This window comes from Microbacterium sp. MMO-20 (assembly GCF_037147735.1).
Lineage (GTDB): Bacteria > Actinomycetota > Actinomycetes > Actinomycetales > Microbacteriaceae > Microbacterium.
Genome location: NZ_JBBCUU010000002.1, coordinates 171,986 through 284,845 on the forward strand (window position 1 = coordinate 171,986; position 112,860 = coordinate 284,845).

Below are 112,860 nucleotides of genomic sequence, written 5' to 3' on the forward strand. Positions count from 1 at the left end.
CCGGCCGCGGGCTCGGCCACACGGGTGGCACGCTCGACAAGCTCGAGTCGATCCCGGGATGGCGCGCAGCCCTCTCGAATGACGAGATGACGGCGCAGCTGCGCGGCGTCGGCGCCGTCATCTGTGCGGCCGGATCCGGCCTCGCGCCGGCCGACAAGCGGCTCTACGCGTTGCGCGACGTCACGGGCACGGTCGAGGCGATCCCGCTGATCGCGTCGAGCATCATGTCGAAGAAGATCGCCGAAGGCACCGACGCGCTGGTCCTCGACGTCAAGTTCGGTTCGGGTGCATTCATGCGCGACGTCGACAAGGCGCGTGAACTCGCGCGCACCATGGTCGCGCTCGGCACTGACTCGGGCGTCGCCACGACGGCCCTGCTGACCGACATGAACACCCCGCTCGGCCTCGCGATCGGCAACGCGAACGAAGTGCGCGAGTCGGTCGAGGTCCTCGCCGGCGGCGGACCCGCTGACATCGTCGAGCTGACGGTGGCGCTCGCTCGCGAGATGCTCGCGCTCGCGGGCCAGCCCGACGCCGACGTCGAGAAGGCGCTTCAGGACGGACGTGCGATGGATGCCTGGCGCGAGATGATCCGCGCGCAGGACGGTGACCCGGACGGCGTGCTCCCGACCCCGCGCGAGACCCACACGGTGGTCGCGCCGTCGTCGGGGATCATCACGCGGATGGATGCCCTCCCGTTCGGCGTCGCCGCCTGGCGCCTCGGCGCCGGGCGTGCTCGCGCGCAGGACCCCGTCATCCACGCCGCGGGCATCGACCTGCTCGTGAAGCCCGGCGACGAGGTCGCGGAGGGTCAGCCGCTGTTCACCTTGTCCGCGGATGATGAGAAGCGCTTCGCCCGCGCCCTCGACGCCCTCGACGGGGCTTATGAGATCGGTTCGGAAGCTCCGGCATCCTCACCGCTCGTCCTCGAGCGCATCACCGCCTGACATACCCCTCTCCACCCGAAGGAGTAACCGCATGGCCATCGAACAGCACGGCGACACGAAGCTCGAGGGCGTCTCGATCCGGTCGCTCCCGAAGGTGTCGCTGCACGATCACCTCGACGGCGCACTCCGTCCGCAGACGATCATCGAGCTCGCCGACGAGATCGGCGTCGAGGTGCCGGAGAACGACGCCGATGACCTCGCCGACTGGTTCGAGGACCAGAGCGACTCAGGCTCTCTCGTCGAATACCTGAAGACGTTCGATCTGACGACGGCGGTCATGCAGACCGCCGATGGGTTGCGTCGCGTCGCACGCGAATTCGTCGAGGACCTCGCCGCCGACGGCGTGATCTACGGAGAGGTGCGCTGGGCGCCCGAGCAGCACCTCGCCCGCGGACTGACCCTCGAAGAAGCGGTAGAGGCCGTGCAGGAGGGCATCGAGGAGGGCGAGGACGCGGTGTCCTCCGGGGGCCGGGGTAGCCGAGACATCCGCGTCGGCCAGCTCATCACGGCGATGCGGCACACCGACCGATCGCTCGAGATCGCCGAGCTCGCGGTCGCGTTCCGCGGTCGCGGAGCGGTCGGGTTCGACATCGCCGGTCCGGAGGACGGCTTCCCCGCGTCGAACCACCGCGCGGCCTTCGACTACCTGGCATCCGAGTTCTTCCCCGCCACGGTGCACGCGGGCGAAGCGGCGGGTCTCGACTCGATCCGCTCGGCACTCATCGATGGGCGGGCCCTGCGCCTCGGCCACGGGGTGCGCATCGCCGAAGATCTCGAGATCGTCCAGCAGAAGGGCGACGAAGTGCTCGTCACCTTCGGCGACCTGGCGCGCTGGGTGCGCGACCGGGAGATCCCGCTCGAACTGTCGCCGTCGTCCAACCTGCAGACCGGGGCGATCGCGAAATGGGGGACCGCCCTCGAGGACCACCCATTCGACCTTCTCTACCAGCTCGGCTTCGCCGTGACGGTCAACGTCGACAACCGCACGATGAGCCGCACGTCGCTGACGCGCGAGCTGGCTCTGCTGGCCGAGACGTTCGACTACCGCCTGGAGGACCTGGAAGCCTTCCAGCTGAACGCCGCGGCGGGGGCGTTTCTCTCGGTCGAGGAGCGCGAGGAACTCATCGAGCTGATCGGCGAGGGCTTCGCCGGCTGAGCCGCGCTCGCGGACCGCGCCGTGCGTGCACAACTCCTTCGATCTGAGCCGCTCGGCTTCTTGAGAGGGGTAGCGGAGGGTGCGACCCCCAACATCGAAGGAGTTACGCACGCGGTCCGCGGGCAAGGATCCGCTTGAGTTCGGCGAGGACGTGTTCGGGTGCCCCGAGGATGTCTTCTGCTATCGGCCGAATGGTGGTGTAGCCGAGAGCCGCCGCGGCGATATCGCGTCGGCGATCTCTCTTCTGTGCCTCCCAGCCTTCGTGAAACTCCCTGCTGTCGCACTCGATGATCAACCAGCCGTCGACGACGAAGTCGACCCGACCGACACCGTCGATCGACACCTGCAGCTCGACACGACAGCCGAGCCCGCGCAGCATCAGTCGCATCAGGGATTCGGGACCTGACTCCGATCTCCGGTCCAAGAGGCCGAGGAGGCGGCGGAAGCGCCGCGGCAGGCGTGCGAACACCTCTGCGATCCGTTCGTCATTGACGAACCCGTGGTGCCAGGCGCTGTCCAGGGTCGCGACTGCGTCTCGTGGCGATTGGCACCGGCACGCCTGGGCCAGGGCCTCGACGAGGTCGCCTGCGACGGCCGTGCGGCCCGCGCACGACTTCCGCCAGTGTGCGACGATCGCACGGTCTCGGGGCGGGAGCCTGCTGGAACCCATATCCACCTGCACGTGCAGGGACCCGCGGTCCCGGACGAAGATGCCGATAGACGAGAGGAGCGAGACGCAGTCGAGGCGTCCTCCGACACGCAGCGCACGGATGACGTCGGGATGATAACCCGAGGGGAGATAGCGCCCTCGTCGCACGCGAATCAGGCGTCCGTCCTCGACGGCGGTAGCGCACTGGCGCCGTGTCAGACCGTGCGCTGCGAGCATGCGGGGTTCGAGGTACTCGAGTGTCAGGATCTGCGCCGCGCGATCGCGGGGTGTGGGAGTTGTCATGCCCCACACCCAAGCCTCTTCGGCGCGCGCGTGGCGCGTCTTCAAGATCAACTGTGGACAGATTCCACACATCGTCTTCTGTGGAGGAGACGATGTGCACAACTCCTTCGATCGGGGTGTCTTCGGCGTCAGCAGGTGCCGACCGAGCTGCTGCCGCCTCGAATCGAAGGAGTTGTGTGCGCGATGCGGACCGGCCCGCTCAGGAGCGGGCGACGCCGGGGTGCGAGGCGAGGTACGCCTCGAACGCCTCGGCGGATGTGAGACGCGGGGTGTAACCGAAGTCGCGCTTGAGCGCGTCGTTGGCCAGCACCGGGCGGTAGCGCAGGAATCCGACCTGCTCGGGGCCGTGCACCGTCAGGCGCAGGGCACGACCGATCCGCAACGCCGTGGCGAGGACGGATGCCGGGACCACCAGCACAGGCTTGCGCAGCCGCGCCGCGATCTCGCCGACCGTGAGCCGGCCGTCGCCGGCGACGTTGTAGATCCCGGGCGGGCCGTCCGTCGCGGCCCGGGCCATCGCGCCGGCGACGTCGTCGACCCAGACGAACACGAACGGCGAGTCGGACCCGCGCACGGCGAGGATCCGGCCTCCGTCCCACAGTGCTGTGATCTGGTTCTGGACGGTCGGCCCGAGAATCGTACCGATCCGGAACACGACCTGCTCGAGCCCCGGGTGCGACCCGCGATACGCGGCCAGCATCTCCTCGACGAGGCGCTTGTGCTTCGCGTACGCGAACTCGTCGTTGCCGCGCACGGGGTCGCCCTCGCGCAGCCACTCGGGGTTGTCGGGGTGATAGCCGTACGCCGCACCCGACGATGACACCACGATGCGGCGCACCCCTGCGTCGACGCACGCCGACAGCACGTTCCTCGTGCCGTCGACGTCGACGCGGTACTCGAGATCGTGGTCGCGCCCAGGGTTGACGATGGCCGCGAGATGCACGACCACGTCGATCCCGTGCCGCTGCAGCAGCGGAGCGAGCGCGCCCGCGCGCGTCACGTCGCACTGCTCGTAGACGACCCCGGCGACGGGCTCCGCGGGTGGTCGGACGTCGCCCGCCACGACCAGCGCGACGTCGTCGCGGGCCGAGAGGGCGGATGCCACGTGGCCGCCGAGGAACCCGGCTCCGCCGGTGATGAACACGCGGGTCACGCTGCCGCCCCCGGAACCTCTGCCCCGCCCGGAGCGGTCGGGCGCTCGCGCCGGGTCGCATTGCCTGACGCGGAGCCCGTCCGCAGCTTCGTGTGCCGTGCCCAGAGCGCCGCGACGACGAGCCCCGCGATGATGTCCCAGATACCCCACCAACCGGCGACGATCGCCATGCCGCCGAGACCGCCGAAGAACGTGAAGATGAGGCCGAGTCCGAGCCCGGCGTTGCGGATCCCCACTTCGAACGTCATCGCCTTGCGCTCGCGGGTGCCGAGGCCGCCGACGGTCGCGGTCGTCCACCCGATCGCGAGCGCGACGGCGTCGTGGATCGTGACGGCGAGGAGGATGAGGCCGAGGAACGCGACGAAGTACTGCCAGTTGCCCACGAGGGCCGCGACGATGAAGGCGAGGAGTGCGAGCAGCGAGAACCACTTCACGAACGGCTGCACCCGCCCGGCGAGTCGCGGCGCGCGATGTCGCACCCATAGCCCGATCGCGAACGGTACGCCGATGATCAGGAGGATCTCGAGGAGCATCTGCCAGCCGTTGAGGGAGACGACGTGCAGGAGCGCCTTCGTGTCGGGTCGGAGCGACCCCCAGAAGGCGACGGAGAACGGCAGCACCAGGATGTAGATGAGGTTCGACACCGCCGTCATCGACACCGAGAGCGCGACGTTTCCGCCGGCACGGTGCGTCAGCACCTGCGAGATGTTGCCGGGCGGGCAGCACGCGACGAGGATCATACCGAGCGCCATCGACGGTGTCACCGGGAGAACCAGCGTGAGAGCGAAGGTCACCGCCGGCAGTACGAGCAGCTGCGCGATGATCGCGATGATCATGGGCTTGGGCTTGCGTGCGACGATGCGGAAGTCGTCGACCGTCACATCGAGGGCGACCCCGAGCATGATGAGCGCCAGCACGACGTTGAGCGCCACGAGCGTGCCGGGCGTGAAGTTCAGGAGAACGTCGTCGGGGTTCATCGCTGCGCCTTCCGCGAAGGGGAGAGGATGCCGCGGCGGCGAGTCGCGGCCTTCGGGGCCCGGCCGCGCAGGCCGTCGACGGCCCGGCGCACGGCCGCGCGGTAGGCATCCTTGTTCACGTAGTACGACATGCGCGCGAGCCCGAGATAGCGATACCCGCCCGTGAGGTCGGGCCAGGGGTCTTCGCGCACGGTGCGCCGGAACTCCGCCTGCGCCGCGGGGGTCGCGGTGAGGTAGGCCGCGATGAGTTCGACCTGCTCGTACCGCCCCTGCCAGCCGATGCCCGACGCCTCGATCATGCCCATGACGTACAGGCCCTCGAACGCCGGGGGGAACACGTTGAGGTAGAGCGTCGGCGACGCTCCCGTCCAGTTGAGCGCGGCGCGGTCGACGAACGGGTAGTCGAGCGTGTACCCGGTCGCGAGCAGCACGGTGTCGTACTCACCGCTCGACCCGTCCCGGAAGCGAACCACGCTGCCCTCGAACCGGTCGATGTCCCCACGGATGCCGAGGTCGCCCTGCCCGAGGTGGTTCAGCACGAGAGTGTTGACGATCGGGTGCGACTCGTAGATGCGGTAGTCCGGCTTGGGGAAGCCGAACCGGACGGGGTCGCCGGTGAACGCCCGCAGTACGCGGGTGTCGATGAACTGCTTGATGCGCGCCGGGAGCGGCTTGCCTTGGTTGAGGGTGTCGGACGGCTTGCCGAAGAGGTACCGCGGCACGAAGTAGTAGCCGCGACGGACACTCATGTCGACGGATACCGCGTGGTGCACGGCGTCGACGGCGATGTCGCAGCCGGAGTTGCCCGCACCGACGATGAGGACTCGTCTGCCGTCGAGCTGCCTGGCGCTCTTGTATTGGGAGGTGTGGAAGATCTCGCCGGTGAACGTGCCCCGGAAGGCGGGGACCGAGGGCTCGGCGAGCGTGCCGTTGGCGAGGACGACGGCGTCGAAGCGCTCGGTGGTCTCCCCGCTCGGGCCGGCCGCGGTCACGTCCCAGCCGCCGCCGTCTGCGGGCGTGAGGGCGGTGACCTTCGTCTCGAACCGGAAGTGATCGGTGAGGCCGAAGTGGTCGGCGTAGCCGCGGAAGTAGTCGATCAGCACGCGGTGGCTCGGGTAGTCGGCATCCGTCTGCATTGGGTACTCAGTGAACTGGGTCGTCGTGCGCGAAGAGATGAGGTGGGCTGACTCGTACATCGTGGAGCGCGGGTTGTCGATGTCCCAGAGGCCGCCGACGCCGGTGGATGCCTCGAACCCGGTGAAGGTGAGACCGACACGCTGAAAGGCGCGGGCGGCGGCCAGTCCGGACGGGCCGGCGCCGATGATCGCGCAGCGCAGTTCCGTGGTCCCGTGAGTCATATGCAGCGTCCCCAGCTTCACCCCGCGACGGTGCGGGATCGTGTCGTCGTCGACGGGATCCAGGTTAGTCGTTCATAACTGATACTGCGGTACCGGTTCGTCAGACCCACAGCGCAATGGCGCCGCGCACGATGACGAGGGCTGCGCCGCTCCAGGCGATCACGAGCATCGCACGGCGCGCGATCAGTGGAGGGATCACGCGCGTGAGGGCGGAGCCCGCCACGATCCCGACAGCGGTCGCTGCCGCGAGGAGGGCCACGTCGATCGGGGGTTCGGTGGGGAGGCCCCGGAGAGCGACGGTGATCACCCCGAAGGCAGTGAAGATCACCTGCACGCTCGCCGAGAAGGACCGCTGCGGCCACCCGTCGCCGACGGCGTGCGCGGCGACCGGCGGACCGGCCAGGCCGCTCGCGACGTTCATGAACCCGGCGGCTGCTCCTGCCGCCACCGCCCCCGAGCGTCCGGTGAGGGCGCGGGAGAGCTGCGGGATCCTCCCGGCGACAAGGGCGAAGACCGCCAGGGCGCCGATGGTGAGGAGGAGGGCAGGCTCGGGCAGTAATCGTACGAACAGGAGACCTGCCGGCGCCGCGACGAGACCGGGCCAGATGAGCCAGCCCGTGCGGCGCCAGTCGACCTCGCGCCAGACGAGCGGGACGGCGATCGCGGCGGCGACGAGGGCGAGCAGCACGCCGACCGTGACGCCCTCGATGCCTCCGTAGAGGAGGACGAACGGGCCGATGAGCACGAGCATGAAGCCGAGACCGGTAATGCGCTGGATGACGGCCGCGACGAACGCGGTGAGCGCGGCGAGGAGGAGCACCGGCGGCCGATCAGCGCAGCAGATCGGCGAGGTCGGCGACGTGCGACGTCACGACGGCGCGGACGTCGGCGTCCGTCGCGGTCGGGGTGCCGTCGCCCGGCTGCGGGCCGTAGTCGCCGAACGAGGCGTGCGACGCGCCGGGGATGGCGACGAGGACGGCGTCGGCGGGAAGGAGGGGCCGTGCGGCGTCGATCTTCTCCGGCGTGGACAGGCCGTCCTCTGTCCCGCTGATGCTGAGCACGGGCAGCGCCGAGGTCGACAGGTCGTTCGCGCAGTACGAGCCGAGGAGGAGAAGCGCATCGGCGTCCGTCGCCAGCTGACACGCGCGCACGCCTCCGAGGGAGTGCCCGCCGACGATCCAGTCGGTGACGCTCGGAGCGAGGTCGGTGAAGCTCGACAGAGGTCGGAGGTCGAAGAAGGCGAGGTTCAGCCACGGCTTCGTGATGACGACGGTGAGGTCGTCATCGGTGACGAGCCCCGACAGGATGGACGCGTACGCCCACGGATCGACTTTGGCGCCGGGAATGAAGACGAGCCCGACCTCGGGCTCTGCGGCGCTCGCGGATGCCGACGACGCGGGTGCCATCACGATCGCTTCTTCGTCACCGCGGCAGTCTACGGTGCTGCGGCGGCACCGGGTCGGCGCGCCGCGGTCAGCGGAGCTCCGCCTGCCGGGCGCGGACGACCTCTTCGACCTGAGCGAACAGGGGATGGTCGTTCTCGAGCCCTGTCACCGAGGCGGTGAAGGTCGCGGCATCCTCGGCGCGCAGGCGCTGCTGCAGTTCGACGGACTGAGGGTCGTCGGGTTCGTCGAAGGCGAGCGCGGCACCCATCGCGCCGACGAGCGCGCGCGTCGAGAGTCCTCGCTCGGCGGCGGCAGCCGCAGGCCCGACGAACCGCTCGTGCCGGGAGAGCTTGCGCAGCGGCTGACGCCCGACGCGCTGCGCGGTGTCGGGCAGCTCGGGGTTCGCGAAGCGGCGCAGGATGGTGGCCCGGTAGTCCGCGAGATCCGCGGCATCCAGCCCGTGCACCGCCTCGAGAAGCGCCGATGTCTCTTCGAGCGTCGCCGAGACCTTCGCGGCGATCGCGGGGTCGGCGAGGGCATCGGAGATCTTCTCGATGCCGGCCTGCGCGCCGTAGTAGGCGGTGGTCGCGTGCCCCGTGTTCACCGTGAAGAGCTTGCGTTCGATGTACGGCGCGAGATCGTCGACGAAGTGCGCGCCGGGAATGTGCGGCGGATTCTCTCCGAACGGTCCCCGCTCGATCGCCCACTCGAAGAAGGGCTCGACCGTGACGTCGATGCCGGATCCTTCCGGCTGGGCGGGCACGATCCGGTCGACGGCGGTGTTTGCGAACACTGCGCGGGCGGCGAGGCCGTCCCACGCCTCACCCGCCTGCGCTCGGATCTCGTCGTGCAGCAGGTCGGTCGCCCCGATCGCGTTCTCGCACGCCATCACCTGCAGGGGCGCCCGCTCCGGGTCGCGCAGCGCGAGGCCGGCCAGCACGTGCGGAGCGACGAAGCGCAGCACCGTCGGTCCGACCGCCGTCGTCACGACGTCGGCGGTGGCGATCTCGTCGGCGAGGACGCCGGGATCCGCCGCGCTGTCGACGGCGCGGAAGCCCGTCACGACCTTGTCGGTGCCCCCTTCCCCGACTTCGTGCACCGTGTACTCGTCGGCGGCGTTGAGGGCGTCGACGAGAGCCGTTGCGACGTCGGAGAAGACGAGTTCGTACCCGCCCTCGGAAAGGAGCAGCCCGACGAATCCGCGACCGATGTTGCCGGCACCGAAATGGACGGCTTTCATGATCCGATCCCCTCAGCCGTTCACGGAGGAGAGCAGGGCGTACAGGTCCTCGGGTGTCGCCGCGGCCTTCAGGCGTTCGACCTCCTCCTCCTCGGAGAAGATGAGCGCGATCTGCGAGAGGATGTCGAGGTGCTCGTCGCCCTTGCCGGCGATGCCGACGACGAAGGTGACTTTCTCACCGTCCCAGTCCACACCGCCGTCGTAGCGCACGAACGACAGCGCCGACGCGAGGATCGCGTCCTTCGTCTCGTTGGTGCCGTGCGGGATCGCGAGCTCGTTGCCCATGTAGGTCGAGACGGTCTGCTCGCGCTGGCGCATCGCATCGAGGTACGCGCCGGTGACAGCCCCGGCATCCTGCAGGATGCCGGCGGCCTCGGCCATCGCGTCGTCTTTGGCGACGGAGCCGGAGTGGATGCGGATCTGTCCGAGGTTCAGGACGCTCATGTTCTCTCCTTGGGATGTCGAGGCGGGGGATCGGTGGGCCGGGGAGATCCTCCCCGGCCCACCGTCGGTCACTTCTCTTCGTGCTGGCCGCGCACGAGGTCGACGACCTCGTCGTACTTCGGCGAGTTCATGAAGTTGTCGACCGAGACGTGCAGCGCATCGGGCGTGCGCCCGCGGGCGCGATCGGTGAGCTGCTGCTGCGTGATCACGAGGTCTTCGCTGCCGTCGAGGTTCGCGATGGCCTTGTTGGTCACCGAGACGTCGTCGAAGCCGGCCTTCTTGATCTTGTTGCGCAGCACGCTCGCGCCCATCGCGGATGACCCCATGCCTGCGTCGCACGCGAACACGATCGTCGAGATGTGCTTCGTGGCCTCGCTCGTGGCGCCCGTCGCGATCGCGTCGGCCGCGAAGTCGGACTGCACCGACGCCTGGCCGCCGCCGACGGACGCGTTCGACGCTGCGCCGGAGCGCAGACCCGCGAGCGCCTCCGAGGACCGACCCTTGTTCGCCTCGGTCTGCGCGATGGCGGCCTCGAAGCCGTCGGCCCCGTCCGCCTCGGCGGCGAGGTCGCGCCGGCGGGAACCCCGCAGGATGACACCGGCGATGAGGAAGGTGACGAGAGCCGCAAGCGCGACCGACAGGAAGACGATCAGCAGGTTGCCGATGCCGGGGCCGATGGCCGCCGCGCCGACCGCGATGATCGAGCCGGGTGCCGCCGGGAACGCGAGCCCGCCGCCGAGGAGCATGTTGGTGGTGACGCCGGTCGCGCCGCCCGCGATGAGAGCGAGGATCGTCATCGGCTTCGCCAGCGCGTACGGGAAGTAGATCTCGTGAATGCCACCGAAGAACTGGATGATGATCGCGCCGGGTGCCGAGGCCTTCGCCTGCCCGACGCCGAAGAACGTGAAGGCGAGGAGGAGTCCGAGGCCGGGGCCGGGGTTGGCCTCGATGAGGAAGAGGATCGACTTGCCCGCCGCGGTCGCCTGCTCGATGCCGAGCGGGGTGAACACGCCGTGGTTGATCGCGTTGTTGAGGAACAGCACCTTGGCGGGCTCCACGATCACCGACAGCACCGGGAGGAGGTTCAGCGACACGAGCCAGTCCACGATGCCGCCGAGGACGGTCGAGATGCCGAGCATCACCGGTCCGAACGCGAAGAAGCCGACGATCGCGAGGATCATGCCGAGGATGCCGGCGGAGAAGTTGTTCACGAGCATTTCGAAGCCGGGCTTGATCTTGCCGTCCCACAGCTTGTCCATCTGCTTCGTGATCCACGCGGCCAGCGGCCCCATGATCATGGCACCGAGGAACATCGGGATGTCCGTGCCGACGATGACGCCCATCGTGGCGATGGTCGCCACGACACCACCGCGGGTGTCGTAGACCATGCGACCGCCCATGTTCGCGATGAGGAGGGGCAGGAGGTAGGTCACCATCGGGCCGACGAGGCCCACGTACGCGGCGAAGTTGCCGCTGTCTCCGGACGCGAGCGCCGTCATCGCGCCCTGCCACCCGATGTCGGCGGCGTTGCCGCCGCCGCCGATGATCTCGGCGACGGGTGCCCAGTGCCATCCGAACGGGCTGTTCGCGCCGAAGAAGCCGGCGGGGATGAAGAGCATCGTGATGAAGCCCCACGCGATGAAGGCCGCGATGTTGGGCATGATCATGCCGGAGAGGAACGTGCCGAACCTCTGTACTCCGACCCGGGCGCGATTCATGCCCGTGTTCGTGGTGGCTGACGCCGTTGTCATTTTCTCTGTCTCCTTCGGGTGGACCGCGGCTACGCGGCGTTCTCTGCCGCAGCCTGCGCTGCGGATCGTGCAGATGCCGCGTCGTCGGCGGCGAGGGCTGCCGCGGCGATGCGCTCGGCATCCTCGCGGGTGTACTGCAGGAGCGACGCGCGGACGTCGGCGAGGGCCGTCGGCGCCATCGACAGCGTCGTCGCGCCGATCCCCACCAGGACGACGGCCAGCAGCGGATCGGCTGCAGCCTCGCCGCAGATTCCGACGGGCTTGCCGTTGCGCTTGCCGCCGTCGGCGGTCGCCTGGATGAGGCGGAGCACGGCCGGATGCCACGGGTCCTGATAAGACGCGACCGAGCCGAGCAGGCGGTCGGCGGCCATCGTGTACTGCGTGAGGTCGTTCGTCCCGATCGAGGCGAAGTCGGCCTCGGCGAGCACCCGGTCGGCCATGAGCGCGGCGGACGGCACCTCCACCATGACGCCGGCGGTCTTGATGCCGTAGTCCTTCGCGAGGGCGACGAAGTACTCCGTCTCCTCCACCGTCGACACCATCGGCGCCATGACCCAGAGGTCCGCCGAGGTCGCCTTGTCGGCGTTCGCGAGGGCCGTGAGCTGCTCGCGCAGGATGTCCTCGCTCGCGCGCAGCGCGCGCAGGCCGCGGAGGCCGAGCGCAGGGTTGTCCTCGTGCGCATCGTTGAGGAAGGCGAGGGGCTTGTCGGCACCGGCATCCAGCGCGCGAACGACGACCTTCTTGCCGGGGAACGCCTGCAGCAGCTCGGTGTAGGCCTTCGTCTGCTCTTCGACCGTCGGCGCCTGCGTCGAGGAGAGGAACAGGAACTCGGTGCGGAAGAGGCCCACGCCCTCGGCGCCGAGCTCCACGGCCTCGGCGGCGCCGCCGGGCTTGCCGAGGTTCGCCAGGAGAGGCACCGCGGTGCCGTCCTTGAGCGCGCCGGGCGTGAGGGGCGCGGAGGCGGCGGCCGCGCGTGCGTCAGCGCGGTGCTGCGCCTGCGCGAGTTCCTCCGCGGAGGGGTTCGTCGTGACGACGCCCTTCGCGGCATCCACGATCACCGTCTCGCCGTCGGCGAGATCCTTCGCGGCCGCCGCGCCCACGATGGCGACGATCGACTTCTCGCGCGCGAGGATCGCGGTGTGCGAGGTCGGACCTCCGTCGGTCGTGATGAGGGCGAGCACCTTGTCGAGGTCGAGAAGGGCGGTGTCGGCCGGCGCGAGGTCCTTCGCGACCAGCACGAACGGATGCCCGGGATCGGGCACGCCCGGCGCCGGGAGCCCCCGCAGGCGGGCGATCACGCGCTGTGCGACGTCGTCGAGATCGGCGGCGCGCTCGCCGAGGTAGCCGCCCATCTTCGCGAGGGTGTCGCGGAAGCTCGCGAACGCGTCGGAGACGGCGAACTCGGCAGTCTTCCCGGCGGAGATGCGCGACTCGACCTCGGCATCCAGAGTGGGGTCTTCGGCCATCATCGCCTGCGCTTCGAGCACCTCGCGGGCGAGGCCCCCGGCCTTCGACCCGCGCTCCTCGAGCTCGCGCGCGACGACCTGCACGGCTTCGCGGACCCGGGCGAGCTCTTCCGCGGGCGTGAGGGTGCTGGGGGTGTCCGCGGGGGCCGGAAGGTGCTCCGCCATGCGGGCCACGGGGCCCTGGGCGACACCGAGTCCGATGCCCACTCCGCGCAGTTCGGTCATGTCCGTAATCTCCTTCGATCGCTCTCGTGCGTCTCGTGTGTTGTCGTGAAGTGCCCGGGTGCGGGCGGTTCAGGCCTCGTCGTGGTCGGTCGTCAGCAGCTCGGCGAGGTGGTCGAGCACCTCGACGGCGCGGTCGCCGTCGGCCGTCAGAGTGACGTAGTCGCCCTTCTCGGCGCCGAGCGAGATCACACCGAGGATGCTCGCGGCGTTGACCGGCGCGCCGGAGCCTTTGGAGATCGTCACCGGGATGCCGGAATCCTTCGCCGCCTGCGCGAAGAGCTTCGCCGGGCGCGCGTGCAGTCCGTTCGACGATCCGACACGGATCGTGCGGCTGGCCTCGGTCATGCGGGTGTCCTCTCCGTGGGGGTCTCTGACGTGGGCGGCAGGTCGCGGCGCGCGGCCACCGCATCGTCGACGATCGCGAGCGTGCGCGAGCCGTCGAGGTCGGTGAAGACGTCCGCAGGAAGCAGCACGACGGTGACACCGCGCGGCGCCGCGGCCGCGCGGATGCGGTCCAGCGCAGTGTCGAGGTGCGGTCCGACGAGCACGATGTCCGCCGCATCGAGGTCGATCGGCAGCGACTGCTCTGTGCCGGCGACCGCGCTCACATCTCGGCCGGCCGCCTGAGCGGCGTGCCGGACGCGCTGCGCCACGAACGTGCTCGACGCTCCCGCGCCGCACACCACGAGGATCTTCATCGATCCGCCTCCATGTGGCCATTCTTGTGAAAGCGCTGGGAGGAGACAACCAGGTCGCTTTCCGCGGGGGCGGAAGGCCGGAGGGGTCGTCGTGGTTGACTTGTGACGTGAGCAGAGCGCGCCAGGATCGGGTGATGAGCGTGCTCGTGCGCGGCGGTGGATGGGTGACCGCCGCCGAGCTCGCCGATATCGTCGGGGTGACGCCGCGCAGCATCCGCACGTATGTCGCCGCCCTCGCCGCGCGCCTGCCCGGCGGGATCGTCGTCGAATCAGGTCCGCTCGGCTATCGGGCCGGCACGGATGCCGCGGCGGCGCTGCGCACCCAGATCGACGCCGACTCGCCGCGCGAGCGCGTGCACCGCCTCGTGCGCACGCTCATCGCGGACCCGGACGGCATCGACGTGTTCGACGAGGCAGAACGCCTCCACGTCAGCCCGGCGACCCTCGAGGGCGACCTCGGGCGCGTTCGCGCGCTCTTGGGCGGAGAAGGAGGCGGGGATCTCGTGCTCGAGCGGAGCGCGTCGCGCGCGCGGCTCCGCGGCCCCGAGATGGCCCAGCGGCGTCTCCTGTCGCACCTCGTCCACGAGGAGACCGACGACGTCGGGTTCGACCTCGCCGCCGTGCGGCGCACGCTCGGCGAAGACTCTCTCGGTGCCGCTGCATTCGGCCCGTTCAAAGCCGACCTCGTCGCGGGGCTCGGCGAACTCGGCTACTTCGTCAACGAGTTCGGCATCGGCGACGTCATGCTGCACATCGCGATCACCGCCGACCGGGTCGCGCACGGCCGCGCTCTGGAGGTCACGTCGGAGACGACGCCACCACCCGCCTACGAACGGGTGGGAGAGCTCGTCGACCGGCTGTGCGCCGAGCATCTCGGCGCGCGCCTGGGCGCGGGCGACCGTCGCCATCTCGCGGCGCTCGTGATGAGCCGCGTCGTCGCCCCCGGAGCCGATGCCGCGGCATCCGAGGTCCGGTCCCGACTGCCCGGCGACGTCGAGGCCGCCGTCCGCGATGTCGTGCAGCGTGCCTCGAGCGCCTTCCTCGTCGATCTCGACCAGGAGGAGTTCGTCGTGCGTCTCGCACTGCACGTGCAGAACTTGCGGCTGCGTGCCCAGGAGCAGGCGTGGTCGCGCAATCCGCTCACGCGGTCTCTCAAGTCGAGCTACCCGATGATCTTCGAGATCGCGGTGTTCATCGCCGACGGCCTGGGGGACCTCCTCGGCATTCCGCTCCTCGACGACGAGATCGCCTACATCGCGATGCACGTCGGCGGCCGGCTCGAACGCAGCCGTCACGCCGGCGCGCTGCTCACGGCGACGATCGTCTGCCCGGGCTACTACGAGCTGCACGAGCTGCTGCGATCGAGCGTCGATCGCTCGCTCGGACAGGCCGTCGATGTCGTCGGGGTCGAGACGAGAGCCGATCCCGACTGGAGCGCGATCGACACGGACCTCGTGCTCACGACGATCGACCCGCCGCTCGTGTCGGACCGGTTCGTGCGAATTCAGCCGTTCCTCACCGAGAGCGATATCGAGCGCGTGCAGGCCGCGGCCGGCCGCGTGCGCCGCGCGCGCCGGCTCGCGCGGCTGCAGGGCGAGCTCGGGCGCTATTTCTCACGGGACGCCTTCATCGGCCGCATCGACCCCGCCGCGAGCGCCGACGAGGTGATCCGCGCGCTCGGGGCGCGCCTCGTCGCGCAGGGCGTCATCGACGACGACTACGTCGAGCGCACGCTCGAACGCGAGCGTCTCTCGTCGACCGCGTTCACCGACGCGCTCGCCGTGCCGCACGCGCTCGGGATGACGGCGACACGCACCGCGATCGCCGTCGGCGTCGCCGATCCGGCGATCGCATGGGGCGACGGACGGGTGCACGTCGTGGCCATGGTGGCCTTCTCAGCGAGTGACCGCGAGGCGTTCCAGACCGTGTTCGAGCAGCTCGTCGAGGTGTTCAGCGAGCGCGACAGCGTCCAGCGGATCGTGCGCCGCGGGACAACGTTCGACGCATTCCTCGAAGAGCTCGCCGCCGTCATCGACGTCTGAGCGACGGCGTCAGCCCCGCGCGAGGCGCTCGTCGAGGCCGCGGCGGACGGCGGGCCACTCGTGCGGGAGGATCGAGTACACGACCGTGTCGCGGAGAGTCCCGTCCGGGCCCAGGCGGTGGTTGCGCAGCACGCCGTCCTGCTTGGCCCCCAAGCGCTCGATCGCGGCCCGCGACTGCCGGTTGTGCCAGTGCGTGCGGAATTCGACGGCGATCGCATCGCACGCCTCGAACGCGTGCCCGAGGAGCAGCCGCTTCGCCGCCGTATTGACGGCAGTGCGCTGCACCGTCGGCGAGAGCCAGGTGTACCCGATCTCGACGCGCCGGTTGGGCTGGTCGATGTCGCAGAAGGTCGTCATGCCGACGGCGAGGCCGCCTGCGACGACGGCGAAGGGGTTCATCCGTCCGGCGTCGCGCTCCCCGACTCGCCGAGCGATCTCCGCGGTCGCCGATGCGGGAACCGATGTGTACCAGGCATACGCGAGACCACGGCTGGCCGTGTCGAGGTCGGCCGCGTGTGCGGGATCCAGCGGTTCGAGGCGAACATGGTCGTTCTCGAGGACGACGGGGTCGGTCAGCAGCACGGGGCCGAGCCTACGCGGGATCACAACTCAGGCGAATTCCCCGCCGGCTGCCGCGAACGGCGCGCAACGGAGGAATCTGCCTGAGTTGTGCGACGAAAGCGGCGGTGGCCGGGTCAGCCCTGCGCGGCGGCGATCAGCGTGCGAGCCCCCTCATCGAGAGCCGCGAGCCGCGCAGCGGCGTCATCCGCGGAGTCGCCGCGCACGTCGAGGTAGGCCTTGAGCTTGGGCTCCGTGCCGCTCGGCCGCACGATGACGCGCGATCCGTCGGCGAGCCACAGGCGCAGCACGTCGCCGGGCGGGTAGCCCTCGACGCCCGCGAGCAGATCGTCGATGCGCTCGACCGCCACGGCACCGATCGAGGACGGCGGATCGGCGCGGAGCGCTGCCATGATGCGGCCGATGATCGCCGTGTCCTCGACCCGCAGCGACACCTGTCCGGACTGGAAGAACCCGAACGTCTCCGCGAACTGAGCGAGCACGTCCGCGAGCGTACGTCCCTCCTCGCGGGCCTCGGCGATCATTCCGAGCATCGCGACAGCGGCCGAGATCCCGTCCTTGTCGCGCACGGTGTCGGGGTTGACGAGGTAGCCGAGGGCTTCCTCGAACCCGAAGACGATCCCGGGTGCGCGCGAGATCCATTTGAACCCCGTGAGGGTCGCATGGAAGTCGAGGCCGTAGTGCGCTGCGACGGCCTCGAGCCCGGGGGAGGAGACGAGCGAGCAGGCGAGGGATGCCCCGTCGCTCGTCGCTCCGGACGAGGTCGCCCGCTGCGCTGCCCGCCAGCCGAGCAGCAGCCCTGTCTCGTTGCCGGTGAGGCGGCGCCAGCCGCCATCCGCCGTCGGGTCGGGGATCGCGACCGCGAGCCGGTCGGCATCGGGGTCGTTCGCGAGGATGAACTCCGCTCCGGCCGCGCGAGCCGTCGCGAACGACAGGTCCATCGCGCCCGGCTCCTCGGGGTTCGGGAAAGCGACCGTCGGGAACCGCCCATCGGGCTCGATCTGCTCCTCGACCACGACCGGCAGCGGGTACCCGGCGAGTTCGAGGATCGCGCTGAGCGTTTCGTACCCGACGCCGTGCATCGCGGTGTAGACCCAGTTCATGCCCGCCGCTCCCGCCGGCGCGGGCGCAACGGTGGCGGTCGCGGCGACGTAGGCGGCGACGACGGCCTCGTCGGCGATCTCGTAGTCGGCACGAGGAATGTCCGGCACGGCGATCGACGCGGCGACGCGCTCGATGTGTGCGGCGATCTCGGCGTCGGCGGGTGCGACGATCTGCGACCCCTGGTCTTCGCCGCCGAGGTACACCTTGTACCCGTTGTCATCGGGCGGGTTGTGCGAGGCCGTGACCATGACGCCCGCTGCGGCATCCAGGTGCCGCACGGCGAACGCGAGCACGGGCGTCGGGAGGAGGCGCGGCAGCAGCACTGCCCGGAGGCCCGCGCCCGCGAAGATCGCCGCCGAATCCGCCGCGAAGACGTCCGAGTTCCGCCGTCCGTCGTAGCCGACGACGACCGTGGGCACGGCCCCCGGCCCCGCCTTCTCGCGCAGGTACGCAGCGAAGCCGGCCGCCGCCTGCGACACGAGCACGCGGTTCATACGGTTGCTGCCGGCGCCGAGGCGACCGCGCAGGCCCGCCGTGCCGAACTCCAGGCGCGCACCGAAGCGATCGTCGAGGTCGGCGGATGCCGCGGCATCCCCGCCCTCGGCCGCCTCGATGAGCGCCGCGAGCTCGTCTCGCGTCACTCCATCCGGGTCCTGCGCCCACCACGCGCGGGCCGCGTCGAGAATCGGCGCCGTGCTCACAGCGCGCCGACCACGCGGGCGAGGAGGTCGGAGATGACCGGCTCGGCGGCCTGCCCCGCCTCGATGACCTCGGCATGGCTGAGCGGCGTCGTCTGGATGCCGGCCGCGAGGTTCGTGATGAGGGAGAACCCGAGGATCTCCATGCCGGCCTGGCGGGCTGCGATCGCCTCGAGCGCCGTCGACATGCCGACGATGTGGCCGCCGATCGTCTTCGCCATGCGCACCTCGGCGGGCGTCTCGTACTGCGGACCGCGGAACTGGCAGTAGACGCCTTCGTCGAGCGTGGGGTCGATGCGCCGAGCGACGTCGCGCAGCCGCGTCGAGTACAGGTCGGTGAGGTCGATGAAGGTGGCTCCCTCGAGCGGGGAGTCGCCCGTGAGGTTGATGTGGTCGCTGATGAGGACCGGCGTCCCCGGCGTCCACGAGTGCTTGATGCCGCCGGCGCCGTTCGTCAGCACCATCGTCTTCGCCCCCGTCGCGGCGGCGGTGCGCACGCTGTGCACGACGCGGCGCACGCCGTGGCCCTCGTAATAGTGCGTGCGCGCACCGATCACGAGCACTCGCTTGCCGCCCGGGGTCAGGATCGACCGCAGCGAGCCGACGTGCCCGGCGAGGGCGGGCTTCGAGAACCCCGTCACCTCGGTCGCCGGGATCGTGGTCGTCGTCTCGCCGATGAGGTCGGCGGCCTTGCCCCAGCCGCTCCCGAGCGTCAGTGCGATGTCGTGGCGCTCCACGCCGGTGAGGCGGGCGATGTCGGATGCCGCCCGCGCGGCGACCTCGAAGGGGTCGGCGGCGGGGTCGTCGAGAGGGTTCGTGTACGAGGACATCCCCCTACTTTAGGAACCCCGAGCGTGCGGGGGCCAGGCGACAGCCTGGAAGAATGGAGGAATGTCCGCGAGCTTCGTCCATTCCCAGTCGGTCGCCGTGCTCGGCGGCGGCCCCGGCGGCTACGAAGCAGCGCTCGCCGCCGCCCAGCTGGGGGCCGAGGTGACGCTCGTCGAGCGCGCCGGCGTCGGCGGCGCGGCCGTCATGACCGACGTCGTCCCCTCCAAGAGCCTCATCGCCACGGCGGATGCCGCGGTGGCGATCTCCGAGGCATCCGATCTGGGCGTCGAGTTCTTCGCGAAGGGCGAGTCCGGTCGCCCGCTGAAGCCGCAGGTCGCGATCAACCTCGCGGCGGTCAACAAGCGCCTGCTCTCGCTCGCCCGTCAGCAGTCCGACGACATGCGCGCGCAGCTGGTGGATGCCGGGGTGCGCATCATTTCCGGCCACGGCCGCCTGGACGATCACCACTCGATCGTCGTGGCGACCGGGCCCGGCGGCACGGACTTCGACCGCGTCGAGGCGCACACGCTCGTCGTCGCGGTGGGGGCGGCTCCCCGCGAGCTGCCGAGCGCGCAGCCGGACGGCGAACGGATCCTCACGTGGACGCAGCTCTACGACATGAAGGCGCTCCCCGAGCACCTCATCGTCGTCGGATCGGGCGTGACGGGGGCCGAGTTCGCCTCGGCGTACATGAACCTCGGCGCCCACGTGACGCTCATCTCCTCGCGCGAGCACGTGCTGCCGGGGGAGGACCGCGACGCCGCCGCCGTGCTCGAGAAGGTCTTCCGCCGGGGCGGGATGACGGTGCTGTCGCGCTCGCGCGCCGAGCGCGTGGAGCGCGTCGGCGACGGCGTCGTCGTGACGCTGTCGGACGGCCGCACCGTCGAGGGCAGCCACTGCCTCATGGCGGTCGGGTCGATCCCGAACACGACGGGCATCGGCCTCGCCGAGACGGGCGTCGAGCTCACCGACTCAGGCCACATCCGGGTGAACCGCGTCGCGCGCACGTCGGTGCCGAACATCTACGCGGCCGGGGACTGCACGACGTTCGTGCCCCTGGCATCCGTCGCCGCGATGCAGGGGCGCACCGCCATCTTCCACGCGCTCGGCGACACCGTGATCCCGCTCGAGCGCCGCCGCATCACGGCGAACATCTTCACGGCACCGGAGATCGCGACGGTCGGGCGTCAGGAGAAGGACCTCGAGACAGGCGCCATCAACGGCTATGTGTACAAGCTGCCGCTTGCGGCCAACGCGCGCGCGAAGATGATGGGCATCAACGACGGGTTCGTCAAGATCATCGCCCGGGAGGGGTCGGGCACCGTCATCGGCGGTGTCATCGTCGCGCCGCGCGCGTCGGAGCTCATCTATCCGATCGCGATCGCGGTCGAGCGTCGCCTCACCGTCGATCAGGTGTCGCGCGTCTTCGCGGTGTTCCCGTCGCTCGCGGGGTCGATCACCGATGCGACGCGTGCGATGCACCAGGTGAACCGCGACGACGACTTCTTCGGCTGATCGTCCCGCCGCCGCCCGGTCTACGGCTGCAGAGCGGCGACCCAGTAGCCCTCGCCGTCGGGTGAGGCGGCGGATGCCTCGAAGCGCGTCAGATCGCCCACGGCCGTCGGGATGGCGATCGGGGTGAGGGTGCCACCCTGGTGGCAGACGATTTCCTGCGTGACGGTCGTGACCTCGCCGGTACCCGTGTAGGTGAGGGTGAAGGTCGCGCGATCCGTTCCGTCGCAGCGCAGCTCCACCGCGCGGTAGGCGCGCGGGGGTGCGACGTCGACCGGGGCGGCATCGGCGGAGGCGGAGAAGGGCGCGCCGGTCGCGTTCTCGCCGCCGGCATTCATCGTGTCGTCGAACCACACCCGCCATGCCGTCCGCTCTTCGTCGGTCGGTCCGGTGAGCGCGGTGCAGCCGCTCAACACGGTCGCTCCAGCCAGCACGGCGGCGGTGAGGGCGATGGCGGACAGGACGCGACGGGGCACCGTCACAGGCTACGCCCCCTCAGGAGATCGTGAGCAGCTGGTGCCCGGCCGACACCGTCGTCCCCGGGGCGGCGTCGATCGCGCCGATGACGCCGTCCTTGTGGGCCTGCAGCGGCTGCTCCATCTTCATGGCCTCGAGGACGACGACCAGATCGCCCTTGACGACCTGCTGGCCCTCCTCGACCGCCACCTTCACGATCGTCGCCTGCATCGGCGCCTTCACGGCATCGCCTGAGGCGCCCGCATTGACGGTCGTCGCGTGCGACCGGCGAGAGGGGGGAGCCGCTGCGGGGCGTCCGATCTTCGTCGGAGCGACCGCGATCCGGTCCGGCAGGCTCACCTCGAGGCGCTTGCCGGAGACCTCGACGACGACGGTGTGACGCGGCTCGTTCTCTTCGGGCGATTCGAGCTCTCCGTCCCACGGCGGGATGTCGTTCTCGAACTCGGTCTCGATCCAGCGGGTGAACACGCCGAAGTGGCCGTCCTCCGCTGTGAAGGCGGGGTCGCGCACGACCTTCCGGTGGAAGGGGAGGACCGTCGGCATACCCGAGACCTCGAACTCGTCGAGGGCGCGGCGTGCCCGCTCGAGCGCCTCGGCACGGTCGCGACCGGTGACGATGAGCTTGCCGAGGAGCGAGTCGAACGCGCCCGAGACGCTGTCGCCCGCCGTGACGCCCGAGTCGAGCCGGATGCCGGGGCCGCCGAATGTCTTGAACTGGTGGATGCGCCCGGGCTGCGGCAGGAAGTTGCGGCCCGGGTCTTCGCCGTTGATGCGGAACTCGATCGAGTGCCCGAGCGGCTCCGGGTCGCGCTCGTCGAGCAGGCCGCCCTCGGCGAGGCGGAACTGCTCGCGCACGAGGTCGAGGCCCGTCACCTCTTCGGAGACAGGGTGCTCCACCTGGAGGCGCGTGTTCACCTCGAGGAACGAGATCGTCCCGTCGGCGCCGATGAGGAACTCGCACGTTCCCGCACCGATGTAGCCGACCTCCTTGAGGATGGCCTTGGATGCCGCGTAGAGAATCTCGTTCTGCTCGTCCGACAGGAAGGGTGCCGGCGCCTCTTCGACGAGCTTCTGATGACGGCGCTGCAGCGAGCAGTCGCGCGTCGAGACGACGACGACCGTCCCCGCGGCATCCGCCAGGCACTGCGTCTCGACGTGCCGCGGCTTGTCGAGGTACTTCTCGACGAAGCACTCGCCGCGCCCGAACGCGGCGATCGCCTCGCGTGTGGCCGATTCGAAGAGCTCGGCGACCTCATCGAGCTCACGGGCGACCTTGAGGCCGCGTCCGCCGCCGCCGTAAGCCGCCTTGATGGCGATGGGGAGGCCGACTTCTTCGGCGAACGCGATGACCTCGTCGGCACCGGCGACCGGCCCCGACGTGCCGGGGGCGAGCGGGGCGCCGACCTTCTCGGCGACGGCGCGCGCGGTGACTTTGTCGCCGAGGGCTTCGATCGCCTCGGGCGTGGGCCCGATCCAGACCAGGCCGGCGCCGATCACGGCGCGGGCGAAGTCGGCGTTCTCGGCGAGGAACCCGTAGCCCGGGTGCACGGCGTCGGCGCCGGAGCGCCGCGCGACGGAGAGGATCTTCTCGATCGAGAGGTACGTCTCGGCGCTCGTCGACCCTTCCAGGGCATAAGCCTCGTCGGCGAGCTTCGCGTGCATGGCGTCGCGATCCTGGTCGGCGTAGACGGCGACCGAGCCCTTTCCGGCGTCGCGGGCGGCGCGGATCACGCGCACGGCGATCTCGCCGCGGTTGGCGACGAGGACCTTGGTGATCGCTCGGGGGGCGGTCGGGCGCGCCCCGGTTTCGACGGTCTGGGGCGCAGGCACGGAAAGCGGCATGGATGCCAGCCTACTCAGCACACCCCGCCCGCTTTTGGATCACTCGCACAAGATCCGTGCGAAAACGTGGTGCGAACCTACGAGGCGCCGGGGGAGGTCCACAGATCGGTCCACCGGATGCCGAGCTCCCCGCACAGGTGTCGCAGCGTCGACAGGGACATCCCGACGACCGTCGAGGGGTCGCCCTCGACCCGCTCGATGAAGGCGCCGCCGAGGCTGTCGACGGTGAATGCCCCGGCCACCTGCAGGGGCTCGCCGGTGCCGACGTAGGCCGCGATCTCGGCATCCGCGACGTCGGCGGCGAAAGTGACGGATGCCGCGGCGACGGCGTGCGCTTCGCGGGGCGCCTCACCCGGGGTCAGTCGGAAGACGCTGTGCCCGGAGTGCAGCACACCCGTCCGTCCGCGCATGTCGTGCCACCGTGCCGTGGCCACCTCGGGGCGGTGCGGCTTGCCGAGGATCTGCCCGCCGAGCTCGAACATCGAGTCGCCTCCGATGACGATGCCGTCGAACGCGGGGTCGTCCGCGGCGATCGCGGCTGCGACATCCTGGGCCTTGCGGCGCGCGAGCAGAAGCACGTGCTCGTCGGGCGAGAGCGTGCGACCCTCCGCTGCTTCGACCGCGGCGATGACCGCCTCCTCGTCGACCTGCGGCGCACGGGTCACCGGCTCGATCCCGGCCTGGCGCAGCAGCATGAGACGGGCGGGGGAGGTGGAGGCCAGGCACACGCGCATGCGTCCAGCGTACGAGGCCGGTCGGTGCCCGCGGGTGTGGGAGCATCGGGGGATGCAGGATGGCGATCAGCTCGACCTCGAGATCACCGATGTCGCACACGGCGGCGTCTTCATCGCGCGGCACGACGGGCGGGTCGTGTTCGTGGAGGGTGCGATCCCGGGCGAGCGGGTGCGCGCCGTGCTCACCGACACCGCGAAGCCCGCCTTCTGGCGGGCCGACGTCGTCGACGTCCTGCACGCCTCGCCGCATCGTCGCCCGCATGTGTGGGCCTCCGCGGATGTCGCCGTGCCGCCCGAGGAGCGCCCGGGCGGGGCCGACTTCGGTCACATCGACCTCGCGCACCAGCGCACCCTGAAGAAGCAGGTGCTGGACGACGCGTTGCGCCGCTTCGCGAGCATCGCCGCCCCCGACACCACGATCGCTCCGGCGGGGGTCCCCGGTGACGCGGAGGCCGCGGGGGACGTGGACGGCCTGCACTGGCGCACGCGCGTGAGTCTGCACGTCGACGACGAAGGTCGCATCGGCCCGTTCGCTGCGCGCAGTCACCGCGTCATCGAAACCGCCGACCTGCCGCTCGCGACCGAGGCGATCGCCGAGGTGGCGCGCGGCCTCGAAGGGTTCGGGCCGGGACGCGTCGACCTCGTCGAGCCGTCCGAGGGCGGCGTGCGTGTCATCGTGCGTCCCTCCTCGCCCCGCGCCCCGCGCACCGCGACGAGCCCCGATCGCCGCGGCGCCGGTCGCCGCCGCGGCGGCGCACGCCCCGCCCCCACACGCGCACCCGAGGACCCGACGGCTCGCGAGGTCGTCACCGAGCGGGTCGGCGCGCGGCGCTTCGCCGTGGACGCCGGCGGGTTCTGGCAGGTGCATCGGCTCGCGGCATCCACCCTCAGCGCGGCTGTCCGGACGGCGCTCGATGCGGCGGGCGGGGTCGACCCGGCCGCCGCGCACCTCGACCTCTACGGGGGCGTCGGACTGTTCGCCGCCACGATCGCCGAGCTCGGTGGCCCGGGCACGCGGGTGACGAGCGTCGAGGCGGATGCCCGGGCCACCGAGCACGCCGGAGCGAACCTCGCGGAGTGGGTCGGTGCGCGCGCCGAGACCGCGCGCACCGACCGCTTCCTCGCGCGCCTCGTCGCGCAGGCGAGCGCCGCGGAGCGGGCACGACTGGCCCATGGAGTGGTGCTCCTCGACCCGCCGCGCGCAGGCGCGGGGCGCGAGGTCGTGGAACGGGTCGCCGCGCTGACCCCGGCATCCGTCGTCTACGTCGCGTGCGACCCGGTCGCCCTCGCGCGCGACCTCGGGACGTTCCGAGGGCTCGGCTACGAGGCCGCGCGCATCGACGCCTTCGACCTCTTCCCGCATTCGCACCACGTGGAGGCCGTCGCCGTGCTGCGCGCGACCGGCGTCGCCGCTCGTTAGGCTCGGAGCGTGTCCAGCGTCGCACTCATCGATGACCACGAGTCCGTGCGTCTGGGGCTCGAAGCCGCGTGTGCGCGTGCAGGCGTCGGGGTCGTTGTCCACTCGGGCGCGTCGGTGCGCGCCTACCTCGCCTGGCGCCGCGCGGTGGGTGCGCCGCCCGCCGACGTCGTCGTCCTCGATCTGACCCTCGGCGACGGCACGACCGTCACAGAGAACGTCGACGCGCTCGTCGGCGAGGGCTCGGCGGTGCTCATCCACAGTGTCGCCGATCGACCCGCGGCCGTGCGCGAGGCGCTCGCCGCGGGGGCCGCAGGCGTCATCAGCAAGGCCTCCCGCACCGACGACGTCCTCTCGGCGATTCGGACGATCGCGAGCGGTCAACCGCTCGAGAACCTCGAGTGGGCGCACGCGATCGACGGCGACCGCGCGTTCGCCGACGCGCAGTTGGCCAACCGTGAGCGTGAGGTGCTCCGCCTGTATGCGGCCGGACTGCCCCTCAAAGCGGTCGCCGAGCGGCTCGGCATCTCGTACAACACCGCCAAGGAGAACATCACACGCATCCGCGTGAAGTACATCGAGGTCGGCCGCCCGGCCCCGACGAAGATCGATCTGCTGCACCGCGCCATCGAGGACGGACTCGTCGACGGGCGCAGCCGCGACGACGCGCATGACGACCTCGCCGCACGCTGACCGCGACGACCGCGAACTCCGCGATGACTCGGGTGCGCCGGGGGCGGTCACGGCATCCGTGCCGGTCGCGACCCCCGGCGCACCGCGCCTCCCTCCGTCCGGACTCCGACCGGAGAGCGGCGCTGCGACGGAGCGCTTCACCGAGCGGCGCATCGAACGCATCCTCTCGCTCGTGGTCGCCCTCGGCAGCGCCGTGCTCGGAACGCAGGCCTTCCTCAACGCGCTGACCTCGACGCAGGAGTCGCCCCCGTGGCACACGGGGCTCATGATCGCGGCCTTCGGGCCGCTCGCCCTCATGATCGTGGCGCTCGCGGTGGGGGTTCTGCCGCGCACCGCGGCGGCAGTCTTCGCGCTCGCCCTCGCGGTCGTGCTCGCCTGCTGGCCCTTCGCGGCGAGCGGCGGCACCGCGGAGCCGGGCGCCGAACCCTGGGTCTGGTACCTGCTCAACGTGGCCTCGGCGGCCGCCGCGATCGCGTTCCCGCTGGCGCTGCAGCTCGGGTGGACGGTGCTCGTCCCCGCGCTGTACATCGTGGCGCGCCTGGCACCCACCGGTCAGCCCTCGACCGATGCGGTGAGTGTCGTCCTGGATGCCGTGTTCGCCGTCATCCTCGGTGGCGTCATCGTCGCGCTCGGCTGGATGCTGCGATCGGTCGCCGTCGGCATCGATCGCGCGCGTCGCGACGCCGTCCTCTCTTACGCGGCAGCCGCAGAGGCGGACGCCGCCGAGGCCGAGCGGGTCGCCGTCGCCGCCCTCATGCACGACAGCGTGCTCGCCGCCCTCATCGCGGCCGAGCGTGCGGCGACCCCGCGTGAGGAGGCGCTCGCCGTGGCGATGGCGCGCGAAGCGCTCACCCGTCTGGCCAACGCCGAGTTGGACGCGGGTGAGGGTCCCGACGAACCGGTACCGGCCGCGGCGCTGGTCGGCGGCATCCGACGATCGGTCGATGCCTCCGCCGACAGGCAGAACCGCACCCTCGAGGTGCGAGAGGACGTCCACGACGACGCGGGGGAGATCCCCGGGCGCGTGGCCCGTGCGATCGTGCTCGCTGCGACGCAGGCGATCGCGAACGCCTTCCAGCACGCCGATGGGGCTGGTCTGGCCGTGACGGTGCGGGCGGATGCCGCGTCGGTCGAAGTGCGGATCGTCGACACCGGGCGCGGCTTCGATCCGAGCGACGTCGCGCAGGATCGCCTCGGCATCCGCGGTTCGATCGTCGCGCGCATGGCGGCGGTCGGCGGACGTGCGGGCGTGAAGACGGGGCCCGGTGGGACGAGCGTGCTGCTGGAGTGGGAGGGAGTGCGATGACGACGTCGCCGATGAGTGGGCGCAGCGGCCTGCGCATCGCGCTCTCGCTCCTCGCCGTCGCGTTCACCGCCTACCTCGCGGTGGGCGCACTCATCTGGACCTCGGCGCCCGACCACCCGATCGTCCAGGTCGGCGCGGTGATCCTGTATCTGCTCACGACCTGGGTCTGCATCTTCTGGAACTCGCGGGGCGAGGATGCCGCGGACCCGCTGCGCCGAAGACTCGACGCACTCCGCCTGCGGCTGGGGCCGCGACGTGTCCTTCCGGCATGCGCGGCGGCTCTCGCCCTCGCTGCCGCCGCGATCGTGCCGAATGCCAGCTGGTACGCCGCGGCGCCCTCCGGCAGGCTCGACGGCTACGCCACGTGGGGCCTCGGCGCGATCGGCGCCCTCGGTGTGATCGTCATCGTCCGCCGGCGACCCGTCGTCGCCTGGGTGTGCGTCGCGCTTGCAGCACTCTCGGCGACGGCCTGGATCGGCCCGACCGACGCTCTCGCGTTGGGCGCCGTGGGCGCGGTCCTCTGGGTGGGCGTCGCCCATCTGATGTCCTGGCTCATGGATCGCGCTGCGCACGACACGGCGCAGCTCGCCGATGCCCAGCGTGAGGCCTCGGAATGGCTCGCATCGCAGGAGGGCATGCGACGCGAGCGACGGACCCAGGTGCAGCGCGCGCTCGCGGTCGCCGGCCCGGTTCTGGCGCATACGATCGCCGTCTCCGGTCACCTCGATCCCCGCGAGCGTCAACTGGCACGGGTCGCCGAGGCGACGCTGCGCGATGAGCTGCGCGGGGCGGCGCTGCTCGACGACGACGTGCGCGCCGCGCTTGCCGCGGCGCGCGGTCGCGGCGCGACGGTGTCGGTGCTCGACGAGGGCGGGCTGGACGGGCTCGATCCCGACCGCCAGGCGGCCGTGCGCGCCGAACTCGCGGCCGTTCTCGATTCCGCCCGCTCGGAGCGCCTCTACGTCCGCACGTCGACGCACGCCGAGATCGCCGTGACCGTCGTCGGACGCTCCGACGGAGCGGACGGCGAGGAAGAGGTCGATCTGTGGCACGAGCTGCGCCGTCGGCGCTGAACGGGGCCGCCGGCCGGCGGTGAAGAGGAGGCGAGGGGCGGCGAAGCCGCCCGCCCCTCGCCGTGCGAGCCGGTTACCCGAAAACCTGCTCGCGAGGGTGCGGCGCGCCACGCGATACGCGGACGCGTGCACCGAACGCAGAAGCGTTCCAGCTCCTTCAGTCTCGCCGGTCGCGACGGGGATGTCTGTAGGTAGTTCGGGTGACAAAGAAAGTAAGCAGGCCAGCGAACGGCGTCGAGCGTGATTCAGCCGCCGAAGCGGCCCCAGCCGATCTCGCGGCGGAGGGGTGCGCGCAGCGATCGCGCCGACACCTGCCACGCGGAGGCGCGCGGCTCGCTTTCGGCGATCGCCGCGGCGGCCTCGGTCGTGTACGCCTCGGTCACGACGGCAACGACCGCCGCGAGCTCTTCGGGCGTCGGGTCACCGCGGCGGATGTCGACGCGGACGGCGCTCGCCGCGGCATCCGCCGGCACGCCCTCCGTGCTCATAGCGGGATGTTCCCGTGCTTCTTCGCCGGCAGGCTGGCGCGCTTGCCGCGAAGTGCGCGCAGCGCCTTCGCGACCGACACGCGCGTCTGCGCCGGCTCGATGATGCCGTCGAGCTCGCCGCGCTCGGCAGCGAGGAAGGGGGAAGCCACGTTGTACGTGTACTCGTTCGCGAGCTTCGTGCGGACGGCCGCGACGTCCTCGCCCGCCTCTTCGGCCTTCTTGATCTCGCCGCGGTAAAGGATGTTGACGGCGCCCTGGCCGCCCATCACGGCGATCTCGGCGGTCGGCCACGCGAGATTGACGTCGGCGCCGAGCTGCTTCGAGCCCATCACGATGTACGCGCCGCCGTAGGCTTTGCGCAGGATCACGGTGACGAGCGGGACGGTCGCCTCGGCATACGCGTAGAGCAGCTTCGCGCCGCGACGGATGACGCCCGTCCACTCCTGGTCGGTCCCCGGCAGGTAGCCCGGGACATCCACGAGAGTGAGGATCGGGATCGAGAACGCGTCGCAGAATCGGACGAATCGGCTCGCCTTCTCGCCCGCCTCGATGTTGAGCGTGCCCGCCATCTGCGAGGGCTGGTTCGCGATGATGCCGACTGTGCGGCCCTCGATGCGGCCGAAGCCGATCGCGATATTGGGCGCGAACAGCGGCTGCACCTCGAGGAAGTCGCCGCCGTCGACGACGTGCGAGATCACCTGCTTGATGTCATACGGCTGGTTGGGGGAATCGGGGATCACGGTATTGAGCACGCGGTCGCCGTCGGTGGTCTCCCACTCGAACGCGTTCTCGTAGACCGGGATCTCCGACATGTTGTTGTCGGGGAGGAACCCGATGAGCGTTCGCGCGTAATCGATCGCGTCGTCCTCGTCCTCGGCGAGGTAGTGGGCGACACCCGACCGGGTGTTGTGGGTGTACGCCCCGCCGAGCTCCTCCATGCCGACGTCTTCGCCGGTGACGGTCTTGATGACGTCCGGCCCCGTGACGAACATCTGGGAGGTTTTGTCGACCATGATGACGAAGTCGGTGAGGGCGGGGGAGTAGACCGCGCCCCCCGCGGCCGGCCCCATGATGAGCGAGATCTGCGGGATGACTCCCGACGCCGCGGTGTTCAGGCGGAAGATCTCGCCGTACTTGCCGAGAGCGACGACGCCCTCCTGAATGCGCGCGCCGCCGGAGTCGAGGATGCCGATGATCGGCATCCCGCCGCGGAGTGCGAACTCCATGACCTTGATGATCTTGTCTCCGGCCACCTCGCCGAGCGAGCCGCCGAAGGTCGTGAAGTCCTGCGCGTAGACGGCGACCGTGCGCCCGTGGATCGTGCCGACGCCCGTGACGACGGAGTCGCCGTAGGGGCGCGAGCGGTCCATGCCGAACGCGCTCGTGCGGTGGCGGACGTACTCGTCGAGCTCGACGAACGAGCCCGGGTCGACGAGGAGCTCGATCCGCTCGCGCGCCGTCATCTTGCCCTTGGCGTGCTGCTTCTGCTGCGCCGTGACTTCCGCGTCGACGACGGCTTCCTGGTACCGCGCGCGCAGGTCGGCGATCTTTCCGGCGGTGGTGGAGAGGTCGCCGTGGGTGGTCTGATCTGTCACGCGTTCCACCCTAGCGAGCAGCGTGCGCTCCCGGTTGGCGGCTCGGCACAACGGCGCGGGCGATTCGCTGTGGCCTGCGGCTAGGGTGGCCGGTATGACGATCCCCGCCGAAGGCTATCCCCGCGCTGCCGCCGTGAGCCCCCGGGTCCAGGTGCTCGATCACACCGACTCGACCAATGCGAAGCTGCTGCGGGATGCCGCGGAGAGCCCCGACACCCACCCGCACCTGTCTCTCGTGCTCACGCGCGATCAGCGGGCGGGGCGCGGTCGACTCGACCGGGTCTGGTCGGCACCCCCGGGAACGGCGCTCGCCGTATCGGTGCTGCTGCGTGTCGGCGCGGTCGCGCTCGCCGACCGCGGGTGGATCCCGCTCGTCGCCGGAGCGGCCCTGCGTGGCGCGATCTCGGAACAGCTGCCGAACACGCCGGTGAGCCTGAAGTGGCCCAACGATGTCCTCGTGGGCGCGGGTGCGGGAGCGCGCAAGATCAGCGGCATCCTCGTCGAGGTGCTGCCCTCCGACCCGCAGACCGTCGTCGTGGGAGCCGGCGTCAACACGACGATGGAGACCGTCGATCTGCCCGTCCCGACGGCGACGTCGTTCGCCGATCAGGGGGCGGATGCCGATGAGGACGCCCTTCTGGCTGCCTTCCTCACGGCGCTGCGCGACGGCATCGCCGACCTCGCCGTCGGCGGGGGCGCGGCGGTCGCCGACCGCGTCGCCGCGCACTGCAGCACGCTCGGTGCCGACGTCGTGGTCTCGCTGCCGGACGACACGACGTTGCGCGGCCGCGCGGTGCGGCTCGACCCCGCCGGGCGCCTCGTCCTCGAGGCCGAGGGTGTCGAGACGATCGTCGGCGCCGGCGACGTCGTCCACGTGCGCTGATCCCTGCGTTTCAGCCTGCTTTCGCTGCGCGTCACCGCCACAATGGAGGGGTGACGCAGCCGACCGCTTACACGGGGCGCCCGATGACCCCGGCGCCCGGCGCCGAGGTGCGTGAACTGCGCGTCGCACGCGTCCGCGGTCACGCCCGCCGGCTGTTCTGGTGCGCGGTGGTTCTCGTCGCCGCGAGCGGCGCCGTCGGCTACTTCACCGGAAACCTGCCGGCCCCCTTCGAGGACTGGATGCTGTGGTCGGCTGCGGGGCTCATCGTCCTCCTGTTCGTGATCGTCCCGTTCCTGCGCTGGTATTTCCGCACGTACACCGTGACCACGCGCCGAGTCGTCGCGCAGTCGGGCGTCTTCGGCCGTGCGCGCACCGAGATCGGACACGCTCGCGGATACACGATCAGCGAGCGCCGTGGTCCGATCCAGCGGATGTGGGGGGCGGGGACCCTCACCCTCTCCAACGGCGTCGACGCGCCGCTGCGGATGGTCGACATCCCGTCGGTCCGCCTCATGAACGAAGCGCTCGCCGACCAGGTCGAGGTGAGCCAGATCCTCGCGCATCGCGACTCGCACGCCATGCCGGTCGTCCCCGGCCCCCCACCGCCGCTTCCCACCGACCTCTGACGTCTGACCTCGGGCTTCTGTCCGACCTGCGGGCGGTCCCGCGGCATCCCGTCGACCTGGGAAGATGGATGCCGACGGAAAGGGATGCCATGGCGTTGACACTCGGAATCGTCGGAGGCGGGCAGCTGGCCCGCATGATGATCGCGCCGGCCGTCGAGCTCGGAATCGACGTGCGCGTGCTCGCGGAGGAGCCGGGGATGTCGGCGGCGCTCGCCGAGGCGGCGACCGGCGACTACCGTGACCTCGAGACGGTGCGCGCGTTCGCCCGCGGCGTCGACGTCGTCACGTTCGACCATGAGCACGTGCCGCAGGAGGTGCTGCGCGCGCTCGTCGCCGACGGCGTCGCCGTGCACCCCGGCCCCGACGCGCTGCAGTTCGCCCAGGACAAGCTGCGTATGCGCGCACGCCTTGCCGAGCTCGGCGCCCCTCAGCCGGAGTGGGCCGAGGTGACGGATGCCGCGCAGCTGCAGGCGTTCCTCGACGCGAACGGCGGCCGCGCCGTCGTCAAGACACCGCGCGGCGGGTACGACGGCAAGGGCGTGCGCGTGGTGTCGCACCCTGACGAGGTCGCCGATTGGTTCGGCGACGGTCCACTGCTCGCGGAAGAGCTCGTGGACTTCGCGCGCGAGCTCGCGCAGCAGGTCGCCCGGCGCCCGTCCGGGGATATCGTCGCCTACCCCGTCGTCGAGACGGTGCAGCGCGGCGGTGTGTGCGCCGAGGTCATCGCACCGGCTCCGCACCCGGCGGCACGCCTCGCCGAGGTCGCCGCGCAGATCGGCACCGCGATCGCCGAGGGCCTCGGGGTCACCGGCATGCTCGCTGTCGAGCTCTTCGAGACGACGGATGAGCGGCTGCTCGTCAACGAGCTCGCGATGCGCCCGCACAACAGTGGGCACTGGGGGCAGGATGGCGCCGTCACGGGGCAGTTCGAGCAGCACGTGCGTGCCGTGCTCGATCTGCCGCTCGGCGACCCGTCGCCGCGGCAGCCCTGGACCGTCATGGTCAACATCCTCGGAGGTCCGGAGTCCGACTCGCTGGAGAGCCGCTTTCCCGCGGCGCTGGCCGCGCACCCCGAGGTCAAGGTGCACACCTACGGCAAGGCGCCGCGTCCCGGCCGCAAAGTAGGGCACGTCAACGCCACCGGTGACGACCTGGATGCCGTGGTGTACGACGCCCGCGCCGCGGCGGCCTTCTTCGCCGACTGAGCCTGCGCGCCGTTGCGGGGTTTCCCCAGGGTGTCGCTCTAGCCTTGTCGGGTGACCTCGCCGCTGCACTCCTCTGCGTCCCCGCTCATCGGTGTCGTCATGGGCTCGGACTCGGACTGGCGCGTCATGAGCGACGCGTCGCAGGCGCTGACCGATTTCGGTATCGCCCACGAGGTCGAGGTCGTCTCGGCTCATCGCACGCCTGACAAGCTGCTCTCGTACGGGCGCACGGCTCGTGCGCGCGGGCTCCGCGCGATCATCGCGGGGGCCGGCGGTGCGGCGCACCTGCCCGGCATGCTGGCATCCGTCACCGCGCTGCCGGTCATCGGCGTGCCTGTGCAGCTGGCGACTCTCGACGGCATGGATTCGCTGCTCAGCATCGTGCAGATGCCCGCCGGCATTCCTGTGGCGACGGTCTCGATCAACGGGGCGAAGAACGCGGGCCTTCTCGCTGCGCGGATCCTCGGCGCCTCCGACGCGGATCTGGCCGACCGCGTCGAGCAGTACGCGCGCGATCTCGAAGCCCAGGTCGAAGAGAAGAACCGACGTCTGAAGGAGTCGCTGTGAGCGTGTCCGCGCCACCGCGGCCGGGTACGCCGGGCGGTGCCGGGGGTGCACCGCGCGGATCGTCGTCGCACGCGGGTCAGCGGGGTGACGGCGTCATCCTGGGGGATCAGCCGATCCGGCGGCCCGATACCCGCTCCCCGCGGGTCATGACGCGGAGGGCCTGGTGGCTCGTCGTCCTGAACTTCCTGCTGCCGGGTTCGGCGCAGTCGCTCGCAGGCAGCCGCCGACTTGCGCGGGTGGGGCTCACCGCAACGCTCGTCATGTGGCTGCTCGTCATCGCCGGCGTCGGCGTGACGCTCGTGTCGCCGGGCTTTCTCACGTCGCTCATGACCAACGGGTTCTTCCTGCTGCTCGTGCAGATCGTGCTGCTCGCGTACGCGGTCCTGTGGGTCGTGCTGACGATCGACACCCTGCGGCTCGTCCGGCTCGTGAAGCTCAAGCCGAACGCGCGTCCCCTCGTGGCGCTTCTCGCGATCGTCGGGCTCGTGATCGGGGGCGGCGGAGTGACGTACGCCGCGCAGCAGCTCATCGCCCCGGCGCGCGAGGCACTGGCATCCATCTTCACGAACAACGACCCGCCGGTGCCGCCGTCCAACGGCTACTACAACTTCCTGCTGCTGGGCGCCGACTCGGGGCTCGGGCGCGACTCCATGCGCTTCGACTCGATCTCCGTCGTGTCGGTCAGTGCCGAGACGGGCGGCGTGCACATCACCGGCATCCCGCGTGATCTCGCCTATGCGCCGTTCGCCGACGGCCCCATGCACGATCTGTACCCGGATGGCTTCGAGGGTCACTACTCCGAGACCTGCGGGTGGGGACCCGGGATCAACCAGCTGATGAACGCGGTGGAGATCTGCCAGGACGACGGCGGCACGGGACTCTACCCGGACGCCGCGGCGCATTCGTCGACGCCCGCGATCGAGGCGACGAAGGATGCCGCTGAGGGAATCCTCGGCATCGAGATCCCGTACTACGTCTTCGTCGACATGAAGGGCTTCGCCGACATCGTCGACGCGCTCGGCGGCGTCGACATCACGGTGCAGGAGCGGCTGCCCGAGGGCGGCGGCCCGTCATACGAGGGCGAGCCCGCCGAGGACTGGGCGATCGGGTGGATCGAGGCTGGCCCCCAGCACATGGACGGCGACACCGCGCAGTGGTACGCGCGGTCGCGCTACACGACGAGCGACTGGGACCGCATGCGTCGTCAGCGCGAGCTGCAGCAGGCGATTCTCGCCCAGGCCAATCCCGCGAACGTGCTGCTGAGGTTCCAGCAGGTCGCGGCGGCGGGGGAGGACCTCGTGCAGACCGACATTCCGAACGGGCTGCTGTCGTTCCTCGTTCCGCTCGCGGCGAAGGCGAAGGAGCTGCCCGTCCAGACGCTCGAGCTGACGCCGGAAGGCGCGGGCATCGACACCGACGAGCCGACCGCCGACGAGTACGCGCACGTGCGCGACCTCGTGCAGCAGAACCTGTACCCGCCGTCGCCCTCGCCGACTCCGGAGGGCTGAACGTATGCCGGCGGTGCTGAGGGTCGTTCTCGATCAGGTGGTCGCGCCGACGCATGCCGATCTCGGCATGGCTTCGCGGGAGCTGGCGCGCGCGCTGATCTCGACGACACCCGCAGGGTGCGTCGTCGCGGGGATCGTGCCGGCGGCATCCGACGTCGCCGGCATCGTCGAGGGGGCCGTGCCCGGGCTCGCGGACCTCTCGCGCATGGCGCTCCCGCGGCGTGAGCTCGCGGCCTCGTGGCAGCTGGGTGTCGCGCCCGGGGTGGGCGGGGGCATGATTCATTCGCCGACACTCCTCGGCCCGCTCGTCAAGCACGACCGTGTGCACGAGAGCGATCAGACCGTCGTCACGCTGTGGGATCTGGATGCCTGGGAGCGGCCCGCCGAGCTCGCGCGCGGAGCGGTGACGTGGCACAAGGCGATGCTCAAGCGCGCGACGCGCTTTGCGGATGCGGTGGTGGTGCCGACGCATGCCGCCGCGGCGCGCGTCGCGGAGCTCGGCTCGTTCGGTGACCGGGTGCGGGTGATCGCGGGCGCAGCGCCGCACGGCTTCGCCGTGCCCGTCGACGAGATCGGGCGGCGACGTGCGCTGGATCTGCCCGAGGGGTTCGTTCTGGTGTCGGGTTCGTCCGCGCCGTCGGCGGGACTGTCGGATGCCTTCGCCGCCGTGGTGTCGTCGAGAGTGGATCTGCCCGTCGTGGTGATCGATGCGCCCGAGGGGGATGAGCCGGGCGTGCTGGATCTCGCGGCGGCTGCTGGTCTGGGCGAGGGCCACGTGCACGTGCGCGGCGCGCTCGACGACGCCGACCGTGCGGCAGTCTTCGGCGGGGCGGTGGCGCTTCTGGCGCCGTCGCGGCTGTCCGCCTTCCCGTGGCGGGCCGTCGAGGCGCTCGCGGTGGGGGTGCCCGTCGTGGCATCCGACACCGACGTGCACCGCGAGGTCGTGCTCGACGGCGGCGTCTTCGCCGGCGCGGACGAGTTGGGCGCCTCGCTGGCTGACGTGCTGGCTTCTGCCGCGGCAGTGGAACGGTTCGGGGTGCTCGCCGCCGACCGCGGCCGGGCGTTTTCGTGGGCCGGCGCTGCCGAGCGTGTGTGGCAGCTGCACGCCGACCTGTAGAGCCCTCTGAAGGGCGTGTCTTCGGCGTGTCTCCTGATGATCAGTGGTATCGGGAGTTGACTTCAGTCACAATGGTCACGTGCCTACCCGAAGTCGCGCCCCGCATTCTGCCCGTGTGCGAGTGAAGCAGGGTGCCGCGGGCGCGGTCGTCGCGACTCTCGCGCTCGTGCTTTCGCTCCTCGTCGTCTCGCCGGCGACGGCGGCGTCGCAGGTGGTCGGCGCCGCGGCATCCACAACGGGGTCGAACGTCGAGGCGGCCACCGGGCCGCTCGCCGACACGGGGATCGTGAAGACGGCCGTCGTGGGGTTCAATCCCGAGAACATCATCTCGGACGCCCTGTTCTACGACGGCAATGCGATGTCGTCGGCGGAGATCCAATCGTTCCTCGACAGCAAGATCGGCCGATGCGAGAACGGCAAGTGCCTGAATGTGCTGAGCGCGAGCATCTCGTCTCGCGATGCGTGGTACTCGCAGGTCACCGGCGACCTCGTCTGCTCGGCGCTGCAGGGTGGCACGATGCGCGTATCGGAGCTCATCTATCGGGTCCAGGTGGCGTGCGGTATCTCGGCCAAGGCGATCCTCGTCACGCTCCAGAAGGAGCAAGGGCTCACGACGAGCAGCGCCCCGTCGGACTGGAATCTCCGCGCTGCGATGGGGGCCTCGTGCCCCGACACCGAACCCTGCGATCCTGCGTACTCGGGTGTCGGACCGCAGATCGTGCAGGGCGTGCGCCAGCTGAAGATCTACAAGGCGGGTCGATTCGGCAAGCAGCCCGGCGTCAACTTCATCGGCTACAACCCGAGCGCCTCGTGCGGCGGCACGAATCTGAACATTCAGAACTACGCGACTGCAGCGCTCTACAACTACACGCCGTACCAGCCGAATGCGGCGTCGCTCGCGGCCGGGTGGGGTCTCGGTGACGGGTGCTCCAGCTACGGCAACCGCAACTTCTTCAACTACTACACGAGCTGGTTCGGATCTCCTCAGCGCGATCCGGGGGCCGAGATTCAGAACGAGTATCTCTGGCAGGGCGGTGCGGCGACGTTGGGTGCGCCGGTGAGCGGCGTCATCCGCATCGAGTCGAACGGTGGCGGCTATGCGCGCGCCTTCGTGAACGGTTCGGTCTACTGGACGATCGCCTACGGGGCGAAGACGATCCGGGCGGGCTCCATCCGCGACTACTACTGGGCGCGAGGTGGCGCGGACGGTTCGATGGGGTGGCCGGCATCGATCGAGGCACCCATCTCAGGACCATCCGGTTCAGGCGCCGGTCAGGCGTTCACGGGCGGCTCGCTGTACGTGAGCCGATTCGGCACGTACTTGGTGACGGGTGACGTGCGGGCGCGTTATTTCGACTCGGGTGGAGCATCGGGTGTCGTCGGCTGGCCGACGGCGGACGTGAAGTGTATCCAGGGCGTATGTCAGCAGGAGTTCTCAGAGGCGACGATCGTCGCCACGCCGGCGGGAGCGGCATTGGTGCGGGAGCCGGTGCGTGCGGTGTTCGCGGCGGCCGGTGGTGCGTCGGGTGCGTGGGGTGTGCCGATGATGGATGCCGCGTCGATCGCGGGCACGTCGGATGGGTTTGGTCAGGCGTTCACGGGCGGGTCGGTGTATTACCGGTCGGGTGGAGTGGCGCGGTTCGTGTCGGGTGCGGTGCGGGATCAGTATTTTTCGCTCGGTGGGGCGTCGGGGTCGTTGGGTTTCCCGGTGGGTGATCAGGTGTGTGCTGCGGGTGGTGCGTCGTGTCAGCAGCAGTTCGAGCGTGGCTGGATTCTGTGGACGGCGGCGTCGGGTGCGCGGGTAGGTGATCCGTCGATCGATGCGGCGTATGCGGCTGCGGGTGGTGCCGGTGGGGTGCTGGGTGCGCGGACCGGGACGTTCGTGTCATATTCCTACAACGGCGGTGGCGTCGCCGAGGTGTTCGCGGGTGGAGCGATCTTCTTCAAGAGTTCCGCGGGGGCACACGCGGTCAGCGGTGGGATACGTGCGACGTACTTCGCTGCCGGTGGTGCGGCGGGCGCATATGGGTGGCCGACGTCGGATCAGACGTGCACGGCATCCCTCTGCCAGCAGACATTCGAAGGCGGCATCGTCTTTCTCGCCGCCGGTCAGGTCCTTTCGGTGCGGGAGCCGGTGAGTGCGGTGTTCGCGGCGGCCGGTGGTGCGTCGGGTGCGTGGGGTGTGCCGATGATGGATGCCGCGTCGATCGCGGGCACGTCGGATGGGTTTGGTCAGGCGTTCACGGGCGGGTCGGTGTATTACCGGTCGGGTGGAGTGGCGCGGTTCGTGTCGGGTGCGGTGCGGGATCAGTATTTTTCGCTCGGTGGGGCGTCGGGGTCGTTGGGTTTCCCGGTGGGTGATCAGGTGTGTGCTGCGGGTGGTGCGTCGTGTCAGCAGCAGTTCGAGCGTGGCTGGATTCTGTGGACGGCGGCGTCGGGTGCGCGGGTAGGTGATCCGTCGATCGATGCGGCGTATGCGGCTGCGGGTGGTGCCGGTGGGGTGCTGGGTGCGCGGACCGGGACGTTCGTGTCATATTCCTACAACGGCGGTGGCGTCGCCGAGGTGTTCGCGGGTGGAGCGATCTTCTTCAAGAGTTCCGCGGGGGCACACGCGGTCAGCGGTGGGATACGTGCGACGTACTTCGCTGCCGGTGGTGCGGCGGGCGCATATGGGTGGCCGACGTCGGATCAGACGTGCACGGCATCCCTCTGCCAGCAGACATTCGAAGGCGGCACGATTTCGGTCACGACCCGCTAGCGCGCATCAGCGCGACCGCCTCATGACTGTCGCCGTCGAAGGCGACCGAGCCGTTCTGCAGCAGCACGCCGCGCTCGCAGAGGTCCGAGACCATGTTGAGGTCGTGGCTGACGACGACCAGCGTCTTCCCGCGGGCGTGCAACTCACGAATGCGGGCCAGACATTTGCGCTGGAACGGCTCATCGCCGACGGAGAGGATTTCGTCGATCAATAGGATGTCGACCTCCGTGTGGATCGCGACCGAGAACGCGAGGCGCAAGAACATGCCGGAGGAGTAGTGCTTGACTTCGGTGTCGAGGAACTTCTCGATCTCGCTGAACGCGACGATCTCGTCGAAGCGGGCCTCGGTTTCCTTCTTCGACATACCGAGGATGGCGGCGTTGAGGAAGATGTTCTCGCGCCCCGACAGATCGGGATGGAAGCCCGCCCCGACTTCGATCAGACCGGCGACGCGGCCCCGAGTGAGCACTTCGCCTGAGTCGGGTCGCAGCACCCCGGAGATCATCTTCAAGGTAGTCGATTTACCGGAACCGTTGAAGCCCAGAAGCGCGACGGCTTCGCCCTCCTGGATCGTCAGGGAGACATCGTCGAGCGCGCGGAACCGGCTCGTGAGCGGCTTGCGCGAGAGTGCGGCCACGAACGTCTCTTTGATCGAATGCGTGTGGCGGAGGGTGAACTCCTTGGAGATGTGATCGATGACGATCCGGTCTCGGGGAGAGTATTCAGAGGTCCTGGGCAAAACGACCCTCCAAACGGCGGAAGACCCACTGGCCGAAGGCGAGGACGACGAGCGAGAAGGAAAGGGCGATCGCGGCATACAACCACAGGTCGGGCAGCGGCTGCGCTCTGGAGGGGCTCAGCGGCATCCACAGTCCCTGGTGGAACAACTCGACCGCGGGCGTGAGCGGATTGAGGCGGTAGAGCACGAACAGCCAGCCGGGCAGCTCACCGGCGACCATGTGCCACTGGTACATCACCGGCGACGCCCAGACGGACATCATCACGATGATCTCCACGAAGCTCTGCGCATCGCGGAACGTGACGTTGACGGCGCCGAACAAGAGTCCGAGCCCGGTCGCGAAAATCGACACGATGAGGAGCGCGAGAAGGATCGATGCGACGCCCAGGAGTGACGGAACCCACCCGAAGAACAGCACGATCACGACGATGACGAGAATCTGGGGCAGTGTGTTGACCGCGGAAACCAACACGCTCGCGATCGGGAACATCTCGCGCGGGAGATAGATCTTCTTGATCAGCGGTGCGTTGTCGACGAGCGACTTCGTGCCGTTGGCGAACGCCTCGTTGAAGAACGTGACGACCGTGATGCCTGAAAGAAGGTAAACCGGGTAGAAGTCGATCGACTTGTTGAGCGAAAGAAAGACACCCAGCGCGACGTAGAAGACGGCGAACTGGACGAGCGGCTTCACGTAGGACCAGAGCCAGCCGAAGATCGATCCGCGGTAGCGGATGAGGACCTCTTTGCGGACGATCAACTGCAGAAGATAGCGACGTCGGAAGACGTCGATCAGACCATGACTGGTCCCGGGTGAAACCAGCGGGGCGTCTACGGGCATGCGGGAGCGGACTTTCCTCGAAGGAGCGGATTCGCGGGATCAGACAGGCTGATCAATCGTACCGTCGGTGTCGTGGGACTCCGCGCGCCGTCGGCGCGCGCACGCCCAGATCGTTCCCCCGAGGACGATCACTCCGGCGGCCCCCGCGACCAGGCCCGCGACGAGGCCGGGCGGGGTGAATCGCATCGTCAGCTCGGCGTCGTCGAGCCCCGGCGGGAGCTCGACCGTGAGCAGTCCGGCCGGCCCCGATGTCGCGGCGATGCTCTTGCCATCGACGCTCACTGTGTATCCGGGCCATGCGATCCGAGCGAACGTCAGGGTGCGATCGCCGGATGGGCCCCCCGTTGTGGATACCGTGACTGACTCGGCGGTCACCCCGGTCTTCTCGTCCGCGCTCACCGACACGTCCGCGCCGGTTGACGAGATCGTCCCGTTGGGGAAGGGGATCGCGGAGTCGCGTTCGTAGACCGTGACGACATCCGTGCGGTCGACCTCGGTCCACCCGGATGGCGCTTCGTCGTTGTCCGCGTAGTCGTTGAGAACGACGACGTAGCGCGCGCGCAGAAGGTCTGCCAACGGGGCATCCGCACCCTTCGGCTGCTCCCAGAGCGCGTCCCATGCCGCGGCGCACGTCCCGCCGTTGTAGGACATGCACAGCGCGGCGTCGAAGTCGGTGAAGCCGATCCCGCTGTAGGCCGTCGTCGATTCGAAGCCGGCGACACTCGGCATGTTCCCGGCGAGCAGGTCGTTCCACCGGTCGGATGCCGGGTGCTCTGCGACCAGCTTCTGCACATCGAAGATCTGCACGACCATCCCGTCGCTTCGAGCGGCGAACTGCTGCTGCAGCGCGCTCTTGGACGAAGGCATCTCGTAGTCGGCCACGTTCTGATTCGACTTGGTGAGTGCGAGCTGCGGGACGAGAGCGAGCATCGCGCCGACGCCGAGAACAGCGAACGCGCGCCACGACGTCGTGCCCGCCCAACGAACGGCCAGGAAGACGCCGACGACGATCGCGATTGTCGTGAGTGCGTGCCACTTCCACGCGGACGGCGTATCCGAGAACGCCATCCAGGTGCCCGCGAAAATGAGTCCGGCCGTGGCGGCCCAACGCACTCCGGGTCGCGAACGGATGAGCCCCTTTCCGGCGGCGACCGCGAAGACGACGATCACGGCGATATACACGAAGGGGACGAGGCGAGCCGGCCAGCGGAACATGCCGAGCTGCGACGGGCCGAGAGCCATGACGAGGAACAGGCCACCGAAGACGATGACGCCGACGAGCGCACGCCAGTCGACCGAACGCCAGCGGATCCAGGGGACGAGCGGGAGGATGAACCACGCGAGGTACGTCCCCGGGAAGCCCATCGGGTTCCCCCACATCATGATGTACGGACGATGTGTCGGCATGCTCATCCCGAGCAGATTGCTGAGACTCACGGAGAGGAATTCGTCGTTCCAGATACCCGAGTTGGCCCGGTTACCGTACGCCGAGGTGAAGACGAACGGCAGATAGACGACGATGACCAGGAGCAGCACTCCGGCGCCGATCGCGACGAGCGGGACGATGCGCCGGGCGCGGCCGGTGACGACGGCTTCGATGGCGAGTGCCAGGAAGACCACCGCGAGTGAGAGCACGCCGTACGGATTTCCTGTGGACGGCACGAGGTACGCGAAGAACGCTGCGACGGCGACGGACCACGGCCGATACTCCAGAAGCATCGTTCGGCGCAGCGCCCACCACGCCCACGGCGTGAAGGCCGTGATTGCGGTGCCGTTGATCCAGGACGATCCGTCCATGAAAATCGCCCAGCCCGAGAGCGCGAGCGCGGTCCCGGCGACGGCGGCCGTCCACTCGGGAGCGCCGTAGCTGCGCGCGAGCAGATAGATCCCACCGGCCGTGATCAGGAAGAGACAAATTTTGGCGAGGGTGATCGCGACGGCCACATCGTCGATCGGGTGCGTGACGACCATGAGGAAGAGCATCACGGGGTTCCACATGCCGGTGGCGGCTTCAGCAGCGAAGTTTCCGCCTCGCCACATGTCCGGCTCAAGGAAGGGAAGTTGCCCGGCGAGTACCGACTGGGCGATCCGCTGCCAGACACCGACCGCGACCCCCGCGGTGTCATCCCAGAAGTAGAAGTTCGGCGTGCGAATGAGAGGCAACACCGAACCGATCAGTGTCGTCACGAGCATCGCGACGACCGCGAGGGGTGCACGCGAACGGGCGCCGCGGTCCGAACCGATCGTGGTGTCGTTGTCGATCGAGAGTGTCATACGAGCGTCCTAATCGATCCCGGCGTCGCCATGGTACGCGCCCAGTTTGCGGCGTGAGTACGCGCCGATGCCGGCGGCGCTGCCGGCGGTGGCGAGGTCGGCGACGATGAACATGACGCGCGAGACCGCGGCATACGCCGTTGCGGCCCCCGCGCCGACGAGGGGAGTGAGCGCCACGATGATCACGAGCTCCCGAGCGCCCACGCCCGAGGGGAGCAGGAAGAACACGAGCCCGGCGAGCATCGCGATTCCCATCGTCCCCACGCACAGCGCGAGGGGTCCGAGAGACAAGCCCTCGCGGTTGTCTGCGAGAAGCCACAAATGCGCCCCGAAGGCGATGTACGACCCCAGCGCGAAGGCGAGAGAAGTCAGAACGATCCGGAGGCGGACCGGGTGGTCGGGGCGGGGGCGACGCAGAATGCGGAACCCGACGCGAACGATCCAGGTGAGGACCGGGGGGTACACGAGGATCAGCGCGAACGGGAGAGCGATGTACAACCAGGGCAGCCAGGCAAGCCGCTCGTCCTGTTGCACGAGTTCGGGGATCGCCAACGAACCGGCAATGAGTGCGGCGACGACCGCGATGACGACCGAGAAGAGCGTCGCCGCGAATACGCGCGCCCGCGCGAGGCCGGCCTTGCGTCCCAGCTCGAGCTGGAGCACATAGGCCCAGATCGATCCGGGCAGGTACTTTCCGAGTTGACCGACGAGGAAGATCTGTGCACCGCGGCCGATGCCGATCGGCTTGCCGAGGTCGTCGAGCAGAACCTGCCAGCTGAGGGTCGACATGCCGATGCCGACGACGACGGCGAGGAGGGAGAGCACCGTCCGATGCCACTGGAGGTCGGCGACAGTGTGCGCGACGTCGTCCCAGTTCGTCCACAGTTGCCAGACGGCCGCGGCAACCACGAGAACGATCAGCACGATGCGCGCGACATTGAGGGCGTGGTTGCGCCAGGACTTCGCGGGCGTCGGACCGGTTTCGGTCGCGCTCATTGCTCGAGCTCCGCAGGCACGGTGGGCCCGGCATCCTGCGTCGCCCACCAGCGCGCGAACTCTTCGACGGCGGCGTCTTGCGTGGCCTCGCGCAGATCGAACCGCCCGCTGCCGTACGCGGCCGCGATGGCGGCGATGGTTTCGTCGGATGCCCCGATCTTGCGCAGCACGTACTCGTTGAGACCGTGCATGCGCGCGGGCGAACCGAACACCTTCGCGAACGGCGGAACGTCGCGTGCGACCGGCGTCGCCATCCCCACCATCGCGCCGGCGCCGACGATGCGTCGTTGGTGGACGGTCGCGTTCATTCCGATGTTCGCGAACCCGCCGACGACGACGTGTCCGCCCAGACGCGCACCCGCCGACAGCGTGACGTCCGCCCCGACGAGACCGTCGTGCGCAACGTAGGAGGCGGACAAGAGCCAGGTGCGATCGCCGATGCTCGTGGTCCGATGGCTGCCCTGCTGGATCGTGACCGACTCACGGATGACGACGTCGTCGCCGATCGTGACTCCGCGATGCCCGGCTTCGCCCGCCCAGCCGCGATCCTGATGGAGGCTGGAGATCTCAGGGGGAGTCCCGATGACGGCTCCCGGCCCGATCCACACGCGATCCCCTACCGTGAGCGGCCCCACAAGTACTGCTGCGGGTCCGATGCTGACGTCCGCGCCGAGGGTCACACCGTCACCGATGAACGCCGAGGGATGGATGTGGGGGTCGAGGTTCATCTCATGCCTTAGATCCGGCCGTGCGTGTCGTCCGCGAGGCTCGTCGAAGCGCGCCGGGCACGCGTTGGAACCACGTAAGCCTAACGTATGCCCGGCTCCATGCCTCTCAGGAGCGGCTGGGGTGCGGTACTAGGATGGGAATCGCTCCACGAACCCCCACATCGCGAGGTAGAACTGCTGTGATTCCCATTACCACTGTCCGGCTCGGCCCCGAGGTCGAGGAGAGCGTTCTTCGAGTGATTCGGTCCGGCAGCATTGCACAGGGTCCGGTCGTCGCCGAGTTCGAATCGCGATTCGCGGCGCTCGTCGGGGCGAAGCACGCGGTCGCCGTCAACAACGGTACGACAGCGCTGGTCGCCGCCATTCAGTCCCTGCAACTGCAGCCGGGCGACGAAGTGATCACGAGCCCGTTCACGTTCATCGCGACGCTGAACGCGATTCTGGAAGCCGGTGCGACGGTGCGTTTCGGCGACATCCGCACCGAGGACTTCGGCCTCGACCCCGAGTCCGTTCGTTCGCAGATCACCGACCGGACCCGCGTCATCATGCCGGTGCACCTCTACGGTCAGTCCGCTGATATCGGTGCACTCGCGCAGATCGCCGCCGAACACGACCTCGCGTTGGTCGAGGATGCCGCCCAGGCGCACGGCGCCACCTTCGAGGGTCGCGGCGTGGGCACCTTCGGGATCGGCTGCTTCTCGTTCTACGCGACGAAGAACCTCACGACGGGCGAAGGCGGTGTGGTCACGACGAACGACGACGAGGTCGCCGAGCGTCTGCGGATCATGCGCAACCAGGGTATGCGCGCGCGCTATGAGTACGTCATGGCCGGGCACAACTACCGCCTGACGGACCTGCAGGCAGCCGTCGTCCTGCCGCAGCTGGATGCTTACGACAGCCTTCTCGCGGCGCGGCGCGCGAACGCTTCCGGGCTCATCGAGCGGCTGTCGGATGTGCCCGGCCTCATCCTGCCTGCTCAACTGCCGGGGCGTGAGCACGTCTGGCACCAGTTCACCGTGATTCTGCCCGAGGGCGTCGATCGCGCTGGTTTCGTCGAACGGATGACGGCGGAAGGCGTCGGGACCGGGATCTACTACCCGAAGCCGGTGTACGACTACGAGACCTATGCGGATCGGGCCGATGTCATCCGGTCGGCGACGCCCGTGGCCGACAGCGTGGCCGCACGCTGCGTGTCCCTGCCCGTTCACCAGCACCTCGCCGAGGACGATCTCGACGTGATCGCCGCCGCGGTCCGTACCGCGCTCGGGAACCGCTGATGTCGGCGCCGCGGGTCGCCCTCGTCGGTGCGGGATCGATGGGGCGCAACCATGCGCGCATCATGGCCGAGAATCCGGATGCGCATCTGGTGGCGATCGTCGACCCGTTCGAATCGTCCGGGGCGCCGCTCGCGCACACCTACGGCGCCGAATGGATCGCCGACGTCGACGATCTGAAGGACGTCGACGCCGTCGTGGTCGCCGCATCCACGGAGCACCACTTCGACCTCGCGACGCGTATCGTTTCTCGCGGGCTTCCGCTGCTCATCGAGAAGCCGGTGTGCCCGTCGCTCGCGCAGACCGTCGAGATCCTCTCGTTGAGCGAGAAGCACGGCACTCCGCTGATGTGCGGATTCCTCGAGCGATACAATCCCGCGGTGATGGCCGCGATGAGGATGGTCGACGGGCCCCTGTACGCGCGCGCGGACAGACACTCTCCCTACGCGCCCCGCATCAAGACGGGCGTGGCGTGGGACCTTCTGGTACACGATGTCGACCTGCTCTCGCAACTGTTCGGAGGTGGCGAGCCGACTCAGATCAATGTCGAGGTGGGGCAATTCCACCCCGATTCCGTGCCAGGTGCGGAGGACGTCATCGACGTATCGCTGCGCTTCCCGAGCGGCGGTATCGCCTCGGCATCCGCGAGCAGACTCGGCCAGCGCAAAGTGCGTTCGCTGCTCATTCAGACCCTCGAGTCGATGGTCGAGGTCGATTTGTTGCGCCGTGGTGTCACCCTGTACCGTCACACCACGGTGTCGGAGGATCGCGCCGGCGGCGCAGGCTATCGGCAGGCCACGGAGATGGAAGTGCCGGAGATCACCGGTCGCGAGCCCCTCGCGACGCAGTTCTCACGCTTCCTCGACCTCATCGCGGGGCGTATCGATATGGACGACGAGCGCCGTTCGATCTTGCCGGCGCACCAGATCGTCGACCGTGCGCTGGGAGGCCGCCCCGCCTGAGGCCTGCCTCTCGTCGCATCGCGGTCACGACCGCGATGCGAACTCCGGGCGTGGGTCGGCTGCCGTTCCGGGTACGACATCGGCGATGATCCGTGCGGGCACGCCCGCAACGACGACGCCCGCGGGCACGTCCGCCGTGACGACGGCGCCCGCCCCGACGACCGCCGCGTCGCCGATCGTCACACCCATGTTGATGACGGCGTTCGCGCCGATGAAGACGCGATCACCGATCGTCACGGGACGACGCTCCACCTCGGCGAATGCGCGGCCCGAGATGCAGCGGCGCGCCGACGAGTGTGTGTAGATGTGCACCCCCGAAGAGATGTCGCATCCCTTGCCGATCGTCAGCCCTCCCGATCCGTCGATGACGGTGAAGGCGCCGATCCAGGTGCCCTCGCCGACGACGGGTTCCCCGACGATCCAGGCGTGCGGGTTGTACGGGTTCTCCGGGAGGGCTGACGACATGGCGGTCTTACTTGTCCTGCGCGGCTTCGTAGCGGATGAGGTCGGTCATGCCCTCGTCCACCGGGATGGAGTACTCGAAGCCGATCATCTCCTTCGCGCGGGTGGTGTCGGCGGCGCGACGGCTCACCAGCACGGGGCGGGGGTTGAACTGGGGCTCGACATCGGCGCCGATCGCGTCGATGAGGATCTGTGCGAGGCGTGCGACGCTCGTGTCGATGCCGGTGCCGACGTTGATCGCCGCGTTCGCCTTCTCGGACTCGGTGGCCAGCACGACGGCGCGCGCGATGTCCTTGACGTGGATGAAGTCCATGGACTGCTCACCCGCGCCGTCGATGACGGGCGCCTCGCCCTTGCGGAGGCGGTTCACGAAGTGGTTGATCACGCTCGTGTAGTACGCCGTCGTCTTCTGGCCGGGCCCGTAGACGTTGAAGAAGCGCAGCGCGATCCAGGACAGATCGCTCTTGCGCCCGTAGTAGGCGAGGAGGTCCTCGCCGGTGCGCTTGCCGATGCAGTACGGCGTGAGCGGGTTCAGACGGTCATCCTCGTGCATGGGCAGCTTCTCAGGGTCGCCGTACACCGACGCGCTCGACGCGTAGACGACGCGCTGGATGCCCTGTTCGGCGGCGACGGAGAAGATGTTGTGCGAGCCGACCATGTTGACGTCGACCGAGCTGTACGGGTCGGCGACGCTCTTGTTGATCGAGTCCGCTGCGAGGTGGATGACGTGGGAGGCGCCCTTCATGGCCGCCGCGACAGCGGCGCCCGAGCGGATGTCCTGGTCGATGACCTCGACGCCGTGCGAAGCCGCGAGCGCGTTGGCCCGATCGCGGTCCCCGCGCCACATGTTGTCGAAGATGCGCACTTTCCAGTCGCGCTCGAGCAGCTGCTCGACGACGTGAAGTCCGATGAATCCCGCGCCTCCGGCAACGAAGACGGTGCGGTTGTCGGTCATGGTGTTCTTCTCTCCTGAATCAGCGGCGGTGTGCGGGATCGGTCACGACGCGACGGAGGGTGTCGGACACGTAGTCCACGTCGTCGTCGGTGAGGTTTGCGTGCATGGGGATCGCGATGTGGCGCGCGAAGATGTCTGCGGACACCGGAAGAGGCGCCTGCTGGCCGTAGAGAGGCTGCAGGTGGCTCGCGTAGGTGCCGAAGTTGCACCCGACTCCGGCGGCGCGCAGCGCCATCGCGACCGCGCCCCGGTCGAGTTCCGGAGCCACCGTGATCACGTAGGACTGCCACGGGTGCGTGCGGTCGGCTAGCGCAGTGGGCAGGACGATCTCCGCGAGGTCGCCGAGACGCTCGCGGTACCCGTCGGCGACGCGGTTGCGCGCGGCGAGAAGCTCCGGCAGGCGACGCACCTGGACACGCATGACAGCGGCCTGGATGTCGGACAACCGGTAGTTGTAGCCGAGTTCATCGAACGAGGGGACGGGCAGCGTCGTGGCGCCTTCGCGCGTGATGGCGGGGGCGATGCCGTACGTGTGGAGCTTGCGGGCGTGATCGATGAGATCCGCTCGCGCGCTCGCCAGTGCGCCGCCCTCGCCGGACGTGATGCCCTTGCGGCCGTGGAAGCTGTAGGCGGTGGCATCCGCGAGTGAACCGACCGGTCGTCCCTTGTACGTCGCGCCCGTCGCACACGCCGCGTCTTCGATGACCCACAGGCCGTGCTTGCGCGCGATGGCGTTGATCTCGTCGTAGTCGGCCGGCTGGCCGAAGGGGTCGACGGCGATGATGCCGACCGTGCGCGGCGTGATCGCGGCTTCGATCAGGGCGGGGTCGATCGACCAGGTGTCGGGACGCACATCGACGAAGACGGGAGTCGCGCCGCTCCAGAGCACCGAGTGTCCGGTGGCGGGGAAGGTGTAGTCGCCGACGATCACCTCGTCACCGGGCTTCACCCCGAGGGCCAGCTGGCCGAGGTGGAGCGCGGAGCCGCAGTTGCTCGTCGAGAGGACGTTGTCGACGCCGGCTACCGCGGCGAACTCCTTCTCGAAGGCGAGGCACGACGGGCCGGCGCCGGAAAGCCATCCCGAGGCGAATACCTCGCGGATCGCGTCGATCTCCTCTTCGCCGACGGTGGGCGCGCCCAGGGCTACGGTGCGGGTCATCTCTCTCCTGACGGATTCTCTTGCGGGTTGCCGGTGGCAGTGCCGACATCGGACACTCTCCGGACGATGTACACCGGGCGTCGGCGGGCGTCATCGCCGGCGCGCCACACGTACTCGCCGAGCACGCCGATGCCGACCAGGACCATACCCCCGGTCGCGAGTACCACTCCTGACAGGAGCGCAATGGCCGCGCCGATGCCGGTAAAGAAGGCGAGCACGAGCGCGAGCAGGAGGAGGAGTCCGCCGAGCGCCCCGATGATCAGTCCACCCCACGCGACCCACTCGACGGGGGCGTGGGAGAACTCCACGAACGAGTCCACGACGAGCTTCATCTTGCGCTTCGTCGTCCACTTCGATGTGCCGTGCGGGCGCGGGAGCTGTTCGAAGTAGACGCGCCGCTGATCGAAGCCGACCCAGGCCGCCATCGCGAGGACGTTGCGGTTCAACTCGGGCATCGCGTTGAGGGCATCCAGCGCCGCGCGGCTGAGGAGGATCTGCGACGGACCCTCGGACGGATAGTTGGGGACGTCCGAGTTCGCCCCGTAGACGCGGGAGAACCCACGGGCGAAGGTGTCGCCGACGCCTTTCTTGACGGCTCGCACGCTGCGCAGCCCCCAGACGATCTCACCGCCGTCTCGCCACGCATCGATGAACTGTCCGATCGCCTCCAGCGGTTCTTGCCGGTCTGCGCTCAGCGTCAAGGCGGCGTCGCCGCGTGCATAGGCGAACCCTGCACTGATGCCGGCGTGGGACCCGAAGTTCCGTGACAGACTCACGATGCGGGCGGCGGGGACGTGCGCGAGCGCCGATTCGAAGGCGGTCGACGTTCCGTCCGTAGATCCGTCGTCGATGACGATGATCTCGAAGTCGATGTCGGGATGCGCGGCGACGATGCTGTCGAAGAACTCCGCGATCTCGGGCGCCGAGTCCACTTCGTTGTAAGCGGGAATGACGAGACTCAGCAGGGGCTTCGTCGGAGCCATCGTGACCTTTCGGTGTCGTGCGGGCGTGCAGGAATCCCACGCACGCTCCGTCCCAGCCTACCAGCGATGAATCGCTCACCTGCGTGGCACATACGGGTTCGCGTCAGGTGCCGAGGCTAGGATTGGAAGTCGCGTGATTCGACGCGTGCATGTGCGGGCTTCTCACCGTTCCTGTTCCCATCAACCTCAGATTCGGACGTTCACATGGATCTCCTCATCGTCGGCTCGGGTTTTTTCGGCCTTACGATCGCTGAGCGCGCGGCTGCCGCGGGCCGGAAGGTGACGGTCATCGATCGCCGCCACCACATCGGCGGCAACGCCTACAGCGAGAACGAGGCATCCACCGGCATCGAGGTGCACCGGTACGGCGCTCACTTGTTCCACACCTCGAATGCGACGGTGTGGAAGTACGTGAACCGGTTCACGACGTTCACCGAGTACGTCCACCGGGTCTACACGAACCACAACGGCGTGGTTTTCCCCCTGCCGATCAACCTCGGGACGATCAACCAGTTCTTCCAGGCCGCCTATACGCCGGACGAGGCCCGCGCGCTCGTGCACGAGCTGGCTGGAGAATTCGACGCCAAGGAGGCTCAGAACCTCGAGGAGCGCGGCATCGGCCTCATCGGGCGCCCGCTGTACGAGGCGTTCATCCGCGACTACACCGCCAAGCAGTGGCAGACCGACCCGACCCAGCTTCCCGCGGAGATCATCAGCCGTCTCCCCGTGCGCTACACGTACGACAACCGGTACTTCAACGACACGTGGGAAGGCCTGCCGACCGACGGATACACGGCGTGGCTGGAGCGCATGGCCGATCACGCGAACATCGAGGTGAAGCTCGAGGTCGACTACTTCGACGAGAGCCAGCCGCTCAACAGGAAGGCCACCGTCGGGCAGGTCCCGGTCGTCTACACCGGCCCGGTCGACCGCTACTTCGACTACGCGGAAGGCGCGCTCAGCTGGCGGACCCTCGACTTCGAGGAGGAGGTCCTCGACGTCGGCGACTTCCAGGGCACGAGCGTCATGAACTACGCGGATGCCGAGGTGCCCTACACCCGGATCCACGAGTTCAAGCACTTCCACCCCGAGCGCGCGGATCGCTATCCGAAGGACCGCACCGTGATCATGCGTGAATTCTCGCGCTTCGCGACACGCGACGACGAGCCGTATTACCCCGTGAACACGGAGGCGGATCGGGCGGGACTGCTCGCCTACCGCGAGTTGGCTAAGGGAGAGAAGGACGTGCACTTCGGTGGACGCCTGGGCACCTACCAATACCTCGACATGCACATGGCCATCGGCTCGGCACTGTCGATGTGGAACAACACGCTCGCCTGAGGAGGCATATGTCCGAGCAGATCGGGATCATCGGCGGCGGCATCGTGGGTGTCGCGCTTGCGCGCGAGCTCGCCGCATCCGGCGCCGAGGTGACGGTGCTCGAGAAGGAAGCGCGCCTCTCGGAGCATCAGACCGGGCACAACTCGGGTGTCGTCCATGCCGGCCTCTATTACGCTCCAGGCTCGCTGAAGGCGACGCTGTGCGCGAAGGGGCGCGTCCAGATCCGCGAGTTCTGCGAGGAGAAGGGGTTGCCGTACCGCGAGGTGGGCAAGCTCGTCGTCGCGGTGGACGAGAGTGAACTCGGGGCGCTCGCGGAGATCGAGCGGCGTTCGCGGGAGAACGGCGTGCCCGACCTCGCCCGCATCGACGACGTCGCGAAGCTTCGGGAGATCGAACCGCACGTCGCCGGCGTCGCCGCCGTCCACTCCCCGCACACCGCCGTCGTCGATTACGCGTCGATCACGGATGCCATGGGACAGGACGTCCGCGCCGCAGGCGGACGTGTTCTGCTGCACACCGAGGTCACGGCGATGCGCCTGGAGAACGGTCGCGTGCGGGTGATCACGACGGCGGGCGAGTACCTCTTCGACCGCGTGATCGCGGCGGCGGGCCTCCAGTCGGACGTCGTCGCGAAGATGGTGGGAGCCGATCCGTCGCCGAAAATCCTGCCGTTCCGCGGCGAGTACTGGGAGCTCCGCCACGATCGCACCGATCTCGTCTCGGGAATGATCTACCCCGTCCCGGACCCGCGCTTCCCATTTCTGGGGGTGCATTTCACACGCGGCGTCTACGACAACGTCCACGTCGGACCGAACGCCGTTCCCGCCCTCGCCCGCGAAGGGTACCGGTGGCTGCGGATGTCGCCGAAGGATACGTGGGATTCCCTCACGTGGCCGGGTGCTTGGCCGCTCGCCAAGCAGCACTGGCGCATGGGCGTGGACGAGATCAGCGGGTCGCTGATCAAGCCTCTCTACTTCCGCAAGGCGCAGCGCTTCGTCCCTGACCTTCGCCTGTCAGACCTCGACGTCAAGAGCGGGGCGGGCGTTCGTGCTCAGGCGTGGGGCAAGGACGGAGCCCTGCTCGACGATTTCGCCGTAGATCAGGTAGGGCCCGTGACGATTCTGCGCAATGCGCCGTCCCCGGCCGCGACGAGTTCGATCGCGATCGCGCAGTATGTGATCGAGCACTATCTCACCGTGCCCGCCTCATAGACTCGTCCCCGTGACCTCCGCCGTCGTCGGCGCCCCTGGCTCCGCCCGGCGCTATGTCCACTCGCTGTGGCTGCTGTCGGCGCGCGACCTCAAGGTGCGATACGCGACGAGCGCGCTCGGGTACCTCTGGTCGGTGCTCGATCCGCTCGTCATGAGCGTCATCTACTGGTTCGTCTTCACGCTCGTCTTCCAGCGGAACGGCATCGGTGGCGAGCCCTACATCGTGTTCCTCATCGCAGGTCTTCTGCCCTGGGTGTGGTTCAACTCCGCGGTGGGAGACCTCACGAAGGCCTTCAACCGCGACGCGAAGCTCGTCCGCTCCACCGCCATTCCGCGCTCGATCTGGGTCGGCCGCATCGTCCTGAGCAAAGGCATCGAGTTCGCCTTCTCGATCCCCGTGCTCATCCTCTTCGCGGTGTTCGCGGTTCCCCGAGCCGAGCTGAACCCTATGATCCTCCTCTTCCCCGTCGGCATCCTGCTGCAGGCCATCCTCCTCACCGGGCTCGGCCTCATCGTGGCACCGCTCTGCGCACTGTGGGCCGACCTCGAGCGCACCACGCGCCTCATCCTCCGCGCGCTCTTCTACGCATCGCCCATCATCTACGGGCTCGCCGATCTGCCGAGCCCGTTCCGGGAACTCGCCGTCTTCAACCCGCTGTCGGGCATCTTCGCCCTCTATCGGGTCGGTCTCTTCCCCGACCAGTGGGATGCCACGGCGGTGCTCGTCGCGGCAGTGATGTCGCTCGCCTTCCTCGCGCTGGGCCTCGTCGTCTTCCGCCGGCTCGAACCGTCGGTCCTGAAGGAGCTGTGATGGCAGAGTCGACCTCGTCGCTTCGATCCGGCGGACGGCTGTTGATCGCCGAGTTCGATTCGCCCGCGCAGGCGCGTTCCTTCGACGATCGCGATCCGGCCGTTGCGCTTCGGGAGCTGACGCAACGGCTTCGGGTCGGCATGATCGTGGCTGAGTCCGTGGTCGTCACTGACGCGATGGTCCTGGATGGGGCCTACTTTCTCGCGCTCGGTCCCTCTGGCGTCCTGCGAGATCTCGGTTTGTCCACCGTGCAGCTTCCCCTCTTGATCACTGGCCGAGCCATCTCTCTCGCGCAGGCCCTCGAAGATCGGCGCGCAGACCCTGAACATCTGTGGGCTTCGGCGGGATTCGTGCCGAGTCGACGGTGGCACCCGCCTGAATCGGTTATTCGAGTCTGGGACGAGTGGATTGACGCGGAGGAACGTGGATTACTGAGATATGAGCAACAGGAGATCAGCTCATCGACAGTGATGAGATTTGGTGATCTGCCGACGCTCAGCGCGAGCGGAAAAGCGTGCGCCGCGCGACTGCGGCGCACCGTGAAGCGCAGCGTTGCGGAAAACATGCTCCGGCTGTCTGTGTTGACCCATGAAGAGCGAGCGGTCCTTCGCGACTGGTGGAGCGATGCGTACATGCGGCTCATCGCGGAGAACGCACGCGCGGATTGGCTCTCGTTTCGCGGCTCGCACGCGTCACGACCTGAAGAACGTCAGGGCGCGGTGATGCTTGCTTTGCCGGAGAGACTCAAGACCTGGGCCGAGATGGCGACGCCCGCTGCGGTGGCAGAGGCACGCGGTTGCACAACAGCTCTTCGCAAGCGACTCGTTGAGCATCCGCGTCAGTCTTCTGTGCGATCACTCGCCTATGTCGCCATGGCCCAAGCGCCTCGGCCACGCCGCAGAAACGTTGTCATCGCTTCTTCGGTGCGCGTGCTCGTCGCGGCGATCCTGATTGTCTTCGCTCTTCCGTTCCTACCCTGGCTGGCTTCCGATGGGCCCTTCGCATGGATCGTCTTCGCGATCGTTGCGGCCACCACGATTCCATATGGTGCGATGCGAGACATCGCATTGCTCATGGTGCGTGAACCTCACGCGGTGCTCGTCTTGCATCGAGAGAACTCCGCGGCGACGGAAGGTGGACAGCGATGACTGAGGATTACACGTCTGTTTTCACGGCCCAGACGGGGCTCCACGTCGATCTCCAGATGCGAGAGGAGTCCCCACGGGAAGGTGCAACGCCCAAGCGGTGGTTTCGGCTGATCACGGGCACCGGGCGTGGAGCGGTTGTGATCGCCACGCGTCGCGACGGTGGACAGGAGCAGATTCTGCTGGTTCGCTCGTTCCGGCCCGCCGCTGAGCAGTGGTTCTGGGAGCTTCCTCGCGGATGGGCAGAACCCGAAGAGGTGCACGAAGGTATCAACACCTACGTTGAAGCCGCCCTTCGCGAATTGTTCGAAGAGACGGGAAAGTCGGCTCGCGAGCCGGTTCTCCTCGGCGAATACGTCACCGATACCGCTGTCTACCCGCAGTGCGTCGGGGTCGTTCGTTGCGCGACGACGAACGCTCCGGATTCTCCTACAGACGGAGAAGTCGCCGCGGTCCGGTGGACAGCGGCGGGTGACATCCACGGGCTGATTCGGTCGGGCGAGATTCGAGATGCGCATAGCCTCGCCGCGTTCGCATTGTGGGCAGCGTACGGCTCGGAGAGCAAATGACCGGCTCGATCGCGATCCGCGTGGCCGACCTCGGCGTGCACTTCCGACGCAGTCGACGCGGCCGGCGCAGCCTCAAGGACCTCTTCGGGGGCTCCGCCCGACGTGCGCGCCCGGGCGAGTTCTGGGCCCTCCGGAACGTGTCGTTCGACGTGCGACGGGGCGAGGCGATCGGCGTCGTGGGCCGCAACGGCCAGGGCAAGTCCACGCTCCTCAAGCTCGTCGCGGGCGTCCTGCTCCCCGATGAGGGCTCCGTGACGGTGCACGGGGGAGTGGCCCCCCTCATCGAGATCACCGGTGGCTTCGTCGGCGACCTCACGGTGCGCGAGAACGTCCGCCTGACGGCTGGGCTTCACGGCATGTCCAAGGCCGAAGTCGCCCGCCGATTCGACGACATCATCGCCTTCGCCGAGATCGAGAACTTCGTCGACACCCCTTACAAGCACCTCTCCAGCGGCATGAAGGTGCGCCTCGCCTTCGCCGTCGTCTCGCAGCTCGACGAGCCCACGCTCCTCGTCGATGAAGTTCTCGCGGTGGGAGACAAGGCGTTCCGCGAGAAGTGCTACCGCCGCATCGACGAGCTGCTCGCCGAAGGCCGCACGCTCTTCTTCGTCAGCCACAACGAGAAGGACCTGCGCCGCTTCTGCACGCGCGGTCTCTACCTCGATAAGGGCGCGCTGAAGCTGGATGCCCCGATCGGCGACGTCCTCGCGGCGTACAACTCCGACTACGCGTCGCGCTGATCGTCGGCTTTGCCGAGGTAGTCCAACCAGGATTCGTGCGATGTCAGCGAACCGAGCGCATCACGATACTCGCGCGACAGTCGCGCCCAATTGCGTCGCAGTCGCCAGTGGAGCGTGACGGTCTCGGTGAGCATCTGCCGGAACTTCGCCCGGTCGCGCGTGTAGATGTTCTTTCCCGATCCGTCCGCAGCGCTCACGAGCGCACTGTCGTAGAGCGGAAGTCGCCACCAGTTTGCATCGCCCTTGCCGAATTCGACCTCAGGTTCCTTCACATTCTCTGAGCGCGGTGCATGCATCCAGTGGGACGCCAACGTGGAGAGTGTGAACCAGCGCAGCCGGAATCCGGTAGGGCTGTCGAAGACATTCCGCTTGAGTCGCTGGTAGACCTGGCGGCCCTTGCGTGAACGCAGCACTCCATCGCTGTCCTTGTGGACGACCGTCTCCGGGAAGGATGCGGCCAACTCGCGGGCGGCAGGCATCGCGGTCGCGAGGTTTGCCCACATGTGTGCGGGGCCGGACAGCACGTCGCGCATGGCGCGGGCGCGGAGTGCGACGGGGTAGTACTGCATCATCATCAGGTGCTTGAGATCTACCCGACGACTGTGACGCAGCAGCGTACCGCCGCGATCCGAACGCGAATGCAAGAGAGCCGCCACGAGGCGGTTGCGCGCGTGGAAATATGCCTGCCAGTCGATGGCGTCGTCCTTGCCCAGCCACGACACATGCCACAGCGCGACGCCTGGCATCGAAACGGTCGGGAAGCCCGCCTCGCCCGCGCGCAAGCAGAACTCCGCGTCATCCCACTTGATGAAAGCGGGTAGCGACAGCCCCACCTCGCGGATCGCCGAGAGGGGGATGAGGCACATCCACCATCCGTTGTAGTCGGCGTCCATCCGCATGTGCAGAATCGGGGACTGCCGCAGGTTCTGGGCTCCGAAATCGTGCGGCATCTTCTCCTGGAAGAGATTGCGCCACATGAAGGGGGCATCGTCGACGACTTCTGCCCACGCGTGCAGTTTCGGGCGATCGAGGAGGTCGAACATGTGGCCGCCGACGAGCATCGGAGTGCAGGCGAACCGCGCGAACATGATCGAGCGGCGAATCGATTCCGGCTCGATGCGCACGTCGTCGTCGAGGAGCTGGACGAAGTCGCTCTCCGGACGTGCGAGCGTCTCGGACATCGCCCGAGCGAACCCTCCCGATCCGCCGAGATTCGGCTGCCGCAGGATCTCCAACTGTTCGCCCAGCCGGTCCTGCAACTCCGGAAACTCTGGCCGCTCCGACACCAACTGCGTCCCTTGATCGACCACGAAGATGCGATCGACGAGTTCGCGCACATCCTCGGCGTCGGCCAGATGCCCCAGCGTCTCCACGCAATAGTCGGGCTTGTTGTAGGTCGTGATCCCGATCGACGCCTTACCGGTGCGCGCTGGCTCGTCCGTCGTCGTCCACTCGGCGCCGGTGAACATCGCCGCGTGGTCGTCTGCAACCACGTCGAACCACACCCACCCTCCGTCGCTGTACTGGTTCAGCGCGACGTCGAAGACGGCCTCACTCACGCCCTCGACCTCACGTGTCTCGAGCCGCTGACGAATGCCGGCGCCGTTGGAGCGGTACACGAGGATCGTCGCCGTTCCCTCGGTGCGCACACGCAGCTGAACGCTGCGCACCGATGTCCAGTGCTGCCAGTACGACGCAGGGAACGCGTTGAAGTACGTCCCGAAAGACACACGTCGACCCGTCAGGATGCGTGCGCGCTCGCGCCCCAAGATGTTGCCGAGGTGTGCTCGGTTCGACACCCGCACGGCCTCCTCATCGATCGTCGACCAGGTCTCTGGGTCCACGTACAGCGGAAGGATGTCGGGGTCGCGGTCGAGGGGAAGAACGGTCTTCTGAAGAAGGTGCGCCATGTGGGGTGCTCCAAATGGGTGGGGACGAGGTGGATGGAAATCAGACCGCGGCATCCACGAGCGGCGGCATCGGCCGCCAATCGCGGTCGCGCGCGATCTTGCGCCCGTCACTCAGGCCGCGGAACAGGTGCGATGTGCCGCTGATCTTCCGCTCGACGAGGAGCAGCCGGATGATCTCCTTGCCGAAGGTGAGCGCCGTGCCGAGACCGAACGCGACCGGGTTGTAGACGCCGAGCGCCCGGTAGTAGCGCTTGATGATCGCGCGATTGCGCATGATGTAGTAGCGGTAGGCATCGCTCGACGCGTTCATGTGGCGGATGCCCATGTCCCACTGCTTGATCTCACGTGTGCGGCGCAGGACGAACTCGTTCACGATGACCGACGTCGTCACGCGCGACGCGAGCCAGCCGTAGGTCTGGTCGTCCCAGTAGATGAAGAAGCGCGGGTCGGGCAAACCGATCCGCCCGACGATGTCGCGGTGGATGAACATGCCCTCGAAGCAGCCGGAATTCATCTCCTTGTAGCCCGACGCGTCGAACCCGCTGGGGGCGAAGGGGATCGGGATGCCGAGGGGCTCGGAGATCCGGTACTGCCAGTAGAACTCGCTGCCGTCGAAGTCGTAGCGCCGCCCCTGGATCGACTTGAACCGGGGAGCCCAGGCGCCCATACGGGCCAAACCATCGGCGATCACTTCGACGTCGTCGTCCATCACCCAGATCCAGGTGGAGCCGAGCTCGTACGCGATGCGCATGCCCTCGCTGAACCCGCCCGAACCGCCCGTATTCGAGTCGAGGCGGCGGTAGACGAGCTCGGTGCCGATGATGTCACGGTAGGACTCGACGACATCCGTCGTGTCATCCGTCGACGCGTTGTCGACGATCACGAGATGACCCGGCTTCGGATCCATCGCCGTGATCGAGTCGAGGAGGCGCGTGAGCAGCGCCGAACGGTTGAACGTGACGACCGCGATCGTCGCGCTCGCGGGGTCGAACGGCGCGGCGGAGGGTGCGTCGCCGGGCGCATCACCCGAAGCGGGGCGCGGAGAAGTGGGGAGCGTCATGACCAGGAGATTCTACCCCGGCGGCAGCGACGCGACCGTCCCGCCGGTGCCGCTCGGCGCCTGCGACGGTGCGCCGGCACCCAGTCGCTCGCGCCACCCGCGGGACTGCCCGGCACGCACGGCGCACACGACGAGCAGCAGCCACCCCACCCCGAACAGCGCCACCGACTCGAACGCGCTCGTCACCGCGAGGGCGATCAGCATGAGCGGCGTCCACGCGTACACGACCGACCGCCGCTGGCTCGCATCGAGCCACGAGCGTACGAGCGCTGTGCCGCCCAGTGCGCACAGCAGCAGCAGACCCGCCCAGCCGAGCTGCACCTGGATGTCGACGTACGCGTTCAACGCCGTCGAGTGATGCTGCGCGAGCAGCTGGTTGATCGTCGCGAACGGCTGCTCAGCGACGTCCCATGAGCCGAACCACCCCCAGCCCTGCACAGGCTGACGCCCCGTGAAGTACCGCGCGAGTGCCCACAGGTTCGCTCGCATCGAGAGATCGTCGGTCGCTCCGAGCGCGTCGATGATGCGCGTGCGCTGCGTGGAGAGCACGACGCCGACGACGGCGACGAGCGCGGCGAGCGCCCACTGCACGCGCACCCGTCGCTCCGGTCGCACCGCCCGCACGAGGGCCAACGCGCCCGTCGCCGCCCCGACGACGACAGCGAGCGCGAGCACCGTCGGCGACGCCGACAGCAGCGCCAGCGCCGTCGCGAGCGACAGGGAGAACACCGACAGCCCGGGCCGCACCGAGTGCGCCCGCATCTCCACCGCGAAGGTGATGATCGCGACGACGGCGATGAACCCGAGCATGTTGCGCGTGCCGAAGATCCCCTGGATCGGCCCGAACTGCGCGAGGTTGCCCTGGATGCCGAGGAACCGCAGCGGGGTGTCGATGATCACACCGCTGAGGACCTCCAGGGCGAGCGAGAGGCCGAGCGCTCCGCGCAGCACGTCGCCGAGCGCTCGCACCGTCTGCAGCGTGTCTCGGATGTGCCCGATGACGATCGCGAGCACGGCGACCGCGAGCATCGCCGTCCACCGGGCGAAGCTCCCGAACGGATCGGTGCTCCAGAAGATGCTCGCGAACGCCCAGAGGACCAGCAGCACGAGTGTCGTCGGGACGAGGCGCAGCAGCGACACCTCGGCGCGCCGCACCACGAGGATGCCGAGTCCGATCGCGCACAGCGCGGCGATGATGGTGCGCAGCGTCACGACGCCCGCGACGCGCGAAAGGAAGTGCGCGCCGACCAGCGCGGCGAAGACCGCCAGGGTGTAAGCACGCGCGAAGTCCGCCGAGTTCAGAAGCGCGGGGATGCCGCGTGGAGCCGGGTGCCCCGGAGTGGCGGAGCCCGCGGCATCCGGGGTCATCGGGGCGTCTCGCCCTGCTCGCCGGCGAGCCGCTGCTCGCTCGCGCCCCGCCCTACGAGCGGTGCCTGCTTGATCTTGAAGGCCAGCATCACGACGAAGAACCAGCCCCAGCCGAGCAGGGGACCCGACTCGGCGAGCCCCTGCACGAGCAGGATCGCTCCGACCAGCGTCGGGATGAGCGTGATCGGCGAGTACGGGCGGTCTGCGACGAGGTCCCAGCGCGGCCGGTCGACCGCGAAGAACCACGACCGCCAGACGAACGCCAGCATCGTCACGACGATGAACAGCAGCCCGATCGCCCCGAGCTGGAAGAACACGTCCAGCCACATGTTGTGCGCCTGCATGACGGTCTGCCCGTGATCGATGATCCAGCCGTCGAAGTGCGGATCCGTCGGCACCCAGGGCGTGGAGAAGCCCCAGCCGATGACCGGATGCTGGATCGCCTTCTCCCAGACGAGGGTCCAGATCCCCTCCCGCCCGGTGAGGTCCGACGACCGGCCGAGCACCGAGAACAGGACGTCGCGTGCGAGCCACAGCGCCGTCAGTCCGCCCAACGCGACGATCGCGTACGCGATGTAGTACCGCGTGCGCTCACCCGGGCGCCGCGTCGTGCGCATGAGCAGGACCGTGACGAGCACGACCGCGACGGCGCCGGCGGCGAGCGTGGCCGTCGCGGAGCCCGCACGGACGAACAGGTACGCCGAGAGGAGGAACCACCCTGCGAGGAGCAGTCGACGCGGTGCCCGGGAGGCGAACCGCACGGCGAAGACGATCATGCCGAGAAGCGCGACATAGGCGAGCGGGTTCGCATTCCCGAAGATGCCCTGGATGCGTCCGCCGTCGAACAGGTTGTCCCGCGACCAGTAGACGATCGGGTCGTACTTCACTCCGGCTTCGGGGCGGCCGAACTCGGGCAGGATCGGCCCGCCCCAGAAGACCGACACCCACAGCTCGAAGAGGATCGAAAGCGCGAGCACCCACTTCAGCGCCGACGCGATCGCCCGCACGAGCTCGCGCCACGTCAGCACGGAGCCGACGAACATCGCCTGGACCGTCGTCGTGAGCAGGAGCAGCAGCGTGAGCGCCGTGGCTTCGGGGTAGGCCGTCCAGATGAGCGACGCGAGGGCCCAGGCGACGTAGAGCAGGGCGTACCAGGGGAGTCGACGCCACTGCACGCCGGGACGGAGGGCGAACCACAGGACGACCGAGACGACGCCCGTCACGACCGCGACGACACCCGAGACGAACGTGCCGAACGCCATCAGCCACGCGGTGCCGGCGAGGGCACTGGCGATGACGAAGATGCACCAGCCGCGCAGGAGAAGGTGTCCCGTCGTCTCGCGCACAGGGGCGTGCGGCGGTGCCGCGACGGGGTGATTCGTGTGCACGGCCATGGTCAGATCAGGCTACCGTGCAGGCGTCCTAGGCTGAGGGCATGCTCCTGCCGATCTCCAACGTCCCGCGCGCGTATTCGTGGGGGTCTCCGGACCTCATCCCCGCCCTCGTCGGGCGCGAGCCGACCGGCGAGCCCGAAGCGGAGATCTGGTACGGCGACCATCCCGGCAGCCCGTCACGGGTGACGGGTGACGGGGTGCAGCCTGGCCTACCCGGTGGTGTGGTCGGGCAGACGCTGGATGCCGCGCTCGCGGCCCTCGGCGAGCCGCCGCTGCCGTTCCTCCTGAAACTCCTCGCGGCGGGGTCGTCGCTGTCGATCCAGGCGCATCCGACGAAGACCGAAGCCGAAGCCGGATTCGCGCGGGAGGAGGCCGTCGGTGTCGCCCGCGACGCCGACGACCGGCTCTACCGCGACGACAACCACAAGCCCGAGATCATCGTTGCGCTGAGCGACGAGTTCCGCGCGCTCGTCGGCCTCCGGCCCGTCGCGCAGACGCGGCAGCTGCTCGCGCTGCTGTCGGGCGCATCGGGTGCACTGGGGGCGCCGCGCAGCGGGGGAGCGCTCGATCGCCTCGACACGCTTCTCTCCGGCGGCGACGGACGAGGTGACGAGCAGGTGCTCCGCGCGGCCCTCGCATGGGCGCTCTCCGAGGCGACACCCGACGACGTCGCACAGCTCGCCGCGGCCCTGGACGCCGCGGCGGCGGACGCGGCAGAGCGGGGCGCATTTGCAGACGAGATCGCGGTGCTGCGGGCCGCGGCATCCGACTTTCCGGGGGACCGCGGCCTCTACGTCGCGCTCCTCATGAACCTCGTCGTGCTCCGGCGTGGTGACGCCCTGTTCGCCCCCGCCGGCGTGCTCCACGCCTACCAGTCGGGGCTCGGAGTCGAGCTCATGGCGGCGAGCGACAACGTCCTGCGCGGCGGACTCACGCCCAAGCACGTCGACGTCCCGGAGCTCCTGCGGATCGTGGACGTCGAACCCGGGCCCGCACCGATCGTCGAGCCCGCGGCGGACGGCGACCACGCCGTGACCTACGACGCCGGCGTCCCCGACTTCGCGCTCACTCGTGTGGAGCTCGCGGACGACGCCGTCGCGGTCGATCTGCACGGACCCGCGATCATCCTCGCGACGCGCGGCGCCGTCCGCGTGTCCGATCACACCGGCACCGACGGCGCGGTCGCACTGCGGCCCGGCGACGCGGTCTACGTCGGCGGCGGCGCGCAGCGAGCGCGCTTCGAGGGTCGCGGCGAGGCCTTCGTCGCCCAGCCCGGCCGCCGCTGACAGCCCTCCAGGAGGCGAGGGGGACAGTGCGACACGCCGATGAGCGTGCACTGAAGGTTCGATCATGCCTTGAGGGTTTACGATCTGCGACTTGACCCCAGCGAATGACAGCGGTGTAATTATTCTCAACACGCGGACCGGCGTGAGGGGAATCAGTGGGGAGAACGACTATGACGGGTTACCGTTCCGGGGTTCCCGAGAACTGGTTCGTCGATCCGGTGAACCTGGGTGTTCCGGGCGTGAGGCGCCCGGCTCCCGTCGAGGAGGAGACCGCGCTCGCGTGGCAGGCCGACGCCCTGTGCGCGCAGACGGATCCGGAAGCCTTCTTCCCGGAGAAGGGCGGCTCGACGCGGGATGCCAAGCGCATCTGCACGTCGTGCGACGTGCGCGACCAGTGCCTCGAGTACGCGCTGCAGAATGATGAACGCTTCGGCATCTGGGGCGGTCTCAGCGAGCGCGAGCGCCGCAAGCTCAAGCGTCGCGCCTGATCTCGATCGACGGCGTGCGAATGGGGCCCGGCGGCGTGGCGGGCCTCGGGGGCGTGCACCCCGATTTAGGCTGACCTGGTCATGCCCTCCCGAGTCCACGCGCTGCTGGTCGTGCGCCCCGACGGGCGCGAGGCCGCGGACATTCGCCTGCAGCGGACGCTCACGGCGCTCCGCGCTCAGTCGCGCCCGGTGGATACGCTGACGATCGTCCTCTGCGAGACGGATGCCGCGGTCCAGGATGTCGCCCGCGCCTCCGACGCCGAAGGCGTGATCGGAGCCGACCGTCGCACGAGCTTCGCCGATGCGCTCGCGCTCGGGTCGCACCGGCTCGAAGGCGACGCGGTCTGGGTGCTGACCCACGACACCGTCCCCGATCCCGACGCGCTCACCCGCCTCGCCGGGGCGCTCGAGGCCGCGCCGTCGGTCGCGTTCGCCGCCCCCAAGCTCGTGCGCTCCGATGAGCGCGACCGCATCGTCTCGTTCGGGGTGTCGATGACGAACCTGGGTCGCACCGTGGGACTCGCCGACGGCGAGCATGACCAGGGTCAGTACGACGGGTCGGAGGACGTGCTCGGCGCGGACGTGCGCGGCATTCTCGTGCGCGCCGACGCGTGGACCGCCCTCGGGGGCGTCGACCGCGCTCTCGCGGGAGCGGATGAGGGGCTCGACCTGGGCGTGCGCGCGCGTCTGCGCGGCGGCCGCGTCGCACTCGCACCCGGCGCGGTCGTCGCCGTCTCCGCCCGGCCGGTGGCGCCGCTACGCACGGCGTACGCGGCTCGCACGGCGCAACTGCATCGTCGGCTCTCCTACGCCGCCGCGCCGCTCGTGCCGCTGCACTGGCTGACGCTGCTGCCGCTCGCTCTGCTGCGCTCTCTCGCGGCTCTCCTCGGCAAGCGTCCGGGGCAGATCCTGCCCGAGTGGGGTGCCGCGGCCACCGCGATGGTGCGCCCCGCTGCCGTGGCGCGCACGCGCCGCAGCATCCGGAGCCACCGCGCCGCGTCGTGGGCGCAGATCGCGCCGCTCCGCGTCACCGCGTCGCAGCTGCGTCACCGGCTCGACGACGATCTGCCCGTCGGGGCGGGACGCGGCGAGCTGCACTTCTTCAGCGGTGGCGGTGCGTGGATCGTGCTCGGCGCGCTCGTCGTCTCCGTCGTCTCGTTCGTGTCGCTGCTCGCGTGGCCCGTTCTCGGCGGCGGCGCGCTCGCGCCCCTGCGCGGAACGGTCGCGGGGCTCTGGGCGGATGCCGCATCCGGAGCGCGCCCGCTCGGCTGGGACACGACCGGTCCCGCAGACCCGTTCAGCGCCGTTGTGGCGCTCATCGGCACGCTGTCGCCGGCAGCCCCCTCCCGCGCGCTCGTCGTGCTGTGGGTGCTCGCGCTGCCGCTCGCGGCCCTCGGCGGCTGGTTCGCCGCGACGCGGTTCAGTGACCGCGCGATCGTGCGCGCCGTCGTCGCGGTGGGGTGGGCGCTCGCGCCCAGCCTGCTGGGCGCACTGGTCACGGGTCGGCCGGCCGTCGTGGTCGCGCACCTCGTGCTGCCGTGGCTCGTGTGGGCGGCATCCGTCGCCCACCGATCCTGGAGCACGTCGGGAGTCGCCTCGATCCTCGCCGCCATCGTGATCGCGTGTGCGCCGTCGCTCGCGCCGGCGTTCGCGATCGTCTTCGTCGTCGGCGTGATCCTCACGGCGACGGTTCTGCGCGGTCGCGGGCTCGCGCGGGTCATCTGGCTCGTCGTGCCGACGATCGTCGTGTTCGCGCCGCTCGTCTGGACACGCCTGAGCGCGGGGGAGCCCTGGGCGCTGGTGGCCGACCCGGGCGTCCCGCTCGCCGACCCCGCGGGCACCGATGTCGCGCGGCGAGCGCTGCTCGCGCTCGGGTTCCCCGGCGGCGTGACCGGGGATGTGTCCAGCGCCGACGGGTGGGGTGCTTTCCTCCCGGGCGTCGTCGCGGCCTGGACGCCGCTCCTCGTCGCGCCGGTGCTCGTGCTCGGCCTCGCCGGACTCGTGCTCGGCCGCTCGATCCCCGCCCTCGTGCTCGCGATCACGGCCCTCACGGGACTCGGGACCGCCGCCGCCGCGATCGGGGTGGCCGTGGCATCCGACGGTCCGGATGCCGTGACGCTCTTCCCCGGCGCGGCGCTCAGCCTGACCTGGATCGCGGCGCTGTGCGCAGCGGCGCTCGCCCTCGACGCGATCCCCGGTGCGGAGCGCGCCGGCGCGCGCGTGCGCGGGACGCTCGCCGTCATCACGATGGCCACGCTCGCGCTGAGCGCCGTGCCCGCGCTGACGGCTCCGCTGCGCGGCGCCGCCGCGATCACCGAAGGCACGACGAGCACCCTCCCCGCGTACGTCGAGGCGGAGGGACGCGGCGGACTGTCGACGGCGACCTTCGTCATGGCCCCGACCGCCGACGGCGCGGTGGTCGCCGACGTCGTGTGGGGCGAGACGGCCTCTCTCGGCGGCCAGACCACTCTCCGCACGGCTCGTTCGGCCCCGGACGCCGGTGACGAACGCACCGCGGCTCTCGTCGCCGCGCTCGTCGCCGACCCCGACGGGTCGGCGGTGGCCGACCTCGCGGCGCACGGCATCGCCTTCGTCGTGCTCGGGGACGGCGCCGACTCGGATGCCGCGCGCGCGTTCCGTCTCGTCGCCGAGACCGCCCTCGATCAGCGCGCCGATCTCGAAGTCGTCGGGGAGACGGCGAAGGGAAAGCTGTGGCGGATCACGGGCACGGTCGCTGACCGCCCCGACGCGCACGCGGGTGACGCGTGGCGCACCGCGCTCGTGCAGGCGGGAGTCGTGATCGCTGCGCTCCTGTTGGCGCTACCGACGCGGCGATCGCTGGAGGAAGCACGCCGTCGCCCGCGGGTCGTGGGAAGGTCGAGACGGACCCGGCGCTCGCCGCGCCCGCCGCGTCAGCCGGCGCGTCGCGTCACCGACGCGACCACCGCCACGACGACGGACCGAGACGATGCGGGGGAGAGCTGATGCGTCTGAGTCCCGCGCGTGCGGCGCAGATCACCGGTGGAGCAGTCCTCGCCGCGGCCGTCGTCGTCGGCGCCGGAGCCGCCGTCTTCGCCCCACTGCCCGGGCGCACGCACGACCCGATCCGCGTGCAGGCCCAGCCCCCCGCAGCGCCGGCCGTCGCCGTGTGCAGCGGCCCTCTGCTCGCCGCAGGACGCGATGCCACGCAGGCATCGCTCCTCGGCGATGGCGCCCCGCAGCAGATCACCGTCGGGGCGACAGCGGGCGCCGATCTCGCGGACACGCTCCTCACCCCCGCCGATGTCAGCGGGGGAGGGGGGCCCGCCGTCGAGACGGCGACGCCACCCGCGTCATCATCCGACCCCGCCGACCTCGCAGTCGCGGGATCAGCGCAGGTCGCGGCGTCCGATCTCACCGGATTCGCCGCCGAGGCCTGCACGCGTCCCTCCATGGAGTCGTGGCTCGTGGGCGGGTCGGGGACGACGGGCGCCGGCGACCTCGTCGTGCTCGCCAATCCCGGCGATGTCGCCGCCCAGGTGACGCTCGCGGTCTACGGCGCGACGGGCGCGCAGACGCCGGCGGCCGGGAAGAACATCGTCGTCCCGGCGCGGACGCAGCGGGTCATCCCGCTCGCCGCCATCGCGCTCGGCGAGGAGAATCCCGTTGTTCGCGTCACCTCCGCGCAGGCGCCCGTTCGGGCGTCGCTGCAGGCGACGCTCACGCGCGTGCTCAACCCGGGCGGCGTCGATCAGATCGCCGCGCTCGGTGCGCCGACGACCGACCTCGTCATCCCCGCCGTCCCCGTCACTGTGCCGCCGGGGGACCCCGGTGCGAGCAACACGCCGACGAGCCTGTACCTCCTCGCTCCCGCCGCTGCGGGCGAGGCCACGGTGACGGTGACGGGCGACGGCGGGGCCGTGGCATCCACCCAGACCCTTCCGCTCCTCGCGGGAATCCCGCTGACGCTCGACCTCGGCAGCCTCGCCGTCGGCACCTACACGGTGTCGATCACGGCGACGACGCCCGTCACGGGCGCCGTGTGGACGACGACGGGGTTCGGCGCGGGCAGCGACTTCGGCGTCTTCACACCGACGGAGGTGCTCAGCTCCGCCACGCTCGCGGCGGTCGCGGAGGGACCGTCGCCGCAGTTGTCGCTCGTCGGCGCGGCCGCGGGAGGAGCGACCGTCACGATCGAGCGTCTCGACGGGAGCGACGCGCAGCAGATCACTGTTCCCGAGGGGCGAACAGTCCGAGTGCCGGTCGAGGGCGGCACCGTCTACCGCGTCACCCCGACCGGCAGCGTGCGCGCCTCGGTCGCCTATTCCGGTGCGGGAGCCGTGGCGGGGTATCCGATCGCGGCGGGGGATGCCGCTGCCGCCGCGATCGAGGTCTATCCGCGCTGACGCGCCTCGCGTCGGTCGGGGTCCCGGCTCAGAAGTAGCGGAAGCGCTCGGGGCCGAGGTCCCAGGGGTCGCGGTCGAGGTACTCGGCCGCCGCGCGGAAGACCGCGCCTTCGATCATCATCCGCCGGTGCAGATCGTCCTCGCGGTGCAGGTGCGACAGGCGCTCGATCGGCAGACGATAGAGCACGATGCGCTGTTGGTCGGGATGGATGCTCCAGCGCGGGATGCCGTCGTCATCGGATGCCGCCGGCATCGCACCCACCTCGAAGCTCACGTCGCGCAGTTCCGGCCAGGCACTGCGGAGGAACTCCGCCGCCGAGCCGACGGCGAAGTCGAATCGCTCCTCGCGCGTCTCCAGCGGCAGGAGCGGTGGGCGCACGACGGGGCTCCGATCCTGCCGTCCGTGCCGTCCGTGTCGAGCGGGACGGCGCACCGACGTCGTCGCCGCGCGTCGCCTCACCATGAGTCAAGTCTAGGTCGGCCTCCGTCGGCGCGGCATCCACCGCTCGCGCTCGCGCCGCGACTACCGTGAGATCGATGCGAACCAGACTGTGCTCGAAGGTGGGCTGCGCCCGCGAAGCGGTGACGACCCTCACCTACGACTACGGTGACCAGATGGCGGCGCTCGGCCCCTTGGGAGCCGCGGGCGACCCGCACGCGCACGACCTCTGCCGTGTGCACACCGATCGTCTGTCGGTGCCGAAGGGGTGGATGGTCGTCCGCCACGAGACGCTGCGCGTCTGAGCGCCCTGATGCACCGTGGCCAAGTGCGACAATGACGGGATGCCGCACACCGCCACCGCCCGCGACTTCGTCGTCGCCGACCTGAACCTCGCCGCGGCGGGCCGTCACCAGCTGCGCCTCGCCGAGAACGAGATGCCCGGTCTCATGGCGCTGCGGGAGGAGTACGGTCCGGCGCAGCCGCTCGCCGGCGCCCGCATCGCCGGCTCGTTGCACATGACGGTGCAGACGGCTGTGCTCATCGAAACGCTCGTCGCGCTGGGCGCACAGGTGCGGTGGGCGTCCTGCAACATCTTCTCGACGCAGGACGAGGCGGCCGCGGCGGTCGCGGTGGGCCCCGACGGCACGCCCGACGAGCCCCGCGGCATCCCGGTCTTCGCCTTCAAGGGCGAGACGCTCGAGGAGTACTGGCAGCTCGCCGACCGCATCTTCGACTGGTCGGCCGAGGGCTTCGACGGACCGAACCTCATCCTCGACGATGGCGGCGACGCAACCCTGCTCGTCCACAAGGGCGTCGAGTTCGAGGCCGTCGGCGCCGTGCCCGAGCCCACAGACCGCGACAGCGCCGAATACCGGATCGTGCTGGACACCCTGCGCGCCTCACTCGCGCGCGATCCGCAGCGGTTCACGCGCATGGCGGCGGGCATCCTCGGAGTGACGGAGGAGACGACGACGGGCGTGCACCGGCTGTACGAGCTGGACGCCGCCGGGAAGCTCCTCTTCCCCGCGATCAACGTCAACGACTCGGTGACGAAGTCGAAGTTCGACAACAAGTACGGCATCCGCCATTCGCTGCCCGACGGCATCAACCGCGCCACCGACGTCCTCATCGGCGGCAAGGTCGCGTTCGTCGTCGGGTACGGCGACGTCGGCAAGGGGGCCGCGGAGGCGCTGCGCGGTCAGGGCGCACGCGTCATCATCGGCGAGATCGACCCGATCTGCGCACTCCAGGCCGCAATGGACGGCTTCCAGGTCGCACGCCTCGACGACGTCGCGGGAGAAGTCGACATCCTCATCACGGGCACCGGCAACACGCGGGTCGTCACCACCGAGAATCTGCGGGCGCTCAAGCACCTCGCGATCGTCGGCAACATCGGGCACTTCGACGACGAGATCGACATCGCCGGTCTCGAGGCGCTGCCCGGCGTCGACAAGGTCGAGATCAAGCCGCAGGTGCACGAATACCGGATGCCTGGCGGCACGAGCATCCTCGTGCTCTCCGAGGGCCGCCTGCTGAACCTCGGCAACGCGACCGGGCACCCCTCTTTCGTCATGAGTGCTTCGTTCACCAATCAGGTGCTCGCCCAGCTCGAGCTGTACACGAACTCGGCAGAGTATCCGGTCGGCGTGTACGTGCTGCCGAAGATTCTCGACGAGAAGGTCGCCCGCCTGCACCTCGATGCCCTGGGCGTGCGTCTGACGGCGCTGACGGCGGAGCAGGCCGCCTACATCGGAGTTCCCGTCGACGGGCCGTACAAGCTCGATCACTACCGTTACTGATGCGTCCGATCAACGATTCGTGAAATCACCCGGACACGTTCCTGGGAATGCGCTGAGGGTGCAGTAAGTTCACGGATGCCGGTCCCCCCGGCGTCTTCTGAGGAGAGAGAACTTCATGAGCGGTCTTCTGCGCAATGCGCTTGCCGAGTTCGTCGGCACCTTCATCTTCGTGTTCGCGATCATCGGTGCCGTGAACAGCGGCAGCGCACTGACCCCCCTCGCCATCGGCTTCGCGCTGATGGTGATGGTCTTCGCGACCGGTCACATCTCCGGTGCGCACCTGAACCCGGCGGTCTCGCTGGGTGCCTGGATCCGCGGCGCGATCTCCGCCGTCACGTTCGCGACCTACGTGGTCGTGCAGCTCATCGCCGGTGCGCTCGCGGCGCTGCTCAGCTTCGTGCTGTGGCCGGCTGCCGACGCGCCGGTGGCGATCGAGGTCGGCCCTGCCTTCCTGGTCGAGGCGCTCTGGACATTCGTCCTCGTCTACGTCGTGCTGAACGTCGCCACGAGCAAGGCGAACGTCAACAACTCGTTCTACGGACTCGCGATCGGCTCGACGGTGTTCGTCGGCGCCGTCGCGGTGGGCGGCGTCTCCGGCGGCGGGTTCAACCCGGCCGTCGCGCTCGGCCTGTCCATCACGGGTGCGTTCGACTTCGCGGCCTACTGGCTGTACCTGCTCGCGCCGCTCGTGGGCGGTGCCGTCGCCGCGCTCGTCTTCCGCGCGCTCAACAGCGACGACCGGCTCCCGGCGCTCGAGGGCTGATCGGGTCGGCAACCAGTCGACGACGGGGCGGGTGCTGCGGCATCCGCCCCGTTCCGTGTCTCGAGGCGCCGACACCACGCATCTCCGGCGCAGTCACAGGAGCGTCCGATACTGTAGAGCTGCGTCCGCACGGGCGCCCGGCGCCCGGACCCGATCCGGCCGCGCCCCGGTCTTCCGAAGGACGTATCCGCCCCTATGACCTCTCGCATCCTGGTCGTCGACGATGACACCGCGCTCGCTGAGATGATCGGCATCGTGCTGCGCACAGAAGGCTTCGAGCCGGTGTTCTGCGCCGACGGAGCCGTGGCTGTCGACGCCTGGCGCTCGGAGAAGCCCGATCTCGTGCTCCTGGACCTCATGCTGCCCGGGCTGGACGGCATCGAGATCTGCACCCGTATCCGCGCCGAATCGGGGGTGCCGATCATCATGCTGACGGCGCGGACCGACACCGCCGACGTCGTCCGCGGGCTCGAATCGGGCGCAGACGACTACATCGTGAAGCCGTTCAACCCCAAGGAGCTCGTCGCACGCATCCGCACGCGGCTGCGCCCGGGCGCGGTGACGGAGAGCGAGACGCTGCGGGTGGGCGACGTCGTCGTGGATGTCGCCGCGCACGAAGTGCGTCGGGGCGATGCCGCGATCGCGCTCACCCCGCTCGAGTTCGAGCTGTTGGTGGCCCTCGCGTCCAAGCCGCAGCAGGTCTTCTCGCGCGAGATGCTGCTCGAGCAGGTCTGGGGCTACCACTACAAAGCGGACACGCGGCTCGTGAATGTGCACGTGCAGCGGCTGCGCGCCAAGGTCGAGATCGACCCCGACAACCCCAAGATCGTCATGACCGTTCGGGGCGTCGGCTATCGCGCCGGCGCGGTGGTCTGAGGCGCGCACCGTGGCATCGACCGCGTCGGTCGCGGCGGCCGTGCCGGTCTCGGCGGGCTGGCGGGACTGGCGTGCGTGGCCACGCCGGGTGACGCAGCTGTGGCGCAGCTCGCTGCGTTTCCGCACCCTTGTGATCACGCTGGGACTCACGGCCTTCGCGATCATCGGCGGGTTCGTGACGATGGCACTCGCGATCCAGAACGATCTCTTCGAGTCGCGTGTCAACCAGGTGCAGGCGGCCGTCGGGCGGGCGACCGCGACCGCGCAGGACACTCTCGGGGCCGCGCAGGTGGACGGAGATTCGGCGGCGCTCGAGGCGCTCATGTCGGCGGTGCTGACCTCTCTCACGCGGCAATCGGGCACCGACATGATTGCGGCTTACCGCGTGTCGAACGAACCGTCCGCGCTCGCGCCGCAGGACTTCAACAAGGGCGGCCTGGAAGCCGACATGATCACGCCCGGCATGCGCACGATGGTGCAGCGCGATGCCGAGCAGCGATGGTGGCAGTCGATCGCGTTGCCGACAGCGCAGGGAACGGCGCCAGGAGTCGTCATCGGACAGCAGCTCATCTTCCCCGAGGTCGGCGCCTACGAGTTCTACTTCGCCTACGACCTCGCGCCGGAAGCGGCGACGCTGCGCTTCGTCCAGGTGACGCTGTGGCTCGTGGGAGGAGCGCTGATCCTCCTGATCGGCGCGATCTCGTGGTTCGTGTTGCGCACGATCACCGTGCCCATCGCCCAGGCCGCCGAAACGAGTGCGACGCTCGCGGCGGGGGACCTGGGCGTGCGGCTGCCGGTGCGCGGCGACGACGAGTTCGCGACCCTCGGACGGTCCTTCAACGCCATGGCCGATTCGATCGAGTCGCAGATCAAGGAGCTCGCCGAGCTATCCCTCGTGCAGCAGCGCTTCGTCTCCGACGTCTCCCACGAGCTGCGGACACCGCTGACGACCATCCGGCTCGCGAGCGACATGCTGAACGACCAGCGTGAGAACTTCGATCCGACCACGGCGCGCGCGGCGGAGCTTCTGCACGCTCAGGTGCAGCGGTTCGAAGTGCTCCTCACCGATCTCCTCGAGATCAGCCGGTACGACGCAGGGTCGGTGCAGCTCGAGAACGAGCCCACGAGCCTTGCCCACCTCGCAGAGGATGTCATCGCGTCGATGCAGCAGCTTGCCGATCAGCACGGTACGGACGTGCGCCTCGTCGCCCCGGGCGGATATTCCCCCGTGGACATGGACCCGCGCCGGGTGCGCCGCATCGTCCGCAATCTTCTCGGCAATGCGATCGAGCACGGAGAAGGGCGGCCCATCGTCGTCTCGGTCGACAGCGATCAGAACGCCGTCGCGCTGGGTGTCCGTGATTTCGGCCTCGGCATGACGGCGGACGACAGTGCGCGAGTGTTCGACCGGTTCTGGCGGGCCGATCCTTCGCGCAAGCGCACAATCGGCGGAACCGGGCTCGGCCTGTCGATCGCGCTCGGCGACGCGCGGCTGCACGGCGGGACGCTCGCCGTGTGGTCCGAGCCCGGGCGCGGCACGAACTTCGTGCTGACGCTGCCGAGACACGGGCAGCCGGTCGGCGCGGCATCCCCGATCCCCATCGATCCAGGCGACGACGGCGCACCGCTCGACGACCTCGGACTCACGCAGCCGATCGCGGTGCCACCCGGACGAGTGAAGGGGACGTCATGATCCGTGTCGGAATCCGCGCGGCCGTCGCCGCGCTCGCAGCAGCCGCCGTCGCGGTGACGCTCACCGCGTGCGGGGCGCTGCCGACATCGGGCCCCGTCAATGCGGGGCAGCCCATCGCCGACGACTCCTCGGCCGGTGACCTCGTCTTCCTTCCCGACGCTCCGGCGAAGGACGCCACGCCGCAGCAGATCGTCGAGGGCTTCATCGCGGCGGGATCGGGTCCGCGCGATAACTGGGCTATCGCGCACCTGTACCTCGCACCGGAGTTCTCCTCGGAGTGGGATCCACGCGAAGGCGTCGCCGTCTACGACCCGGGCGAGCGCGCCCTCACTGAGACGGCGGAGGACGAGTTCGTCCTCTCCCTGACCCCGTCGGCTTACGTCGACGCGACGGGGGAGATGTCGGCGACGGGGGAGGGCACGGCGCTCGAGCTCACCTTCCAGCTCGCCCAGCAGGCCGACGGCCAGTGGCGCATCACGCAGGCGCCTCAGGGGATCATCCTCGACCGCAACCGCTTCGTCACGGTCTTCGGCTCGTACTCGCTGCAGTTCTTCGACCCGACGTGGACCTACCTCGTTCCAGACGAGCGCTGGTTCCCGCGGCAGTATGCCGCGACCCGCATCGCCGCGGAACTCGTCAACGGGGGCCCGAGCCCGTGGCTCGCGGGCGCGGTCGCGACGGCGTTCACCGACGCGGCGCGCCTCGCGACGCTGTCGGTGCCGCAGCAACTGGGGGTCGCCGCCGTCTCGCTGCAGGAAGGCGCCCGCAGCCTCGACCGCACGACGCTGGACCGTATGCAGACGCAGCTCGAGGCGTCCCTGACACAGGCGCGCGTCGATCAGGTCGACATGCTCGTCGACGGTCAGGTGCTCACCGCCGAGGCGCTCACCCCGCGTCCCACACGAGTCGACACCAACCCGCTCGTGCGCACCGCCGACGACTTCGGTTTCCTCGCGGGCGGCGCGGTCGTCGAGATCCCTGGCCTGTCGAAGTCGATCCTGGCGCTCGAGGCGACCGACATCGAAGTCGACGCCGATCACACGCTCGCCGCCGTGCGGGATGCCAACGGCACCGTCCTGCGCGTCGACGCCGACGGCGCCGACCGGGTCGATCTGCGGCCCGGGCTGCTGCCGCCCTCCATCGACCCCGCGGGGTACGTCTGGTCGGTGCCGCAGTCCTCTCCTGGCGCGGTGATCGCCTACGGCCCGGATGCCGCTCAGGTCGCGATCGCCTCCGCGTGGCCGGGTGCGTCGCAGATCCTCGCCCAGCGCGTCTCGCGTGACGGTACGCGGCTGGCCGCGGTCGTGCGGGATGGCGACCGCTACGCGCTGTGGGTCGCGGGAATTCTTCGCGACCGCGCACAGGCGCCGACGGGATTGGGCGAGAAGAAGGTGCTCGCGATCCTGCCCGGTCCGTCGACGGCCCTCACCTGGACCGGATCGAACGACCTCGCACTCACCACGACCGTGCAGGGTGACGCCCGCCTGTTCACGCAGGAAGTCGGAGGTTTCTCCTCCGCGTCACAACGCGTCGTGACGAATGTGACAACGGTCGCGGGCGGCGTGCAGTCGGGCGGGATCCGCGTGCGCGATACGGCCGGTGAGCTCTACGCTCCGCGCGGATCGAACTGGCAGCAGCTGGCGTCCGGAATCCTCGTGCTCGCGGTGCAGCAGGGCGCGCCGCGCTGATCCCTGTCCACAGGGGCAGAATGCGTCTCCACAGAAGCACTCCGCGTACTCCCCACGTGGATGCCGCGCGGGCACCATGATCCGATGACCTTCTCGTCTGCGACTCCCACCCCGGCCGCACAGACCGTGCGCGAGGCGCTCAGCGCCGCACTCTCGCTCGTGTTCCCGACCTGGTGCGCTGGGTGCGACGCGCCCGACACGCCGCTGTGCGCGGCGTGTCGCGAAGCGCTCATGCCCCACGTGCGGGCTCGCCGGACGGGCGGTCTGCGGGTCTGGTCCGGTCTCGCATTCGAGGGCGTCGCCGCCCGCACTCTGCGGGCGGCGAAGGAGGACGGCCGCACGGGGCTGCTGCGCGCGCTCGCCCCCGCCCTCGCCGCCTCCGTCGCCGCAGCGCTCGCTGCGTCGACGGCCGGTCCGGTCGCGCTCGTCCCGGTCCCGACGTCTCCGGGGGCGATGCGGCGCCGCGGATACCGGGTCGTCGAGACGATCGCGCGGCGCGCGGACCTCCCGTTCCGGCGGCTCCTCGCCGCCGGAACGGGAGCGGCCGATCAGCGCCGGCTCGGTCGCGCGGAGCGCGCGCAGAACGTCGCGGGTGTGATGCACGCGCAGCCCGCGCGCGGGCTGCGCGTGATCGTGCTCGACGATGTCGTGACGACGGGGGCGACGTTGGGCGAGGCGGAGCGGGCGCTGACGGCGGCGGGCGCCCGCGTGCTCGGCGCGGCGACCGTGGCATCCACCCCCCGCCGCAGAGGTGAGTCATAGCGTCGTGAGGGGTTTGTCACGGGAATGACAGGTGACATCTCGGGGGCGTCCCGATAGCGTGGGAGGGACCAAGGCGAACTCAGGTTCTCGCTTGACCGGGAGGACCGGAACAAGGAGGTCAAGGATGGAAACCAGCATCGTCGGCGTGGGTGTGAGCGTGTCGGACAGGTTCCGCACCGTCGCCGAAGAGAAGTCCGTCCGCATCGAGAATCTCGCGCCGCGTGCGCAGCGTCTCGATGTCAAGGTCACCCACCGTGCGTACCACAACGGCTCCCGTGAGGACGAGACGGTCGAGCTCACCGTGACCGGCAAGGGGCCGGTCGTTCGCGCCGAGGCGACGGACGGTGACAAGTTCGTCGCCCTCGACCTCGCGGTCGACAAGCTCGCCGAGCAGCTGCGTCGCGCAAAGGACAAGCGCGTCGACGCGCGCAACCACCCGCGCGGAGCCAAGCTCGACAAGGGCAGCGGCTCGCTCGCGGGCATCGATCTGCAGCCGGCCTCGGTCGATGTGCTGCGCGCGGTCGCAACCGGCGAGGTCCCGGTCGTCGGCGAGAGCGATGCCGACGAGGAGTACACGCCCGTCGTCATCCGCACCAAGAACTTCGATGCCGAGTGGATGACGGTCGAGGAGGCTGTCGATCGGATGGAGCTCGTCGGACACGACTTCTTCCTCTTCATCGATGCCCGCACCGACCACCCGAGCGTCGTCTACCGCCGCAAGGGGTGGGATTACGGTGTCATCTCGCTGACCGCGAGCGCGCCGCCCGTGGCCGCGGAGGAACTCGCCTCCTGATGCGTTGACGGCCCGCTCCCCGGCGCGGGCTCAGCACGATCGCAGAAGCGCAACAGAATCGGATGCCGCGCCGCGCGGCATCCGATTCTGTTCTTGTCGTCCGATTCTGCGGACCGATCAGTCGAAGATGCCGTCCAGGATCGACCCGATGACGAGGCCGCCCAGGATGCCGCTGGCGAGGTCACTCCCGCCGCCGCGGCGTCCTCCGCCCTGACCGGGACCGCCCCAGCCACCGTCGTTCGGTCGCGAGGAGTCGATGTCGCGCTGGGCGAGCTGCAGTGCTTCCGCGGCGAGCTGCCCACAGCGGCGCGCGTCGGCGAGGGCCTGTTCGCGGTCATCTTCGCCGATCGGGGTTGCGGCGAGCTGGGCGAGGTCGAGGCGCAGGCGCTCCGCCTCGGCGAGGCGGGTCCGTGCGTCGGCACCGATCCAGCCTCGGTGACCCGAGATGACGCTGCGCGCGACACCGAGCTGACGGTCGGCGTCGTCGATCGCGTGCCGTACGTGCGCTTCGGGCGGCACGGGGCGAGCTGCCCGCTCACGCGCTTTCGCGACGGCGGCGTCGAGTGCGGCGTTCGCGGCGCGCAGGCGCGTCAGTTCGCTGAACGGGTCGGGCTTCGCCCCGGCCGGCGTGAGCGCGCCGAGCTCCTGCTCGAGCGTCGTCATCGCGGCGGCGACGGCGGGCACTGCGCGAAGGTCCCGCGCGGCCGCGAGGTCGTCGCGCGAATCATCGACGATGGCATCCAGCGTCGATTCGGCGCGCAGCGCCTCGACCTCGAACGCGTCGACGGCGTCGAGGAGCGTCGTCGCGCGGCGCCCGGCCTCGATCGCCGTCTCGAGAGCGAGATTCGCCTGCTCGCGCTGACCGCCCTCGCGGCGCGCGGTCGAGACGTCGGCGCCGTGGGTCGCGAACTCGAGCAGCTGAGCGGCCTCGCGCGTATTGCCCGAGATCTTACGGAGCGCCTCGGGCGAATACCGTTCGCCGAGACGCTCGAGCGCAGCCTCGATGCGCGGGATGCGCTCGCTGTCGCGAGCCACCTGTGCCCGAATGCCGTCGATGATCTCCGGCGCCCGGCGTGCGCGCTCGACGGGGCCGGCGAGGGCCGACAGGCGGTCGTCGAGGAGGTCTTCGGCCCAATCGCACAACTGGATGATGCGCGCGTTGCGCGTGCGTGCCTCTTCGGCGGTGTCGGGGATCTCGTCGTGGTTCAGCTGATTCAGCTGGAACGCCTCGCGCAGATGCGTGCGGACGGCCGTGAGCGCGTCGCGGAGGTCGCGTGTCGCATCGGCGCCCAGCTCGATCTCGGCGAAGGCGAGCTCGTCCTGAGTCGTGCGCAGCCGCTCGTCAGCGGCGACGAGCGCCGCGTCGGCGCGGCGCCCGAACTCGGCATCCTGCGCGGCGAGATGCTCGCGCTCCTTCTTGCGTGCGCCCCAGAAACCGGCCATGGGTCGATCCTATGCGGCGTCCGGACGGGACCGACCGGGCGGGCAGCAAGCCACAGCCGATTCCCGGCGCACAGGGAATCCGGTGCACAGGTAATCCGGTGCACAGGGAATCCGGTGCACAGGCGAATCAAAGTCACGGACGGGTAACATAGGCCGTTGTGCTGTGCCTCCCGTGCGCAGCGCCGGGGGACCGCGACGTCGCCCGCATCCGACAGATGGAGATCCTCCGTGGCCAACCCTCTCGAGAAACTGCTCCGCGCCGGCGAAGGACGTATCCTTCGCAGGCTCCAGCAGGTCGTGAAGGCCGTGAACGCCCTCGAAGAGGACTACGCGCAGCTCACCGACGAGGAGCTGCGCGGCGAGACGGCGGAACTGCGGGCCCGCCACGAAGCCGGAGAGTCGCTCGACAAGCTCATGCCCGAGGCGTTCGCCGCTGTGCGCGAGGCCGCGAAGCGCACGCTCGGACAGCGTCCCTACGACGTCCAGATCATGGGCGGTGCGGCGCTGCACCTCGGCAACATCGCCGAGATGAAGACCGGTGAGGGCAAGACCCTGACGGCGACCTTCGCCGTGTACCTCAACGCGATCGCCGCGAAAGGCGTGCACGTCATCACGGTCAACGACTTCCTCGCGTCGTACCAGTCCGAGCTCATGGGCCGCGTCTATCGCGCGCTCGGCATGACGACGGGCACGATCATCGCGGGGCAGACCCCCGACGTCCGCCGCGAGCAGTACGAGGCCGACATCACGTACGGCACGAACAACGAGTTCGGCTTCGATTACCTGCGCGACAACATGGCGTGGCAGAAGCAGGATCTCGTTCAACGCGGCCACTTCTTCGCGATCGTCGACGAGGTCGACTCGATCCTCATCGACGAGGCGCGCACACCCCTCATCATCTCGGGCCCGTCGTCGGGCGAGGCCAACCGCTGGTTCGTCGAGTTCGCCAAGATCGCGAAGACGCTCGAGGCCGGCGAGGACTACGAAGTCGACGAGAAGAAGCGCACGATCGGTGTGCTCGAGCCCGGCATCGAGAAGGTCGAGGACTACCTCGGCATCGACAATCTGTACGAGTCGGCGAACACCCCGCTCATCTCGTTTCTCAACAACTCGATCAAGGCGCTCGCCCTCTTCAAGCGCGACACCGACTACGTCGTCATGAACGACGAGGTCATGATCGTCGACGAGCACACGGGGCGCATTCTCGTCGGGCGGCGTTACAACGAAGGCATCCACCAGGCGATCGAGGCCAAGGAGGGTGTGCCGGTCAAGGCCGAGAACCAGACGCTCGCTACCGTCACGCTCCAGAACTATTTCCGCCTCTACGACAAGCTCGCCGGCATGACCGGTACCGCCGAGACCGAGGCGGCCGAGTTCATGTCGACCTACAAGCTGGGCGTCGTTCCGATTCCGACGAACAAGCCGATGATCCGCAAGGACCAGCCCGACCTCGTCTACAAGAACGAGCCGGCGAAGTTCGCCCAGGTCGTCGAGGACATCGCGCGCCGTCACGAGACCGGCCAGCCGGTGCTCGTCGGCACCGTGTCGGTCGAGAAGAGCGAGTACCTCTCGCGCCTCCTCGCGAAGAAGGGCATCAAGCACGAGGTCCTCAACGCGAAGAACCACGCGCGGGAGGCCGAGATCGTCGCCCGCGCCGGGCGTCTCGGCGCCGTCACCGTCGCCACCAACATGGCCGGCCGTGGAACCGACATCATGCTCGGCGGCAACGCGGAGTTCCTCGCGGTGCAGGAACTCAAGGCCAAGGGCCTCGACCCCGTCGAGACGCCCGATGAGTACGAGGCGGCGTGGGATGCGGTGTACACGGCCCAGCGCGACACCGTGGCCGAAGAGGCCACCAAGGTCGTCGAGGCCGGCGGGCTGTACGTCCTCGGGACGGAGCGGCACGAGTCGCGCCGCATCGACAACCAGCTGCGCGGTCGCTCGGGCCGTCAGGGCGACCCCGGTGAGAGCCGCTTCTACTTGTCGCTGACCGACGACCTCATGCGGCTGTTCCAGTCGGGCGCGGCAGAGGCGATCCTCGCACGCACGAACTTCCCCGACGATGTCGCGATCGAGTCGACGATGGTCTCGCGTGCCATCAAGAGCGCGCAGAGCCAGGTCGAGGCGCGTAACGCCGAGATCCGCAAGAACGTCCTGAAGTACGACGACGTCCTCAACCGCCAGCGCGAGGCGATCTACGCCGACCGCCGCCACATGCTCGAGGGCGACGACCTCTCGGGGCGCGTCGACCACTTCATCGAAGACGCCATCAGCGCGGTCATCGACGATCACACCGGCTCGGGTCACACCGAGAGCTGGGACTTCGACGCCCTGTGGACCGAGCTCAAGACGCTGTATCCCGTGAGCGTGACGATCGACGAGGTCGTCGCCGAGAGCGGCAACAAGGGACGCGTCACGCCCGAGATCCTCAAGCGCGAGATCCTCTCCGACGCCAAGATCGCTTATGCCGCCCGCGAGGAGAAGCTCGGCACGCCCGCGATGCGCGAACTCGAGCGTCGCGTGGTGCTGCAGGTGCTCGACCGCCGCTGGCGCGACCACCTCTACGAGATGGACTACCTCAAGGACGGCATCGGCCTGCGGGCCATGGCCCAGCGCGACCCGCTGATCGAGTACCAGCGCGAGGGCTACCAGATGTTCCAGGCGATGATGGGCCAGATCAAGGAGGAGTCGGTCGGATTCCTCTACAACCTCGACGTCGAGGTGCGCCAGCAGGGCGAGGGTCAGGTCGAGAGCGAGGTGCAGGCCAAGGGTCTGCAGGCCCCGGCCGTCGAGGCGCAGAAGCTCCAGTACACGGCTCCCGGCGAGGGCGGCGATGTCGAGGTGCGCAACGACCGCGGGCAGGTGCAGCAGGCGGCGACGTCGAAGCTCCGCCAGGCCGCGAGCGGCGCGGCCCCCGCTCCCGCGGCGGAAGCTCCGCGGGGTGCTTTCGGTCAGCGCACGGACGGCGCCGCGGCATCCACTCCCGCTCCTCAGAACCGCGCCGACCGCCGTGCCGCGGGGAAGAAGAAGTAGGCCGAACGGTCCAGCAGGCGGCGATTGGCCCGGATGCCGCGGGGATATCCTGATCGGATGACCCCGCGCATCCTCGACCAGTCGACCAAACTCAAGGACGTCCTCTACGAGATCCGCGGGGCCGCCCTGGTCGAGGCCGATCGGCTCGAAGCCGACGGGCACCGGATCCTCAAACTCAACACCGGCAACCCCGCGATCTTCGGATTCGAGGCGCCGTATCAGATCGTCCGCGACATGATCGAGGCCGTGCCGCACGCGCACGGCTACAGTGACAGCCGCGGCATCATGTCGGCCCGCCGTGCGGTCGTCTCGCGCTACGAGCAGGTCGCCGGCTTCCCCAAGTTCGACCCCGACGACGTCTACCTCGGTAACGGGGTGTCCGAGCTCATCACGATGACGATGCAGGCGCTCCTCGACACCGGCGACGAGGTCCTGATCCCCGCCCCCGACTACCCGCTCTGGACGGCGATGACGAGCCTCGCCGGCGGCACTCCCGTCCACTACCTGTGCGACAACGAGGACGGCTGGCAGCCGTCGCTCGACGACATCCGTGCGAAGATCACGGAGCGCACGAAGGCGATCGTCGTCATCAATCCGAACAACCCCACGGGCGCGGTGTACTCCCGCGAGGTGCTCCAGGGCATCGTCGAGATCGCGCGCGAGCATGAGCTGCTGCTCCTGTCGGACGAGATCTACGACCGCATCCTCTTCGACGACGCGCAGCACATCCCGCTCGCGACACTCGCACCGGACCTCCTGTGCCTCACCTTCAACGGCCTGTCGAAGACCTACCGTGTCGCGGGGTACCGCTCCGGGTGGATGGTGATCACGGGCCCCAAGCGCCACGCCGCGGGGTTCCTACAGGGCATCCAGCTGCTCGCCTCGACGCGCCTGTGCCCGAATGTCCCGGCGCAGCACGCGGTGCAGGCCGCGCTGTCAGGGGTGCAGTCGATCGACGCGCTCATCGCGCCCTCCGGCCGGCTGCACGAGCAGCGGGATGCCGCGTGGCAGGGCCTCGAGGCGATCCCCGGGGTCTCCTGCCACAAGCCCGCGGGCGCGTTGTACGCGTTCCCTCGCCTCGACCCCGAGGTGCACGACATCCGCGACGACGCGAAGCTCGTCTACGACTTCCTCGTCGCGGAGCACGTCCTGCTCGTGCAGGGAACCGGCTTCAACTGGCCGACTCCGGATCACCTGCGGATCGTCACACTGCCCGAGGCGCGCGTCCTGACCGAGGCGATCGAACGGCTCGGCAACTTCCTCGCGTCGTACCGGCAGTAACAGCTGGTCAGAGAGCGGCGAGAGAGGTGGCGCGCCAACGGCCGTCCCACCCCTCGAGGCGCACGGCGACGGCGCGCGTGCGCGCGGGTCCTGCCGTGATGACGACGCCCTCGACGACGCCGTCCGCGGGGGAGGAGCACCGCGTCGAGACGATGCGGTACGCCGGACGCGCGGGCGTGACACCGCGCGCGTTGCGCGCTCGGGCCGACAGGTTGGCACGGGTGAGCAGAGCCCGGTAGGCGTCCTCGCCGAGCCAACGGGCCAGCTGGTCGACCTCGCGGACCCCCGCCAAGACCTCCAGGACGCCGATCGTGAGGTTCGCGAGCAGCGGCACAGGGTCGGGCAGATCGGTCGTGGGCGTGCGCTGCGGCGCGAAGTACTCGGCGACTTCGAGCGCCGAGGATGAACGCGCTCCGCGGCGTGCGGAACCGGTGATCGGTGGGACCATGGCGACCTCCTTCGGCCGGGTTCGCGTCGATCGGGTCCACCCCGGTGTCGACGGAACCGAGTAGAACACGCGGGCGCACGCCGTGGGATGAGAATCCCCTCACCTGTGGATAGATGCCACGCACGCTCCGCCGTGCGACGTAGCCTCGCGGGGTGCGCTGGGATCGCTTCTTCGAAGACCTGGAAGATCAGCTCGACTCCGAATGGGAGGCCGAGCGTGCCGCGCTGGACACCGAGGCCGAGCGCCTGCGGCTCTCGCGCGTCGCGCTGCGCGAGCGCCTCGTCGCGCTGTCTCGTCAGCGGCGCGACGTCGTCGTGCACCTCGTCGACGGGTCGACGCTCACCGCACAGGTCGCGCGCGTGGGCGCGGACTGGTTCGCGATCGTCTCCGCTCCGGCAGCGGGTGCGCTCATCTCCCAGCCGGTGATCGTTCCGGTGAGCGCGCTCACCGGAATCGGCGCGCCGATGGATGCCGTGCTCGCGAGCGTGCGCGATGCGGACGCCGGCCCCCCGCTCGGTCAGCGCATGGGGCTCGGGTTCGTCCTGCGCGACCTCGTCCGTCGCCGCGTCGCCGTCACGGTGCAGCTCGTCGGGGGGAGGGAGCTCCCGGGCACGATCGATCGCGCCGGTGCCGATCATCTCGATCTTGCGGTGCACGACCGCGGCACGCCGCGACGTGCGGAGAACGTCACGGGCTATCGCGTGGTCCCGTTCACCGCGATCGTCCTCGTGCGCCTCGCCGAGGCATCCGACCTCGACTGAGTCAGTCGCGCCCGCGCACTTCGCCGCGCCCCCACAGCTCGGGGAAGCTCGCGGCGTTCGATTCCCGCCACAGGGCCATCCGCCGCGCTTCCTCGGCCTGGTCGTCGAGATAGCCCTCGACGCTCGCCGCCTCGATGCGCCAGCGGGCGGGTGACCCGACCTTCACGCCTCGCAGCCGCGCGTCGAGGACGAGGGCGATCACCTCGTCGACCGAGAGCTGCAGCATCTCAGCGACCTCCGCCGGAGTGTGGAGGCGGTCACCGGTGCCGCCTGGTCCGGGCATGCGGGATTCGGGCATGAGGCCATTATCGTCCGCCCGGGTCGCGCGGCCCGGCGCGGCGCGAGCCTGTGGATAACCCGGGCGCGCCGGGCGGCGGCGCGTCACGATGGGCTCATGAGCGACCACACCTCAGCGCGCCCCCGCCCCCGCGCACTCTGGGCTGACGTCCGGTTCCTCCTCGGCATCGTCCTCGTCATCGTCAGCGTCGTCGGGGTCTGGCTCGTCGTCGCGGCGGCACGGCAGACGGTGCCCGTCTTCGCCGCCGCACGCACGCTCGTGCCCGGCGACACCGTCGGATCCGACGACCTGCGCGTGGTCGACGTCGCACTCGGCGCCCTGGAAGACGCGTATGCGACGCCCGCGACGCTTCAGCCCGGCTCCGTCGCGACCCGCACGATCGCGGCGGGCGAACTCGTGCCTCAGGACGCCGTCGGGGCCGCCGAGGGCCTGCGTACGACGCGCGTCGTCGTGCACAGCGCGACCGAGATCCCCGCCGCCGTCACCGCCGGCTCGACGGTCGAGATCTGGGTGGCGCCGCAGCTCGAGCGTGGCACGTTCGATACGCCGCGCATCCTCGTGCCGACCGCGACCGTCGTCTCGGTGACGAGCGACCAGTCGATGATGGGATCGGCCGGACCCGCCGTCGAGGTCGTGATCGGACGCTCCGACGTCCCGGACACCCTCGCCGCGATCGCCGGCGGGTCGAGCCTGTCGATCGTGCCCACCGCGGCAGCAGGGCGATGAGTATCGACGCCCGGGCCGCCGGGCCCGCCGGGCACTCCGGGCCGACGGTCATCGTCGCGCTGGGCGGTTCTCACGGCCTTGAGCTCGCCGATCTGCTGCGGGATGCCGGGGCAGTGATCTCGGCGGTCGTCGACCGGTCGGCCCCCGCTGCCGCGGCCGTCGATGCGCTCGCGGGTCGCGAGGCAGCCGAAGTGCTCGGAGCCCTCGCCCGCGCCGACGTGCTCGTCATCGACGGCGGACGGGATGCGCTGACCGCCGATCTCGTCGCCGTCTGCGACCGGTTCGGCGTGCGCATCGCTGCCCTGTGCGACAGTCCCGCCGCCCGCCGCACCGCAGCCGTGTTCGGCGTGACGGCTTACGAAAACGACGTCGCGCCGCGCGACCTCCTCGCAGCGGTCGGTGCTCCCGCGCACGTCTCCGAGCGTCCGCGGGGGCGCATCATCACGGTCTGGGGTGCAGCGGGCGCACCCGGACGCACGCGCATGGCGATCGAGCTGGCCTGCGAGCTCGCGCGCGACGGGCGTCGCGTCGGACTCGTGGATGCCGATGCGCATGCGCCCTCGATCGCCATGACCACGGGACTCGCCGACGAGGGTCCCGGCTTCGCCGCAGCGTGCCGCCAGGCCGGCCGTGGGGCGCTCACGACGACGGAGCTGTCCCGCATCGCGAGTCCGCTGGGCGACATCGAGGTGCTCACCGGCATCAACCGCCCCGCCCGGTGGCCCGAGCTCTCGCACGAGCGCGTCAGCGCCGCCTTGGAGCAGGCACGGGACTGGGCGGACGACGTCATCGTCGACGTCGCGGCGTCCCTGGAGCGTGACGAGGAGATCGTCAGCGATCTGGATGGTCCGCGCCGGAACGCGGCGACGCTGGCCGCGCTCGAGGCAGCGGACCTCGTCGTCGCGGTCGTCGCTGCGGACCCGGTCGGCGTCTCGCGGTTCCTCCGCGCGCACGCCGACCTGCGCGCCGTCGTCGGGGCGCGGCCAGTTCGTATCGTTGTGAACAAGACGCGCACGGCGACCCTCGGCATGGACGCACGCGGTCAGGTGCGGCGCACGTTCGAGCGGTACGCGTCCGCGCGCGAGGTCTGGTTCGTGCCCTGGGATCCGAAGGCGGCGGATGCCGCGACCCTCGCCGCTCGGCCGGTCGCCGAGATCGCCGGTCGCTCCGCGCTCGCCGGAGCGGTCCGGCGGTTCGTCGGGGAGGCCATCGACCCGCCGGCAACTTCACGTCCTGCGGCGCAGCCGGGCCGTGCGCGATCCCGCGAGCGCGCACGCGGCGCAGTGCGCGGCGATGCGCGCACCGCCTGAGTGCGGGCCAATAGGCTGGGGGCGTGTCGACGCTCAGCGATCTCGTGTACGCCCAGGGCCGCTCCTCGGAGGCCGACGTGGAGTGGCTCCACCGCCTCGCCGGCGACGGGCAGCTCCTCGCGGACCTCGCTTTCGCGGACATCGTCATCTGGGTGCCGACGGCCGACGACGCGTTCATCGCGGTCGCGCACACGCGGCCCTCGGGGGCGGCGACGCTGTTCTACCGCGACATCGTGGGGGATCTCGTCCGGCCGCAGTGGCACACCCAGGTGCGCGATGCCTTCACGCGCGTCGAGATCGTCGATTCGGCGTCGCCGGACTGGTTCGAAGAGACCCCGACGCGCGTGCGTGCCGTGCCGATCGTGCGCGCGCGAGGGAATGCGGACACGCCGCCCACGGTGCTCGGCGTCCTGACCCGGCACACGAACCTCGGCGAGGCCCGCACACCGTCGCGGCAGCAGATCACCTTCAATGATTGCGCGGACGACCTGTTCGGCATGGTCGCCGCCGCCGACTTCCCCGACCTCGCCGCGCCGACGTCTCCGCGCCGTGGAGCGCCCCGGGCCTCCGACGGTCTCATCCGCATCGACGTCGACGGCATCACGACGTTCGCAAGCCCGAATGCCCTCTCCGCCTTCAACCGGCTGGGATTCGACGACGAGCTCGAGGGCGAGTCGCTGCTCGAGGTGGCATCCGGCATCCTCCCCAAGGGACGCGACTTCGACGAATCGCTGCCGATCGTCATGGCCGGCCGTGCGCCGTGGCGGGCCGACATCGAGGCGCGCGGAGTGACGGTGTCGCTGCGTACGATTCCTCTGAAGGACCGAGGCCACCGCATCGGCGCGATCGTGCTGTGCCGCGACGTGACGGAGATCCGGCATCAGGAGCAGGAACTCATCACGAAGGATGCGACGATCCGTGAGATCCACCATCGCGTCAAGAACAACCTGCAGACCGTGGCGTCGCTTCTGCGCATCCAGGCGCGCCGCACGCACTCGGATGAAGCGCGGGATGCCTTGACTCACGCCATGCGGCGCGTGTCGGCGATCGCGGTGGTGCACGACACACTGTCCGAAGGACTCGCGCAGAACGTCGACTTCGACGACGTGTTCGACCGTGTGCTGAAGCTCGTCGCGGAGGTCGCGGCATCGCCCAACACGCGTGCCCGCACGGTCAAGACGGGGCGGTTCGGGACGCTTCCGAGCGAGTACGCGACGCCCCTCGCGCTCGCGCTCACCGAGCTCGTGACGAACGCGGTCGAGCACGGGCTCGCGGATCGTGAAGGCGAAGTCGAGATCATCGCCGAGCGCACACCGGAGTCCCTGGGGGTCAAGGTGCGCGACACCGGCGTGGGGCTGCCGGAGGGGCAGGTCGGGCGCGGCCTCGGCACGCAGATCGTGCGCACTCTCATCCAGGGAGAGCTCAGCGGCACGATCGATTGGCACACGCTCGTCGGATCAGGCACCGAGGTGACCATCGAGATCCCGATGCGCTACCTCGAGCGCAACTGAGGGATCATCCGGGACTCGACGCCGCGACGCCGCGGCGACCCGACCCGCGTCAGGAGGCGCGGCGGGCTCGCGCGGCGCGGCGCTTGAGGGCGCGGCGCTCGTCCTCGGAGAGACCGCCCCACACGCCCGAGTCCTGACCGGTCTCGAGGGCGTACTGCAGGCAGATCTCGGTCACCGTGCAGCGTGCGCAGACGGCCTTGGCCTTCTCGATCTGTTCGACGGCGGGCCCGGTGTTCCCCACGGGGAAGAACAGCTCGGGGTCGACGGTGAGGCAGGCGGACTTATCGCGCCAATCCATAGTGGGGTGCTCCTTGATGCGGGAAAGTGACGTGCGGGTGAGGGCCAGACTTCGGGTGTCCGATACCCTAGTGGGTGTGCGAGCGGATTCGCTCGCCCCACGTCGCTGTGGGAGCACACTGCGTGTTCTATCGTCCCATGCACATTCGGATGAATCAAGGGTGAACTCCGGTTTCCCGGCCGAGGTTTCTGTGGATCGCCTGAGCTGTGGGCGCAGTGGATGCCGCTTCCGCACGATCCGAACGCGCACTCGAGGAGTCTCAGCCGATGTCCACCAGCGTTCCCGATCGCCTGTCTGCCGTCCTTCTGGGGCTCGAGGCGCTGGCCCTGCTCGTCGTGGCGGGGTGGGAGATCGTCGCCCTCGTCGGAGGTGACACGGCTGACGTCACGAGTTCGATCGCCCTCGTCGTCCTCACCGCCGTCGGAGCGGCCGCCGTCGCCGCGTTCGGCGTCGCGACCGCGCGGGGGCGCTCCTGGGGGCGCTCCGGCGGTATCGTCACCCAGCTCCTCATGCTGGCCGTTGCGCTCGGCGCGGTGACGGGACCGGCTCCCGCCTACGGATTCGCCCTCGCCGTGGCACTGCCCGCCGTCGTCGGTCTCGTCCTGCTCTTCACCGCCGTGCGCCGTGCGGGCGGCGGGTCGCGAGGAGGCGAGCGCTGAGCACCGAGCGCGCTCAGCCGACGCCGAGGAGCTTCCGCACGCGCGCGACGTGACCCGTGGCCTTGACCCCCGTGAGCGCGTGGATGACGGTGCCTTCGGCATCCAGCACGAACGTCGAGCGGATGACGCCCTCGACCTTCTTGCCGTAGTTCATCTTCTCGCCCCACGCACCGTAGGCGGCGTGGACGGCGTGGTCCGGATCGCTCAGCAGGGGATAGGTGAGCCCGTCGCGCTCGCGGAACGCGCGCAGCTTCGCCGGCTCGTCGCGCGAGATCCCGACGACCGCGTACCCCGCGGCCTGCAGGGGCGCGAGGGAATCGCGGAAGTCGCAGGCCTCGGTCGTGCACCCCGGGGTCATCGCCGCGGGGTAGAAGAAGAGGATGACGTTCCGGCCGCGCAGATCGTGCAGCGAGACGTCGTCACCGTCCTGATCGACGAGAGTGAAATCGGGGGCGGGAGTTCCGGGCTGCAGCGTCGTCATGGCATCCAGCCTACGGACATGCCGAGCGCGTGAGCGAACGCCGTCAGCCCGAGAACGTCTCGAGTAGGCGCTGGAGGGAGTCCAGTCGCGCGGCTCCGCGCTCACCGAGCCGGCCCTCCGCGACGGCCTCGATGATCGCGCAGTCGGGCGCGCTCGGCAAATGCGTGCAACCGCGCGGGCATTCCTCGGCGACGACGGCGAGATCGCTGAATGCGCGGAGGATGTTCGCGGGGTCGACGTGGCCGAGCCCGAATGAGCGGACGCCGGGCGTGTCGATGACCCACCCGCGGCCGGCCTCGGAGACGTAGCGCAGCGAGACTGTCGAGCTCGAGGTGTGCCGGCCTCGCCCCGTGACCTCGTTGACATGGCCGGTCGCGCGCGCAGCGCTCGGCACGAGCGCGTTGACGAGCGTCGACTTGCCGACGCCGGAGTGACCGACGAAGACCGTGGAGTGACCGACGAGGTGCCGGCCGATCTCCGCGGTCGGCATGGCGCCATGACCGCTCGTGAACACCTCGAGATCGTCGACCCCCTCGAAATGCGCGAGAAACGACGTCGGGTCGGCGAGATCGGTTTTCGTCACGACGAGGAGGGGATGGATGCCGGCGTCCAGCGCCGCGATCAGATACCGGTCGACGAGACGGGGGCGCGGCTCGGGGTCGGCCGCCGCGACGACGATGAGCATCTGGTCGGCGTTCGCCACGATGATGCGCTCCACCTGGTCGGTGTCGTCGGCGCTCCGGCGCAACAGCGAGGTGCGCTCCTCGATGCCGACGATGCGAGCGAGCGTCCCGTCATCGCCCGAGACATCGCCGACGACACGTGCGCGGTCGCCGGTGACGATCGGCTGCTTGCGCAGCTCGCGCGCGCGCGACGCGAGAGCCGTGTGCTCGTCGCTCTCGTCCTCGTCGATCAGCACTGTGTAGCGGCCTCGGTCGACGCCCAGCACGCGAGCGATATGCGCGTCGGCGTGGGCGGGGCGGCGCTTGGTGCGTGGGCGGTTCGCCTTGGGGTTCGGCCGCACCCGCACGTCGGCTTCGTCGAACTCGGGCTCGTCGTCGTCGTCGAGGCCGTCCAGCCAGCTCACGTCGTGCCCAGACCGCGTCGTCCCGCGCCGCATCGCCGCGTCATGCCGCGGTGGATCCGTGCTCGTCGAGCAACTGCGCCCACAGCTGGGGGAACTCGGGCATGGTCTTTGCCGTGGTGCCGATGTCGTCGACCTCGACCCCCGGCACGCGCAGCCCGATGAGGGCGCCGGCCGTCGCGATGCGGTGATCGTGGTGGGCGCGCCACAGGCCGCCGTGGAGCGGTGCGGGAGTGACGCGGATGCCGTCGGGGAGCTCTTCCGCCTCGCCGCCGAGCCCGCGAAGGTTCGCGATGAGAGCCTGGATGCGGTCGGTCTCGTGACCACGAATGTGGCCGATACCGTGCAGGGTCGTGGGAGCGTCTGCGAAGGCCGCGAGCGCGAACAGGGTCGGGGTGAGCTCGCTGGCAGCCGTCAGGTCGAGGTCGACGCCCGCGATTCGTCCTGTTCCGGTCACGGTGAGCGCGCCGCCCCGGCGGCCGGTGCGGGCGCCCAGGAGCGAGAGGATCTCGGGGAGCAGCGCTCCCGGCTGCGTCGAGGTGGCGGGCCAGCCGGGGACCGTGACCGACCCGCTCGTCAGAAGCGCTGCCGCGAGGAACGGTGCGGCGTTGGAGAGATCGGGTTCGATCGCGGCATCCCTCCCGCGGGGCACGCCGGCAGGGACGACCCACTCGTTCGGGGTCGGGTGCTCGACCTGGATGCCGCGGCGGGCGAGGGTCTCGACGGTCATGTCGATGTGCGGAACGGACGGCAGCCGTTCCCCGGAGTGGATGAGGTGCAGTCCCACGTCGAAGCGGGGCGCCGCCAGCAGCAGGCCCGAGACGAACTGGCTCGAACTGCTCGCGTCGATCGTCACCTCGCCGCCGCGGACGTGGCCGCGACCGCGGACGGTGAACGGCAGCGCCCAATTGCCCCCGTCGTCGATGTCGGCACCGATCGTGCGGAGTGCCTTGATCATCTCTCCCATGGGGCGGTGCAGGGCGCTCGCATGGGCCGTGATCGTGACATCGCCCTCCGCGAGCCCCGCGAGCGGCGCGATGAAGCGCATGACGGTGCCAGCCTGACCGCAATCGATCGTGACGCCGCCGTGGAAGCTCGCCGGCGGCGTGATGCGCAGGTCGGTGCCGAATCGTCCGCTGCCGGGGATCTCCTCGATCTCGGCGCCGAGAGTGCGAAGCGCCTCGATCATCCGGGCGGAGTCGTCGGAGTGCAGGGGCGCGGTCAGCGTCGAGGGCGAATCTGCGAGAGCGGCGAGCACGAGCTTGCGGTTCGTCAGGGACTTCGAGCCCGGCACCTCGACGGTGGCAAGAAGGGGGCTTTCGCCGAGCGGTGCCGCCCACGGCGACGAGCCGGCTCCCGAAGGGGCCGACGGTGAGTGGGAATACCCGGTCGCTGTCATCGGGTTCTACCCTAACGAACCCCTCCGACACCCCCGACATTCAAGGACACCCATTGACATCGACGCTCTCGCCGGTTCTTGACGAACTGCCGGACGTAGACTGGGCCGCGATGGAAGAGCAGGCGGCCATGACGCCGCGGACCCAGAGCACGCCGCCGACGACGGACGAGGTGGACGGAGCAGACCCGCGCTCGCAGTTCGAGGAGCAGGCGCTGCCGTTCATGGACCAGCTGTACGCGGCGGCCATGCGCATGACGCGCAATCCCGCGGATGCCGCCGACCTCGTGCAGGAGACCTTCGTCAAGGCGTTCGCGTCCTGGGCGTCGTTCACACAGGGCACGAACCTCAAGGCGTGGCTCTACCGCATCCTGACGAACACGTACATCAACACGTATCGCAAGAAGCAGCGCGAGCCCTACCAGGGCACGATCGACGAGCTGGAGGACTGGCAGCTCGGCGGTGCCGAATCGACCACCGCGACGAGCGCCCGCTCGGCCGAAGCCGAGGCGATCGACCACATGCCGGCATCCGTCGTCAAGGACGCGCTGCAGTCGATTCCCGAGGACTTCCGCCTGGCGGTGTACCTCGCCGACGTCGAAGGCTTCGCGTATCAGGAGATCGCGGACATCATGAAAACCCCCATCGGCACGGTCATGAGCCGCCTGCATCGTGGCAGGCGCTTGCTGCGCGACCTTCTGGCCGAGTATGCGCGGGAGCGCGGCATCGATGTGCCCGCCGCCGCGACGGAATCGAGGAGCAGGAAATGAGCGACTGCGGCTGCGACAAGGCGCGCAAGGATCTGGAGGAGTACCTCCGCAACGAGGTCTGCAAGACGCAGCACTCCGACATCACCGAGCATCTGGCGAACTGCCCCGAGTGCCGTGATGAGGCGCTCGTCGCGACGACGCTGACATCGGTGATCGCTCGCGCCTGCAGGGAGACGGCGCCCGAGCAGCTGCGCGACCAGGTGCTCGCGCGCCTGCGCGCCGAGCAGGCCACGCACCACTGAGTCCGCGTCCGCGCGGCTGTGCACCTCAGGACGCGCGGCTGAAGACCCGCAGCGCGCGCGGCACGACATCGATGCGCAGAGGCAAGGAGCCGAGCGGGTCGCCGTCCGCGTACGCCGTGACCGACGGCGACGCCAGCCGCACGGCGCGCACCCGGAAGGTGGACACCTGCGCGACGGAGGTGTGCGTGCCCCGGTACACGCGGGGGAGCAGCCGCAACAGCTTCAGCCTTCCCGCTGGGCGCACGAGCGTCACGTCGAGGAGTCCGTCCTCGAGGTCGGCGTCGGGGCAGATCGGGATGCCGCCGCCGTAGCTGCGCCCGTTGCCGACCGTGGCCATCACGAGGTCGCCCTCCACGCGCTCCGTCGCCCCATCCGCGTGCTCGAGCTCGAGGTCGAAGGGAATGCCGCGCAGCGTCAGGAACTCGACGAGGATCGCGATGTTGTAGCGCATGTGCCCGCGCGGCCAGCGCATGCGGTTCGCGCGGTCGTTGACCCTCGAGTCGAACCCGCTCGCGAGCACCGTGCCGTACAACATCGACGAGCCATCCGCGCGCGTCGCGCGGGCGAGGTCGATCGTGCGGGTCGAGCCCGCGATCACGGCGTCCGCCGCCGCGTCGGCGTCGAGGTCGTGCAGCCCGAGCGCGTTCGCGAGGTCATTGCCCGTGCCCGAGGGCACGATGCCGAGCGGGACGTCGCCGCCGGCGAGGATCTGTATCGCGAGCGCGGCGGTGCCGTCACCGCCCGCGACGACGACGGCGTCGACGCCGAGGTCGAGTGCGGCGCGCAGCAGGTCGGACGACTCGGCAGCGCTGCCGCCGGAGATCACGCTCACGCGGTGACCCGCGGCGCGCAGCCGTTCGGCGACGCGCATCGCCGCGCCGGTGCGTGCGCCGGCGCGGGCGGCGGGATTCGTCAGGAGTGCGACATCCATGGCGTCCTCCTCGGTCTGCGGGGGCTCTCGGTCACGTCCGGTCGGGCACGAGCACTCCCGGGTTCATGATGCCCTGCGGATCGAGGGTCCGCTTCACGCCACGCAGCAGCTCGATCCCGAGCGCACCGATCTCGGCGGCGAGGCCCTCGAGGTGGTCGCGCCCGACGGCATGGTGGTGGGTCGCGGTGCCGCCCGCGGCGACGATCGCGCGGGATGCCGCGGCCTTGGCATCCGCCCACTGCGCGAGCGGATCGTCCGTCAGCGCCGCGATCACGGTGAAGTAGAGCGAAGCGCCCGCGGGATACACGTGCGAGATGTGGCACATGACGATCGGCGCGGTGCCGCGCGCGCGCAGACTCGCCTCGATCGCTCGGGTCACGGCGTCTTTCAGCCGCGGCAGGGATGACCAGACGGTCGCGGTCTCGAGAGTCTCGGCGAGCACGCCGATGTCGAGGAGGGCGTCGCGGAGGACGGGTGCGGAGAACCGGCCGCGCTCCCACGAGCGCGCCGGATCCTCGCCGCGGGTCTTCGCGCCGTGACGCACGAAGATCGCCTCGGTCTCGCTCTTCGTGCGTTCGGCGTCGTCGTGAGTGGGTGCCTCGAAGGTGGCGACCGCGAGCGCCCCCGTCATGCGCAGCAGATGACCGCCCATGACGGCGTTCACCCGCGTCTCGGACTCGTCGCTCAGTCGCAGCACGGTCGGACGGATGCCCGCCTGCGTCAGCTCGCGGAAAGCCTGCGCGCCCGCAGCGAAGTCCGGGAACGTCCACGCGCCGTACGCCGTATGCGCGGCACGCGGTCGTACGCGCACCGTCACCTCGGTGATGACGCCGAACGCGCCCTCCGACCCGAGGATCAGTTGACGGAGGTCCGGACCGGCGGCGCTCGCCGGCGCGATGCCGAGGGTGAGGGTGCCCGCGGGCGTCGCGACCCGCAGCGCGTGCACGAGCTCGTCGAAGCGGCCGTAGCCGCGCGAGGCCTGGCCGCTCGAACGGGTGGCGGCGAAGCCGCCGAGGGAGGCGTGCTCGAAGCTCTGCGGGAAGTGTCCCAGCGTCAACCCGTGCCGAGCGAGCATCTCCTCTGCCTCGGGGCCGCTCGTGCCCGCACCGAACGTCGCGAGGAGCGAGAGCTCGTCGAGCGCCAGCAGTGCGGACGTGCGGGAGAGGTCGAGGCTGATGACGGCGCGCAGACCCCCGGCATCCGGTTCGAGTCCGCCGACGACGCTCGTGCCTCCGCCGAACGGGACGACCGCGATGCCGCGCGCGCCGCACACCGCGAGCATGGCGGCGACCTCGTCGTGGTTCTCGGGGCGGACGACCGCGTCGGGCGCCGTCGCGCGATCGTCGCGGCGACGGTGCAGCAGGTCGGGAGTGCTCTTGCCGCCGAGGTGGCGGAGGCGAGTGGCATCCGACGTGTCGACGGCGTCGTCCTGCCTCAGCACGGCGGACAGGGCGGCGAGGTCGGCGTCGTCGAGGCGCGGGGCCGACAGGGTGACGGATGCCGGGTCGCGGCGCGGGACGGGGTGCGGCGTGCCCTTCAGCAGCGTCTTCGCGATCGTCCTGGCGCCGCGCGGGAGGTGCGCCTCGCGCCTGCCGTCGCCCCACAGATCCCAGATCATGCTCGTCATGGCGACAGTATGACACCTTGTGTACTTTTGTCACATGAAGATCGTGGAGTCCGACACCGCGCGGGTCATCCTCGATGCGGCGCTGGCCGAGACGCTCGAGCACGGCATCCGCCGCACGAGCATCTCGGACATCGCGCGGCGCAGCGGAGTGTCGCGTCAGACGATCTACCGGTACTGGCCCGATGCGCAGGCCCTGTTCGCGACTCTCGTGACCCGGGAAATGGTCGCACAGATTCCCGCCCACTCGAGCGCGGCCGACCTCGATGGGCTCGTCGCGATGCTGGTCGACGCCGCCGATCGGGTACGTGCGCTGCCGATCGTCGATCGCCTGCGCGATACCGATCCGGAGCTGTTCGCCCGCTACATCCTCGAGCGGCTCGGCACCAGCCAGCGGCTCGTGCACGCCGCGCTCGCCGCGCACGTTCGGTCGGGGCAGGAGGCGGGGTTCGTCCGCCCCGGGTCGGTCGACGCGCGCGCCGCGATGCTTCTGCTCGTGCTGCAGGCGTCCGTTCAATCCGCGCCGCTCGTCGAGGAGTGGCTGGATGCCGACAGCTGGCGCACCGAGCTCGCTGCCGCCGTGCGGGGCCTGCTGGAGATGCGCGGATGACGCGCGTGCGCGGGCGGACGCCAGGCTCGACCGTGCTGGATGCCGCGCGGCGCAGGCGAGAGCTCGATGACGTCGCGAACGGCGCCGAGATCGATGTGCTCGTCGTCGGCGGCGGCATCACCGGTGCCGGCGTGGCACTGGATGCCGCGTCTCGCGGCCTGCGCACCGTCCTCGTCGAACGCGGTGACCTCGCGTCGGGCACGAGCGGCTGGTCCTCGAAACTCGTGCACGGCGGGCTGCGCTACCTCGCCTCGGGTCAGATCGGGATCGCGCACGAGAGCGCCGCGGAACGGCACCTCCTGATGACCCGCATCGCTCCGCACCTGACGAGGCCCCTCCCCCAGGTGCTGCCGCTGCACGGACCCGATGCGCGCTCGCGCGGCGCCCTCGTCGGCGCGGGCTTCGCCCTCGGCGATGCCCTGCGCCGCGGTGTGGGCACGCCCACAGCGCTGCTGCCGGCCCCCTCGCCGCTGAGCGCGACCGCAGTCCGGGCCCTTGCTCCCGCCGTCCGCGTGGAGGACCTCCGACACGGCGGCGGCATCGCCGGCATCCGCGGATGGGACGGGCAACTCGTCGACGACGCGCGCCTCGTCGTCGCGGTGGCGCGCACGGCCGCGGGCTTCGGCGCGCGGATCCTCACGCGGGTCGCCGCGGAGCATCTGCGCGGGGACGGCGCCGACCTGCGCGACGTCGTCACCGCCGCGACCTTCACGGTGCGTGCCCGTGCGGTCGTGAATGCGACGGGCGTGTGGGCGGGGTCGCTGACCGCGGCAGTGGCGCTCGAACCCAGTCGGGGGACCCACCTCGTCGTCGACACCGCTCGGCTCGGCGGAGCGGACGTGTCGATCACGGCGCTCGTGCCCGGGACGCGCAGTCGATTCGTCTTCAGCGTGCCGGCGCTCCACGGCCGCAGTTACATCGGCTTGACGGATGTCGCTGCGGAGGAGATCACCGATCATCCCCGCGCCGACGACACCGAGATCGACTTCCTGCTCGATACCTTCAACACGGTGCTGGCGGAGCCCCTCACGCGCGCGGACGTGCGCGGAACCTTCTCGGGGCTCCGCCCCCTCCTGCGGTCCGCGCGCGGAGGCGACGGTGAGACCGCCGATCTCTCGCGTCGACACGCAATCATCGAGGACGACGAGGGTGTCGTGAACGTCGTCGGGGGAAAGCTCACGACCTATCGGCGCATGGCGCAGGACGGCGTGGATGCCGCAGTCCGCCGGCGCGCGCTGCCGACGGCACGGCCCTCGATCACGGCCGACCTGCCGCTCGTCGGCGCCTGGCCGCGTCAGCGCGCACGGGAGATCCCCGCCGCCGCTCGCCTCGTGCGGCGCTACGGCGCCGAGGCATCGTTCGTGGCCCGGCTCGGCGAGGCGCGGGGGGAAGTACGGGCGGAGGACGCCGCACCCGCGGCGCGCGGGGTGACTCCCGCAGAGCTCGAGTGGGGCGTACGTGTGGAGGGCGCTCTCAGCGTCGCCGACCTCCTGCAGCGGCGCACGCGCCTCGGCCTCGTGGCCGCCGACGCCGAGGCATCCCTCCCCGCTGCGCTCGCCGCGTTCGCGCGGTCCGGCGTCGAGCCCGCCGCCGACTGAGTCGCGCCGCCGACGGTGTCGCAGGATCGCGACACCGTCGAGACGCGGCTGCGACAACCGTTTCGTAACGTTGTGTGCATGAACACGTTCCGTCGCCCTCTCGTCCTTCTCTTCGCGCTGGTCGTCGCCGGATCCGCTTTGGCCGGGTGCAGCGTCCGCGTCGCCGACGGTGACGGCGCCACGCCGAGCACGTCGCCCACCTCGGCGACGTCCTCCGCGCCGTCGCCGACCGGCAGCGCGAACGTGCGCGGGTTCGTCGACGACGAGCGGATGGCGAAGCTGCAGCGCAGTCGCTGGACCGACGCGGTCACGCAGCATGTCGTTTGCACCGACGGACAGCACTTGGTCGACAGCAACGCCGATGCGGTCGTCGTCGAGGTGACGGGCGACTGCCGCGAGTTGACCATCGTGGCGTCGGGCGCGATCGTTCTGCTGCCGGCGCTGGACGAGCTCACGATCGAAGGAGACGGAAACATCGTCATCGTCGCCGCCGCGCGCGAGATCGAACTCGCCGCCGAGGCCGACGCGAACCTCGTCGGATGGGAGACCGGCACCGCCGTCGTGAAGGACTCCGGGACCCTCAACGGCACGACGCCGATCTCCTGATCGATACGATCCGTTCATGACCGCTGCGACGCCGCGCCTGCTCCTGGTCGACGACGAGAGCTCCATCACTGACGGGCTCGCACCGTTCCTCGCCCGGAGCGGCTTTGAGGTCCGCGTCGCCCCCGACGGCCAGCAGGCCTGGGATCTCATCGCGCGCTGGCAGCCCGATATCGTCGTGAGCGATGTGATGATGCCGGTGATGGACGGCCGCGAACTCGTGCGCAGGCTCCGCGCATCGGGCGACGGCACCCCCACGATCCTGCTCACCCGCGTCGGCGAGTCCGGTGAGCGTTCGGCTGCCCTCGAGGAGGGGGCGGACGACTATCTGAACAAGCCGTTCGACCCGCAGGAGCTCGTCAGAGCGTGAGCGCCTTCCCGAGGATCGCCGCCTGCTCGCGGGCGTGCACCTTGGGAGAACCCGTCGCGGTCGACGCCGCAGCCGCACGCGACACGCGGCGGATCGTCCGCCCGTGCAGGTGCTTGACGACTTCGAGCGCGATGAACGGCCACGCGCCCTGGTTCTCCGGCTCGTCCTGAACCCACACCAGCTCCGCGTTCGGGTAGCTGTCGATCACGCGGTTGAGCTCGTCGATCGGCGCCGGGTAGAGCTGCTCGACACGCACGAGGGCGATCTCGGGGTTCGGATTCTTCTCGAGCTCGGCGACGAGGTCCCAGTGGATCTTGCCCGAGTGGAGCAGTACGCGCTTCACGACGCTCTTGTCGATCGCGCGCGCGTCGTCGAGCACCGGCTCGAAGCGACCCGTCGTGAAGTCCTCGACGGGGCTCGTCGCGCCGCGCAGGCGCAGCATCGCCTTCGGCGTGAACACGACGAGCGGCCGACGCGGGCGGGCGTAGGCCTGGCGCCGCAGGAGGTGGAAGTAGGATGCCGGCGTCGACGGCCGCGCGACCGTCATGTTCTCCTGTGCGCACAGCTGCAGGTAGCGCTCGATACGCGCGGAGGAGTGGTCCGGCCCCTGGCCCTCGTAGCCGTGCGGCAGCAGCAGAACGACCGACGACTGCTGGCCCCACTTCTGATCCGCCGCCGAGATGTACTCGTCGATGACGGACTGCGCGCCGTTCGCGAAGTCGCCGAACTGCGCCTCCCACAGGGTGAGGGTGTCGGGCCGCTCGACGGAGTAACCGTACTCGAAGGCCATCGCCGCGTACTCGCTGAGAAGCGAGTCGTACACGTAGAAGCGACCCTGATTGTCGCCGAGGTTCGCGAGGGGCAGCCATTCCTGGCCGTTGGCGCGGTCGTGGAACACGGCGTGGCGCTGCACGAACGTGCCGCGGCGCGCGTCCTGACCGGCGAGGCGCACATTCGTGCCCTCCATGAGGAGCGAGCCGAACGCGAGCAGCTCGCCGAACGCCCAGTCGACGCTGCCGTTGCGACTCATGTCGAGGCGCTTGTCGAGCAGCTGCTGGAGCTTCTGATGCACCGTGAAGCCCTCGGGCTTGTTCACGAAGGCGTCGCCCACCTGATTCACGACCGCGACGGCCACGCCGGTGGTCTCCGGCTCGCCGACCGCCTGGTCGATCTCGGCGGAGGCGGGGGAGACGATGCCGGTCGCGCCGGTCTCCGCGGCGTGCGTCTCGGCGAACGCGATCTCGAGGCGGTTCTGGAAGTCCGCCTTCGCGTTCTCGTACTCCTCCTCGGTGATGTCGCCGCGGCCGACGAGCGCCTCGGTGTAGAGGCGCCGCACGGAGCGCTTCGCCTCGATGAGGTTCGTCATGAGGGGCTGCGTCATCGACGGGTCGTCGCCTTCATTGTGACCGCGACGGCGATAGCAGACGAGATCGATCACGACGTCGCGCTTCCACTCCTGGCGGTAGGCGACGGCGAGTTCTGCGACCCGGACGACGGCTTCCGGGTCGTCGCCGTTGACGTGCAGGATCGGAGCCTGGATGGTCTTCGCCACGTCGGTCGCGTAGACCGAGGTGCGCCCGTCCTGCGGGAGCGTCGTGAAGCCCACCTGGTTGTTCACGACGACGTGAACGGTGCCGCCCGTGCGGTAGCCGCGCAGCTGCGACATCTGCAGGGTCTCCACGACGACGCCCTGACCTGCGAAAGCCGCGTCGCCGTGGACGAGGATCGGCAGCCACGAGAACGACCCGATGGGCTTCCGGTCCTGCTTGGCGCGCACGATGCCCTCGAGCACGCCGTCGACGGTCTCGAGGTGCGACGGATTCGCTGCGAGGTAGACGGGCAGCTCCTCCCCGGCATCCGAGACGAAGGTCCCCTCCGTGCCGAGGTGGTACTTGACGTCGCCCGAGCCCGACTTCGAGCCGATCGCGACGGATCCCTCGAACTCGCGGAAGATCTGGCTGTAGGTCTTTCCGGCGATGTTCGTGAGGACGTTGAGCCGACCGCGGTGGGCCATGCCGATCGCCGCACCGTCGAGCGAGGAGCTCGCCGCGCCCTGCAGGATCTCATCGAGGAGCGGGATGAGGGACTCGCCGCCTTCCAGCGAGAAGCGCTTCTGGCCGACGTACTTGGTCTGCAGGAACGTCTCGAACGCCTCGGCCTGGTTGAGCTTGTCGAGCACGCGGAGCTGCTCGTCGTGGCTCGGCTTCTGGTACTTGACCTCGACGTTCTCCTGGAACCACTTGCGCTGGGCCGGGTCCTGGATGTGCATGTACTCGACGCCGATCGTCCGGCAGTAGGAGTCGCGGAGGACACCGAGGATGTCGCGCAGCTTCATCGTGCGCTTGCCGCCGAAGCCGCCTGTCACGAATTCGCGATCGAGGTCCCAGAAGGTGAGACCGTGGCTTTCGATCTCGAGGTCGGGGTGCGTGCGCTGCACGTACTCGAGGGGGTCGATGTCGGCCATGAGGTGGCCGCGCACGCGATAGGAGTTGATGAGCTCCTGCACGCGCGCCTGCTTGTCGACGCGCTCGGCGAGGTCGACGTTGATGTCGTTCGACCAGTGGATCGGCGCGTACGGGATGCGCAGCGCTGCGAAGATGCCCTCGTAGAAACCGCGCTGGCCGATGAGCAGCTCGTGCACGATCTTGAGGAACTCGCCGGAACCGGCACCCTGAATGACGCGGTGGTCGTACGTGGAGGTGAGCGTGATGGTCTTGCCGATGCCGAGTTCGACGAGCGTCTTCTCGCTCGAGCCCTGGAACTCGGCGGGGTACTCGAGGGCTCCAGCGCCGACGATGCAGCCCTGGCCCTTCATGAGCCGCGGCACCGAGTGCACGGTGCCGATGCCGCCCGGGTTCGTGAGCGACACGGTGGTGCCCTGGAAGTCGGCGGCGGTCAGCTTGTTGCCGCGGGCGCGCTTGACGAGGTCCTCGTACGAAGCGAGGTACTCGTTGAACGTCAGCGACTCGGCCTGCTTGATCGAGGGGACCATGAGAGCGCGCGTGCCGTCGGGCTTCGGAAGGTCGATCGCGATGCCGAGGTTGATGTGCGCGGGAGCGACGACCGACGGCTTGCCGTCGACCTCGGCGTAGGAGACGTTCTGGCTGGGGAAGGCCTTGAGCGCCTGGATCAGCGCCCATCCGATGAGGTGCGTGAAGCTGACCTTGCCGCCACGGGTGCGCGACATGTGGTTGTTGATCACGATCCGGTTGTCGATCATGAGCTTCGCGGGCACCGTGCGCACACTCGTCGCGGTGGGCACCGAGAGCGATTCGTCCATGTTCGCCGCGAGAGTCTTCGGCATTCCGCGCAGCGGCGTGACGACGTCCTCACGCGCCTCGGGCAGGGTGCCGGGCTGAGTCTTGGGAGCCTCGGCGGGCACCGGCTGGGGAGCCGCCGGGCGCGTCGTCGTGCGGGCGACGGGCTGGGCGCCGACGACCGGGACGGGTGCCGTCACGGGCCGGGGCTCCGCCGACGCCGCCGGCGACGCTGCGGGGCGGGAGGTCGTAGGTGCCGCCGGCGCTGCGGGGGCGGATGCCGCGGGCGCGGCGGTCGCGGCATCCTGCTGCGTCTTCTCGTAGGCCTCGAGCACAGGCCACCACGACTCGTCGACGGATGCGCGATCCTTGACGAACTGGTCGTACATCTCGGCGACGAGCCATTCATTGGCTCCGAAATCGCCGTCGTTCGAAGTTCCCACGCCGGTCGCCTGACTGGACACGGTTAGCGCCTGCTTTCGTCGATGAAGATCAGTTGGTGCCGACCGCTGACGGGCCGCGTGCACACTTCTGTCAAGGGTATCCCATGCATATGAGTGGGTACCGTAGAGGCATGCACTTCTCCGGCGCCCAACCCACGGTCGATCTGACCTACTCCGACGTCTTCCTCGTGCCGCGCCGGTCGGCGATCACGAGCCGTCTCGACGTCGACCTCTCGCCGGGCGACGGCTCCACTGCGACGATTCCGCTCGTGGCATCCAACATGAACTCGGTGACCGGGCCGCGCCTCGCGGCCGCACTCGCACGTCGTGGCGGGCTCGGCGTGCTGCCGCAGGACATGCCGTTGCAGGACATCGATGCCGCGATCCGCTGGGTCAAAGAGCAGCCCGTGCCGTGGGACACGCCGCTTGTCCTCCCCGCGTCGGCGACGGTGGCCGAGGCCGCCGCGCTCGTCCCCGCCACGGAAGGCCACGGCATCGTCGTCGTGCAGGGTGCCGGTGAGCGCGTGCACGTCGACGACATCCTCGGTGTCGTGCCCGCCGCGCGCCTGGGCACTGCCCTCCCCGACGCGCAGCTCGGCGACCTCGCGCGCGGGCGGACGCCCTCGATCGACGCGGACGACGTCGAGAGCGCGCGGCACGCGTTCGACCTCATTGTCGCGGCGGAGGCCGAGACGGTGTGCGTCCTGCAGCACGGCTATCTCGTCGGCACCCTCTCTCAACGCACGGCGTTGCGTTCGACCCTCTACCGCCCGGCCGTCGATGCGAACGGGCGCCTGATCGTCGCCGCCGCCGTCGGCATCAACGGTGACGTCGCCGCGAAGGCCCGTGCCCTCGCGGCGGCCGGTGTCGACGTGCTCGTCGTCGACACCGCGCACGGCCACCAGGAGCGCATGCTGCGGGCGCTGCAGACGGTGGCGAGCCTCGGTCTCGACATCCCGATCGCCGCCGGCAACATCGTCACGGGCGAGGGGGCACGCGATCTCGTCGCGGCGGGCGCTTCCATCCTCAAGGTCGGCGTCGGGCCCGGCGCGATGTGCACGACGCGCATGATGACGGCCGTCGGACGCCCGCAGTTCTCCGCCGTCCTCGAGACGGCGCAGGCGGCCGCCGAACTCGGCGCGCATGTCTGGGCCGACGGCGGGGTGCGCTACCCCCGCGACGTCGCGCTCGCGCTCGCCGCCGGCGCGGCATCCGTCATGATCGGATCCTGGTTCGCAGGCACCATCGAAGCGCCCGGGCAGCTGCAGGTCGACGCCGATGGGCGTGTCTACAAGGAGTCGTGGGGCATGGCCTCGACGAAGGCCGTACACGGCCGGTTCGGCCGCCTCGATCCGTACGAGCGCGCGCGCAAGGAGCTGTTCGCCGAGGGCATCTCCTCGTCGAAGATCTACCTCGACCCGCTGCGGCCGTCCGTCGAGGACCTCGTCGACATGATCACGTCGGGGGTGCGGTCCTCGTTCACCTATGCCGGGGCCTCCACCGTCGCCGAGTTCCACGAGCGTGCGACCGTCGGCCTCCAGTCCGCCGCGGGCTATGAGGAGGGCAAGGCGCTCCCGGTCAGCTGGTAGCCCGCGCGGGGCAGCTTGCGCTACCGAAAGCTGCACCCGCTGCCCTTCTTTCGTGCGCGCGTGCCGAATTCGTGCGCGGCTCGTGTCAGCTGTGCGGCGGCCGCGGGCGTGTGGCGCGCAGGCCGTCGGCCGTGAGGATGTCGTACACGCGGCGCGGGTGGTCCAGATCCGCCGGCTCGAGACGAGAGAATCCGCGCACCTCGCGACGGATCTCGTTCTCGCGGTTCTTCTCGTCGATCGCGATTTCGGCCGCATCCCGATCCGGACCGAACTCCGGGCTGCGGTACTTTCCGCGGCCGTCGAGCTCGAGCCAGTGATCCTCCTCGGGAAAGTAGAGATCGCCGAACACGAGGCGCCCGCTGCGCAGGACCCGCCTCTCCTGCAGGCGGGGCAGCGGAAAGCCGAGGGCGATGACGAGAAGGCGCAGCTGCGTTTCGCGCACGTTGTCGGAGAGAGCGTCGGATGCCGCGAGCGCGCGCCTCGCGCGGGCATCGCCCCGGCGCGGACCGTTCGCATCCATGAGCGCGAGGATCTCGCTCCGGTCCGTCAAGGCGCCCGAGAGCCGGCGTGTGGAGATCGCGCGGTCGATGGCCGTCACGGCCGGAACGAAGGGCAGGCAGCGCGCCAGGTCGAGAGCGGTCTGCGCCGGCGTGGTCACCTCGTGCGCTCCGAAACCGACTGTCGCCACACCGTCGAGACCCAATGCGCGGCGGCGGATCGCGCCGCCGGAACGTCCGCCCGAGGCGCGGGGTGTCGTCAGGTCCACGAGCGTCGGCCATGCGCCCAGGACATCTATCCCCCACACGGCCGCGGCGGAGAAGTGCGAAACGACGACCGCGGCATCCAGTCTCGCCACGACCTCCTCGACGCGAACTCGGTGCTGTTGCCGCGGCGTGAGGCTCGCCCACTCCGCTCCGCGCGCGTAGGCGCCGGGCGCGACACGGCACCATGCTCCCGCGCGCACGTGCGCGCGGAGCCGGCGGTAGTCAGGCGCGTCCATCAGATCGCGACGCCGCACGATGCGGATATCGGGCGTAGGAGTCATGCGCACACTGTGCGGCGCGAAGCGGCGCGCCCGGCGGGCTTCTCGCGGATCTGTGGACAGACTCGCGTTCTCTCACGCTGTGGATGAGTCGACGGGCGATCGCGGCTGCGCTGTCCCAAACTGCGCGCGCTGCACATCTTTCACACGCGTGCACAGCTTTCGTGCGCGCGAGAAGATCGCGGGGTGTGGCGTCGGCCGAGCGACCGCGCTCCCAGCCCACGCCGCGAGCTCGTGCCGTACAATCGATCGCACAATGGACGACCCTCCTAGTTGCAGACGATCGCCCCACCGACCCTCCTCGACCGTGATCGGGGGTGACGTGTGATGGATTACGTCATGTTGGGCGTGGGGCTCCTGCTCACCATCGGGACCGGTTTGTTCGTCGCGAGCGAGTTCGCGCTCGTGAACCTCGACCGGGCCGATCTCGAAGCTCGCCAGGCGGCGGGCGAGTCGCGGCTGTCGCTGACGATCTCCGCCCTGAGAATCACCTCGACCCACCTCTCCAGCGCGCAGCTCGGCATCACGCTGACCACGCTTCTCACCGGTTACACGATGGAGCCGGCGCTCTCGAACCTGATGAGCCCCCTGTTCACCGCGTGGGGGATGCCGGATGCCGCGGGTCGCGCGATCTCGACGGTCGTCGCGATCTCCATCGCGACGATGTTCTCGATGATTCTCGGCGAACTCGTGCCGAAGAACTTCGCGCTCGCGATCCCGCGGCAGACCGCAAAGCTCGTGATGCCCTTCCAGGTCGGCTTCACGACGGTGTTCCGCCCGGCGATCGCGGTCTTGAACGGCAGCGCCAACGGCATCCTCCGCGGCATGGGGATCGAGCCCAAGGAGGAGCTGTCCGGCGCTCGAACGGCGGAGGAACTCTCGAGCCTCGTCCGACGCTCCGCGAGCGCGGGCGTCCTCGAACAGGACACCGCATCGCTCCTCAACCGCACCCTGACCTTCGCCCGACTCACGACGGCCGACGTCATGACGCCGCGCCCGTCGATCCACGCGGTCGCCGCCGGCGACAGCGTGGAGGACGTCATCCAGCTCGCGCGCCGCACGGGGCACAGCCGGTTCCCGGTCTACGACGAGTCGATGGACGACATCACGGGCATCGCACATCTCAAGCAGGCGGTGAGCGTGCCGCGGGACCGCCGCGGAGACGTCCCCGCCGCTGCGATCGCCGAGGAGCCCCTGCGGGTGCCCGAAGCGGTGCACCTGGATGCCGTCATGGCGGAGCTGCGCGCGAAGGGGTATCAGATGGCGATCGTCGTCGACGAGTACGGCGGCACGGCCGGCGTCGTCACGCTCGAAGACCTCGTCGAGGAGATCGTCGGCGAGGTGCTCGACGAGCACGACCGCTCCCGCGCCGGAATCGTTCGTCTCGCGGACGCTGTCGTGTTCCCGGGTGAGCTCCGCCCCGACGAGGTGCTCGACCGCACCGGGATCCGCGTGCCCGAAGGGGACGTCTACGACACTGTCGGGGGATTCCTCATGTCGACGCTCGAGCGGATCCCCGTCGTCGGCGACACCGCCGAGATCGAGGACGGCACGCTCGAAGTGGCGCGCATGGACGGTCGCCGCGTCGACCGCGTGAAGTTCACCCCGCGCCCTCTGCCCGACGGATTGGATGCCGCCGCGCGCGCCGATGCCGACGGGCGCTCGACCGCGAAGGGGGGTGAGCGGCGATGAACGACTGGGCCGGAATCGCATGGCTGATCGTGCTGCTCGCGTTCAACGCGTTCTTCGTCGGCGCGGAGTTCGCCGTCATCTCCGCGCGCCGCTCCCAGATCGAGCCGCTCGCCGAGCGGGGTTCCAAGACCGCGAAGACGGCGCTGTACGCCATGGAGCACGCGACGCTCATGCTCGCGACGTGCCAGCTCGGCATCACGATCTGTTCGCTTCTGATCCTGAACGTCTCCGAGCCCGCCATCCACCATCTCTTGGAAGGCCCGCTGGGTCTTACGGGGTGGAGCGAAGCGGTCATCGGCGGCGTCGCGTTCGCGATCGCGCTCGTGGTCGTGTCGTACCTGCACGTCGTCTTCGGCGAGATGGTGCCGAAGAACCTCGCGTTCTCGCTGCCCGACCGCGCGGTGCTGCTGCTCGCGACGCCGCTCGTGTGGTGCTCGAAGCTGTTCTACCCGATCATCGCGGCGCTCAACTGGATCGCCAACCACGTCGTGCGGCTCTTCCGCGTCGAACCGAGGAACGAGGCGGCATCCACGTTCACGCTCGACGAGGTCGCGACGATCGTCGCGCAGTCGCGCATGGAAGGCGTTCTCGACGACGCCTCGGGTGCCGTGACGGCGGCCGTGGAGTTCACCGACAAGAAGGCGCGGGATGTCGCCGTCCCGCTCGGCGAGCTCGTCACTCTCCCGGAGCGCACGACGCCCGACGAGATCGAGCGCGCCGTCGCGAAGCACGGCTTCTCGCGTTACGTCGTCGTGGATGGTGCGGGCGCACCCCTCGGCTATGTGCACCTGAAGGACGTGCTGCGCGCGGCCGAGGGACCGGATGCCGAGGCGAACCTCGCCGAGCCGATCCAGCCCAAGCGCATCCACCACATGGTGCCGGTGGCCGAGTCGACCGACCTCGAGGACGCCCTCGCCCTCATGCGGCGCTCGAGCCGACACCTCGCGCAGGTGCGCGACGAGACGGGTGCCGTGACCGGCGTGCTGTTCCTCGAGGACATCATCGAGGAGCTCGTCGGCGAGGTGCACGACGCGACGCGCCGCGGCTTCTGACGCGCGGCCCGCCGCTGCTGATCAGCGGCGGGGGAGCGCGCGCTGGTACTGCACGGGCCAGAGGGTGGAGGTGACGGCGGATCCCTCACCGAGCTCGACCGAGGCGCGAAGGCCGAAGTGCGGGTCGCGCAGCCACTCACGGCCTGCGAGGATCACGTCCGCGTCACCCGCCGCGAGGATGGCCTCAGCCTGCGGGCCCGAGGTGATCTCGCCGACGGCGCCGACCGTGACCTCGGCATCCCGTCGCACTGCGGTGGCCTGCGGCACCTGGTAGCCGGGGCCCGTGACGATCTTCTGGTGGGCGACGAGGCCACCGCTTGACACGTCGAAGAACGCGGCACCGCGCTCGGCGGCCCAGCGCGCGACCGCCGCGGTCTGCTCCTCGTTCCATCCGCCCTCGGCCCAATCGGTCGCCGAGAAGCGCACTGTCACGAGGGCACCGGGCGCCGCGGCGCGGACGACGTCGACGACGCGCAGCAGGAGGCGGGCGCGGTTCTCGAGCGAGCCGCCGTATTCGTCGGCGCGAAGGTTCGACAGGGGCGAGAGGAACTGGTGCAGCAGGTAGCCGTGGGCGGCGTGGAGCTCGAGCATCTCGAACCCGGCTGCGACGGCGCGCACCGCCGCGGCCGCGAATGCGTCGACCACGGCGTCGATACCCGCGAGATCGAGTGCGACCGGCTCCGCGAAGCCGTCGAAGGCGATTGCCGAAGGGGCGACGGTCTGCCAGCCCCCGTCCGCCTCGGGAACGGAGCCGCGGTGACCGGCGAACGGCGACCACGTCGACGCCTTGCGACCCGCGTGGGCGAGCTGGATGCCGGGGAGCGCGCCGCGCGCGCGGATGGCCGCGGCGATGGGAGCCCAGGCATCCCGCTGCGCGTCGTTCCAGAGGCCCACATCCTCGGGCGAGATGCGCCCCTCGGGCGTCACCGCGGTCGCCTCGGCGATGACGACGCCCGCGCCGCCGGAGGCGAACTGCGCGAGGTGGACGTGATGCCAGTCGTTCGGCATGCCGTCCTGTGCGGAATGCTGGCACATCGGCGCGACCCACAGCCGATTGCGGATCGTACGGCCGTCGAGGTCGATCGGGGTGAACAGCAGGCTCATGCGGACGTCCTCAGGGGTGTCGGGGTGGGGAGTGCGGCGCTCTCTGTCGCCCGCGGGTAGGGTGGCGCCCATGACGCCGGAGACCCACGCGTGGACGACCGCCGATGCGGCGGCGCACCTGAGAAGACCAACCGCCTCCGACGACAAGTATTCCCGCGGCGTCGTCGGCGTGCGGACGGGCTCCGACCGCTACCCCGGCGCTGCGGTGCTCGGGGTCGAGGCGGCGCACCGCACCGGTGCCGGAATGGTGCGCTACATCGGCCCCGCGCGGGCGGAGGATCTCGTCCTGGCGCGCCGGCCCGAAACAGTGACGGGCGCGGGACGAGTTCAGGCGTGGCTCGTCGGCTCGGGGACGGATGCCGCCGCCCGCACTGTCACCGAGACCGAGGCCCTGCGGGCCCTCTTCGGTGGGGAGGCGCCGATCGTCGTCGACGCCGGGGCGCTCGACCTCGTTCCCGGACGCGACGCAGCGGCGCCCGTCGTCGTCACCCCGCACGCGAGCGAGCACGCGCGACTGCGCGAAATCGCGGGGCTCGGCCAGAACCGCGAATTTCACGGTGGGGGACTTCGGGGCGGCGCGTCCGACCGCGCGAGCGCTGCGGTCGAAACGGCGGCAGCGCTCGGCGTGACGGTGCTGCTGAAGGGGGCGCGCACGATCGTCGCCACCCCCGCGGGCGCGGTCCGTACGGTCGACGCGCCGACGTCGTGGTTGGCCGTGGCCGGCACGGGCGATGTGCTCGGCGGCATCCTCGGCGCGCTCGTGGCAGCCGCGTCCGCCGAGCGGCCGCTGGATGCCGAGGATCTCGGCCCGCTCGCAGCGACCGCCGCGCTCGTCCACGGGCATGCGGCGCGTGCCGCCTCCGCGGCGCGAGCCGGCGGCCCCATCACGGCCCTCGACGTCGCCGACGCGGTGCCGGCGACGATCGGCGCGCTGCTCGGCGGCTGACCACCGCGGCCCGCGCGTTGCCGCCCCGGGTGGCCGCTGCGCGCCTCCCTAGGATGGAGAGCGTGTCAAGGCGAGCGGTGCTGTGGACCCTCTTCGTGCTCGTCCACGCGTTCGTCGCTTGGCTCGGCTTCGCGCTGCCGAACGAGCCGATGGGCGATGTCTATCGGGTGTACGAGCCGTGGTCCACGCAGGCGCTCGAGGGGCGCGGCATCGTCGGCATCGCCGAGGCCTGGGTCTACCCGCAGCTCGCCCTCGTGCCGATGGTGCTCGCGCACGCGTTCGCCTGGATTGCCGGATACACGATCGGCTGGGCGCTGCTCGTGACGCTCATGGATGCCGTTGCCTTCGCCGTGCTCGTCGGGCGCGGTCGCTCTACGGGCCGCGTTGTCGCCGCGGGGTTCTGGCTCGCCTTCGTCCTGCTCGTCGGCCCGGTCGGGCTGTACCGCCTCGACGGCTTCACCGTGCCGATCGTGGTCCTCGCCTGCCTGTGGCTCGTCGGGCGACCGTGGGCCGCTGCCCTGCTGCTCGCGGCGGCGACGTGGATCAAGGTGTGGCCGGCCGCCGTACTCGCCGCGGCCGTGGTCGCGGTGCGCCGGCGCGCGGCGCTCATCGGCGGCGCCCTCGTGATCAGCGCGCTCACGATCGTCGCGGTCGTCGTCGCGGGAGGCGGCGCGCACGCGTTCGGCTTCGTCACCGAGCAGGCGACGCGGGGACTGCAAGTGGAGGCTCCGATCGCGACGCCGTACCTCTGGGGAGCCCTCCTCGGCATCCCGGGTTTCTCCGTCTACTACTCGTTCGACCTGCTCACCTTCCAGGTGACCGGCACCGAGATCGACCCGGTGATCGCCGCGATGACGCCCGTGCTGGTCGTCGCGATGCTTCTCATCGCGGGCCTCGGCGCGGTCGCCGCCGTCCGCGGGGTGCGCTTCGTGACGCTCTTCCCGACGCTGTCGACCGCGCTCGTGCTCGGCTTCATCGTCACGAACAAGGTCGGATCGCCGCAGTATCTCGTGTGGCTCGTGCCGTCGCTCGTCGCAGGGCTCGTCGTGCGGCGCGCGGCGTGGGTCGCGCCGGCGGTGCTCGCGCTTCTCGCCGCCGCGCTCACCCAGCTCGTCTATCCCGTGCTCTATGCCGGCATCCTCACTCCCGCGCCCCTCGCCGTCATCGTGCTGACGCTGCGGAACCTCGTCCTGATCGCCCTGTTCGTCTGGATCGTTGCGCGTCTCGTACGCGTGGCGATCGCCCCCACTCCGACACGTCCGGGAGGACCCCATGCTGATCGCCTTCTCCGTCGCGCCGAGCGGATCGCCGAGCGGTTCACCGAGCGGATCGCCGAGGCCGGCCGCTGACGGCTCGGTCCACGACGCCGTCGCAGCGGCCGTCGCCGTTGTCCGCGCCTCGGGCCTGCCGCACCGCACGACGTCGATGTTCACCGAGATCGAAGGGGAGTGGGACGAGGTCTTCGCCGTCGTGAAGGCGGCTACCGAGGCCGTCCTGCCCTTCGGGTCGCGCGTCTCGCTTGTACTCAAGGCGGACATCCGCCCCGGTCGCACGGGTGAACTCGACGGCAAGATCGAGCGGCTCGAGCAGGCGCTCACCGAGCGCGGCGACGCGGAGCCCGGCGCCCTCGCTGCCGCGGGCAGCCGGTAGCATGACCGGGTGACCTCCTCGACCCGCTCGAAGAGGGCGGCGACGATGGCGCTCCTCTCCCTCGCCATCGGTTCCTTCGGCATCGGCATGACCGAGTTCGTCGTGATGGGTCTGCTGCCGCAGATCTCCGCGGACCTGCTGCCGGATGCCTGGGCTTCGGACAGTGCCGACGCGATCGCCCGTACGGGCTGGCTCATCACGCTATACGCCCTCGGTGTCGTCGTCGGAGCGCCGACGATCGCGGCATCCGTCGCCAAGTATCCGCGCCACCGCGTGATGCTGATCCTCGCTGCCGCGCTGACCGCGTTCAACGCGCTGACCTTCGTCATGCCGACGTTCGAGCTGGTCGCCGTCTCGCGCTTCCTCGCGGGCCTCCCGCACGGCGCGTACTTCGGCATCGGTGCGCTCGTCGCGGCCGACGTCCTCGGCCCGGGCAAGCGTGCGCAGGGCGTGGCGTTCGTTCTGACGGGCCTCACCCTCGCCAACGTCGTGGGGGTCCCGGTGGGGACGGGCCTCGGCCAGCAGTTCGGATGGCGCGTCGCTTTCATGATCGTCGCGGCGATCTTCGCTCTCGCGGCCGTTCTCATCGCGCTCTTCGTCCCCGCGCACGCGGGGGACCCCGGGCGCACGCTCCGCGCCGAGCTCGGAGTCTTCCGCATCCCGCAGGTGTGGCTGACGCTCGGCATCGGGGCGATCGGGTTCGGCGGCTTCTTCGCCGCGTACAGCTACATCGCCTCGATCGTGACCGAGGTCGCGGGAAGCCCCGCATGGGTCGTGCCGATCGTCCTCGTCGTGATGGGAATCGGGATGACGATCGGCAATCTCCTCGGCGGACGGCTCGCCGACCGCGACCTCCGACGTACGCTGCTGTGGGGTTTGGGGGGTCTCGCCCTCGTGCAGGTCCTCCTCGCTCTCACGTGCGGCTGGATCGTCACTCTCGTCGTCTTCGTCTTCGGGGTCGGGGTCGTCTCATCGGCCCTCAGCCCCTCGATCCAGACGCGGCTCATGGATGTCGCGGGCGACAACCAGTCGATCGCGGCGGCGCTGAACCACTCCGCGCTCAACATCGGCAACGCGACGGGAGCCGCCCTCGGCGGTGCCGTGATCGCCGCGGGTCTCGGCTTCGTCGCCCCCGTCTGGGTCGGCGCGATCCTCGCGGCGGCGGGCCTCGTCATCGCGATGGCGAGCTTCCGCGCAGAGGCGCTCGCGCGGCAGAAAGCTGCGCACGCGCTCGTTCTTTCGTAGGCGCGCGCTGCTTTCGGCGGCGCGCGTCCTGCCACGCGAGCCTGGTACTCAGCTCGCGAGAAGCCGGCGCAGGTGGATGCCGACGGCATCCGTCTCGATGAGGAATCCGTCGTGGCCGAAGTCGCTCTGGAGGACGACGGTCGCCTCGTCGATCGTCGTCCGGATGCCGCGGAAGATCCGCTCCTGCCCATCGACGGGGAACAGGCGGTCGCTGTCGATGCCGAGGACGAGGGTCCGCGCAGTGACGCGCGCCAGGGCATCCTCCACGCCGCCGCGATCCCGGCCCACGTCGTGCGAGTTCATCGCCTCGACGAGCGTGAGGTAGCTGTTCGCGTCGAAGCGGCGAGTGAACTTGTTGCCGTGGAAGTCGAGGTAGCTTTCGACCGCGAATCGTCCGCCACCACCGAGCGGGCTCACTTCCGACTGCCAGGACCGTTGGAAGCGCAGGTTGAGCTCGACGGGGCTGCGGTAGTTCAGCAGCGCCATGCGGCGGGCGAGCGCGAGACCCCGGTGCGGGCCTTCGCCGTCGGCGGCGTCGTAGTACTCGCCGCCCGCGAAGCGCGGGTCCATGCGGATCGCTTCCAGCTGCGCCGAGTTCAGCGCGACCTGGTCTGCCGTCGTCGTCGGGGGAGCGGCGAGCACCGCGAGCCGTTCGACGCGGTCGG

102 protein-coding genes (2 of these 102 only partly in view) are annotated in these 112,860 nt (G+C 69.9%); 55 read left to right on the forward strand and 47 right to left on the reverse strand.

Annotated features, from left to right (window positions below; genetic code table 11):
- Both WFI52_RS04420 and WFI52_RS04425 read left to right on the forward strand, forming a co-directional pair.
- Positions 1 to 947, forward strand: the 3' portion of a protein-coding gene (locus WFI52_RS04420) for a thymidine phosphorylase (protein WP_336625933.1). Its footprint begins 370 nt before the window's first position; only the last 947 of its 1,317 coding nucleotides appear in the window; the start codon falls outside the window, past its left edge; the stop codon is at positions 945 to 947.
- 31 nt (positions 948 to 978) lie between these two features.
- Entirely contained in the window at positions 979 to 2,103 is a 1,125-nt protein-coding gene (locus tag WFI52_RS04425) for an adenosine deaminase (protein ID WP_336625932.1), read from the forward strand.
- Positions 2,104 to 2,206: 103 nt separating this feature from the next.
- Here the strand turns inward: WFI52_RS04425 and WFI52_RS04430 are convergent, their stop codons facing one another.
- From WFI52_RS04430 to WFI52_RS04485, 12 genes are all read right to left on the reverse strand, one after another.
- Positions 2,207 to 3,055 carry an endonuclease domain-containing protein gene (locus WFI52_RS04430; RefSeq protein WP_336625931.1) on the reverse strand — a complete coding sequence of 283 codons (849 nt, stop codon included), beginning with the start codon at positions 3,053 to 3,055 and terminating at the stop codon, positions 2,207 to 2,209.
- Between the two features lie 199 nt (positions 3,056 to 3,254).
- On the reverse strand, positions 3,255 to 4,208 hold the full coding sequence (locus tag WFI52_RS04435; protein ID WP_336625930.1) for an SDR family oxidoreductase: 954 nt from the start codon (positions 4,206 to 4,208) through the stop codon (positions 3,255 to 3,257).
- Complete coding sequence (locus tag WFI52_RS04440; RefSeq protein WP_336625929.1) at positions 4,205 to 5,185, reverse strand: bile acid:sodium symporter family protein; 981 nt, start codon at positions 5,183 to 5,185, stop codon at positions 4,205 to 4,207. The genes WFI52_RS04435 and WFI52_RS04440 overlap by 4 nt, the downstream gene beginning before the upstream one ends.
- Positions 5,182 to 6,543: a flavin-containing monooxygenase gene (locus WFI52_RS04445; RefSeq protein ID WP_336625928.1), complete on the reverse strand. Its 1,362-nt coding sequence runs from the start codon at positions 6,541 to 6,543 to the stop codon at positions 5,182 to 5,184. The genes WFI52_RS04440 and WFI52_RS04445 overlap by 4 nt, the downstream gene beginning before the upstream one ends.
- Positions 6,544 to 6,643: 100 nt before the next feature.
- Positions 6,644 to 7,363, reverse strand: coding sequence for a TSUP family transporter (locus WFI52_RS04450; protein ID WP_336625927.1), 720 nt, complete (start codon positions 7,361 to 7,363; stop codon positions 6,644 to 6,646).
- Between the two features lie 10 nt (positions 7,364 to 7,373).
- Positions 7,374 to 7,949: an alpha/beta hydrolase gene (locus WFI52_RS04455; RefSeq protein WP_442927688.1), complete on the reverse strand. Its 576-nt coding sequence runs from the start codon at positions 7,947 to 7,949 to the stop codon at positions 7,374 to 7,376.
- 67 nt (positions 7,950 to 8,016) lie between these two features.
- A complete protein-coding gene (locus WFI52_RS04460; protein ID WP_336625926.1) occupies positions 8,017 to 9,168 on the reverse strand; it encodes a mannitol-1-phosphate 5-dehydrogenase in 1,152 nt (383 codons plus the stop codon).
- 12 nt (positions 9,169 to 9,180) lie between these two features.
- The gene (locus WFI52_RS04465) at positions 9,181 to 9,612 is read right to left on the reverse strand and encodes a PTS sugar transporter subunit IIA (protein WP_336625925.1); all 432 of its coding nucleotides are present in this window, start codon (positions 9,610 to 9,612) and stop codon (positions 9,181 to 9,183) included.
- A 68-nt stretch (positions 9,613 to 9,680) separates the two neighbouring features.
- Entirely contained in the window at positions 9,681 to 11,363 is a 1,683-nt protein-coding gene (locus tag WFI52_RS04470; protein WP_336625924.1) for a PTS mannitol transporter subunit IICB, read from the reverse strand.
- A gap of 29 nt (positions 11,364 to 11,392) precedes the next feature.
- Positions 11,393 to 13,054, reverse strand: coding sequence for a phosphoenolpyruvate--protein phosphotransferase (gene ptsP / locus WFI52_RS04475; protein WP_336625923.1), 1,662 nt, complete (start codon positions 13,052 to 13,054; stop codon positions 11,393 to 11,395).
- Positions 13,055 to 13,123: 69 nt separating this feature from the next.
- Positions 13,124 to 13,399, reverse strand: coding sequence for an HPr family phosphocarrier protein (locus WFI52_RS04480; RefSeq protein WP_336625922.1), 276 nt, complete (start codon positions 13,397 to 13,399; stop codon positions 13,124 to 13,126).
- A complete protein-coding gene (locus tag WFI52_RS04485) occupies positions 13,396 to 13,752 on the reverse strand; it encodes a PTS sugar transporter subunit IIB (RefSeq protein WP_336625921.1) in 357 nt (118 codons plus the stop codon). The genes WFI52_RS04480 and WFI52_RS04485 overlap by 4 nt, the downstream gene beginning before the upstream one ends.
- Before the next feature lie 134 nt (positions 13,753 to 13,886).
- Here WFI52_RS04485 and WFI52_RS04490 point away from each other — a divergent pair, with 134 nt between their 5' ends.
- Complete coding sequence (locus tag WFI52_RS04490; protein WP_336625920.1) at positions 13,887 to 15,794, forward strand: BglG family transcription antiterminator; 1,908 nt, start codon at positions 13,887 to 13,889, stop codon at positions 15,792 to 15,794.
- A gap of 9 nt (positions 15,795 to 15,803) precedes the next feature.
- On the opposite strand, the gene WFI52_RS04495 is transcribed toward WFI52_RS04490, so the two are convergent.
- The 3 genes from WFI52_RS04495 to WFI52_RS04505 all read right to left on the reverse strand — a co-directional run bounded on the left by WFI52_RS04495 (position 15,804) and on the right by WFI52_RS04505 (position 19,005).
- Positions 15,804 to 16,376 (reverse strand): GNAT family N-acetyltransferase, encoded by a 573-nt coding sequence (locus tag WFI52_RS04495; RefSeq protein WP_336625919.1) that lies wholly within the window; start codon positions 16,374 to 16,376, stop codon positions 15,804 to 15,806.
- 113 nt (positions 16,377 to 16,489) lie between these two features.
- Positions 16,490 to 18,178 carry a phospho-sugar mutase gene (locus tag WFI52_RS04500; RefSeq protein ID WP_336625918.1) on the reverse strand — a complete coding sequence of 563 codons (1,689 nt, stop codon included), beginning with the start codon at positions 18,176 to 18,178 and terminating at the stop codon, positions 16,490 to 16,492.
- Entirely contained in the window at positions 18,175 to 19,005 is an 831-nt protein-coding gene (locus tag WFI52_RS04505) for a purine-nucleoside phosphorylase (protein WP_336625917.1), read from the reverse strand. The genes WFI52_RS04500 and WFI52_RS04505 overlap by 4 nt, the downstream gene beginning before the upstream one ends.
- 61 nt (positions 19,006 to 19,066) lie before the next feature.
- Here WFI52_RS04505 and WFI52_RS04510 point away from each other — a divergent pair, with 61 nt between their 5' ends.
- Positions 19,067 to 20,518 (forward strand): NAD(P)H-quinone dehydrogenase, encoded by a 1,452-nt coding sequence (locus tag WFI52_RS04510; RefSeq protein WP_336625916.1) that lies wholly within the window; start codon positions 19,067 to 19,069, stop codon positions 20,516 to 20,518.
- A gap of 20 nt (positions 20,519 to 20,538) precedes the next feature.
- Here the strand turns inward: WFI52_RS04510 and WFI52_RS04515 are convergent, their stop codons facing one another.
- From WFI52_RS04515 to WFI52_RS04525, 3 genes are all read right to left on the reverse strand, one after another.
- Positions 20,539 to 20,991, reverse strand: a complete 453-nt coding sequence (locus tag WFI52_RS04515) for a hypothetical protein (protein WP_336625915.1) — start codon at positions 20,989 to 20,991, stop codon at positions 20,539 to 20,541.
- A gap of 19 nt (positions 20,992 to 21,010) precedes the next feature.
- The gene (locus WFI52_RS04520) at positions 21,011 to 22,834 is read right to left on the reverse strand and encodes an acetyl/propionyl/methylcrotonyl-CoA carboxylase subunit alpha (RefSeq protein WP_336625914.1); all 1,824 of its coding nucleotides are present in this window, start codon (positions 22,832 to 22,834) and stop codon (positions 21,011 to 21,013) included.
- A gap of 77 nt (positions 22,835 to 22,911) precedes the next feature.
- On the reverse strand, positions 22,912 to 23,568 hold the full coding sequence (locus WFI52_RS04525; protein ID WP_336625913.1) for a Maf family protein: 657 nt from the start codon (positions 23,566 to 23,568) through the stop codon (positions 22,912 to 22,914).
- 52 nt (positions 23,569 to 23,620) lie between these two features.
- Here WFI52_RS04525 and WFI52_RS04530 point away from each other — a divergent pair, with 52 nt between their 5' ends.
- The 4 genes from WFI52_RS04530 to WFI52_RS04545 are packed head-to-tail and all read left to right on the forward strand — an operon-like array spanning position 23,621 to position 28,057.
- Positions 23,621 to 24,988, forward strand: coding sequence for a class I SAM-dependent RNA methyltransferase (locus WFI52_RS04530; protein ID WP_336625912.1), 1,368 nt, complete (start codon positions 23,621 to 23,623; stop codon positions 24,986 to 24,988).
- Positions 24,989 to 24,997: 9 nt separating this feature from the next.
- Positions 24,998 to 25,678 (forward strand): response regulator transcription factor, encoded by a 681-nt coding sequence (locus WFI52_RS04535; protein WP_336625911.1) that lies wholly within the window; start codon positions 24,998 to 25,000, stop codon positions 25,676 to 25,678.
- Entirely contained in the window at positions 25,656 to 26,984 is a 1,329-nt protein-coding gene (locus WFI52_RS04540; protein ID WP_336625910.1) for a sensor histidine kinase, read from the forward strand. Before WFI52_RS04535 ends, WFI52_RS04540 begins: the two co-directional genes overlap by 23 nt.
- A complete protein-coding gene (locus WFI52_RS04545) occupies positions 26,981 to 28,057 on the forward strand; it encodes a hypothetical protein (RefSeq protein ID WP_336625909.1) in 1,077 nt (358 codons plus the stop codon). Before WFI52_RS04540 ends, WFI52_RS04545 begins: the two co-directional genes overlap by 4 nt.
- A gap of 245 nt (positions 28,058 to 28,302) precedes the next feature.
- Here WFI52_RS04545 and WFI52_RS04550 read toward each other — a convergent pair whose 3' ends face one another.
- Both WFI52_RS04550 and WFI52_RS04555 read right to left on the reverse strand, forming a co-directional pair.
- On the reverse strand, positions 28,303 to 28,545 hold the full coding sequence (locus WFI52_RS04550) for an acyl-CoA carboxylase epsilon subunit (RefSeq protein WP_336625908.1): 243 nt from the start codon (positions 28,543 to 28,545) through the stop codon (positions 28,303 to 28,305).
- Positions 28,542 to 30,149, reverse strand: a complete 1,608-nt coding sequence (locus WFI52_RS04555) for an acyl-CoA carboxylase subunit beta (RefSeq protein WP_442927689.1) — start codon at positions 30,147 to 30,149, stop codon at positions 28,542 to 28,544. The genes WFI52_RS04550 and WFI52_RS04555 overlap by 4 nt, the downstream gene beginning before the upstream one ends.
- 85 nt (positions 30,150 to 30,234) lie before the next feature.
- On the opposite strand from WFI52_RS04555, the gene WFI52_RS04560 reads away from it, so the two are divergent.
- The 7 genes from WFI52_RS04560 to WFI52_RS04590 all read left to right on the forward strand — a co-directional run bounded on the left by WFI52_RS04560 (position 30,235) and on the right by WFI52_RS04590 (position 38,804).
- Positions 30,235 to 31,023, forward strand: a complete 789-nt coding sequence (locus WFI52_RS04560; RefSeq protein ID WP_336625906.1) for a biotin--[acetyl-CoA-carboxylase] ligase — start codon at positions 30,235 to 30,237, stop codon at positions 31,021 to 31,023.
- A gap of 50 nt (positions 31,024 to 31,073) precedes the next feature.
- Entirely contained in the window at positions 31,074 to 31,649 is a 576-nt protein-coding gene (locus WFI52_RS04565) for a PH domain-containing protein (protein WP_336625905.1), read from the forward strand.
- Positions 31,650 to 31,738: 89 nt separating this feature from the next.
- Entirely contained in the window at positions 31,739 to 32,854 is a 1,116-nt protein-coding gene (locus tag WFI52_RS04570) for a 5-(carboxyamino)imidazole ribonucleotide synthase (RefSeq protein ID WP_336625904.1), read from the forward strand.
- A 99-nt stretch (positions 32,855 to 32,953) separates the two neighbouring features.
- Positions 32,954 to 33,421, forward strand: coding sequence for a 5-(carboxyamino)imidazole ribonucleotide mutase (gene purE / locus WFI52_RS04575; RefSeq protein WP_336626088.1), 468 nt, complete (start codon positions 32,954 to 32,956; stop codon positions 33,419 to 33,421).
- Positions 33,422 to 33,567: 146 nt separating this feature from the next.
- Positions 33,568 to 34,929 (forward strand): LCP family protein, encoded by a 1,362-nt coding sequence (locus tag WFI52_RS04580; RefSeq protein WP_336626087.1) that lies wholly within the window; start codon positions 33,568 to 33,570, stop codon positions 34,927 to 34,929.
- Positions 34,930 to 34,933: 4 nt separating this feature from the next.
- The gene (locus WFI52_RS04585; protein ID WP_336625903.1) at positions 34,934 to 36,046 is read left to right on the forward strand and encodes a glycosyltransferase; all 1,113 of its coding nucleotides are present in this window, start codon (positions 34,934 to 34,936) and stop codon (positions 36,044 to 36,046) included.
- A gap of 115 nt (positions 36,047 to 36,161) precedes the next feature.
- On the forward strand, positions 36,162 to 38,804 hold the full coding sequence (locus tag WFI52_RS04590) for a hypothetical protein (RefSeq protein WP_336625902.1): 2,643 nt from the start codon (positions 36,162 to 36,164) through the stop codon (positions 38,802 to 38,804).
- Here the strand turns inward: WFI52_RS04590 and WFI52_RS04595 are convergent.
- From WFI52_RS04595 to WFI52_RS04615, 5 genes are read right to left on the reverse strand one after another with little or no spacing between them, the layout of a single operon-like run.
- Positions 38,791 to 39,543, reverse strand: a complete 753-nt coding sequence (locus tag WFI52_RS04595) for an ABC transporter ATP-binding protein (protein WP_336626086.1) — start codon at positions 39,541 to 39,543, stop codon at positions 38,791 to 38,793. The two genes, WFI52_RS04590 and WFI52_RS04595, sit on opposite strands and share 14 nt — an antisense overlap.
- On the reverse strand, positions 39,527 to 40,381 hold the full coding sequence (locus WFI52_RS04600) for an ABC transporter permease (protein ID WP_336625901.1): 855 nt from the start codon (positions 40,379 to 40,381) through the stop codon (positions 39,527 to 39,529). The genes WFI52_RS04595 and WFI52_RS04600 overlap by 17 nt, the downstream gene beginning before the upstream one ends.
- Before the next feature lie 39 nt (positions 40,382 to 40,420).
- Positions 40,421 to 42,655 carry a hypothetical protein gene (locus WFI52_RS04605; protein WP_336625900.1) on the reverse strand — a complete coding sequence of 745 codons (2,235 nt, stop codon included), beginning with the start codon at positions 42,653 to 42,655 and terminating at the stop codon, positions 40,421 to 40,423.
- 9 nt (positions 42,656 to 42,664) lie between these two features.
- The gene (locus WFI52_RS04610) at positions 42,665 to 43,651 is read right to left on the reverse strand and encodes a lysylphosphatidylglycerol synthase domain-containing protein (RefSeq protein WP_336625899.1); all 987 of its coding nucleotides are present in this window, start codon (positions 43,649 to 43,651) and stop codon (positions 42,665 to 42,667) included.
- The gene (locus tag WFI52_RS04615; protein WP_336625898.1) at positions 43,648 to 44,379 is read right to left on the reverse strand and encodes an acyl-ACP--UDP-N- acetylglucosamine O-acyltransferase; all 732 of its coding nucleotides are present in this window, start codon (positions 44,377 to 44,379) and stop codon (positions 43,648 to 43,650) included. Before WFI52_RS04615 ends, WFI52_RS04610 begins: the two co-directional genes overlap by 4 nt.
- A gap of 179 nt (positions 44,380 to 44,558) precedes the next feature.
- On the opposite strand from WFI52_RS04615, the gene WFI52_RS04620 reads away from it, so the two are divergent.
- Entirely contained in the window at positions 44,559 to 45,656 is a 1,098-nt protein-coding gene (locus WFI52_RS04620; protein WP_336625897.1) for a DegT/DnrJ/EryC1/StrS family aminotransferase, read from the forward strand.
- Complete coding sequence (locus tag WFI52_RS04625; protein ID WP_336625896.1) at positions 45,656 to 46,615, forward strand: Gfo/Idh/MocA family protein; 960 nt, start codon at positions 45,656 to 45,658, stop codon at positions 46,613 to 46,615. Before WFI52_RS04620 ends, WFI52_RS04625 begins: the two co-directional genes overlap by 1 nt.
- 24 nt (positions 46,616 to 46,639) lie before the next feature.
- Here WFI52_RS04625 and WFI52_RS04630 read toward each other — a convergent pair whose 3' ends face one another.
- From WFI52_RS04630 to WFI52_RS04645, 4 genes are read right to left on the reverse strand one after another with little or no spacing between them, the layout of a single operon-like run.
- On the reverse strand, positions 46,640 to 47,080 hold the full coding sequence (locus WFI52_RS04630) for a DapH/DapD/GlmU-related protein (RefSeq protein WP_336625895.1): 441 nt from the start codon (positions 47,078 to 47,080) through the stop codon (positions 46,640 to 46,642).
- Positions 47,081 to 47,087: 7 nt separating this feature from the next.
- Positions 47,088 to 48,032 (reverse strand): NAD-dependent epimerase/dehydratase family protein, encoded by a 945-nt coding sequence (locus tag WFI52_RS04635; protein ID WP_336625894.1) that lies wholly within the window; start codon positions 48,030 to 48,032, stop codon positions 47,088 to 47,090.
- Positions 48,033 to 48,051: 19 nt separating this feature from the next.
- Positions 48,052 to 49,191 (reverse strand): DegT/DnrJ/EryC1/StrS family aminotransferase, encoded by a 1,140-nt coding sequence (locus WFI52_RS04640; RefSeq protein ID WP_336625893.1) that lies wholly within the window; start codon positions 49,189 to 49,191, stop codon positions 48,052 to 48,054.
- Positions 49,188 to 50,174: a glycosyltransferase family 2 protein gene (locus tag WFI52_RS04645; RefSeq protein WP_336625892.1), complete on the reverse strand. Its 987-nt coding sequence runs from the start codon at positions 50,172 to 50,174 to the stop codon at positions 49,188 to 49,190. Before WFI52_RS04645 ends, WFI52_RS04640 begins: the two co-directional genes overlap by 4 nt.
- A gap of 204 nt (positions 50,175 to 50,378) precedes the next feature.
- Here WFI52_RS04645 and glf point away from each other — a divergent pair, with 204 nt between their 5' ends.
- The 6 genes from glf to WFI52_RS04675 all read left to right on the forward strand — a co-directional run bounded on the left by glf (position 50,379) and on the right by WFI52_RS04675 (position 55,991).
- The gene (glf, locus tag WFI52_RS04650) at positions 50,379 to 51,515 is read left to right on the forward strand and encodes a UDP-galactopyranose mutase (protein WP_336625891.1); all 1,137 of its coding nucleotides are present in this window, start codon (positions 50,379 to 50,381) and stop codon (positions 51,513 to 51,515) included.
- Complete coding sequence (gene lhgO, locus WFI52_RS04655; RefSeq protein ID WP_336625890.1) at positions 51,494 to 52,726, forward strand: L-2-hydroxyglutarate oxidase; 1,233 nt, start codon at positions 51,494 to 51,496, stop codon at positions 52,724 to 52,726. The genes glf and lhgO overlap by 22 nt, the downstream gene beginning before the upstream one ends.
- Before the next feature lie 10 nt (positions 52,727 to 52,736).
- The gene (locus WFI52_RS04660; RefSeq protein ID WP_336625889.1) at positions 52,737 to 53,537 is read left to right on the forward strand and encodes an ABC transporter permease; all 801 of its coding nucleotides are present in this window, start codon (positions 52,737 to 52,739) and stop codon (positions 53,535 to 53,537) included.
- A complete protein-coding gene (locus WFI52_RS04665; protein WP_336625888.1) occupies positions 53,537 to 54,685 on the forward strand; it encodes a hypothetical protein in 1,149 nt (382 codons plus the stop codon). Before WFI52_RS04660 ends, WFI52_RS04665 begins: the two co-directional genes overlap by 1 nt.
- A 137-nt stretch (positions 54,686 to 54,822) precedes the next feature.
- Complete coding sequence (locus tag WFI52_RS04670; protein WP_336625887.1) at positions 54,823 to 55,251, forward strand: NUDIX hydrolase; 429 nt, start codon at positions 54,823 to 54,825, stop codon at positions 55,249 to 55,251.
- Positions 55,248 to 55,991, forward strand: coding sequence for an ABC transporter ATP-binding protein (locus tag WFI52_RS04675; protein ID WP_336625886.1), 744 nt, complete (start codon positions 55,248 to 55,250; stop codon positions 55,989 to 55,991). The genes WFI52_RS04670 and WFI52_RS04675 overlap by 4 nt, the downstream gene beginning before the upstream one ends.
- On the opposite strand, the gene WFI52_RS04680 is transcribed toward WFI52_RS04675, so the two are convergent.
- From WFI52_RS04680 to WFI52_RS04695, 4 genes are read right to left on the reverse strand one after another with little or no spacing between them, the layout of a single operon-like run.
- Positions 55,976 to 57,901, reverse strand: a complete 1,926-nt coding sequence (locus WFI52_RS04680; RefSeq protein WP_336625885.1) for a glycosyltransferase — start codon at positions 57,899 to 57,901, stop codon at positions 55,976 to 55,978. The two genes, WFI52_RS04675 and WFI52_RS04680, sit on opposite strands and share 16 nt — an antisense overlap.
- Positions 57,902 to 57,941: 40 nt before the next feature.
- Entirely contained in the window at positions 57,942 to 58,961 is a 1,020-nt protein-coding gene (locus tag WFI52_RS04685) for a glycosyltransferase (protein WP_336625884.1), read from the reverse strand.
- A 12-nt stretch (positions 58,962 to 58,973) separates the two neighbouring features.
- Positions 58,974 to 60,329 carry an O-antigen ligase family protein gene (locus WFI52_RS04690; protein ID WP_336625883.1) on the reverse strand — a complete coding sequence of 452 codons (1,356 nt, stop codon included), beginning with the start codon at positions 60,327 to 60,329 and terminating at the stop codon, positions 58,974 to 58,976.
- Positions 60,326 to 61,723, reverse strand: a complete 1,398-nt coding sequence (locus tag WFI52_RS04695) for an O-antigen ligase family protein (protein WP_336625882.1) — start codon at positions 61,721 to 61,723, stop codon at positions 60,326 to 60,328. The genes WFI52_RS04690 and WFI52_RS04695 overlap by 4 nt, the downstream gene beginning before the upstream one ends.
- 41 nt (positions 61,724 to 61,764) lie before the next feature.
- Here WFI52_RS04695 and manA point away from each other — a divergent pair, with 41 nt between their 5' ends.
- From manA to WFI52_RS04715, 4 genes are all read left to right on the forward strand, one after another.
- Complete coding sequence (manA, locus tag WFI52_RS04700; RefSeq protein ID WP_336625881.1) at positions 61,765 to 63,009, forward strand: mannose-6-phosphate isomerase, class I; 1,245 nt, start codon at positions 61,765 to 61,767, stop codon at positions 63,007 to 63,009.
- Positions 63,010 to 63,179: 170 nt separating this feature from the next.
- Positions 63,180 to 63,497 carry a WhiB family transcriptional regulator gene (locus WFI52_RS04705; protein WP_336625880.1) on the forward strand — a complete coding sequence of 106 codons (318 nt, stop codon included), beginning with the start codon at positions 63,180 to 63,182 and terminating at the stop codon, positions 63,495 to 63,497.
- A gap of 81 nt (positions 63,498 to 63,578) precedes the next feature.
- Positions 63,579 to 66,482 (forward strand): glycosyltransferase family 2 protein, encoded by a 2,904-nt coding sequence (locus WFI52_RS04710; protein ID WP_336625879.1) that lies wholly within the window; start codon positions 63,579 to 63,581, stop codon positions 66,480 to 66,482.
- Entirely contained in the window at positions 66,482 to 67,882 is a 1,401-nt protein-coding gene (locus tag WFI52_RS04715; RefSeq protein ID WP_336625878.1) for a DUF5719 family protein, read from the forward strand. The genes WFI52_RS04710 and WFI52_RS04715 overlap by 1 nt, the downstream gene beginning before the upstream one ends.
- Positions 67,883 to 67,910: 28 nt before the next feature.
- On the opposite strand, the gene WFI52_RS04720 is transcribed toward WFI52_RS04715, so the two are convergent.
- Complete coding sequence (locus tag WFI52_RS04720) at positions 67,911 to 68,345, reverse strand: metallopeptidase family protein (protein ID WP_336625877.1); 435 nt, start codon at positions 68,343 to 68,345, stop codon at positions 67,911 to 67,913.
- A 74-nt stretch (positions 68,346 to 68,419) separates the two neighbouring features.
- On the opposite strand from WFI52_RS04720, the gene WFI52_RS04725 reads away from it, so the two are divergent.
- From WFI52_RS04725 to hpf, 8 genes are all read left to right on the forward strand, one after another.
- A complete protein-coding gene (locus tag WFI52_RS04725; protein WP_336625876.1) occupies positions 68,420 to 68,626 on the forward strand; it encodes a DUF3499 family protein in 207 nt (68 codons plus the stop codon).
- A 39-nt stretch (positions 68,627 to 68,665) separates the two neighbouring features.
- Positions 68,666 to 70,123 (forward strand): adenosylhomocysteinase, encoded by a 1,458-nt coding sequence (ahcY, locus tag WFI52_RS04730; RefSeq protein WP_336625875.1) that lies wholly within the window; start codon positions 68,666 to 68,668, stop codon positions 70,121 to 70,123.
- Positions 70,124 to 70,238: 115 nt separating this feature from the next.
- On the forward strand, positions 70,239 to 70,886 hold the full coding sequence (locus tag WFI52_RS04735; protein ID WP_336625874.1) for an MIP/aquaporin family protein: 648 nt from the start codon (positions 70,239 to 70,241) through the stop codon (positions 70,884 to 70,886).
- Between the two features lie 195 nt (positions 70,887 to 71,081).
- A complete protein-coding gene (gene mtrA / locus WFI52_RS04740) occupies positions 71,082 to 71,762 on the forward strand; it encodes an MtrAB system response regulator MtrA (RefSeq protein ID WP_336625873.1) in 681 nt (226 codons plus the stop codon).
- Between the two features lie 10 nt (positions 71,763 to 71,772).
- Positions 71,773 to 73,455, forward strand: coding sequence for an MtrAB system histidine kinase MtrB (gene mtrB, locus WFI52_RS04745; RefSeq protein ID WP_336625872.1), 1,683 nt, complete (start codon positions 71,773 to 71,775; stop codon positions 73,453 to 73,455).
- A complete protein-coding gene (locus WFI52_RS04750; RefSeq protein WP_336625871.1) occupies positions 73,452 to 75,143 on the forward strand; it encodes an LpqB family beta-propeller domain-containing protein in 1,692 nt (563 codons plus the stop codon). The genes mtrB and WFI52_RS04750 overlap by 4 nt, the downstream gene beginning before the upstream one ends.
- Positions 75,144 to 75,227: 84 nt before the next feature.
- On the forward strand, positions 75,228 to 75,905 hold the full coding sequence (locus WFI52_RS04755) for a ComF family protein (RefSeq protein ID WP_336625870.1): 678 nt from the start codon (positions 75,228 to 75,230) through the stop codon (positions 75,903 to 75,905).
- 124 nt (positions 75,906 to 76,029) lie between these two features.
- Positions 76,030 to 76,698, forward strand: a complete 669-nt coding sequence (hpf, locus tag WFI52_RS04760) for a ribosome hibernation-promoting factor, HPF/YfiA family (RefSeq protein WP_336625869.1) — start codon at positions 76,030 to 76,032, stop codon at positions 76,696 to 76,698.
- 117 nt (positions 76,699 to 76,815) lie between these two features.
- Here hpf and WFI52_RS04765 read toward each other — a convergent pair whose 3' ends face one another.
- Positions 76,816 to 78,141 carry a hypothetical protein gene (locus tag WFI52_RS04765; protein ID WP_336625868.1) on the reverse strand — a complete coding sequence of 442 codons (1,326 nt, stop codon included), beginning with the start codon at positions 78,139 to 78,141 and terminating at the stop codon, positions 76,816 to 76,818.
- 228 nt (positions 78,142 to 78,369) lie between these two features.
- On the opposite strand from WFI52_RS04765, the gene secA reads away from it, so the two are divergent.
- Together secA and WFI52_RS04775 are read left to right on the forward strand one after the other, a co-directional pair.
- The gene (secA, locus tag WFI52_RS04770; protein ID WP_336625867.1) at positions 78,370 to 81,174 is read left to right on the forward strand and encodes a preprotein translocase subunit SecA; all 2,805 of its coding nucleotides are present in this window, start codon (positions 78,370 to 78,372) and stop codon (positions 81,172 to 81,174) included.
- Positions 81,175 to 81,231: 57 nt separating this feature from the next.
- A complete protein-coding gene (locus WFI52_RS04775) occupies positions 81,232 to 82,455 on the forward strand; it encodes a pyridoxal phosphate-dependent aminotransferase (RefSeq protein WP_336625866.1) in 1,224 nt (407 codons plus the stop codon).
- A gap of 7 nt (positions 82,456 to 82,462) precedes the next feature.
- Here the strand turns inward: WFI52_RS04775 and WFI52_RS04780 are convergent, their stop codons facing one another.
- Positions 82,463 to 82,903, reverse strand: a complete 441-nt coding sequence (locus tag WFI52_RS04780; protein WP_336625865.1) for an Rv3235 family protein — start codon at positions 82,901 to 82,903, stop codon at positions 82,463 to 82,465.
- A gap of 152 nt (positions 82,904 to 83,055) precedes the next feature.
- Here WFI52_RS04780 and WFI52_RS04785 point away from each other — a divergent pair, with 152 nt between their 5' ends.
- A complete protein-coding gene (locus tag WFI52_RS04785; protein ID WP_336625864.1) occupies positions 83,056 to 83,664 on the forward strand; it encodes a hypothetical protein in 609 nt (202 codons plus the stop codon).
- A gap of 1 nt (position 83,665) precedes the next feature.
- Here the strand turns inward: WFI52_RS04785 and WFI52_RS04790 are convergent, their stop codons facing one another.
- Entirely contained in the window at positions 83,666 to 83,962 is a 297-nt protein-coding gene (locus tag WFI52_RS04790; RefSeq protein WP_336625863.1) for a helix-turn-helix domain-containing protein, read from the reverse strand.
- A 96-nt stretch (positions 83,963 to 84,058) separates the two neighbouring features.
- Here WFI52_RS04790 and WFI52_RS04795 point away from each other — a divergent pair, with 96 nt between their 5' ends.
- Genes WFI52_RS04795 through WFI52_RS04805 form a run of 3 tightly spaced genes read left to right on the forward strand, consistent with a single transcriptional unit; the run spans position 84,059 to position 87,509 of the window.
- Positions 84,059 to 84,688, forward strand: a complete 630-nt coding sequence (locus tag WFI52_RS04795; RefSeq protein ID WP_336625862.1) for an SAF domain-containing protein — start codon at positions 84,059 to 84,061, stop codon at positions 84,686 to 84,688.
- Entirely contained in the window at positions 84,685 to 85,998 is a 1,314-nt protein-coding gene (locus tag WFI52_RS04800; RefSeq protein ID WP_336625861.1) for an AAA family ATPase, read from the forward strand. The genes WFI52_RS04795 and WFI52_RS04800 overlap by 4 nt, the downstream gene beginning before the upstream one ends.
- Positions 85,999 to 86,021: 23 nt before the next feature.
- Positions 86,022 to 87,509: a sensor histidine kinase gene (locus WFI52_RS04805; protein WP_336625860.1), complete on the forward strand. Its 1,488-nt coding sequence runs from the start codon at positions 86,022 to 86,024 to the stop codon at positions 87,507 to 87,509.
- A gap of 49 nt (positions 87,510 to 87,558) precedes the next feature.
- On the opposite strand, the gene WFI52_RS04810 is transcribed toward WFI52_RS04805, so the two are convergent.
- Positions 87,559 to 87,807 (reverse strand): WhiB family transcriptional regulator, encoded by a 249-nt coding sequence (locus tag WFI52_RS04810; RefSeq protein WP_191718336.1) that lies wholly within the window; start codon positions 87,805 to 87,807, stop codon positions 87,559 to 87,561.
- Positions 87,808 to 88,073: 266 nt separating this feature from the next.
- Between WFI52_RS04810 and WFI52_RS04815 the strand changes: the two genes are divergently transcribed.
- Positions 88,074 to 88,466, forward strand: a complete 393-nt coding sequence (locus WFI52_RS04815) for a histidine kinase (RefSeq protein WP_336625859.1) — start codon at positions 88,074 to 88,076, stop codon at positions 88,464 to 88,466.
- A 13-nt stretch (positions 88,467 to 88,479) separates the two neighbouring features.
- Here WFI52_RS04815 and bcp read toward each other — a convergent pair whose 3' ends face one another.
- From bcp to aroA, 3 genes are read right to left on the reverse strand one after another with little or no spacing between them, the layout of a single operon-like run.
- Positions 88,480 to 88,947, reverse strand: coding sequence for a thioredoxin-dependent thiol peroxidase (gene bcp, locus WFI52_RS04820; protein ID WP_336625858.1), 468 nt, complete (start codon positions 88,945 to 88,947; stop codon positions 88,480 to 88,482).
- A gap of 43 nt (positions 88,948 to 88,990) precedes the next feature.
- On the reverse strand, positions 88,991 to 90,034 hold the full coding sequence (rsgA, locus tag WFI52_RS04825) for a ribosome small subunit-dependent GTPase A (protein ID WP_336625857.1): 1,044 nt from the start codon (positions 90,032 to 90,034) through the stop codon (positions 88,991 to 88,993).
- Positions 90,035 to 90,074: 40 nt separating this feature from the next.
- Complete coding sequence (gene aroA / locus WFI52_RS04830; RefSeq protein ID WP_336625856.1) at positions 90,075 to 91,430, reverse strand: 3-phosphoshikimate 1-carboxyvinyltransferase; 1,356 nt, start codon at positions 91,428 to 91,430, stop codon at positions 90,075 to 90,077.
- 110 nt (positions 91,431 to 91,540) lie between these two features.
- Here aroA and WFI52_RS04835 point away from each other — a divergent pair, with 110 nt between their 5' ends.
- Both WFI52_RS04835 and WFI52_RS04840 read left to right on the forward strand, forming a co-directional pair.
- A complete protein-coding gene (locus tag WFI52_RS04835) occupies positions 91,541 to 92,197 on the forward strand; it encodes a sigma-70 family RNA polymerase sigma factor (protein ID WP_442927691.1) in 657 nt (218 codons plus the stop codon).
- Positions 92,194 to 92,439, forward strand: a complete 246-nt coding sequence (locus WFI52_RS04840; protein ID WP_336625855.1) for a zf-HC2 domain-containing protein — start codon at positions 92,194 to 92,196, stop codon at positions 92,437 to 92,439. The genes WFI52_RS04835 and WFI52_RS04840 overlap by 4 nt, the downstream gene beginning before the upstream one ends.
- A 25-nt stretch (positions 92,440 to 92,464) precedes the next feature.
- Here WFI52_RS04840 and WFI52_RS04845 read toward each other — a convergent pair whose 3' ends face one another.
- Together WFI52_RS04845 and WFI52_RS04850 are read right to left on the reverse strand one after the other, a co-directional pair.
- Positions 92,465 to 93,370, reverse strand: a complete 906-nt coding sequence (locus tag WFI52_RS04845; protein WP_336625854.1) for a diacylglycerol kinase — start codon at positions 93,368 to 93,370, stop codon at positions 92,465 to 92,467.
- A gap of 31 nt (positions 93,371 to 93,401) precedes the next feature.
- Positions 93,402 to 94,997 carry an FAD-binding oxidoreductase gene (locus tag WFI52_RS04850; RefSeq protein ID WP_336625853.1) on the reverse strand — a complete coding sequence of 532 codons (1,596 nt, stop codon included), beginning with the start codon at positions 94,995 to 94,997 and terminating at the stop codon, positions 93,402 to 93,404.
- Positions 94,998 to 95,031: 34 nt separating this feature from the next.
- On the opposite strand from WFI52_RS04850, the gene WFI52_RS04855 reads away from it, so the two are divergent.
- From WFI52_RS04855 to WFI52_RS04870, 4 genes are all read left to right on the forward strand, one after another.
- Positions 95,032 to 95,604 (forward strand): TetR/AcrR family transcriptional regulator, encoded by a 573-nt coding sequence (locus tag WFI52_RS04855; protein ID WP_336625852.1) that lies wholly within the window; start codon positions 95,032 to 95,034, stop codon positions 95,602 to 95,604.
- Positions 95,601 to 97,202, forward strand: a complete 1,602-nt coding sequence (locus tag WFI52_RS04860) for a glycerol-3-phosphate dehydrogenase/oxidase (RefSeq protein ID WP_336625851.1) — start codon at positions 95,601 to 95,603, stop codon at positions 97,200 to 97,202. The genes WFI52_RS04855 and WFI52_RS04860 overlap by 4 nt, the downstream gene beginning before the upstream one ends.
- 78 nt (positions 97,203 to 97,280) lie before the next feature.
- A complete protein-coding gene (locus tag WFI52_RS04865) occupies positions 97,281 to 97,808 on the forward strand; it encodes a hypothetical protein (protein WP_336625850.1) in 528 nt (175 codons plus the stop codon).
- A 16-nt stretch (positions 97,809 to 97,824) separates the two neighbouring features.
- On the forward strand, positions 97,825 to 98,175 hold the full coding sequence (locus WFI52_RS04870; protein WP_336625849.1) for a response regulator transcription factor: 351 nt from the start codon (positions 97,825 to 97,827) through the stop codon (positions 98,173 to 98,175).
- Here the strand turns inward: WFI52_RS04870 and WFI52_RS04875 are convergent.
- Entirely contained in the window at positions 98,165 to 101,896 is a 3,732-nt protein-coding gene (locus WFI52_RS04875; RefSeq protein ID WP_336625848.1) for a multifunctional oxoglutarate decarboxylase/oxoglutarate dehydrogenase thiamine pyrophosphate-binding subunit/dihydrolipoyllysine-residue succinyltransferase subunit, read from the reverse strand. The genes WFI52_RS04870 and WFI52_RS04875 overlap by 11 nt on opposite strands.
- Before the next feature lie 110 nt (positions 101,897 to 102,006).
- On the opposite strand from WFI52_RS04875, the gene WFI52_RS04880 reads away from it, so the two are divergent.
- Positions 102,007 to 103,464 (forward strand): GuaB1 family IMP dehydrogenase-related protein, encoded by a 1,458-nt coding sequence (locus tag WFI52_RS04880; RefSeq protein WP_336625847.1) that lies wholly within the window; start codon positions 102,007 to 102,009, stop codon positions 103,462 to 103,464.
- Between the two features lie 85 nt (positions 103,465 to 103,549).
- Here the strand turns inward: WFI52_RS04880 and WFI52_RS04885 are convergent, their stop codons facing one another.
- Positions 103,550 to 104,509, reverse strand: coding sequence for a hypothetical protein (locus WFI52_RS04885; RefSeq protein WP_336625846.1), 960 nt, complete (start codon positions 104,507 to 104,509; stop codon positions 103,550 to 103,552).
- Positions 104,510 to 104,833: 324 nt separating this feature from the next.
- Here WFI52_RS04885 and WFI52_RS04890 point away from each other — a divergent pair, with 324 nt between their 5' ends.
- Together WFI52_RS04890 and WFI52_RS04895 are read left to right on the forward strand one after the other, a co-directional pair.
- The gene (locus tag WFI52_RS04890; RefSeq protein WP_336625845.1) at positions 104,834 to 106,198 is read left to right on the forward strand and encodes a hemolysin family protein; all 1,365 of its coding nucleotides are present in this window, start codon (positions 104,834 to 104,836) and stop codon (positions 106,196 to 106,198) included.
- Positions 106,195 to 107,250, forward strand: a complete 1,056-nt coding sequence (locus tag WFI52_RS04895) for a hemolysin family protein (protein ID WP_336625844.1) — start codon at positions 106,195 to 106,197, stop codon at positions 107,248 to 107,250. Before WFI52_RS04890 ends, WFI52_RS04895 begins: the two co-directional genes overlap by 4 nt.
- Positions 107,251 to 107,271: 21 nt before the next feature.
- Here WFI52_RS04895 and WFI52_RS04900 read toward each other — a convergent pair whose 3' ends face one another.
- Positions 107,272 to 108,354 carry an NADH:flavin oxidoreductase/NADH oxidase gene (locus tag WFI52_RS04900; RefSeq protein WP_336625843.1) on the reverse strand — a complete coding sequence of 361 codons (1,083 nt, stop codon included), beginning with the start codon at positions 108,352 to 108,354 and terminating at the stop codon, positions 107,272 to 107,274.
- A 70-nt stretch (positions 108,355 to 108,424) separates the two neighbouring features.
- On the opposite strand from WFI52_RS04900, the gene WFI52_RS04905 reads away from it, so the two are divergent.
- From WFI52_RS04905 to WFI52_RS04920, 4 genes are all read left to right on the forward strand, one after another.
- The gene (locus WFI52_RS04905; RefSeq protein WP_336625842.1) at positions 108,425 to 109,300 is read left to right on the forward strand and encodes an ADP-dependent NAD(P)H-hydrate dehydratase; all 876 of its coding nucleotides are present in this window, start codon (positions 108,425 to 108,427) and stop codon (positions 109,298 to 109,300) included.
- 62 nt (positions 109,301 to 109,362) lie between these two features.
- Entirely contained in the window at positions 109,363 to 110,649 is a 1,287-nt protein-coding gene (locus tag WFI52_RS04910) for a hypothetical protein (protein ID WP_336625841.1), read from the forward strand.
- On the forward strand, positions 110,573 to 110,950 hold the full coding sequence (locus WFI52_RS04915) for a thiamine-binding protein (protein WP_336625840.1): 378 nt from the start codon (positions 110,573 to 110,575) through the stop codon (positions 110,948 to 110,950). Before WFI52_RS04910 ends, WFI52_RS04915 begins: the two co-directional genes overlap by 77 nt.
- A gap of 45 nt (positions 110,951 to 110,995) precedes the next feature.
- A complete protein-coding gene (locus WFI52_RS04920; protein WP_442927703.1) occupies positions 110,996 to 112,195 on the forward strand; it encodes an MFS transporter in 1,200 nt (399 codons plus the stop codon).
- 48 nt (positions 112,196 to 112,243) lie between these two features.
- On the opposite strand, the gene metX is transcribed toward WFI52_RS04920, so the two are convergent.
- Positions 112,244 to 112,860, reverse strand: partial view of a homoserine O-acetyltransferase MetX gene (metX, locus tag WFI52_RS04925; protein ID WP_336625838.1) — the 3' portion only. The gene runs 586 nt beyond the window's last position; only the last 617 of its 1,203 coding nucleotides appear in the window; the start codon falls outside the window, past its right edge; the stop codon is at positions 112,244 to 112,246.

Bases quoted from the DNA above. Each gene is read 5' to 3' on its own strand.
- WFI52_RS04425 (WP_336625932.1), top strand. From the start codon at position 979: ATGGCCATCGAACAGCACGGCGACACGAAGCTCGAGGGCGTCTCGATC.
- WFI52_RS04815 (WP_336625859.1), top strand. From the start codon at position 88,074: ATGTCCACCAGCGTTCCCGATCGCCTGTCTGCCGTCCTTCTGGGGCTC.
- WFI52_RS04560 (WP_336625906.1), top strand. From the start codon at position 30,235: ATGACGATCCCCGCCGAAGGCTATCCCCGCGCTGCCGCCGTGAGCCCC.
- WFI52_RS04755 (WP_336625870.1), top strand. From the start codon at position 75,228: ATGACCTTCTCGTCTGCGACTCCCACCCCGGCCGCACAGACCGTGCGC.
- WFI52_RS04810 (WP_191718336.1), bottom strand. From the start codon at position 87,807: ATGGATTGGCGCGATAAGTCCGCCTGCCTCACCGTCGACCCCGAGCTG.
- WFI52_RS04780 (WP_336625865.1), bottom strand. From the start codon at position 82,903: ATGGTCCCACCGATCACCGGTTCCGCACGCCGCGGAGCGCGTTCATCC.
- WFI52_RS04485 (WP_336625921.1), bottom strand. From the start codon at position 13,752: ATGAAGATCCTCGTGGTGTGCGGCGCGGGAGCGTCGAGCACGTTCGTG.
- WFI52_RS04920 (WP_442927703.1), top strand. From the start codon at position 110,996: ATGGCGCTCCTCTCCCTCGCCATCGGTTCCTTCGGCATCGGCATGACC.
- WFI52_RS04630 (WP_336625895.1), bottom strand. From the start codon at position 47,080: ATGTCGTCAGCCCTCCCGGAGAACCCGTACAACCCGCACGCCTGGATC.
- WFI52_RS04545 (WP_336625909.1), top strand. From the start codon at position 26,981: ATGACGACGTCGCCGATGAGTGGGCGCAGCGGCCTGCGCATCGCGCTC.
- WFI52_RS04490 (WP_336625920.1), top strand. From the start codon at position 13,887: ATGAGCGTGCTCGTGCGCGGCGGTGGATGGGTGACCGCCGCCGAGCTC.
- WFI52_RS04720 (WP_336625877.1), bottom strand. From the start codon at position 68,345: ATGGTGAGGCGACGCGCGGCGACGACGTCGGTGCGCCGTCCCGCTCGA.
- WFI52_RS04895 (WP_336625844.1), top strand. From the start codon at position 106,195: ATGAACGACTGGGCCGGAATCGCATGGCTGATCGTGCTGCTCGCGTTC.
- WFI52_RS04840 (WP_336625855.1), top strand. From the start codon at position 92,194: ATGAGCGACTGCGGCTGCGACAAGGCGCGCAAGGATCTGGAGGAGTAC.
- ptsP (WP_336625923.1), bottom strand. From the start codon at position 13,054: ATGACCGAACTGCGCGGAGTGGGCATCGGACTCGGTGTCGCCCAGGGC.
- WFI52_RS04525 (WP_336625913.1), bottom strand. From the start codon at position 23,568: ATGCGCGTGTGCCTGGCCTCCACCTCCCCCGCCCGTCTCATGCTGCTG.
- WFI52_RS04675 (WP_336625886.1), top strand. From the start codon at position 55,248: ATGACCGGCTCGATCGCGATCCGCGTGGCCGACCTCGGCGTGCACTTC.
- aroA (WP_336625856.1), bottom strand. From the start codon at position 91,430: ATGACAGCGACCGGGTATTCCCACTCACCGTCGGCCCCTTCGGGAGCC.
- WFI52_RS04685 (WP_336625884.1), bottom strand. From the start codon at position 58,961: ATGACGCTCCCCACTTCTCCGCGCCCCGCTTCGGGTGATGCGCCCGGC.
- WFI52_RS04540 (WP_336625910.1), top strand. From the start codon at position 25,656: ATGACGACCTCGCCGCACGCTGACCGCGACGACCGCGAACTCCGCGAT.
- WFI52_RS04790 (WP_336625863.1), bottom strand. From the start codon at position 83,962: ATGCCCGAATCCCGCATGCCCGGACCAGGCGGCACCGGTGACCGCCTC.
- WFI52_RS04715 (WP_336625878.1), top strand. From the start codon at position 66,482: ATGCGTCTGAGTCCCGCGCGTGCGGCGCAGATCACCGGTGGAGCAGTC.
- WFI52_RS04800 (WP_336625861.1), top strand. From the start codon at position 84,685: ATGAGTATCGACGCCCGGGCCGCCGGGCCCGCCGGGCACTCCGGGCCG.
- WFI52_RS04665 (WP_336625888.1), top strand. From the start codon at position 53,537: ATGGCAGAGTCGACCTCGTCGCTTCGATCCGGCGGACGGCTGTTGATC.
- WFI52_RS04870 (WP_336625849.1), top strand. From the start codon at position 97,825: ATGACCGCTGCGACGCCGCGCCTGCTCCTGGTCGACGACGAGAGCTCC.
- hpf (WP_336625869.1), top strand. From the start codon at position 76,030: ATGGAAACCAGCATCGTCGGCGTGGGTGTGAGCGTGTCGGACAGGTTC.
- WFI52_RS04570 (WP_336625904.1), top strand. From the start codon at position 31,739: ATGGCGTTGACACTCGGAATCGTCGGAGGCGGGCAGCTGGCCCGCATG.
- glf (WP_336625891.1), top strand. From the start codon at position 50,379: ATGGATCTCCTCATCGTCGGCTCGGGTTTTTTCGGCCTTACGATCGCT.
- WFI52_RS04680 (WP_336625885.1), bottom strand. From the start codon at position 57,901: ATGGCGCACCTTCTTCAGAAGACCGTTCTTCCCCTCGACCGCGACCCC.
- WFI52_RS04735 (WP_336625874.1), top strand. From the start codon at position 70,239: ATGAGCGGTCTTCTGCGCAATGCGCTTGCCGAGTTCGTCGGCACCTTC.
- WFI52_RS04775 (WP_336625866.1), top strand. From the start codon at position 81,232: ATGACCCCGCGCATCCTCGACCAGTCGACCAAACTCAAGGACGTCCTC.
- ahcY (WP_336625875.1), top strand. From the start codon at position 68,666: ATGCCGCACACCGCCACCGCCCGCGACTTCGTCGTCGCCGACCTGAAC.
- bcp (WP_336625858.1), bottom strand. From the start codon at position 88,947: ATGACGACGCTGCAGCCCGGAACTCCCGCCCCCGATTTCACTCTCGTC.
- WFI52_RS04610 (WP_336625899.1), bottom strand. From the start codon at position 43,651: ATGAGCGCGACCGAAACCGGTCCGACGCCCGCGAAGTCCTGGCGCAAC.
- WFI52_RS04725 (WP_336625876.1), top strand. From the start codon at position 68,420: ATGCGAACCAGACTGTGCTCGAAGGTGGGCTGCGCCCGCGAAGCGGTG.
- WFI52_RS04600 (WP_336625901.1), bottom strand. From the start codon at position 40,381: ATGCCCGTAGACGCCCCGCTGGTTTCACCCGGGACCAGTCATGGTCTG.
- WFI52_RS04695 (WP_336625882.1), bottom strand. From the start codon at position 61,723: ATGGCCGTGCACACGAATCACCCCGTCGCGGCACCGCCGCACGCCCCT.
- WFI52_RS04795 (WP_336625862.1), top strand. From the start codon at position 84,059: ATGAGCGACCACACCTCAGCGCGCCCCCGCCCCCGCGCACTCTGGGCT.
- purE (WP_336626088.1), top strand. From the start codon at position 32,954: ATGGGCTCGGACTCGGACTGGCGCGTCATGAGCGACGCGTCGCAGGCG.
- mtrA (WP_336625873.1), top strand. From the start codon at position 71,082: ATGACCTCTCGCATCCTGGTCGTCGACGATGACACCGCGCTCGCTGAG.
- WFI52_RS04865 (WP_336625850.1), top strand. From the start codon at position 97,281: ATGAACACGTTCCGTCGCCCTCTCGTCCTTCTCTTCGCGCTGGTCGTC.
- WFI52_RS04855 (WP_336625852.1), top strand. From the start codon at position 95,032: ATGAAGATCGTGGAGTCCGACACCGCGCGGGTCATCCTCGATGCGGCG.
- WFI52_RS04705 (WP_336625880.1), top strand. From the start codon at position 63,180: ATGACGGGTTACCGTTCCGGGGTTCCCGAGAACTGGTTCGTCGATCCG.
- WFI52_RS04905 (WP_336625842.1), top strand. From the start codon at position 108,425: ATGACGCCGGAGACCCACGCGTGGACGACCGCCGATGCGGCGGCGCAC.
- WFI52_RS04605 (WP_336625900.1), bottom strand. From the start codon at position 42,655: ATGACACTCTCGATCGACAACGACACCACGATCGGTTCGGACCGCGGC.
- manA (WP_336625881.1), top strand. From the start codon at position 61,765: ATGCTCCTGCCGATCTCCAACGTCCCGCGCGCGTATTCGTGGGGGTCT.
- WFI52_RS04430 (WP_336625931.1), bottom strand. From the start codon at position 3,055: ATGACAACTCCCACACCCCGCGATCGCGCGGCGCAGATCCTGACACTC.
- WFI52_RS04440 (WP_336625929.1), bottom strand. From the start codon at position 5,185: ATGAACCCCGACGACGTTCTCCTGAACTTCACGCCCGGCACGCTCGTG.
- WFI52_RS04880 (WP_336625847.1), top strand. From the start codon at position 102,007: ATGCACTTCTCCGGCGCCCAACCCACGGTCGATCTGACCTACTCCGAC.
- WFI52_RS04900 (WP_336625843.1), bottom strand. From the start codon at position 108,354: ATGAGCCTGCTGTTCACCCCGATCGACCTCGACGGCCGTACGATCCGC.
- WFI52_RS04580 (WP_336626087.1), top strand. From the start codon at position 33,568: ATGACGCGGAGGGCCTGGTGGCTCGTCGTCCTGAACTTCCTGCTGCCG.
- WFI52_RS04860 (WP_336625851.1), top strand. From the start codon at position 95,601: ATGACGCGCGTGCGCGGGCGGACGCCAGGCTCGACCGTGCTGGATGCC.
- WFI52_RS04645 (WP_336625892.1), bottom strand. From the start codon at position 50,174: ATGGCTCCGACGAAGCCCCTGCTGAGTCTCGTCATTCCCGCTTACAAC.
- WFI52_RS04505 (WP_336625917.1), bottom strand. From the start codon at position 19,005: ATGTCCTCGTACACGAACCCTCTCGACGACCCCGCCGCCGACCCCTTC.
- WFI52_RS04510 (WP_336625916.1), top strand. From the start codon at position 19,067: ATGTCCGCGAGCTTCGTCCATTCCCAGTCGGTCGCCGTGCTCGGCGGC.
- WFI52_RS04465 (WP_336625925.1), bottom strand. From the start codon at position 9,612: ATGAGCGTCCTGAACCTCGGACAGATCCGCATCCACTCCGGCTCCGTC.
- WFI52_RS04470 (WP_336625924.1), bottom strand. From the start codon at position 11,363: ATGACAACGGCGTCAGCCACCACGAACACGGGCATGAATCGCGCCCGG.
- WFI52_RS04445 (WP_336625928.1), bottom strand. From the start codon at position 6,543: ATGACTCACGGGACCACGGAACTGCGCTGCGCGATCATCGGCGCCGGC.
- WFI52_RS04845 (WP_336625854.1), bottom strand. From the start codon at position 93,370: ATGGATGTCGCACTCCTGACGAATCCCGCCGCCCGCGCCGGCGCACGC.
- WFI52_RS04890 (WP_336625845.1), top strand. From the start codon at position 104,834: ATGGATTACGTCATGTTGGGCGTGGGGCTCCTGCTCACCATCGGGACC.
- WFI52_RS04530 (WP_336625912.1), top strand. From the start codon at position 23,621: ATGCAGGATGGCGATCAGCTCGACCTCGAGATCACCGATGTCGCACAC.
- WFI52_RS04615 (WP_336625898.1), bottom strand. From the start codon at position 44,379: ATGAACCTCGACCCCCACATCCATCCCTCGGCGTTCATCGGTGACGGT.
- WFI52_RS04710 (WP_336625879.1), top strand. From the start codon at position 63,579: ATGCCCTCCCGAGTCCACGCGCTGCTGGTCGTGCGCCCCGACGGGCGC.
- WFI52_RS04585 (WP_336625903.1), top strand. From the start codon at position 34,934: ATGCCGGCGGTGCTGAGGGTCGTTCTCGATCAGGTGGTCGCGCCGACG.
- WFI52_RS04625 (WP_336625896.1), top strand. From the start codon at position 45,656: ATGTCGGCGCCGCGGGTCGCCCTCGTCGGTGCGGGATCGATGGGGCGC.
- WFI52_RS04635 (WP_336625894.1), bottom strand. From the start codon at position 48,032: ATGACCGACAACCGCACCGTCTTCGTTGCCGGAGGCGCGGGATTCATC.
- WFI52_RS04915 (WP_336625840.1), top strand. From the start codon at position 110,573: ATGCTGATCGCCTTCTCCGTCGCGCCGAGCGGATCGCCGAGCGGTTCA.
- WFI52_RS04480 (WP_336625922.1), bottom strand. From the start codon at position 13,399: ATGACCGAGGCCAGCCGCACGATCCGTGTCGGATCGTCGAACGGACTG.
- WFI52_RS04640 (WP_336625893.1), bottom strand. From the start codon at position 49,191: ATGACCCGCACCGTAGCCCTGGGCGCGCCCACCGTCGGCGAAGAGGAG.
- WFI52_RS04550 (WP_336625908.1), bottom strand. From the start codon at position 28,545: ATGAGCACGGAGGGCGTGCCGGCGGATGCCGCGGCGAGCGCCGTCCGC.
- WFI52_RS04885 (WP_336625846.1), bottom strand. From the start codon at position 104,509: ATGACTCCTACGCCCGATATCCGCATCGTGCGGCGTCGCGATCTGATG.
- WFI52_RS04765 (WP_336625868.1), bottom strand. From the start codon at position 78,141: ATGGCCGGTTTCTGGGGCGCACGCAAGAAGGAGCGCGAGCATCTCGCC.
- WFI52_RS04690 (WP_336625883.1), bottom strand. From the start codon at position 60,329: ATGACCCCGGATGCCGCGGGCTCCGCCACTCCGGGGCACCCGGCTCCA.
- WFI52_RS04850 (WP_336625853.1), bottom strand. From the start codon at position 94,997: ATGACGAGCATGATCTGGGATCTGTGGGGCGACGGCAGGCGCGAGGCG.
- WFI52_RS04750 (WP_336625871.1), top strand. From the start codon at position 73,452: ATGATCCGTGTCGGAATCCGCGCGGCCGTCGCCGCGCTCGCAGCAGCC.
- WFI52_RS04455 (WP_442927688.1), bottom strand. From the start codon at position 7,949: ATGGCACCCGCGTCGTCGGCATCCGCGAGCGCCGCAGAGCCCGAGGTC.
- WFI52_RS04460 (WP_336625926.1), bottom strand. From the start codon at position 9,168: ATGAAAGCCGTCCATTTCGGTGCCGGCAACATCGGTCGCGGATTCGTC.
- WFI52_RS04835 (WP_442927691.1), top strand. From the start codon at position 91,541: ATGGAAGAGCAGGCGGCCATGACGCCGCGGACCCAGAGCACGCCGCCG.
- WFI52_RS04520 (WP_336625914.1), bottom strand. From the start codon at position 22,834: ATGCCGCTTTCCGTGCCTGCGCCCCAGACCGTCGAAACCGGGGCGCGC.